We start from the raw sequence: 115,343 nt of genomic DNA on the forward strand, positions 1-115,343 counted from the left end.
TCCGACCAGCGTTTAAGAAACTAGGGGTTGCGGGTTGGTAACGTTGGTTGATGATTTCGTTAGCTAAACTCATCGCTAAGTCTTCATTACCATCTGCGAAGTATAGTGCATTTACGGCAGCCCGATCAATGAAGTTTTCTAAGTAGTATTCATTATCGTCAGTTTTAAGCGCATATTGGGCATAAAATTTATATGCAGCCATAAAGGTCTTAAAGTGGAAGTTCTGGCTTCGCAAGTATTCGTATAGTTTTTCAATAAAACTAAAGTTATACTTATTAATGAATCCCTTTTCAAGGTAATCATTGTCCATTAAGTATTGGTAACGTTCCTTAAGTGAATTAAATTGTTTAGTATTTGGTTGAACATTTTCCTTTAAAAATGCTGCTAGTGCATCTTTATCCTTGTCGAGTTGGATTTGTCCATTAACGGGAATGTTAATCTCGTTATTTAAATCGTAATAAGTAACGTCTTGTAAGTCAGATAGTCCCATGATTTCCACACTTTCTTTAGAATTTTTCAGTAAATAAAAGTGGCGAGGCCTTTAGTAGCCCTCGCCATTGTAGTAAAATTATTAAAGTCTTAGGCGATTACTGCCAATTTGTTGAGTTGGTCAGGTCTAAAACCGCTAAATGCTTCAATGCCTTCAGCCTTAACAACTGGCGTTGCCATAAATCCTTCTGATTTTAATTGTTCAATGTATTCTGGTTGTTCGTCAATATTAATTTCATTAAATTCGATGTTATGTTCTTGTAAAAAACGTTTTGTCATCTTGCATTGCATGCAGTTGTTTTTAGAGAATAGAGTAGTTTTTGTCATGTGTACGGCCTCCAGTAGCTTTAATTTCGTTCAGCTTATAGTTACTTAAGTAACTATAAAGTTATGTTTTTTATTTTACACGCTTCATAATTTTTTTCAATTTTAAATACCATACCTAGTGTCTCATAACTTGTGTAACACTAGATATGGTATTAACAAAAAACGTGAAACATTTTTAATTTTTAAAATTTAGTTTAAAATAGAATTAAACTCAAAATATAGGTGGTAAAAAAATGACTGAATATTATTATACACCAAATCCAGACGTGAAACACGAGGAACAGAATTGGAATTTCGAATTACTAGGGAATCAATTGACTTTTACAACTGATAACGGTGTTTTTTCGAAACGAACAGTTGATTATGGATCGCGAGTTTTAATTAACAGCGTGGTAATTGATGAACTACCAGCAGGATCGATCTTGGACTTAGGTTGTGGCTATGGCCCAATTGGACTTGCCATTGCCAAGCGATATCCAGATCGACAAGTAACTATGGCCGATGTGAATAATCGCGCCCTAGCGCTAGCAGAATTAAATGCAAAGCAAAATCATATTGATAACGTTCAAATTCAAAATTCGGATGGATATCAAACAATTGAAGATCAGTTTGCAGCGGTAATTACTAATCCACCGGTACGAGCTGGTAAGCAGGTCGTTGATGGGATGATCACCGGGGCCTTAGACCATTTAGTGACTGGTGGTCGTTTAACCGTTGTGTTGCAAAAAAAGCAAGGTGCCCCATCTGCAAAGAAGCTAATGAATGCTACTTTTGGTAATTGCAAAATTATTAAACGTGATAAGGGTTACTACATCTTAGAAAGTACAAAACATTAATTAGGAAGTGAGTTATTGGATCAACAGGTAAATCATTTTATGAACTTAGCGTTAATCGAAGCTAAGAATGCTTTTTACGTTAACGAGGTCCCCATCGGTGCAGTGATCGTTAAGGATGGTAAAGTAATTGGCAGTGGCCATAATCTACGTGAGCTTGCAGAAGATGCTACTGCACACGCTGAAATGTTGGCTATTCAAGAAGCATGTAGTTATTTAGATAGTTGGCGGCTAGAAGATTGTGATTTGTATGTGACGGTTGAACCATGTTTAATGTGTGCCGGAGCCATTTTAAATTCACGGATTAAGAACTTGTACTATGGGGCTAAAAATCCTAAGGGTGGCGTGGTTGATAGTCTCTACCAAGTGTTAGGGGATACGCGCTTTAACCACCAAGTCAATGTATACAGTGAAGTGATGGCTGATGAAGCTGCTCAAATCATGAAACAGTTTTTTAAGGCTGCTCGACAGCGAAAAAAATTAGCGCGTCGTTCTGGACAATCTAAGTAAAATAAGTTAATATAATATTTGCCGTTAGGCCTTGAAGCAAGGGTGTGCTAACGAACCGTGTCAGATCCGGAAGGAAGCAGCACTAAGTTTCCTACGTCCTGTGCTTCTCGTATTTAGAAATTAATCCTCTTAGTCTTTTCAGGCTAAGAGTTTTTTATTTTATGCTCAAGTTTGATTTAAATTAAATTGATATCCGACTATAATTGGATAGGTAGATATTTTGGATGAACATTCAGGGGAGGAACTAGCAGATGAGTTATCAAGCGCTTTACCGGGTTTGGCGACCACAACGATTTGATGAATTAGTGGGTCAACATGTCATTACCGAGACGTTAAAGAACACCATTATTACTGATCAAATTAGTCATGCATATCTGTTTGCCGGACCACGGGGAACCGGGAAAACATCTGCTGCAAAGATTTTTGCTAAGGCTGTTAACTGCCCAAACGTTAAAGATGGTGAGCCATGTAATGAATGTACGATTTGTCAGGCGATCACTAAGGGAACGTTAAATGATGTAATTGAAATTGATGCTGCGTCTAATAACGGAGTCGATGAGATTCGAGACATTCGTGATAAGGCTAAGTATGCGCCAACTGAGGCCAAATATAAGGTCTACATCATTGATGAAGTGCATATGCTATCAACGGGGGCCTTTAATGCGTTATTAAAAACCCTTGAAGAACCACCAGCTAATGTGATCTTCATTTTGGCTACTACCGAACCCCATAAGTTACCAGCAACGATTATTTCGCGGACCCAACGCTTTGATTTCAAACGAATTCAGCCGAAGGATATTTTGGATCGCATGGAATACATCCTAAATCAAAAGCATGTTGAATATGACGACCAGGCATTGCGGGTAATTGCTAAGTCAGCTGAAGGTGGGATGCGGGATGCTTTAAGCATTTTGGATCAAACCATGTCATATGGTGATGATAATGTGACCTATGAAAATGCACTGCAAGTTACGGGGAGCGTTACGACTTCATTGTTATTTGAATTTGTTAGTGAAGTGTTCCACCAGGATGTGAAGGCGGCGTTAGTCTCAGTTCGTAAAATTATGGATAGTGGTAAGGATGCCAATCAATTTATTGAGGACTTGATTAGCTACTACCAAAATATTTTACTGTTTAAACAAGCACCAGAGATGGTGTTACAACAAGAACTGGGCATCGTTGATGATCAATTCAAACAACTAGCTGCTGAAGCAGATGCTAACGTTATCTATCAAATTATTGAGAACATTAATGATATTCAACAACAAATGCGTTATACGATTCACCCAGACGTCTATTTAGAAGTCTTAACGGTTAAAATTGCAACGTTGAGTAAGGCTAGCTCGGCGCAAAATCCAAATGCTGCTGAATTACAGTCATTGAACGATGAAATTACTGACTTAAAGCAACAAATTCAGACTCTAAAACAAAATGCCGGTGCACAGCCGGACCAAGGCCAAGGCGCATCAACGAATGCTAATGGTCAACCCGCAAATCCTACTCCACAGCGAATGGCTAATCCAGACGCTTCAGCTGCTAAACCAGCCAAAGTGAACCTTACTAAGATCTATCCAATTTTAGATGCTGCAACTAGAAGCGACTTGAATCGCGTCCAAGGAGCTTGGGAAGAGTTATTGCAAAACTTAGATGTAGTTTATAGATCTTTAATGAATATTACGAAACCAGTTGCTGCTAGCGACAGTGGGGTTGTGGTATCATTTAGTTATGATATTTTTTACCAAAAGGCAACTAGTGATAGTTCATTAAGTGACGCAGTTGGTAATGGATTGGATCGAATTATTGGATATACGCCGGACTTAGTGTTTGTACCAGAAGAACAATGGCAACAAATTCGTAAAGACTATGTATACCATAGAAGAAACCAATCGCATCAAGCTAAGCCGAGTTCGAATGCGGCTGCTGATCAGTCAACTGCTGAACAGTCACATTCAGATGATTCATCTTTGGAGTCATCAAGTAGTGAACCAGAAGATGAAATCGTAACGAAGGCAGCAGAGTTATTTGGTAATGATATTTTAAATATAAAAAATGATTAAAGGATGTTGTTAATATGATGAACGGAATGAACATGAACAAAATGCTTAAGCAAGTTAAGCAAATGCAAAAGCAAATGGGTGCCGAACAAGAAGAATTAAATAAGCAAGAATTTACAGGAGCTGCACCTGACGATATGGTTAAGGTTGTCTTCACTGGTGACCGTAAAATGAAGGATATGCAAATTAACCCAGAAGCAATCGATCCAGATGACCCTGATATGTTATCTGACTTAGTATTAGCTGCAGTTAATGACGCATTAGCCAAAATTGACGATGCTACTCAAAGCACTCTTGGTAAGTACACCAAGGGTATGCCTGGAATGTAATATAAAGAAGGAATTTGAATGCAATACCCAGAACCAATTGCAAAATTAATTGATAGTTACATGCATCTACCTGGGATTGGCCGCAAGACGGCAGTTCGATTAGCTTACTTTACTGTTGATATGGATAAAGGCGATATTGCTAACTTTGCTACTGCCTTGACTGACACTAAGGATAAGCTTCGTTACTGTTCCATTTGTGGTAACTTAACTGATGAAGACCCATGTGAAATTTGCCGTGACCCTAGTCGTGATCAATCGCGCATTATAGTGGTTGAACAGCCCAAGGATATCATGGTTATGGAACGAATGAAGGATTATCATGGGCTATATCATGTCTTAGGTGGTGTACTATCACCATTGGATGGAACGGGGCCAGACGAATTAAATGTCCGGTCTTTAATTAAACGGCTTCAAGATAACGAAGCAGTAAAGGAAGTAATTATTGCTACCAATGCCACTCCAGAAGGAGAAGCCACTGCAATGTATCTTTCAAAATTAATTAAACCGGCTGGCATTAAAGTAACTCGTTTAGCGCACGGCCTTTCAGTTGGTAGTGACATTGAATATGCTGATGACATGACTTTATTCAAGGCAATTCAAGGTCGGACCGAAATTTAGGAGCGAATTTTTATGTTTGGCAGAAGAACCAGTGGTAAGAAAACGAAAGCTGAATACGACCAACGATTATTGGATGCCATCGATAATGCTAAATCTGAATGGTCACGAGCTCAAGAAACTCAAAATGCTATTTCAGAGGTGGATGGTGAAGTGCTAGCCCAGACGCAATTAGCGCGTTGTAAATATCTTTATTTATATCGGGAAGCTAGAATTCGCAACGTCCACAATAACCGGATCCAGTCATCTGTATTTGACTACTAATTAAAACCGAATCAAAATTTTGATTCGGTTTTTGTTTTGCGAAAAAATACGCAATCAAGTACAATTAAGTTAATAGAAAATAAAGGATAGTTGATGATGAATAAAAATTTTATTACGTTTGAAGGCTCTGATGGCGCTGGTAAAACCACGGCCCTCGATCGAGTAGTTGCAACGTTAAATGATTCAATTTCGACGCCCATTCTACGGACGCGTGAGCCCGGTGGCGACCGTATCTCAGAACAGATTCGCAATGTGATTTTAAATCGTGATAATGATGAAATCGATGCTAAAACTGAGGCATTATTGTATGCAGCAGCACGACGCCAACACCTAGTAATGGAAGTATTGCCGGCCTTGGCTAAGCATCAATTGGTATTTTGTGATCGCTACTTAGATAGTTCACTAGCGTATCAAGGCGGTGGTCGTCAATTGGGGGTCCAAGCAGTTAATGATATGAATCAATTCGCAACCGGGGGACTGACGCCGGGGCTTACGATTTATTTTGACTTGCCAGTTGAAATTGGGCTTAAGCGAATTGCCGATAATCGTTCTGATGATGAAGTGAACCGATTAGACGTTGAGGAAGTTTCTTTTTATAAGCGGGTTCATGAAACCTATAATCAATTGGCTCTTGATCATCCTGAACGGATCGTTAAAGTCGATGCTACGCAACAGCCTGACCAAGTCTATGATGCAGTATTAACCATTTTACGTGATTATTTAAACAGGAGTGATAAATAATGAAGTTATTAATTGCAGTGATTCAAGATAAGGATACAAGCGAATTACAAGAAGAGTTCATTAAAAACAATATTCGAGCAACTAAGTTATCAACTACCGGTGGCTTTTTAAAATCAGGGAATACCACTTACATGATCGGAATTGAAGATGAAAAGGTAGATAAGGTTTTAGACATTATTAAGACCATCTCCAGAACCCGCAAGAAGTATATGACGCCACCAGTAAACTTAGATGGTGGTGCGAATGAAGGTTCATACCCAGTTAAGATTCAAGTGGGTGGCGCAACGGTAATGATCTTACCAATGGACCAATTTTATCAATTCTAATGTCAATGGAAAAATTGACGGCTGAAGAAATCATTAATAGTGCGAATGTAAAACAACCTGAGTTGACTAGCCATTTTAGTCAGGTGATTACTAGCCACGATTTGACCCATTCATATTTATTCTGTGGAGAACCTGGTTCTGGTAAGATGGCAGTAGCGATGGAAGTGACAATGGCGCTGTTTTGTCTTAATGTAAAGGACGGTCGCCCATGTGGCAAGTGTAATGAATGCATGCGAATTGCCAGTCATCAACATCCAGACGTAGTCATCGTGGAACCAGACGGTAATAGCATTAAAATTGATCAAGTTCGGATGTTAAAAGCAGAGTTTTCCAAGAGTGCAGTTGAGGGGAACCAAAAGGCATTTATTATCTATGGCGCTGATAAAATGACGACGGAAGCAGCTAATAGTCTGCTTAAATTTATTGAAGAGCCAGTTGGTAACGTTGTTTCATTTTTATTAACTGATAATAAGGCATTGATTCTGCCAACGATTATTTCACGAACTCAATTAGTGGAATTTCCATCATTGCCACCAGCTGTGTTTATCTCAGAACTTGAGCAACTCGGTGTTAATGCGACGCAGTTTAATTTAATTCAGTCTTTGACAAATAATATTGCGACCGTTAAGCAATGGCAAGAAAATGATTGGTTATCGAAAATCCAACAGGTAATTAGTCAATGGTTCCTGCAATTGAATAAGCACAGTCCAATTGCGTTTACCATGGTACAAACGGATATTATGCCATTGGTCAATAATCGAGATGGTCAACGCATTGTTTTAGATATGTTAATTGAAGTTTGGCGTGATGTATTGGATGTTAAATTTAATGCAATTACTGATGATGATTTGAAGTTTCCACAAATTAGTGCACAGATTCATCAAATTGCGTTTAAAATTCCTAAGCAACAGTTATTGGCAATCATTGAACTAATGTTGAAGAACAACGGTGATTTAGCACTTAATATTAATTTTCAAAATATCCTTGAGGCAACAACGTTGAGATCACTAAATATATTGGAATAATTGATAAGGGTGAAGTTAACATTGAATAATAAAGAATTATATAACGGTTTTAAAAATATGGAATCACAAACAAAGCTAATGTTGACTCGTTTTTCTGAATTGCGTGATGGTATGAACGAAGTGTTAGAAAAAAATACCGAATTGGAAATTGAAAATCAACACCTAAGGGAATTGTTGGAATCAAAGACCAAGGAATCAACTAGTCAAAAAGTGCCTACCAATAATCGGAAGCCAGCTAAGCACAGTGAATCACGTAAGACTCTGGAAAAGCTATTTAACGAAGGGTTTCATGTTTGCAATCAGTTTTATGGTAAACCCCGTGAAAATGGTGAAGGCTGCATGTTCTGTGACGAAATTATTAATCGAAAATAAGAAAGATAGGGATCAAATTGCAAGTTCAACACAGTTTTACTAATCAAAATATCGGAACGCTATATTTGGTACCAACGCCTATCGGTAATTTGGATGACATGACTTTTAGAGCTGTTAAAGTGTTAAAGGCCGTGGATTTAATTGCTGCTGAAGACACTCGAAACACCCAAAAGTTGTTAAATCATTTTGAAATTGATACTAAAGAAATTAGCTTTCACGAGCATAATACGATGCAACGGATTCCAGAATTAATTGAAAAATTGAAGCAGGGGATGAATATTGCACAAGCTAGTGATGCGGGGATGCCATCCATTAGTGATCCTGGTCACGAACTAGTGGTTGCATGTATTAATGAAGATATTCCAGTAGTTCCACTACCAGGGGCCAATGCAGGATTGACCGGGTTAATTGCTTCTGGATTGTCGCCCCAACCATTTTATTTTTATGGCTTTTTAGATCGTAAACCAAGTGATCAAATTGCTGAATTAGAGGCTTTAAACCAACACCAGGAAACATTTATTTTATATGAAGCTCCCCATCGCCTTAAAAAGACCCTTAAGAACATGCAAAAGGTATTAGGCGCTGATCGCAAATCCGTTTTATGTCGTGAACTCACCAAGCGGTATGAAGATTTTCATCGAGGAACAATAGCAGAATTGCTAGACTGGGCCGAAAATAACAAAATTATGGGTGAGTTCGTGATCATTGTGCAGGGAAACGTTAATGCTGTTGATGATGATCCTGAAGCAGATGCCTTAGCCGGATTATCAATGCCCGAACAGGTTGATTATTGGATTGAACAGGGTGATAAGCCGAACGCAGCCATTAAGAAAGTCGCTAAACTGCACGGCCTCAAGAAGCAGGCAGTATATGATATTTATCATCAAATTGAAAAGGAGTAGTTGATCATTAGTCCGAAAGAATTTAGTGAAACCCACCGGGTAACTTACTACGAAACTGACAATCAAAACCGGGTCACAATTCAAATGTTGGTTAATATGGCTATTTTAGTTTCTGAAGATCAAAATGAATCGCTAGGGCTTACTGAGGAACACATGCTATCATTTGGCGTAACGTGGGTCGTGATTCAATATGATATGACAATCGACCATCTTCCTAAGACAGATGAACATATTACGCTGAAGACACGGTCCACTTCTTACAATAAATTTTTTGCATTTCGAGAATTTTGGATTTTGGATGCTGATGGACAACAATGTGCATACATTAAGAGCTTATGGGTCATGATGAGTATGACCAAACGAAAATTGGCACCCATTCCACCTGAATTAGTGGAACCCTATCATTCAGAAGCGGTTAAGTTAACACCACGTTTGAAGAAACCCAAACGCATCGATAACCATGCCGCACATCGTGAATATCGAATCCGGTATAGCGACATTGACACCAATATTCATGTTAACAATACGCGATATTTGGACTGGATGATCGATGTATTACCATATGAATTCTTGGTGCATCATCAACCCACCCACATTAACTTAAAGTATGATAATGAAGTCCGTTATGGAAATGTGATTGAAAGTGACTATGAACAACTCGATGTTGATGGTCAATTGGTTACAAAACATGAGATTAATAACAACGGTAAATTAGCAGCAGTGGCTAATTTTACGTGGCGTCAAGATAGTGAAGTAGATTAAAATCTAGTTCACTTTTTTATTTTATTCCAAATGGTATATAATACATTTGAGATATAATTAATCCGAGGATTTAATTGAACAGGGAGATATTATTTTATGAAAGTTTTAGCACTGGACACTTCTAACCGTCCCTTGAGCATTGCGGTATTAGAAGATGCTAACATTTTAGCAACAACGACGACTACAACGCACCAAAAGCACGCTCAATATTTATTGCCAATTATTAATGATTTAATGGTGGATTGTGGCTTTCAACCAGCTGATTTAGATCGTATCGTAGTAGCATATGGTCCTGGTTCATATACTGGAATCCGGATTGCCACTGCCACTGCGAAGGTATTGGCATTTACATTAGGGATTGACTTAGTGGGAGTATCTAGTTTACAAACCCTTGCGTTAAACGTAACTACGGAAGGACAATTAGTTAATCCGATGTTTGATGCGCGGAATCAAAATTTATTTACCGGCCTCTATCGAATTAAAAACGGGGTCCCCGAAGTGGTAATTCCAGATCAACACGTTGAACTGTCTGATTGGTTAGCTCAATTGGCTAAATATCAAGATGAATCCATTGTTGGCTTAGCGGATGCTAACCACTTTACTAATGATTTACCAAATACATTTACAATGATTGACAACTTAGATAACCTCCCCCAAGCTGCCAACTTGGGACTGTATGGACAACACCTAACTCCAGTGCAGGATATTGATGCATTCGTACCCAATTACTTACGGTTAACGAAGGCTGAAGCAGATTGGCAAAAACTACACCCAGAAGAGGATTCAAATTCATATGTTGAAAAAATTTAAGAATTGGTACCAAGGGCTGTTCTCAAAAAGTGATCGCTTATTTCGTAAACAACAAATGGTGGTTAAGAACCACATTGTTGAAATTAAAAATGATAAATACTTCATCGGTAAGGCAATGGTCACCGATGTGCCAGAATTACTTAAGATTGAAAAGTCCGTTTATGATGGTCAAACCCCATGGAATTATACAGCAATGCTAAAGGAATTAAAGCGTAGTGATGATCGATTATACCTGGTAATTCGCTACCATGATCAGTTAGTAGCGTTTATTGGTTGTGCGTTCTGGGAGAAAAACCAGGAATGTCACATTACCAATCTGGCAGTTCAAAAGGAATTTCAGCATCGTGGATTAGCTTATTTCCTATTGACCGTAGTGATCAAAAAGGCACGTAAAATTGATTATTCTAAGATTACCCTAGAGGTCCGTAGTAGTAATCACCATGCCCAACATCTTTACACTGACCTTGGCTTCAAGCGGACGGGAATTAAACTCCATTACTATGTTGATAATCAAGAGGATGCTATCGACATGAGCTTAGATATTCGAGAAATGGATACGCGGCCTAATAACTACGGCTTATAGTCTGGAGGAAAAAACGTGGAACGAAACTTAATTATGTCATTTGAATCCAGTTGTGATGAAACTAGTGTTGCAATTATTGAAAATGGCGATAAAATTTTATCAAACGTCGTTGCTACCCAAATTAAGAGTCATAAACGATTTGGGGGAGTCGTTCCCGAAGTAGCAAGTCGGCACCATATTGAAGAAATTACAATTTGTATCAGAGATGCAATGCAACAAGCTGATGTAACCTATGATGATTTAGATGCAGTAGCAGTCACCTATGGTCCAGGGCTAGTGGGGGCACTTTTAATTGGTGTCACCGCTGCTAAAATGGTTGCTTGGGCGCATCATTTGCCATTGATTCCAGTTAACCATTTAGCGGGGCATATTTATGCAGCCCGTTTTGAAAAACCAATTCAATTTCCTGCCTTATCACTAGTTGTCTCAGGTGGGCATACCGAATTAGTTTACATGCCTAAGGAAGGCCAATTTGAAATAATTGGTGAGACTAGGGATGATGCTGCGGGTGAAGCTTATGATAAAGTAGGGCGAGTTATGGGTATTAATTACCCAGCCGGTCCAACCGTGGACGCAATGGCTGCAAAGGGGCATGATACCTTTAACTTCCCGCGGGCAATGGATAAGGAAGCTAACTATGACTTTAGTTTTAGTGGCCTAAAGAGTGCCTTTATCAATACCTATCATCATGCTGATCAAATTGGTGAAAAATTAAATCATGATGATTTAGCTGCTAGTTTCCAAGCGGCGGTCGTCGATGTATTAGTTGATAAAACGATGCGGGCCTTAAAGAACTACCCAGTTAATCAATTGATTTTAGCTGGTGGGGTCGCTGCTAATAATGGGCTACGGACCCGACTACAATCTGCGATCGATAAGCTACCCCAAACTGAATTACTAATGGCGCCTAAGAAACTTTGTGGCGATAATGCTGCAATGATTGGGGCTGCTGGTTATGTCCTATACAAGGAAGGCCACTTTGCTGGCTTAGACCTAAATGCAGATCCTAGTTTAGAATTTGAATGGTCACCAGATGTGGAACAATAAGTTAAATCATCATCCATTAAAAAAATACGCTGTCATGGTTAGATATTTCTAACCATGACAGCGTATTTTTATTATTTTTAACTATCTCTTCTTATTAAAATGGTTCATTTGTTGATATATTTTAGCAAAATTACCCATTGGTCGTTTAGGTTGTCGCTTATTTTTCTTTTGGATTAATTTTCTCTTCGAATTTTGAAGATTATTTTGTTGAGTGTATTGTTGAGATGCTGCTGGGTTGTTTGATGCGGGTGCTGATTGATTCATTGAAGAATTATTTGATGAATTATCGTAATTATTAGTACTAATGTAGTCAGCTGATGCATGGAAATTATTATTCATTGTCCATGTGTATGCAATACTCATAGTAGCAGCTGTTATTGCGATAACAGCCCATTTATTCTTTTTAAGATTCATTTTCATTGTAAATAGCTCCTTGTTTTCTATAGTGATTCTAATTCTAAGCTAAGCTCAGTCCATTGGTCTGATAGCTGATTATTTTGTTGATTTAGTTCGTCGAGTTGCTTTTGCAACTTAGTTAAATCATCTAACTCTTGTGCTGATGCTAATTCTGCCATTTCAGTTTCAATCGCATCACTTTGCGTCGCTAATGCACTCATTTGTTTTTCAATATCTGCAATTTGACGTTCTAATTTCCGCCGTTGCTTTTGATTTTCCTTGCTCTTTTGGTAATCTTGTTTACCACTAGATTGATTATTGGCCTGTGGCTGTGGATTTTGTGCCGCTTGTTCAGCTTCCTTATGCTCTTGTTGAGCAATTTGATCAGCCTTTTTTTCGACATAGTAATCGTAATTACCTAAGTAGCGTTCCGAACCTTCAGCCGTAATTTCAATAATTTCACTAGCCACTTGATTAATAAAGTACCGGTCATGTGAAACAAATAAGATGGTTCCATCGAATAATTTTAACGCATTTTCCAAAACTTCGCGACTTTCAATATCTAAATGGTTCGTTGGTTCATCGAGCATCAAGAAGTTATCATGGCGCATTGCTAATTTGGTGAGCATTAATCGCGCTTTTTCACCACCAGATAAGTTGCCAACTACCTTTTCAACATCATTTCCTGAGAATAAGAAACTACCTAGAATCGTTCGAATTCGGCCTTCAGGTGTGGTTGGGTAGTCGTCCCAAATTTCATTCAATACTGTTTTTTCGTTATGCAGGGAAGCTTGTTTTTGATCGTAATAACCAATGGATACGCCAGTTCCAAATTCAACCTTACCGGCTAACTTAGGTAGTCGTCCTAAAATAGTCTTAAGGAGGGTGGATTTGCCGACTCCATTAGGGCCAATGATGGCAATTGATTGATGCTTCTTTTCATCAATATTAATGGGACTAGCTAACACTTGGTGTTCGTATCCAATTGCTAAGTCGCGAACGGTTAAAACAATATTACCACTTGGCTTTTCTTCAGTAAATCGGAATTGAGCGACCTTATTATTATCAAATGGCTTTTCAATTTTTTGCATTTTTTCCAGTTGCTTACGGCGGGCTTGAGCCCGATTAGTTGTTGATGCTCGTACGATGTTCTTATCGATAAATTCCTTCATCTTTTTAATTTCGGCTTGTTGCTTTTCATAAGCATGCATCCGTTCTGCAAATCGGGCTTGTTTTTGTTTTACGAAACTAGAATAGTCCCCCTTATAGTAAGTAAGGGTCCCATTGTCTAAATCGTAAATTTCATTAACTAATTTATCCATAAAATACCGGTCATGGGAGATGATTAAAAGCGTCCCTGGATAGTTTTGCACATAGCCTTCCAACCACGTGATGGTTTCCACGTCTAAGTGGTTGGTCGGTTCATCTAAGATTAATAAATCACGCTTTTCTAACAGCAATTTAGCTAGTGCTAATTGCGTTTGTTGACCTCCAGATAGTGAATTAACGGGTTGATCATAAAATGATTCATCAAATCCAAATCCATTGAGGACGGCCCGAATTTCGGCTTTATAAGTATAACCGTGATTAGCGGTGAAACTAGCTTGAATGGTGTCATATGATTTAGTTACTTCGGCTAATTGGGCTGGGTTTTGATTAACGTTAGGATCACTCATTTGTGATTCTAATGCGTGCATTTTGTGTTCAGTCTTGATTAGTTCTGCAAAGACACTGAGCATTTCATCCCAAACATTGCGGTCTGAATGTAGACCGGTATTTTGGGATAGATAACCGATGGTTAAGCCGTTTTTGGCAGTAATTTGGCCACCGTCAACAGATTCTTCGCCAATAATCATTTTAACTAATGTTGATTTTCCGGCTCCATTACGACCCACCAATCCGATGCGCGCATGGTTTTCAATGTTCATATTCACATTTGTGAAAATTGGCACACCGTCGAATCTTTTGGTGACGTTATTAATTTGTAAAATTTGCAAGTCCTCACCCCTTTGTTTATTGTAGTTTACGGATAATTTTATCATAATTTAAAGATAATATGAAATTTATGAAACCGATATAATTGATTAATATTTCACAAAGTTTATTTTTGTGATAGAATGATTTGTAAATGTTTTTTTAATGAACGAAATTGCCGGGAGGAAAACTTATGGCAGAGAACAAAATTCCGCGCGCAACTGCAAAACGGTTACCGATTTATTATCGCTATTTAACAATATTACATGATTCTAACGTTGAACGAATTTCTTCCAACAAATTTGCGGACGCCATTCAAGTTGACTCCGCTACGATCAGAAGAGATTTTTCTTACTTTGGCGCGCTAGGTAAACGTGGGTATGGATATGATGTTGAAAACCTACTAGACTTTTTTAAACGGATTTTAAATGAAGACCGTCTAACTAACGTTGCATTGGTGGGGGTTGGTAATTTTGGCCAGGCCTTACTTAATTTCAATTTTCATCGTGATAGTAATGTCCGAATTTCAGCAGCGTTTGATACTAAGGAACGCATGATTAATACCATTCAAAATGGTGTGCCGGTTTATTCATATGATGAATTGGTCCAACAATTAAGGGATCAACAAATTAAGGTGGTTATTTTAACAGTGCCGTCTAAGGTTGCCCAAGAAGTCTGTGATAATGCTATTAAAGGTGGCGCAGAGGGAATCTTAAACTTTACCCAGGTCCGCCTATCAATTCCTGATAACGTAACCGTCCAAAACGTTGATTTAACGAATGAATTGCAAACACTGATCTATTTTATTGAACACTATATCAAATAGGGATTTCCAATTAAATTTGGAGATCCTTTTTTTGAATCAAAATGTTTGCAATTCATTCTAAAAGTCGATATATTAAACTTATAGATTAGCACTGAGTATGTCTAAGTGCTAATTATAATTAAATGTAAACTTAATTGGAGGGATTAATGTGTTAAAGCCATTAGGTGATCGTGTGATCGTTGAAGTAGAAGAAGCAAAGGAAAAGACAGTTGGTGGAATCGTATTAGCTAATAATGCGAAGGAAAAGCCACAAACTGGAAAGGTCGTTGCAGTTGGTGCCGGCCGGGTTCTAGATAATGGAGAAAAAGTTGCTCCAGCTGTTGAAAAGGGTGATACAGTTCTTTTTGATAAGTATTCTGGGACTTCCGTTGACTACGATGGACAATCCTACTTAGTTTTACATGAAAAAGATTTAGTAGCAATTGTTGACTAATTTAAAATTAAAATGATTTATTAAAAAACAAAAATATAATTTATGAGGTGATATTTGATGGCTAAGGAAGTTAAATTTTCAGAAGATGCTAGAAGATCATTACTTAACGGTGTTGATAAGTTAGCTAATACAGTTAAGACAACCTTAGGACCTAAGGGTCGTAACGTTGTGCTAGAAGAAGGAGCAGGTACTCCTAACATTACAAATGATGGGGTAACAATTGCTAAGGCAATTGAATTACCAGATCATTTTGAAAACATGGGTGCTAAGTTAGTAGCCGAAGTTGCATCAAAGACTAATGACATTGCCGGTGATGGGACTACGACTGCCACGGTTTTAACTCAAGCAATCATTAACGAAGGAATGAAGAACGTTACTGCTGGTGCTAATCCAGTTGGCGTTCGTCGTGGGATTGAAAAGGCTACTAAGGTCGCTGTTGAAGCATTACACAAGATGTCTCACGAAGTTAAAGACAAGAATGATATTGCTCAAATTGCTTCCATTTCTTCTGCTAACAAGCAAGTTGGTTCATTGATTGCTGATGCAATGGAAAAGGTTGGTAACGATGGGGTCATTACCATTGAAGACTCCCGTGGGGTTGATACTAGCTTAGATGTTGTTGAAGGAATGCAATTTGATCGTGGTTACATGTCACAATACATGGTAACTGATAACGATAAGATGGAAGCTAACTTAGATAACCCATACATCTTAGTTACTGACAAGAAGATCAACAACATTCAAGATATTTTACCATTATTACAATCAGTAGTTGAACAAGGTCGTTCCCTATTGATCATTGCTGATGATATTGGTGGTGAAGCACTTCCAACCTTAGTATTGAACAAGATGCGTGGAACATTCAACGTTGTTGCCGTTAAGGCACCTGGATTTGGTGACCGTCGGAAGGAACAATTACAAGATATTGCAACCTTAACTGGGGCAACTGTAATCACTGACGACTTAGGTTTGAACTTGAAGGATGCTAAGTTAGATCAATTAGGTCAATCTTCTAAGGTTAATGTTACTAAGGACAGCACTACCATTGTGCAAGGTTCTGGTGACAAGGCTAAGATTGCTGATCGGGTTAACGAAATCAAGACTCAAATCGAAAAGACCACTTCTGACTTTGACCGTGACAAGTTAAAGGAACGCCTTGCTAAGTTAGCTGGTGGAGTTGCTGTTATTCGTGTCGGTGCTGCAACCGAAACTGAATTAAAGGAACGTAAGTACAGAATCGAAGATGCATTGAACGCTACTCGGGCCGCCGTTGAAGAAGGATACGTTCCTGGTGGTGGAACTTCATACATTAACATCTTAAGTGATATTGATGCGATTGAAGCTGAAGGTGACGAAAACACTGGTGTCCAAATCGTACGTCGGGCTCTTGAAGCTCCAGTAAGACAAATTGCTCACAATGCCGGTGTTGATGGTTCTGTTATCGTTGAACACCTTCGTGATCAAAAGCCAGGAGTTGGATACAACGCTGCTGACGGCACTTACGAAGACATGATCAAGGTTGGAGTAATTGACCCAACCAAGGTTAGTCGTTCTGCACTTCAAAATGCTGCATCTGTTTCAGCATTATTGTTAACTACTGAAGCTGTTGTTGCTAATGAACCAAAGGATGACAATAACACCCCAATGCCTCCACAACCAGGTATGGGTGGAATGATGTAATTTAAACTTAATATCGTTCCAAAGGCTTGTTGCTTAGCAACAAGCCTTTTTTGTATGGTCCAATTAGTAAATGAGGTATGCATTATAGTCACAAATGTAGTAAAATTAAGAAATGTATAAATATTTTAAAATATCTTAACAAATATGATTATAAAAGTGGGGTCATTTTAATGTGGCGTTATTTAAAACGATTAATAATCGGAAAGCCGTTAAAATCATCTGATGAAGGTGGCCAATCTTTGAACAAGTTCAAGGGACTGGCATTACTATCATCGGATGCGCTCTCGTCCGTTGCATATGGAACAGAGCAAATTACAGCCGTGCTATTGACGCTTTCAGTAGCAGCGCTGGTTTATCAAATTTGGATTGCGGCGTTAGTGTTAGTGCTATTATTTGCAATTACATTGTCGTATCAACAAATTATCTATGCCTATCCATCTGGTGGAGGGGCTTATTTAGTAGCTAGCGATAATTGGGGTCGCACTGCCGGTCTGGTGGCTGGTGGTTCATTGTTAGTTGACTACATGCTAACCGTTGCGGTATCAACTACCTCTGGAACGGAAGCGATTACGTCTGCAATTCCTTCGCTTTATAATCACCGGGTCTTAATTGCATGTCTAATTGTAATCTTAATCATGTTATTGAACTTACGGGGGATGCGGGAATCAGCATCGATATTGACCGTTCCGGTTTATTTATTTATCTTTATGATTTTCGTGATGATTATCTGGGGTGGTTATAATATTGCTACCGGAAAAATTAGTTATCGTGCAGCGACTGGATTAGGTTCGCCAGTACAAGGGATGACGTTATTGCTATTCTTTAAGGCGTTCTCATCTGGTTCATCGTCCTTGACTGGAGTGGAAGCCATCAGTAATTCCGTGCCGAACTTTAAGAAACCAAAGGAAAAGATGGCATCCCATACCCTAGCCATTATGGCATTAATTCTAGGGTTCTTCTTTGGTGGAATTACCTTCCTCAGTTATTACATGGGGATCAAACCAACTTCGCACGTTACGGTCTTGTCCCAGATTGGGGCAGGGGTCTTTGGTCACGGGGGCATTTTATTCTATGTTCTCCAATTATCAACGGCAATGATCCTAGCAGTGGCTGCTAATACTGGTTTTTCAGCTTTTCCAATTCTTGCCTATAACTTAGCGCGGGATAAGTTCTTACCCCATGCTTACTTGGATAAGGGTGATCGGCTAGGCTATTCGAACGGAATTATTTCCCTAGCAATCGGGGCCTTAATTTTGATCATCATGTTCAAGGGGGAAACGAACCTCTTAGTACCACTTTATTCCATTGGGGTGTTCATTCCATTTACGTTATCACAATCAGGGATGATTATTCATTGGCGTAAGCATAAAGAAGGGGCGTGGGTCCTTAAATCAGCCATAAACTTTGTGGGGGCCTTGATTTCATTGATCTTGGTAATCTTCTTGTTATTACTTCACTTTGCTAACGTGTGGCCTTACTTCGTGGTAATGCCGCTATTGATCTTTATGTTCTATCGAATCAATGAACACTATCGGAATGTAAGTGAACAACTGGAAGTCAATCATCAAGCTAATGAAATTCCAGAAACCTTTAGTGGTTCTACGGTCATCGTTTTAATTAGTGATGTGACTGCGGTAACCACGAAGGCGATTGCTTATGCTAAGTCAATTAGTGATGATGTCATTGCGATGCACGTCTCATTTGATGCGAATCCAGAAAAAGAAAAGAAAACGGCGAGCGACTTTAAGAAGGCCTTTCCTGAAATTCGGTTTGTGGATATTCACTCATCGTATCGTTCGATCATTAATCCAACGCTACGTTTTTGTGACGTCATTGCCAAACGGGCTGAAGACGACGGCAATACTACGACCGTGTTAGTCCCTCAATTCGTGCCTAAGCATCATTGGCAACACATTTTGCATAATCAAAATGGATTACGACTACGGGCAGCTCTTAACTCACGGCAAAATATTATTGTTAGTACCTATAATTATCATTTGAAGAATTAATAAAAAGAGTTATCGCAATTTTGGTAATAATTGTGATAACTCTTTTTGGTTGGGTTGTTTTTAGATTATTAGATTTGTATAATTAATTGTAAATAACTGTTTTTAAGGGGGAGGTGTCAGGTTGAAATTAAAAATAATTGTTTGCTTGTTTGCGACAATGTTGATCTCCGCAGTTTTAACGCCGTTCGTTCGCAAACTGGCGTTTAAGATTGGGGCAGAAGATGATCCAAATAAACGTCGAATGAATAAAATCCCGATGCCAACCATTGGAGGACTGGCAATCTTTGCGGCCTATACGTTTACGACCATGTTCTTATTACGAGGTCAGATGCCAGCAGCACAATTGTGGGGTATGTTCGGTGGTGAAGTGATCATTATCGCTACGGGGATGATTGATGATATTTATGAATTAAGGCCCCGGCAAAAGGTATTAGGCATCACGTTAGCGGCCTTGTTCGTATTTTTCTTTGGCCACGTCAGAATGACGTTATTAACGGTTCCAATATTTGGATCATTTCACTTGGGATGGCTGAGTCTACCTATTACGTGGATTTGGATTTTAGCAATTACCAATGCGGTCAATCTAATTGACGGGTTGGATGGACTAGCAACTGGAATTGCAATCATTGCACTAACAACGATGGGAATTACCGGAATGTTCTTCTTGAATGTAGGCAATACATACGTTTCGATTATGATTTTCACCCTTGTAACTGCATGTATCGGCTTTTTACCTTACAACTTTTTCCCAGCGCGAATCTATTTAGGTGATACCGGCTCTTTGTTTATCGGATTTATGATTGCGGTATTCTCCCTAAACGGATTGAAAAATGCGACGTTCGTGACGGTGATCATTCCGGTAATTATCTTAGGAGTTCCCATTACTGATACAGTATATGCTATCTTAAGACGGTTATTGAATCGTCAACCAATCTCACATGCTGATAAGCACCATTTACACCATCGTTTGATGCAAATGGGGTTGACGCACCGACAAACGGTGTTGGTCATCTATGGAATTGCCATGATTTTTTCATTTATTTCATTGCTATACCCAATTTCTAATTTATGGGGCACGATTTTACTTACGGTGGCCACTTTAATTGGGTTAGAATTATTTGTTGAATCAATCGGCTTGGTTGGTAAAAATCGGCAACCATTGCTGAACTGGATTAAAAAGATTGTTAAAGGGACCACCAGTAAAAATAATCATTAAAAAGGATCGGTCGAACCCATTATTTGAGTTCAATCGATCCTTTTTTATATCGGTCCTTACCTTGATGATAGTCAATTTCAAAGTATTCTTGATCACCAGTTTCAATGGTTGCCCGGTCGTTTAATAGGTTAACGATTTCTTTTTTAAATGCTGCCACTATATCTGCTGGTACGGCAACTACGACGGTTACATTAGCACCATATTGAATGTCATCGATATAGATGTCTTCTTGGTTCAAATGATACTTTAATTGTTCCAAAAGTGGATAGTCAATGGTGATGTTTACCTTAGTTTGTAAGATACGTTCCACTACTCCCACATGGTTAATGGCCTCAGTCGTAGCGTTACTATATGCACGAATTAAACCACCGGCCCCAAGTTTAATGCCCCCAAAGTATCTAGTGACTACAACTGCCACATCGTGGAGTTGTTTTAACTTAATGGCATCTAGAATTGGTAATCCAGCGGTTCCAGACGGTTCACCATTGTCGCTTTTGCGTTGAATATGGTCATCTTGGCCAACCATATAGGCATAGCAGTTATGGGTAGCACTTTTATTTTCCTCAGTGATTTGATCAACGAAGGCCTTCGCTTCTTCCTCGGTTTTGACCCGTTTAACGCTCCCGATAAAACGAGATTTTTTAATGTTGATTTCATTGGCACCACTAGTTTTGACAGTAAGATAAGTTTGTTCTTTTTCCATGGCACGAACCTCCAATTTGAATTATTAACGTATTTTAAATGGGGTGATAAAAATGATTACAGAAATAAATGAACTATACGGCCGACAGACGAATGCATTAGACATTGCACCAGCATTACGCTCGCATGCAGATGTTCAATCGCGTCCGTCCATGCAAATTAACACTCAATCAGTGATTTGCAATCGGTGTGGGATGCAGACAAATAAATCAGCAGCAGCACTGCCCCACCAGCAGTATTATTGTCCACAATGCATTAATTTAGGTCGGATCGTTAGCAATGTCGACTTGGCATTTGTGGCGGAACCCAATCAATTTCAGGTGCTTGATCGACCATTAACGTGGACTGGTCAATTGACCAAAGATCAAGCAGATTGTTCCGCCACCATTATTGAACACTTTCAGCAGCGAAAAGCCCATTTGTTGTGGGCAGTGACTGGTGCGGGCAAGACTGAAATGTTATTTCCAGGAATCGAGTGGGCACTTGCCAATGGGTTACGAATCGCCATTGCGTCGCCCCGCGTGGACGTATGCATTGAGTTATTTCCCCGTCTGCAAGCTGCATTTGCAAATACACCTATGATTTTATTACATGGACGGCAAACTGAAAAGTATCAATACTCACAATTAACGGTTTGTACGACCCATCAGCTGCTAAGATTCTACCATGCTTTTGATATTTTGATTATCGATGAAGTAGATTCGTTCCCATACGCTAATAATCCGGGCCTCCACTTTGCAGTTTCGCAAGCGGTAAAGACTACTGGGACCCAATTATATTTAACGGCTACGCCCAATGATGAGTTATTACGGCTAGTTAAACGAAACCAGCTATCCATTAGCTATTTACCACTGCGGTTTCATCGCCATTTGTTACCACAAATCAAACTACACTTAATTCCTAACTGGCGTCAGCGCTTATTGAAAAAACGGCTACCGAATCGATTGATTCGAGTCATTGACCAAAAAGTTACTGATGGGCAACGGTTTTTATTATTTGTGCCGCATGTTAAGGATTTAAAGCCGATTGAAGAAGCATTACGAGCTAAATTGTCTAGTGGAGCCAAAATGATGACGGTGCATTCAGAAGATGCAAAGCGATTGGAAAAAGTCACGGCCATGCGTGAACAACGGTTGGATTTTTTAATCACGACGACCATTTTAGAACGGGGGGTTACCTTTCCTGGAATCGATGTCATTGTGTTAGGAGCAGATGAACCCATTTTTTCACCTTCGGCATTGGTACAAATTGCTGGCCGAGTGGGACGCAAAAATGACCGCCCAGATGGCAATGTAGATTTTTGGGTTCATAGTAATGCCCGAAACGTTAGTAAGGCTTACCAACAAATTGCCCATATGAATAAGTTAGGAGCGTTAAAGTTAAGGGATGCATAATTGTTTACTATGTCAAAAGCCATTGAATCAAGCCATTACGATTGAATGGCTGCTTTCATTAGCTCCTCAGTTACAAGCACTAACTTGTGCTGATTGTAAACGTCAATTTCATTCAATCTTAAATCTGGAACAGACGTGTCCATTATGTAATCGGGTGGGAACGGATGATCAGGTGTGTGGCGATTGTAAGGACTGGGAAGCGACAACGCCGCATGGTTTTATTAATCAGTCCCTATATGAATATAATGATGCGATGAAGGAATTTATGCATCGGTATAAATTTGTTGGGGACTACCAGTTACGAAAGGTATTTGCCACTGAATTTAGTCAGGTCGCGGATGCAACGAAGCGGGTTGTTGTGCCGATTCCATTAACTAACGATACACTAGCCCGTCGTACTTTTAATCAAACGACTGGCCTTTTGAACGGTCCCTTTGTGGATTGTTTGGCAACCATTGAGCAAATAAAAACAAAGGATCAATCTGCACAAAATCGTTTGCAGCGTAAGTCCATTAGTCAACCGTTTAAAATGAAACCAGATCAAAAAAGGTTGATTCAAGACCAGAATGTATTAGTCGTTGATGACGTATATACGACTGGCACAACGATTCGATTTGCAGCATCATTGCTAATGCAAAATGGTGCTAAAACAGTGAACGGACTTACACTAGCAAGGTAATCAACTGGATTTAGTTTTTATCGTTTTAAAATAGCCCTGAAAATGTTAGAATAGACTAGTTACTAAAAATAGACATAAATGGGTCATTATCCCAATTAATAAAACCGAGAATTATTTGTAAGAAAGGAAATTGATTAATGCCTAATATTTTAAAAAAATGGGTAGAAAGCGATAAACGCGAAATTAAACGCCTTAGCAAACTTGCCGATCAAGTTGGTGAATGGTCAAGAAAATACCGTAAGCTAAGTGATGAAGAGTTAAAAGCTAAGACACCAGAATTCAAAAAACGTTACCAAAATGGTGAAACTTTAGATGATTTATTACCAGAAGGATTTGGGGTTGCTAGAGAAGCTGCTCGCCGGGTCCTTGGTCTAAACCCATTCCACGTTCAAATCATGGGTGGAATTGTGCTTCATGAAGGAAACATTTCAGAAATGAAGACTGGGGAAGGTAAGACTTTAACTTGTACCATGCCAGTTTATTTAAATGCACTTTCTGGTGATGGAGTGCATGTTATTACGGTTAACGAATATCTTTCAGAACGTGATGCCACTGAAATGGGAGAATTATACAACTGGTTAGGACTAACCGTTGGGGTTAATTCATCTGATAAGTCAGCTGAAGAAAAGCGTGAAGCTTACGCTGCCGATATCACTTACTCCACTAATGGTGAAATTGGTTTCGATTACCTTCGTGATAACATGGTGGTATACAAGGAAGACATGGTTCAACGGCCCCTTAACTTTGCCGTAGTCGATGAAGTTGATTCCATCTTAATTGATGAAGCTAGAACGCCATTGATCATTTCTGGTCAAGCAACCACTTCCTCTGAACTTTACAAGTCTGCTGATCAATTTGCGAAGACTTTGACTAAGGATAAAGATTACAAGATTGATTTGGAAAGTAAGACCATTTCACTTACTGACCAAGGAATTGTTAAGGCCGATAAGTTCTTTAACCTAAAGAACCTTTTTGATACTGATAACACGGCACTTACCCACCACATTGATGAAGCATTACGGGCTAATTACATCATGATCCGAGATAAGGATTATGTGGTTCAAGATGACTCCGTTCAAATCGTTGATTCATTTACTGGTCGGATTATGGAAGGACGTCGTTTCTCCGATGGATTGCATCAAGCCATCGAAGCTAAGGAAGGCGTTGAAATCCAACAAGAAAGTAAGACAATGGCTAACATTACTTACCAAAACTTATTCCGGATGTACAAGAAACTTTCTGGAATGACTGGGACTGCACGGACTGAAATTGAAGAATTCCGTGAAATTTACAACATGGAAGTTATCTCAATTCCAACTAATAAGCCAGTTGTCCGGTTAGATGAACCAGATATCTTATACCCAGACTTAAAATCGAAGTTCGAAGCAGTAATTCAAAGAATTAAGAAGTTACACCACGCTGGTCAACCAATCTTGGTTGGAACGGTGGCAGTTGAAACTTCTGAATACCTATCCCACCGCTTAGACGAAGAAGGCATTCCACACGTGGTCTTAAATGCTAAGAACCATGCTAAGGAAGCTGAAATCGTTAAGAATGCTGGACAAAAGGGTGCCGTTACCATCGCCACTAATATGGCTGGTCGTGGGACTGATATTAAATTAGGACCAGGCGTTGTTAAATTAGGTGGATTGGCTGTTATCGGGACTGAACGTCACGAATCACGGCGGATTGATAACCAACTACGGGGCCGTTCTGGTCGTCAAGGAGATCCTGGTTTATCACAATTCTACCTTTCATTAGAAGATGACTTAATGCGTCGTTTCGGTTCTGATCGGGTTAAGAACTTACTTCAACACCTTAAGATTGACGGTGACAGTGCTGCCATTAAGAGCCGGATGATTACTAAGCAAGTCGAATCTGCTCAAAAACGGGTTGAAGGAAATAACTACGATTCTCGTAAGAACGTCTTACAATACGATGATGTGATGAGACAACAACGGGATGTAATGTACAAAGAACGTTATGAAATCATTGAAGAAGATAAGTCACTTGGTTGGGTATTACTACCAATGTTCGAAAGAACGATTAATCACATTGTGAACTTGCATACGCAAGGAAACCAAGAAGACTGGGATCTTCAAACAATTCTGGACTTTGCCATCAGTGCTTTAGTTAGCCCTGACAAGATTAGCTTATCTGACTTGAAGAACAAGTCGAGCGATGAAATTAAGAAGTACTTAATGGACATTGCAAAAGCTAACTACAAGGAAAAGGAATCAGAACTTACTGACCCTGCTCAATTGTTAGAATTTGAAAAGGTCGTATTATTGAGAGTGGTTGATTCACACTGGACTGATCATATTGATGCGATGGATCAATTGAGACAATCAATTGGACTTCGTGGTTATGGTCAATTGAACCCATTGGTTGAATACCAACGTGAAGGATACCGGATGTTCGAAGAAATGATTGCTGATATCGATTACGATACCACTAGATTATTTATGAAGGCCGAAATTCGACAAAACATGGAAAGATAATTTCACTAACGAGCGAAGAGACGTAATGTTCCCTTCGCTTTTTTAGTTTAAAAAGGAGTTTTTGGATGGAACTAAGTGAAGCAAAAAATAAAATTGAAAATATTCAAAAAGCCATTGATGGCTTTAGGGGGTCACTTTGACTTAGATGCATTGAATGAAGAAATTCATATTAATGAGCATAAAATGGCCGAACCAGGTTTTTGGGATGACCAAAACACAGCGAAAAAGTTAATCGCCGAAACTAATCAAATGAAGCAAAAGTACGACCGTTTTCATAATTTAGCCGCCGCAGCTGAAGATTTAACCGTTAACTTAGCGTTATTAGAAGAGGAAAATGATCCTGATTTGATGGCTGAATTTGAGACTAATTTAGCTCAAGTTGAGAAACACTTAGCAGATTATCGACTTAGCTTACTTCTATCGGGTAAGTATGATCATAATAATGCCATCGTAGAAATTCATCCAGGAGCCGGTGGGACTGAATCACAGGACTGGGGTGCCATGTTATTTAGAATGTACACCCGCTGGGCAGAACAACATCACTTTAAGCTAGAAGTATTGAACTATCAAGCTGGTGACGTTGCTGGAATTGATACTGTGACTTTCATGGTCATCGGTGAAAATGCCTATGGATTGCTACAGTCTGAAAAAGGCGTGCATCGATTAGTGCGGATTTCACCATTTGATTCTGCGGGTCGGCGCCATACTTCCTTTGCCTCTGTTGATGTGATGCCAGAATTAGATGATAGTGTTACGGTGGATATTAATCCAGCGGACCTGCGGATTGACTACTTCCGCGCAAGTGGAGCGGGAGGCCAACACGTTAACAAAACTTCTTCTGCCGTTCGAATTACCCATGAGCCAACTGGAATTGTTGTATCTAGTCAGGCCCAACGTTCACAATTGCAAAATCGTGAAACGGCAATGAATATGTTAAAATCTAAGTTGTACGAACGGGAAGAAGAAAAGAAAGCTGAACAAAAGGCTAAAATTGAAGGTGAGCAAAAGGATATTGGTTGGGGCTCACAAATCCGTTCATATGTATTCCATCCTTACACTATGGTTAAAGATCACCGGACGAATTACGAAACTGGTAATGGCCAAGCGGTCATGGATGGCGACTTAGATCCATTTATCAATGCTTTCTTGCAATGGAAACTAAGTCAAAAAAATCCAGATTAAAGGACCGATGTACTAATGAAAATCATATCAATATTAATGCTTATTTTAATTTTTCAACCGGTATTTTGGGTTAGTGTAGTTCGGAACTACCTAATGTCAAAACATCGAATTCAAGCTACCCGACAGCACTTTCATAATGCAATCTATCCACAGCATTTTGAAATTCGTCAATTGTGGATGAACTTACTATTATTTGGGGTAGTTGGCTCTATAATTAGTTTCGTAGTGGGGCCAGTCGTAACCATTATCTGGTTTGCTATTTATCAATGCTTATTATTAATTAACCTCGTATTAATTCCGGGCGTGTTCTTTTCATTTGAAAGCGCAGCAATTGCTGCCGGAATTGCCATTTGGCTTAACTTAACTGGTTATGCAAATCATTTAATTCCAAGTCAACTTTTGAATCACTATGGACTTAGTGCCAGTCCAGCTGCTGCGTTTAACTACGTGTTACTAGCTAGTTTTATCCTATTCATTTTGGGAGCAATCATTGCTAAGGATGGTGGTCGCTATAATATTCCAGTAGTTTCACGTAACGAGCGTAAGAACCGGATTGCCGGCTATCCTTTTAAAACCTTAAATGTAATTCCACTATTTATGTTCATTCCAGGCGATTGGATTCATAGCACCATCCCATACTGGCCCGTAATGATGCTAAATGGTCATTCGCTAGCTTTTGTCGTCGTTCCAGTTAGTTTAGGGTTTCAAATGACCGTCTTTAAGAGCTTGCCAAGATGGTTATTTAAACAACTCGGGAAACGAATAATGCAACTAGCCTTGATTGGTATTTTATTAATGGTAGTGAGTTTATTCTTGCCAATTGCAGCGCTGCCATCATTGTTGATAATGATCCTAGGACTTTGGTGGTTACGGATGCACTTTAAAGCTGTTGATCGAAATCAAGCTGATTGGTATTCTGAAGTCATTGATGGTGTTAGGGTGATTGGCATTGAGCCCAATACGCCAGCTGCTAAGATGCAACTAGCCATTGGGGATGTGATTTTAACCGTTAATAATCAACCAGTTACGAATGAAGATGAATTTTACCGAGCACTACTAAAACAATCGACTTATTGCCGAATGAAAGTTAGAAATCGTGAAGGGCGGTTATTAATTACCGAAACTGCTATTTTTAATAACGCTCCCCATGAAATCGGGGTCGTCCTATTTAAGGGCAAAAGTTAAAGATATTATTAGTGTCTATGGTTTTGCATAGACACTTTTTTTGGATATGTTAGTATTAGTTTATTAATTTGAACCTGAGGTGATTAATTTGAAAACAAAACGTTTAAAACGTTCCCGTAGTAACCGTATTTTAACAGGAGTATTGGGCGGAATCGCTGAGTACTTCGGTATCAACGCCCGTTATCTAAGAATTGCATATATTGTAATTACACTATTAATGATTCATACCATGATTCCAGTTTTAATTTACTTGCTATTGACGGTTTTAATTCCAAATGATTTCCAAACCAATGCTAATCCATTTAGTGGTGGTTTTCGTTCAACTGCTCAAACTAACCAGCATTCCAATGGTGATCGAAAGATCTTACACAACGTTGAAGAAAAAGATGAACCTAAATCTAAGGAGTAAATCATGACGTTTTTAAAACAATTACTATTGAACATGTTCGTGTTCATTGCATTGGCTGGCTTTTTTCAACACTCTGGTAAATTTTATGTTGCCAGCATTACTACGGCGTTATTTGCCGCGTTGATTCTATCCATTTTAAATGCGCTGGTTCGACCATTTATTACTATTTTATCGTTGCCGATTAACATCATAACGTTGGGACTGTTTAGCATTGTGATTAATGGCTTTATGCTGGAATTAACTTCATTGCTAGTGGGTAAAGAGAGCTTTTATTTCTCGTCTTTTGGAACAGCAATGCTCGTTGCAATTATTCTATCGCTTTGTAATGCGATTTTTGCTGATCACTATTCCCAGCAAAATCGCCAATAAGAGTGTATCTAGTCTTATAACGTGATAAAATTAACGTGATATTTGTTTTTATGAACGGAGGAGTTTAGGTGACTGAAGAAGTAACGGTTAAGGATTTAGTCGATAATACCCATTTAAGTGTTGCTTATGGTGAAGACTATTTAGATCGATTAATTACCACTAGTGATATTTCCAGACCTGGTTTAGAGTTAACGGGCTATTTTAATTACTATCCAGCCAAACGAATTCAGTTATTAGGAATTACTGAAACTTCCTTTGCCAAGGGCATGGCTAGTGATGAGCTATACGATGTCATGAAAAAGATGTGTCAGCCTGAAACGCCAGCCTTTGTTATTTCAACTCAATTAGATCCACCAGAAGAACTATTAGATGCTGCTGAAAGTCAGCATATTCCAGTCCTGTGCTCGAAGCTAACTACTTCGCGAGTATTGAGTAATATGACCAACTTCCTTGAAGCAAAATTAGCCGAACGAATGTCCATTCACGGTGAATTAGTTGATATTTATGGGTTAGGGGTCTTGATTACTGGTGACTCTGGAGTCGGTAAGAGCGAAACGGCGTTGGAACTAATTAAGCGGGGCCACCGATTGATTGCAGATGATCGAGTCGAAGTTTATCAACAAGATGAACAAACGCTGATTGGTCAAGCGCCGCGTATCTTAAGACACTTACTGGAAATTCGAGGGATTGGAATTATTGATGCTATGAATTTATTTGGGGCCGGAGCAGTCCGTAGCGATACGCGAGTGGACCTAATCGTTCATCTATCGAATTGGTCTAAGGACACGCCATTCGACCGTTTGGGCAATAACAATGAAACCCAACGATTCTTTGATGTCGATGTCCCTAAACTAAATATTCCAGTTAAAATTGGTCGAAACTTAGCAGTACTGATTGAAGCTGCTGCCATGAACTTTAGAGCTCGTTCCATGGGTTATGATGCTACCAAGGTATTTGATGATAACTTAACTAGTTTAATCAAAGAAAACTCCATTAAAGATGCCCGAGCCCGCAAACGTGAGGCGGCAATTAAGGCTAAGAATAAAGCGGAGATTAATAAACCAAAGCAATAACAACAATCATAATCTTTGAAGGGAATGAATCATCATTAAACTAGCATTAAATCCAATTGCATTTGATTTGGGCCCCATTCAGGTCCATTGGTACGGTATTTTTATCGCCAGTGCCGTCATTTTGGCGGTATATTTATCGGTTCGAGAGGGAAACAAGCGGGGCATTAAAGCTGATAATATTTATGACATGTTACTGTGGGCATTGCCATTTTCTATCATTAGCGCCCGATTGTACTACGTTGCCTTTCAGTGGAGCTATTATCAAAATCATCTAGATGAAATTATTCGAATCTGGGACGGTGGAATTGCCATCTATGGTTCGTTGATCGGTGCGGCAATCGTGATTATCTTATTCTGTCGTTCCCGATTGATCCCGGTTTGGCTCATGTTAGATGTTATTTCGCCGACGGTCTTGTTGGCACAAGGAATTGGTCGGTGGGGTAATTTTATGAACCAAGAAGCCTTTGGTCAGATTACCAGTCTAGCGTTCTTGCAGCATTTGCATTTGCCACAGTTTATTATTAATCAAATGTATATCGGTGGCGCATATCGACAACCCACCTTCCTCTACGAATCGCTATGGAGTTTTTTGGGGGTAGCAGTAATTTTATCATTGCGACACGTTCCTCATTTCTTCAAACGCGGTGAAGTTTTTCTAATGTATGTTCTATGGTATTCATTTGGTCGGTTCTTCGTTGAAGGAATGCGAACTGATAGTCTAATGATCGGTAGTATTCGAGTTTCGCAATGGTTATCCATTGTCCTCTTCGTAGTTGCAATTGGTTTAATCATCTATCGGCGTCGCAAGTATCCAGATGCCAGTTGGTATTTAGACGGTGCAAAACGAATTTTACAATAAATAAAAAGGTGAAGTGAAAAACATGACAGAAAAAATTGCAGTTTTAGGAGCTGGCTCATGGGGCAGTATGTTAGCAAACATCCTAGCTCAAAACGGAAATGACGTTCGACTTTGGTCATACAAGCCAGCGCAAGTGGCAGAATTAAATAATGATCATACTAATTCCAAATACTTAAAAGATTTTACTTTCTCAGATTCATTGGTTGCCTATTCCGACATGAAGGCTGCAATGGATGGGGTAGATGACGTATTGTTCGTTGTTCCCGCTCAAGTAACCCGTTCGGTTGCTAAAAAAGCAGATGCCATCATTGCTGAATTAGGGATTAAACCCAATTTGATCCATGCTAGTAAGGGAATCGAAGAAAAAACATATAAGCGTATGTCAGAAGTGCTAGCTGAAGAAATTGCCCCCGCCCATCGTCGCTCAATTTCCGTTCTTTCTGGTCCTAGTCAAGCCGAAGATGTTGCTCGTGGTGATATTACACTGGTCACGGTAGCAAGTGAAGACATGCAAGTTGCTGAGCATATTCAATCATTGTTCATGAACGACCACTTCCGGGTCTATACCAATGATGATGTGATCGGAGTAGAAATTGGGGCAGCTTTGAAGAATATCATTGCCCTTGGTGCCGGGGCCTTAGTTGGGCTAGGTTATGGTGATAACGCCAAGGCTTCCTTAATTACCCGGGGCTTGGCTGAAATTTCACGTTTAGGGACTTCATTTGGTGCAAACCCGCTAACGTTTATTGGATTATCTGGCGTGGGGGACTTAATTGTTACCGCCACTAGCTCTGATTCTAGAAACTGGCGGGCTGGGAACCAACTTGGTAAGGGCCAAACCCTAGAAGATGTTGTTAACAACATGGGGATGGTCATTGAAGGAGTTGCTACTACCCGGGCAGCATATGAATTAGCTAAGCAACGTGGCGTTGAAATGCCAATTACTTCTGCTATCTATCATGTTTTGTATGATCATGCTGATATTAAAGCATCCATTAGCAAATTAATGCAACGTGAAGGTCGTTCAGAATTAAACTAAATCGCAATTTAATTAAACTATTAGGAGTTTTGTATTATGAAAAAGATTAGAAAAGCAATTATTCCAGCTGCTGGATTAGGAACTAGATTCTTACCAGAAACTAAGGCCGTGCCAAAAGAAATGCTACCAGTGGTTGATACCCCTACCATTCAATTGATCGTTGAAGAAGCTAAGGCTTCTGGAATTACTGATATCTTAATCATCATTGGTCGGAATAAACGAAATATTGAAGATCACTTTGATTCCAACCCAGAATTGGAAGCTAACTTAGCCCGTAAGCATAAGGATAAGATGTTAAAGGCCGTTCAAGAAACCAATGGGATGAACATCTACTTTATCCGCCAAAATCATCCAGACGGGTTAGGGGATGCCGTTTCCACTGCCCGCAGTTTCGTAGGGGATGAACCATTCGTTATTATGTTAGGTGATGATATTGCTAAGGCTGAAGAACCATTGACTAAGCAATTGATCGATTGTTACGAAGAAACTGGTGAATCCACGTTAGCAGTTATGCGAGTACCACATGAAGATACTGCTAAGTACGGGGTAATTGCGCCAACTAAGGAAATCAAGCCCGGACTATACGACGTGGATAGTTTTGTTGAAAAACCAAACCCAGAAGATGCCCCAAGTGATTTAGCCATCATTGGTCGGTACCTATTGACCCCTAACATTTTTGATATTTTAGCTGAAACTAAACCTGGTAAGGGAAATGAAATTCAATTAACCGATGCAATTGATACCCTTAACAAGACCCACAAAGTCTACGCTCACGAATTAGTTGGTTCTAGATACGATACTGGAAACAAGTTTGGTTGGTTGAAGACCAATATTGAATATGGACTAGAACATCCAGAAGTAAAGGATGAATTGCGTGCATACATTAAGGAATTAGGCCAACAATTAATTGATGAAGATCAAAAATAATGCATTGGGTACAAACTAATGGACAAATTTACTTATTAATAGTAAGCTATGTACATTAACGATTTAGATAAGGAGTGTTCAATCAGTGGAAAGTTATGATGTAATTGTGATTGGTGCTGGTCCCAGTGGAATGACTAGTGCACTTTACGCTTCCCGTGCTAATCTATCAGTATTAATGATTGATCGAGGGATTTATGGTGGCCAAATGAATAATACGGCTGAAATTGAAAACTATCCTGGTTTTAAGTCCATTTTGGGTCCTGATTTAGCTAAGAACATGTACGAAGGCTCAATTAATTTTGGGGCTAAGTATGGTTATGGAACGGTTGAATCAATTGAAGACCAGGGTGCCGTTAAAGTTGTGCACACTGATAATGGTGATTATCAAGCTAAGGCGATTATCATCGGCACTGGTTCTCAATACCGTAAACTAGGGGTTGAAGGTGAAGATAGCTACGGCGGCCGCGGAGTTTCTTACTGCGCAGTCTGTGACGGAGCGTTCTTTAAGAACAAGGAAGTAGTAGTGGTTGGTGGTGGTGATTCCGCCATTCAAGAATCACTATATTTGGCTCAATTAGTATCTAAGGTAACGGTGGTTCACCGGCGTGATGAGCTTAGAGCCCAAAAGGTGCTGCAAGACCAAGCATTTGCTAATGATAAGATCAATTTTGTTTGGAATACTAGTGTGACCGAAGTGGTCGGTGATGATGCTAAAGTAACTGGAGTTAAGACCATTAATAATGAAACGAACGAAACTGGATTGATCAATGCCAGTGGTGTGTTTATTTATGTTGGAAATCTACCAATTACTGGCGCTTTTGCCAACCTTCATATTACTGATGAAAAGGGTTGGATCAAGACTAATGACCGAATGGAAACATCCATGCCAGGGATTTTTGCCGTGGGTGATGTTCGAGCTAAGGAATTACGCCAAGTGGTCACTGCAGTTGGCGATGGTGGAATTGCTGGTCAAAATGCATTCCATTACATCCAAAATATGTAAAGTGTTTATTCTTTGAAAAAAGCAAAACAGTGTTAAAATAAAGATAACAAGTGGGGGAGGCGTCCTTCCCCACTTTTTTATGCGAAAAAATAAGTTATTGCAACTCGAAAGGGGACTAAGTAAATGGCAAAGATTAATCGAATTACGGATAATAAATTCGACTTGGTTTCAGATTACAGTCCAACTGGTGATCAACCCAAGGCAATTGAAGAATTAACCAACGGGATTAAACAAGGCGATAAAGAACAGGTCTTGTTAGGTGCAACTGGAACTGGGAAGACGTTTACTATTTCTAATGTGATTAAAAATGTAAATAAACCAACGCTTGTGCTATCCCATAATAAGACCCTTGCTGGTCAATTATATAGTGAATTAAAGCGGTTCTTTCCACACAATGCGGTGGAATACTTCGTTAGTTATTATGATTATTACCAACCAGAAGCATACGTGCCATCTAGTGATACCTATATTGAAAAGGATTCATCAATTAATGATGAAATTGATCAATTACGGCATGCGGCCACGAGTGCGTTACTAGAACGAAATGATGTAATTGTAGTGGCATCCGTATCCGCTATTTTTGGATTAGGAAGTCCAAAGGAATATTTTGATCACACGATTCCATTACACGTGGGTCAAGAAATTGATCGTGATACATTATTACGGGAATTAGTGAACATCCAATTTGACCGGAATGATATTGATTTTCAACGGGGCCGGTTCAGAGTGCGTGGTGACGTGGTAGAAGTCTTCCCAGCATCTGGTAGTAAATATGCATATCGAATTGAATTTTTCGGGGATGAAATTGATCGCATTCGCGAAATTGATACCCTAACTGGTGAGATTATTAGTGATAAGGATAAAATCATCATTTTCCCAGCAACTCACTTCTTAGCAGATGATCAAATTATGGATCATGCCTTAGATGGAATTAAGCAGGAACTAGATTCCCAATCTAAGAAGTTAACCGATGAAGGAAAGTTACTAGAAGCCCAACGACTAAAGCAACGCACGACTTATGATATTGAAATGATGCGTGAAATGGGTTATACCAACGGCATTGAAAACTATTCGCGGTATATGGATGGTCGGAAACCAGGGGAACCACCATACACGTTAATGGATTTCTTCCCTAAGGACTTTTTGATGGTCGTTGATGAGTCCCACCAAACGATTCCACAAGTTGGTGGGATGTATAATGGGGATAAAGCCCGGAAGGAACGGTTAATTGAATACGGATTCCGGCTCCCCAGTGCCTTAGATAACCGGCCATTACAAATGCCTGAATTTGAAAAACACATTAATCAGGTTATTTATATGTCAGCGACTCCTGGCCCATATGAATTAAAGCACGCCGACCAAGTAGTTCAACAAATTATCCGACCAACCGGTTTATTGGATCCAATCGTGAAGGTTCGACCAATTATGGGTCAAATGGATGATTTAGTGGGGGAAATCAATAAACGAATCGACCGTAACGAGCGGACATTTGTTACGACATTAACGAAGAAAATGGCGGAAGATTTAACTGACTACCTAAAGGATTTAGGAATTCGCGTGCGTTATTTGCATAGTGATATTAAGACCCTCGAACGGACTAAGATTATTCATGACCTGCGAGCAGGTAAGTTCGATGTTTTAGTTGGAATTAATCTCCTTCGGGAAGGAATTGATGTGCCGGAAGTATCATTAGTGGTGATTTTAGATGCTGATAAGGAAGGGTTCTTACGGAATGAACGTTCCTTGATTCAAACGATTGGTCGGGCCGCCAGAAACGAACATGGTGAAGTAATTATGTATGCGGATGACATGACTGATTCGATGAAGAAGGCCATTGATGAAACCCAGCGGCGGCGTGAAATTCAAGAGCAATACAACCATGAGCATGGAATTACGCCCCATACGATTAAGAAGGCGATTTCACCAGTTATCTCCGTTAGTGGAGATCAAGTAGCCGCTGAAAATGACGCTACGAATGGTGAAATTGTTACGACTGACTTTAAGAAGATGAGTAAGGCGGAAAAACAAGCCATGATTGGCCGCCTAGAAGACGAAATGCAGTCTGCATCGAAGCGACTTGACTTCGAACATGCCGCTAACTTACGGGATACAATTATTGAATTGCAGGCGAAGATGTAAGGAGGACTGTTTTGTTAAACGATAAAATTATTATTCGCGGTGCGCGCGAACATAACTTAAAAGACATTAATGTGACCATTCCTAAAAATAAATTAACGGTCGTAACGGGATTATCTGGTTCCGGAAAAAGTTCGTTAGCATTTGATACGTTATATGCTGAGGGTCAACGGCGGTATGTAGAAAGTTTATCGTCATATGCACGGCAATTTTTAGGGCAAATGGATAAACCAGACGTAGATTCGATTGAAGGGCTAAGCCCAGCCATTTCAATTGATCAAAAGACAACGTCGCATAATCCACGTTCAACGGTGGGAACGGTCACTGAAATCAATGACTATTTCCGGCTGTTATGGGCACGAGTAGGAACCCCAATTTGTCCAAATGATGGGACTAAGATTACTAGTCAATCCATTGATCAAATGATGGGCGAAATGCTTAATTTACCTGAACGGACGCGTCTACAGATCCTAGCGCCCGTAGTGCGGGATAAAAAGGGTCAACATAAAGAGATTTTAAAGAAGATTAAACGGGAAGGATTTGTGCGGATTCAAGTTGATGGTGAAGTCATGGACTTAGATGACTCAGTCGAATTGGATAAGAACAAACGCCATACCATTAACGTGGTCGTAGACCGCATTATCATCAAAGACGGCATTAATTCCAGACTTTCAGATTCATTGGAAGCTGCATTACGACTTAGTGATGGATACGCAATTGCTGATTTTATGGGTAAACGGGACAACATGGTCTTTTCAGAACATTACTCGTGTCCATTCTGTGGCTTTACAGTTGGGAAGCTGGAACCACGACTATTTTCATTTAATTCACCACTGGGAGCCTGTCCTGATTGTGATGGATTAGGGATTAAATTAGAAGTGGATCTAGATTTAGTAATTCCAGACCGCAGTAAAACCTTGGCTCAAGGAGCCCTAGCACCATGGAATCCAATTAGTTCTGAATACTATCCAAATATGTTAAAGCAAGCTTGTGAACACTTTGGAATTGATATGAACACGCCATTCAATAAATTACCAAAGAAGCAACGTGACTTGGTGCTTTACGGGTCTGGTGATCAGCAATTCCACTTTAACTTCGAAAGTAATTTTGGTGGTAAGCGTGACTTAGACATGCCATTTGAAGGGGTGATTAATAATATTAATCGCCGTTATCATAACACTAATAGTGAATTTACTAGAAAGACCATGCGTGAGTACATGACTGAATTAACCTGCCAGACGTGTCATGGCTACCGGTTAAATGAACGAGCTTTAAGTGTGAAGGTAGCTGGTCAAAATATTAGTCAGGTGGCAGCAATTGATGTTCAAAAGGAATTGGACTACTTTAGCCAATTACAATTTGGTGAACAAGATTCAGTAATTGCCAAACCGATCGTAAAGGAAATCATCGACCGCCTTAGTTTCCTAAAGAACGTTGGGTTAGACTATTTAACCCTCGCCCGTTCTGCTGGAACCCTATCTGGTGGAGAATCACAACGGATTCGATTAGCAACTCAAATTGGATCGAATTTGTCCGGAGTGTTATATGTCCTTGATGAACCATCGATTGGATTGCATCAACGGGATAACAATCGACTAATTAAATCATTACAATCAATGCGGGACTTAGGCAATACATTGGTCGTAGTCGAACATGATAAAGATACCATGGATGATGCTGATTACATTGTTGACATTGGTCCTGGGGCCGGTGAAAATGGTGGAAAGGTCATGGCTGCTGGAACGCCAGCGGAAGTAGCTAAGAATCCACATTCACTAACTGGTCAATATCTATCTGGGAAGAAGTTTATTCCGGTTCCATTGAAACGCCGGACTGGTAACGGTAAAAAGATTACGATTACTGGGGCACAAGCTAATAACTTAAAGGACATTACCGTTAGTTTTCCCCTGGGTGAATTTATCGTGGTTTCTGGGGTTTCTGGATCTGGTAAATCAACATTAGTTAATACCATTTTAAAACGGGCATTAGCACAAAAATTAAATCATAATTCAACTAAGCCTGGTAAGTACAAGTCCATTCGGGGCTATAAGAATATTGAAAAACTAGTTAGTATCGATCAAAGCCCAATTGGCCGGACTCCCCGGAGTAACCCGGCAACGTATACGGGGGTTTTTGATGATATCCGTGATTTATTTGCTGAAACTAATGAAGCCAAGTTACGTGGTTATAAGAAGGGCCGGTTTAGCTTTAACGTTAAGGGTGGCCGCTGTGAAACATGTCATGGGGATGGAATTTTAAAGATTGAAATGAACTTCCTTCCCGATGTCTATGTACCGTGTGAAGTTTGTCATGGTAAGCGGTATAACGCCGAAACCTTGGAAGTTGAATATAAAGGTAAAAACATTTCTGATGTATTGGATATGACCGTAAGCGAAGCCTTAGATTTCTTTAAGGCCATTCCCAAAATTACGCGGAAATTAGAGACCATTAATGAAGTGGGCCTTGGCTACGTCAAATTAGGCCAACCCGCAACTACTTTATCTGGTGGGGAAGCCCAACGGATGAAGCTATCGGCTGAACTTTACAAAAAATCAGATGGTAAAAACCTATATATCTTAGATGAACCAACGATTGGATTGCATACTGATGATATCGGACGATTGCTCAAAATCCTGCATGAATTAGTTGCTAAGGGCAATACTGTTTTGATCATTGAACACAGTTTAGATGTGATTAAAACTGCCGATTATTTAATTGACTTAGGACCTGAAGGTGGTGACGGTGGTGGCCAAATCGTCGCAACGGGTACCCCAGAAGAAGTCTGCCAAGTCAAAAATAGTTATACGGGTCAATATCTAAAGCCAGTTTTAGAAGTTGATACCAAACGAACCAAAGAGTTAAAAGAATAATTAAGAAAGGGCGAATGTTCGCCTTTTTTTATTGTTTTTTTAAAAAAGAAACACCAGGTGTGTTATACTATGCTTTATGGTTTAAACCATTAATTAAATTATAAAATAAATTGAATAAAAAAATAATCGTAGTTAACAAGTGATTTAACGCTAAATTAAGCGATGAGGAGGGTCAATCAATGCCGCAGATTAAATCTCACCAACCACGCATTGTGGTAATTGGTGGTGGAACTGGGGTTCCAGTGATTTTAAAGTCGCTCAAGAAGCGGGATGTTGATATTACCGCAATTGTAACAGTTGCGGATGATGGAGGTTCATCTGGAATCTTGCGTAATTATATCAATGTGGTCCCACCTGGTGATATTCGAAATGTTATCGTAGCATTATCAGATGCCAATCCAGAATTTTTAAAACTATTTCAATATCGATTTAAAGGTACGGATAAGTTTTTAGCTGGTCATGCCATTGGTAACCTATTAATTACTGCACTATCAGAAATGAAGGGTAATATTTTCAATGGAGTGCAAGAACTAACTAAATTATTAGATGTGAAGGGGCATATTTATCCCGCTAGTGATGACTTGATTACCCTTCATGCTAAGTTCACTGATGGAACGGAATTAGCAGGTGAATCTGAGATTACTAATGCGCATAAAATGATTGAACGGGTTTGGGTTGATCGAGATGATCAAAATGGCGCGCCTAAGGCTGCCCAACCAGTGGTGGATGCGATTTTAAACGCAGATCAAATTGTATTGGGACCAGGAAGTTTATTTACTAGCATCCTACCTAATTTAATGATTCCAGAAGTTCACGAAGCCATCTTACACACTAGTGCTGAAATTGTTTATATTTGTAATATTATGACACAAAATGGTGAAACTAATGGTCTAAGTGATTCAGATCACGTGGCCATTTTAAATCGTCATTTTGAAAAGAATATTATTAATGCGGTCATGGTCAATAATAAAAAAGTCCCCGTTAATTATATTGATCGAAGCCATTCTGATGAAACGTCACATCAAGTTAAGCATGATCAAGCGGGCTTAGAAAAACAGGGATGTAAGGTCATTGCTTCTGACTTTTTAAAGCTACATGATCATGGAGCTTATCATAATGGGGATGCTGTATCGAATGAGTTAATTCGATTGATTGAAAAGGATAGTAATGGAGTGAATTGAAATGTCGTATGCTAGTCAAGTTAAAAAAGAACTTACTACGCTAAAGGTTCGTAGGAAGAATGCCAAACCAGAACTAATGGCATTGATTCGAATGAATGGTTCGCTAACAATTGTGAATCATGAACTAATTTTAAATGTTCAAACTGAAAATCCGGCCATTGCGCGGCGGATTTATCGACTATTATTAGAATTTTATGATGTTGAAAGTAATCTAATCGTTAGAAAACGCATGAAATTAAAAAAGAATAATGTTTATGTAGTTCGAATTACTAATAATACTAAAAATATTTTAGATGATTTAGGAATCTTACAGGATTATCAAATCATCGAACGAGTTCCAGTCGAATTATTGAAGGATGATTCTCAAGTGCGTTCATATCTACGTGGTGCCTTTCTAGCTGGCGGTTCAGTTAATAATCCGGAAACGTCGCGTTATCATTTAGAAATCTATTCATTGTATGAAACTCACAATGAAATGATTGCCGAAATGATGAATCGCTATCATCTAGAAGCAAAGACCACCAGTCGGCGGAGTGGGTATATTACCTACTTAAAGGGAGCTGAAAAGATTGCTGATTTCTTGCAGCTGATTGGGGCTACTAATTCGATGCTTCACTTTGAAGATATTCGAATTGTCCGTGATATGCGAAATTCGGTTAACCGGTTAGTGAACTGCGAAAATGCTAATATGAATAAGGTTGCGAATGCTTCAACGCGTCAAATCGCAAGCATTAACTTTATTGCAGAAACGGTCGGCCTAGATCAATTGCCTGATAAACTACGTGAAGTAGCAGAATTACGCCTAGCTAATAAAGAAGTTACTTTAAAAGAATTGGGCGAAATGGTGCCTAGTGGCACGATTTCTAAATCAGGCATTAATCACCGGTTAAAAAAGATTAGCGACTTTGCTGAAAAAATAAGGCTGCAAACTGAAGAACGAATTGCAGCCGTTAGTAACGATTAAAATAATTTAAACACATCAAAATAGCCTAGCAAAGATAGATTATTTCTATCTTCGCTAGGCTATTGTTGAATATTTATCGATTGTTTATATAGCTACAAAAAAACGGTGATGACTTCAGATGAGTCATCGCCGTTTTAAAATTGATTATTTGTTATCGCCTTTGTTTAATTCAGTCTTGCTAGTCATAATACCATCTAATAAACCATATTTAACGGCTTCATCGGCAGTTAAGTAGTTATCACGATCAGTATCACGGTTAATCTTAGCAACCGTTTGACCAGAGTTTTCAGCTAAAATCTTGTTTAACATCTTACGAGCACTCAAGATGGATTCAGCGGCGATTTCAATATCACTTTGCTTTCCTTGAGCACCACCAGATGGTTGGTGAATCATAACTTGTGAGTGAGGTAATGCGAAACGTTTCCCCTTAGTACCAGAAGAAGCAAGCACACTGGCCATTGATGCAGCCATTCCCATTACGATGGTTTGAACGTCTGATTTAACAAACTTCATTGTATCGTAAATTGCCATTCCAGAAGTGATAACACCACCTGGTGAGTTAATGTAAAGATAAATATCCTTATCTGAGTCTTGGGCATCCAAGAATAGTAATTGAGCAATAATTGAATTAGCCATATCGTCTTCGATTGGACCTGATAACATGATGATCCGGTCTTTTAATAAACGAGAGTAAATGTCATAAGCTCTTTCGCCATTAGCGGATTGCTCGATAACAGTTGGGATTAAGTTCATTTTAATTGTCCTCCCTTAATTGGTTAGTAATTTTAAATTTTAAACTATATAAATTCTATCTTAATAGTCAGTGAAGGTCAAAATATTTGCCCACAAATAAAAAGTCCCGCTAACAACAACGATTAGCAAGGACTTTTCATCATCTAGTGCGCCTGGAGGGAATCGAACCCCCATCTCAAGAACCGGAATCTTACGTGCGATCCATTACACTACAGGCGCAAATGAATTATTTAATTAACAATAACAATATAAAATTGTAGCTTAAAATGAATTGAAATGCAAGGGGGTTAAAATAAAATTAATTCACAAGCAATAGCTTTGCAAAAATGAAACGTGATTGCTATACTGCTTAATGCAAGATAAATGTTGCGCGGTGATTTTTAACTGTGATTGGATTCAATAATATTGAGCTACATGGCTGACACTAGCAACAAAAAGTGGTAAGATACTGATGTACTGCTTTTATAAATAATATTTATCTTATTATTTCCTAAAGGAGGAAAATTCAGTATGACTGTAAAAATTGGTATTAATGGTTTTGGACGTATTGGACGTTTAGCTTTCAAGCGTATCCACGAACTAAACTCAAGCGACATTGAAGTTGCTGCAATTAATGATTTAACTACTCCATCAATGTTAGCATACTTATTAAAGTATGACTCAACTCATGGCAAGTTCCCAGGTGAAGTTTCATCTACTGATTCTGGAATTGTTGTTGATGGTCACGAAATTCCTGTTTACGCTGAAAAGGATGCTTCACAAATTCCTTGGGTTAAGAACGACGGTGTTGACTTCGTTCTTGAATGTACAGGTTTCTACACTTCAGAAGAAAAGTCCCAAGCTCACTTAGACGCTGGTGCAAAGCGTGTCTTAATCTCAGCTCCTGCTGGTCAAATTAAGACTGTTGTTCCTGGTGTTAACTTGGATACTTTAAACTCTGATGACAAGATTGTTTCTGCTGGTTCATGTACTACTAGTAGTATTGCACCATCAGCTTACTTCTTGAACAAGGAATTCGGTATCAAGGTTGGTACTATGACTACTATCCATGCCTTTACTTCTACTCAAGCTATCTTAGATGGTCCTAGAGGTAAGAAGATGAGAAATAACCGTACTGCAAGTGCAAATACTATTCCTCATTCAACTGGTGCTGCTAAGGCTCTTGGTTTAGTTGTTCCTGACTTACAAGGTAAGTTAAACGGTGTTGCTCAACGTGTTCCATTAGTAGACGGTTCATTAACTGAATTAACTGCTATCTTGGACAAGAAGGTTACTGCTGACGAAGTTAACGCAGCAATCAAGAAGCACACTGAAGGTAACGAAGCATTTGGTTATGCTGAAGATCCTATCGTTTCAAGTGATATCATTGGTGATACTCACGGATCAGTATTTGATCCTTCCCAAACTGATGTAACTACTGTTGGTGATGACCAATTAGTTAAGGTTTGGACTTGGTACGATAACGAATGGGGCTTCACTTGTAACATGGTTCGTACCCTATTGAAGTTCGCTCAACTATAAAAAGCAGTTTTAATTAAACAATTAAAATGATAAAAGGTGGAGGAGGATACTCTTTCACCTTTTTTTAATACTTAATCCAATGAATCTTTTGTTTTGAGATTAGGTTTTAAATGCTGTATGATAAAAGGTGTTAAGTTACTATTTATTTAGGAGGTATCTAAATTGGCTAAATTAACTGTTTCTGATTTAGATTTAAAAGATAAAAAAGTATTAATGCGTCTCGATTTCAATGTTCCTATTAAGGACGGTGTTATCGGTGACGACAATCGGATCGTGGCTGCATTACCAACCATCAATTACGTAATTGATCACGGTGGTAAGGCAATCATTTTCTCTCACCTTGGTCGGATCAAGACTGAAGATGACAAGAAAGAACTCTCACTTCGTCCAGTTGCAGAACGCCTTTCAAACTTATTAAATAAGCCAGTAACTTTTGTTCCAGCTACTGAAGGCCCTCAATTAGAAGATGCCATCAACAAAATGAATGATGGAGATGTTTTATTAGTTGAAAACACTCGTTTTGAAGATGTTGTCAATGGCGAATACGTAAAACGTGAATCTGGTAATGATCCAAAACTTGGTGAATACTGGGCTTCACTTGGTGATGAATTCGTAAACGATGCATTTGGTACTGCTCACCGTTCCCACGCTTCTAACGTTGGAATTGCTAAGGCAATGGAAGCTGCTGGTAAGCCAGCTGCTGTTGGTTTCTTAATGGAAAAGGAAATCAAGTACCTTGGTAATGCTGTGAACAATCCTAAACGTCCATTCGTTGCTATCTTAGGTGGTGCAAAGGTTTCAGATAAGATTACTGTTATCGATAACTTATTAGATAAAGCTGATAAGGTAATTATCGGTGGTGGTATGACTTATACTTTCTACGCTGCTAAAGGTATCAAGATTGGTAACTCATTAGTTGAAGATGACAAGATTGATTTAGCTAAACAAATCTTGCAAAAGGCTGGCGACAAGTTGGTATTACCAATTGATAACGTCGTTGCTGACAAATTTGCTAATGATGCTAAGACTGAAATCGTTGAAGGTGACATTCCTGATGGAATGATGGCCTTAGATATTGGTCCTAAGTCAATTCAAGAATTTGAAAACGTTCTTAGAGATGCTAAGACAGTTGTTTGGAATGGACCTATGGGTGTATTCGAAATGAGCAACTTCGCTAAGGGTACTTTAGCCGTTGGTGATTTCTTAGCTAACTTAAAGGATGCTACTACTATCGTTGGTGGTGGTGACTCAACTGCTGCTGTTAAGCAATTAGGAATTGCTGACAAATTAACTCACGTTTCTACCGGTGGTGGAGCTTCACTTACTTACCTTGAAGGTAAGCCACTTCCAGGAATTGCTGCAATTTCTGATAAGTAATTCGTTACTTGTGAAAAGAGTCGTACTTCGGTACGGCTCTTTTTATTTTTGCTTAAATTTTAAGACTAAGCATGGGGCGGTAAAATGATGTATAGTAGAATGTAATTATTCAATCTCACACTCTAGTGAAACAACATCCTGATAAGGGGGATTTATGAATGAGTGCAAAGCAACGAGTGCCATTTATTGGCGCGAATTGGAAAATGTATTTGATGCCAGATCAAGTTATTCCATATATTGAAACCATTAAAGATCAACTACCTAGCCCAGACCAGGCCGAAGTAATGATTGCAGCTTCACCATTATATCTATGGCCATTGTTAGACCATGCTAAGGGTAGTAACGTTATTATTGCTGCTGAAAATTGTGATTACCATGATACAGGTGCCTATACCGGAGAAGTTAGCCCGAAAGCACTGAGTGAAATGGGAATTACATATTCGATTGCAGGGCATTCGGAACGCCGTCATTACTTTGATGAAGACCCTGAAATTGTTAATAAAAAAGTCCATGCGTTACTTAGAAACCACATCAATCCGATTGTTTGCTGTGATGAAACCCTCGTTCGGACTGAAACGGACGATGATGTTCACTGGGTCGTTAGCCAGGTGATTGCAGCATTTAAAAATGTTGATGCATCAGATGCCGCTAAGATGATGATCGCCTATGAACCGCGTTGGGCGATTGGGACTGGAATTACAGCTAGTGCCGAGGAAGCCGAAGAGGGGTGTGCGTTGATTCGTCAAACAATTAGCAGTATCTATTCACCGGCATTAGCAGATACAGTGCGTGTGTTGTACGGGGGTAGTGTTACCCCAAAGACCGTAAAGGCGCTAATGGCACAGCCAGACATTGATGGGGTCTTGGTCGGTAGTGCTAGTTTAGACCCGAATGAATTTTTAAAATTAATTCATTATTAATTTTTACCGTATTTATTGATTAATTGTTGGTCTTAATAATTAAAAAATGGTATCATAACAGTGTAGATGATGAGTAAATTTTTATATTTATTCAGTTTGAGGGTAACGAACAGTCCCTGGCAAAATGACTTTTGCCTAAGCTTCCTTTATTGCGAAGTGGTTCACAGTCCCCAATGCATTTTGAACATTGGGTAATTTAACTTTCACTTAAGGAGAGAATACAATGTCAATTATTTCCGATATTTACGCTCGCGAAGTCTTAGACTCACGTGGTAACCCTACTGTTGAAGTAGAATTATATACAGAAGCCGGCGCATTTGGCCGTGGAATCGTACCTTCAGGTGCATCAACTGGTGAACACGAAGCCGTTGAATTACGTGATGGCGACAAGAACCGTTACATGGGTAAAGGTGTTACTAAGGCCGTTGACAATGTTAACAACATCATTGCAAAGGAAATCGTTGGTTACGATGTAACTGACCAATTAGCAATTGACGAAGCTATGATCAAGCTTGACGGTACTCCTAATAAGGGTAAGTTAGGTGCTAACGCTATTTTAGGTGTTTCATTAGCTGCTGCTCGTGCTGCTGCTGACGAATTAGGTGTTCCATTATACAACTACTTTGGTGGTTTCAATGCGCACTTACTTCCAACACCTATGATGAACGTTATCAATGGTGGTAAGCATGCTAACAACAAGGTTGACTTCCAAGAATTCATGATTATGCCCGTTGGTGCTAAGAGTGTTAAGGAAGCAATCCGGATGGGTTCAGAAACTTTCCACAACTTAAAGAATATCTTAAACGACCGTGGTTACTCCACTGCCGTTGGTGATGAAGGTGGATTTGCTCCTGACCTACAAAACAACGAAGAACCATTCGAAATCTTAGTAGAAGCAATTACTAAGGCTGGTTACAAGCCAGGTAAAGACATTGCAATTGCCTTTGACTGTGCTTCATCAGAATTCTTCGATCCTAAGACTAAGAAGTACAACTTAGTTGGTGACGGTAAGTCATACTCAGCTGACGAATTTGTTACTTTACTTGAAGGTCTTGTTGACAAGTACCCAATCGTTTCAATCGAAGATCCATTGGATGAAAACGAATGGGAAGACTGGCAAATGGCTACTCGTCGCTTAGGTAAGAAGGTTCAAATCGTTGGTGATGACTTATTCGTTACTAACACTGATTACCTAGCTAAGGGTATCAAGATGGGTGTTGCTAACTCAATCTTAATCAAGCTTAACCAAATCGGTACTTTAACTGAAACTGTTCGTGCCGTTGAAATGGCTAAGGAAGCTGGATACACTGCTATCATCTCACACCGTTCTGGTGAAACTGAAGATACTACTATCTCTGACTTAGTTGTTGCATTGAACGCTGGTCAAATTAAGACTGGTTCAATGAGCCGTGGCGAACGGATCGCTAAGTACAACCAATTAATGAGAATCGAAGACCAATTAGGTAGCGTTTCTGAATACAAGGGTATCCACTCATTCTACAACTTGAGTGAACAAGCTCGTGAAAACATCATTAACAAATAATCTTCTTTAGAAGATTTGAAAAAGCACTGGAATTTAATTCTAGTGCTTTTTTTGTGCTATCATGGTGATTGAGGTGAAAAGAGATGAACAATGACTTTAGATTAAAGTCGGTTAATTATCTGTTGAATGGGTTAACCGTTGGGGTGGTTGTTGGGGCATTGGTAAGTGCCTTTCGTTGGATTATCGAACAACAGCTATCATTTGTGGAACGGCTTTACATATTAGCTCATCAGCATCATTTGCTATTACTATTCATTTTAGGGGCAAATATCATTATTGGGTTAGTTGTTGCAGTCCTAATTAAGGAGAATCCTAATATTAAGGGCTCTGGGATTCCACAAGTCAAAGGGCAGCTATTGGGTAAAATTGATTACCCATACTGGTCGGCATTGTGGCGTAAGTTTGTCAGTGGGGTATTATCAATTGGAAGTGGGCTGTTCTTAGGTCGTGAAGGGCCTTCGATTCAAATTGGCTCCACTGCAGCACAAGGTATTGCGGCGTTTCGTAACGTTGATGATGAATTGCGCCGGGTCATTATTGCAGCTGGAGCAGCGGCTGGACTATCAGCCGCTTTTAATGCGCCCATTGCTAGTTCGATGTTCGTATTAGAAGAAATTTACCATCGATTTCCATTAAAGGTGTGGCCTACGGTGTTAGGGGCAGCTGCGGTTTCTAACTTTGTATCAACGGTTGCATTTGGTCAACAACCAGCGCTTCATATTGTCTATCAAGATGCCTTTCCGCTTGGTCAATATTGGCATCTAATTATCCTGGGTTGTTTATTAGGCCTTGGTGGGTTAGTTTATCAACAATCCATTCTATACTCAGGGACATTATTTAAACCGTTTCAAAAGATTCCTAATTATCTATGGGTGTTAGTCCCATTAGTATTGATTTTACCAATTGGTTATTTTATGCCAATTACCCTTGGTGGTGGGAACCAACTCATTTTGGCAATTAGCAAAAACGTGCCATCCATTTCAATATTGGCGTTATATATAGTGGTGCGACTGGTATTTGCCACGTTATCGTATGGATCTGGGGCTCCTGGTGGCTTTTTCCTTCCTATTTTAGCAATGGGAGCGTTGTTAGGGGCAACATACGGCCAAATAATGGTCCAATTAGGGTTATTGCCGGCACCATTAGTAATTAATTTAATTATTTTTTCCATGGCGGCTTACTTTGCCTGTATTACTAAGTCCGTGTTTACGGCTGTATTATTAATTACTGAGATGGTGGGGACCGTCACGGAGCTAATGCCACTAGCTATTACGGCGTTAATCGCCTATGCGGTGGTCGATTTATTTAATGGCCAACCCATTTATGACCAATTACTCAACAATATTATTAAAAAACGAGGCTAATTGGCAACCAATTGTGAGATATGTTAAAATATTGAGTAGTATATTTGAGCCTTGAAGAAAATAGGAGGCAGTATTTTGTATAACTTTTTAATGACGATTTTATGGATCATTAGTATCTTGATTATCATTGCGGTACTAATGCAACCAGCTAAAACTAACGATGCTATGTCATCACTTACTGGTGGTGCTGATGATTTATTCTCAAAGTCAAAGCCTCGTGGATTCGAAGCATTTATGCAACGAGTAACGACAGTACTTGGAATTTTATTCTTTGTCGATGCCTTAGCATTAGTTTGGGTTTCATCGCACTAATTATTCAAACCTTCTGTTTTAACAGAGGGTTTTTATTTTTAACGAGTTTAATAGCATACTTTGAAAATAAATAATGTTAAAATATAAATTAGGTTAATTAACGACAATAAAATCGATGAAAATCGAAATCTAGAAATAATGAGGAAACAATTTTGGAAGATAATAAATTAAAAAATGAAATTGAAGCGGTCCTTAAGCAACACGCTAAAGATAGCTTTGAAGTCAGCGAACTATCTGATGAACTAGGCTATCATGGCTCGGCTGCATTTAAGTTGATCGTTCAAGAATTAGCTCGCTTAGAACGAGAAGAAAAAGCATTAGTCACTGAAGCTGGTAAGTTTACGGTGAATCCAAAGGCAATGAAGCCCCAGGGAACGTTTCACTCCAATCCAAAGGGATTCGGCTTCGTAGACTTTGATGAAAATGAATCAGATGCATTTATTGCACCTGATTACACCATGCATGCAATGAATGGTGATACAGTTGAAATTGAAATTTTGAAGCCAGCAGCAGCTGGCTCAGATCAAGGTCCTCAAGCTAAAGTGACTAAGATTTTAGACCACCATTATGAACAAGTAGTGGGTGAATTCATCCAAACTGGTGATGATAATGGTTATTATGGTCAAATTAAGTTAAAGGATAAAAAGCTCCTTAACTATAAATTCTATGTCACTGAAGTAGGGCTAAAGCCAACCGCGGGTGAAGTGGTGACGGCTGAAATCACTGAATTTCCTAACGATGACCATCCAGAAGCAATGGTCGGAATCGCTAAGCAAGTCATCGGAAGTGTTGATGATCCTGGAATTGATATTTTACAAATCGTGTATGCCCATGATATTCCAGCTCAATTCCCAGAAGACGTATTACAAGAAGCCGATGCCATTCCTGATCACGTTTTAGATTCTGAATTAAAGGGTCGTGAAGACGTTACTGATCAAAATCTAGTTACGATTGATGGGGAAGCATCTAAGGATTTAGATGATGCTGTTACGGCTTGGAAATTACCAAATGGGAATTTCCATCTAGGGGTTCACATTGCTGACGTTAGTCATTACGTTCGGCCAGGAAGCCTATTGGATGAAGAAGCCTATAAACGGGGGACTTCTGTTTACTTAACCGACCGGGTTATTCCAATGTTGCCACGGCGGTTATCCAATGGAATTTGTTCCTTAAATGAAGGCGTTATTCGACTTTGTATGAGTTGTGATATGGAAATCACGCCAGCTGGGAACGTAGTTAAATATCGGATTCATCCTAGTTTTATGCGTTCTAAGGCCCGGATGACTTATACGGCAGTGAATAAGATCTTGGAATCAAATGATGCTAAGACGAAGGAAGAATACAAAGAATTAGTCCCAATGTTTGAAACCATGGGTGAACTACACAAGATTTTATACAAGCACCGTAAACAACGGGGTGCCATTGACTTTGATGACCGTGAAGCAGAAATCATTGTTGATGAAAAGGGTCACCCAATCGACATTAAGCTTCGTGTTCGTGGAACGGCTGAAAAGATGATTGAATCATTCATGTTAGCTGCTAACGAAACGGTTGCTCAACACTACAGTGAAAAACATGCTCCATTTATTTACCGGGTGCACGAAACTCCCGATGCTGATCGAGTTAAGAAGTTCTTTGAATTCCTAACTGCTTTTGGAATCAACGTAAAGGGTGATCCAGCTAAGCTTAAGCCTAAGATGCTACAAAATGTTTTGAAGAAAGTTGCTGGAAAGCCAGAAGAAGCAGTGGTATCAGTAATGATGTTACGGAGCTTAAAACAAGCGCGCTATGCTGATCAATCACTAGGTCACTTTGGACTAGGGGCTGAGTTCTATACGCACTTTACTTCCCCAATTCGGCGTTATCCAGATACAACGGTCCACCGTTTAATTCACTACTATGAAAATCATGGAATTAACAAACAATCTAAGGCTAAGTATGCTGACGTCTTAGAAGAAATTGCTGATCATTCATCTAAGTGTGAACGACGTGCCATTGATGCCGAACGGGATACTGACTCAATGAAGAAGGCTGAATACATGGCTGATCACATTGGCGAAGAATTTGATGCAACGGTTAGCTCCGTCTTGAAGTTTGGAATGTTTATTGAATTACCAAACACGGTTGAAGGACTTGTGCACATTAGTCGAATGAAAGATGACTACTATGAATACGTCGAAAAATTCCTTGCATTAGTGGGTCGTCGCACGAAGCGGACTTATAAGATTGGTCAAAACGTACGCGTAAAGGTTGTAGGTGCTGACCCTGCCCAAAGTACGGTTGATTTTGATATCGTTAATCCACAAGATACGCCAACCAGTGACTTACTACCAAAGCAAAGTCATGGTCGGGGTGGTAACGGTGGTCGTCGTTCCAACAACCGTCATGGTAATGGTAACCACCGCAATAACAACCGCCGTGGTGGTAATGGTGGCAATAATAATCACCGTCGCAACAGTGCTAGTCATAACAACAACAATAACCACCGTGGTAGTGGTAACGGTCGGTCTAACAATAACCATCGTTCCAACTAATTTATCAAAAGGTGAGATGATAATATGGTTAAGAAAAAACATCAACCGAATGCCGATAACTTAATGGCACAAAACCGGAAGGCCCGTCATGACTATACGATCGAGGGGACCGTTGAGGCTGGGATGGTCTTAACTGGAACTGAAATTAAGTCAATCCGTGACCGCCGGGTCAATTTAAAGGATGGATTCGTGCGAATTCGTAACCACGAAGCCTACCTAGAAAACGTGCACATTAGTGAATATGCAGAAGGAAATCAGTTTAATCACGATCCATTGCGGAATCGAAAACTACTTTTGCATAAAAAAGAAATTAATCGGTTGGCTGATGCGACCCAGGCAAAGGGAATTACCATCGTACCATTAAAGCTATACATTAAGCATGGCTTTGCAAAGGTATTGATTGGCATTGCCAAAGGGAAACATGAATATGATAAGCGTGAAACTTTAAAGAAACGAGATCAAAACCGTCAAATTGATCGAGCTTTAAAACACTACTAAAAGCGATTCGTTTAGAGTCGCTTTTTTCGCGTGACGATGTTGATTTTGATATGATAAAATTTAAGCGAGGTGTTGAACATGAAACCATTTATCCACAACGATTGGTGGGATGTCTTAAAGCCGGAGTTTGAAAAAGCTTATTATCAAAATTTACGGCGATTTTTAGTTGATGAATATAACCATCATCAAATTCATCCCGACATGAATAATATTTTTGAAGCATTTAATTGGACCCCGTTCAGTAAAGTGAAGGTCGTGATTTTAGGCCAAGATCCATACCATGAGCCCGGCCAAGCGGTAGGCTTAAGTTTTTCAGTCATGCCTGGCGTGAAGATTCCGCCATCCTTGCGAAATATTTATAAGGAATTAAATGATGACCTAGGCATTCAACCAGTGAATCACGGATTCTTAGAAAAATGGGCTAAACAAGGCGTATTATTGTTAAATACGGTCCTAACCGTCCGCAATGGTGAGGCTTTTTCACATAAGGGGAAGGGTTGGGAACAGTTAACGGATGCCGCAATTGAAAAACTGTCCGCCCGCCCCAAGCCAGTTGTCTTCATTCTATGGGGCCGCTCAGCCAGAGATAAGGTGAAGTTGATTAATACTAAGACTAATATCGTATTAGAGTCAGCCCATCCAAGTCCATTGTCTGCTAATCGAGGCTTCTTTGGTTCGCGCCCATTTTCAAAGACCAACGAGGCATTAGAAGCGATGGGTGAGACCCCAATTGACTGGCAACTACCTACTAATGTGGATGTTCAACAAGCTAAAGCTGATTTAAACGCACAATAACGGAGGAATTTAACATGGATTTATTTGAAAGTTTAAAGCAAAAGGTAAGTCAATCGCCAAAGACCATTGTCTTTCCTGAAGGAACGGATGAACGAATCATAACGGCAGCTAGTCGGCTAGCTAGCGATGGCATCGTAAAGCCAATCCTATTAGGAAACCCCTATGATGTTCATCAAGTAGCGGATCAATTAGGACTAACGCTAGATGATGTGGCCATCTTCGATTACCAAAACTTGGCAGAGGATACCCTTGCTGAATATGTAGATGCATTGGTGGAACGGCGGAATGGGAAAACTGATGCTGAAACTGCCCAAAAGTGGTTAACTGACCCTAATTACTTCGGGACCATGATGGTCTACATGGACAAGGCAGATGGAATGGTATCAGGTGCAGCGCATCCCACTGGTGATACGGTCCGTCCAGCGCTTCAAATCATTAAGACTAAGCCTGGCATTAAACTAGTAAGTGGTTCCTTTATTATGCTAAAGGGTGACCAACGTTATGTCTTTGCTGACTGTGCCATTAACTTAACCCTTGATGCTGAAGGAATGGCCGATGTAGCCATTGAAAGTGCAGCAACTGCTAAGCAATTTGGAATTGACCCAAAGATTGCAATGCTTAGTTTTTCAACGAAGGGATCTGCTAAGGGCCCAATGGTCAAGAAGGTACAAGAAGCCACTGAATTGGTTCATGAAAAGCAACCCGATTTAGTAGTAGATGGTGAATTACAATTTGATGCAGCGTTTGTGCCATCCGTTGGTGAACAAAAAGCGCCTGGTTCCAAGGTGGCGGGACAAGCTAACGTCTTTGTATTCCCAGAACTACAATCTGGAAACATTGGGTACAAGATTGCCCAACGCTTTGGTGGATTTGAAGCCTTAGGACCCATCTTACAAGGGTTGAACAAACCCGTATCTGACCTTTCTCGTGGTTGTAACGCTGAAGATGTTTACAAGGTTGCCATCATCAATGCATTACAAGCAACGGAATAATTAAAGGGGAGTAATTATTTGAAAGCAATTACGGTTAACACTCCAGAAGCTACCATGGCATTGGGGAAGGCGCTTGCTCCGTTCTTATCACCGGAGGATCTAATCTTACTAGATGGTGATTTAGGAGCTGGCAAAACCACCTTTACAAAGGGCCTGGCGGCTGGCTTAGGCATTAAGTGCAACGTTAAGAGTCCAACTTTTACCATTATTCGTGAATATCAGGATGGCCGGTTGCCACTTTATCATATGGATGCTTACCGGCTAGATGATGGTAGTGGGGATGAATTGGGCTTAGATGAATATTTCAATGGCGATGGCGTTAACGTGGTCGAATGGTCCAAGTTCGTGGAAGATGAGTTACCTGATAATTATCTACGGATTATTTTTAAACGTAATGATGATCAAGGGGATAACTCACGGACGCTAACCTTTGACCCCCATGGCGCCCATTTTCAAAAAATTCTATCAGAAAGTATTGATTTAGATGACAAATAACGAAGCTGAAATTTCAATTGATTTAGCGGCACCCTGAAGATGGGGCTGCCATTTTAAAGCTAACGAAGCAACTAGTGACTGAATCAGATACTTTTACGATTGATCCAGAATTAGCGGAGTTAACGGTGGCTGAAGAGCAACGCCAAATTATGTTAATTAACCAAACCCGAAGTAACGTTATGTTAGTAGCTCACTATGGCGATGAAGTGATTGGATTGGTGACCGTCCAACAACTAGCTGATTCCGACTATGGTGAACTTGGCGTAGCAGTTTTAAAACAATTTTGGAATCATGGGATTGGAACGGCATTAGTTGATGAAGCCATTAATTGGGGCGTTTCGTATAGTAATTTGAACTGTCTTGTTTTAACGGTCGAAAAACGGAACGCAGCTGCGATTCATATCTATCATCAATTAGGATTTTTGGATCACCCCAAACAACGAATTATCGATGTTACCGGTAGTGGCCGCTCTACCATTGAAATGATTTATGCAATTGATTAAAAAAGTCTCGACCGTTAGCCGGCGAGACTTTTTTTGACTATTTAAATACCTTCACAAATGGTTTTAATTTTGCATCACCAAATTCACGTTGTTCATAACATAGGATATTAGCACATGCTAAGCTATCATCTAATGCATTGTGATGATGGTTTAGTTCGATTTCTAAATTTTCACAGACGGTGTTTAACTTATGGTCAGCAAAGTCAGGAAATAACTTACGGGTGACCTTTAATGTATCGAGCGTTAGATAATGTGGTTGTGGGATGTGATAGCGTTCGAGCGTCTTTTTAAGCACGCTATTATCAAAAGTCGCATTATGAGCAACGACTAGTTGGTCCGGAGTAAAGAATGCTTTAATCTTGGGCCATATTTCAGGAAAAGTGGGTGCATCGGCAACATCTCGTTCATGAATTCCATGGACCTTAATATTGCGCCAGTTGAACGGGACTTCAGGATTGATCAACGTGTAAAATTCACTAGCAATTTCATTATTGCGGACAACGGTTAATGCTAGTGAACAGGCGCTCGCTCGCTTACTAGCGGCAGTTTCAAAATCAATTGCGACAAAATTCATAATGTGATTCCTTTCTTTTATTCAATCGAGTTTTTCATGATAATTATTAACTTAATTCATGTTAAAATTAAATTATATTCAATTTTAAAGAGGACAATCATGATGAACAATAATTTTAATCCTAAAATCAATAATTTAATTTTAAAACAAAATGAGCTGCTTTCCCACTATACGTTTACGAAAACGGGCGGGCCAGCTGATTATTTAGCATTACCGACAACTGCGGAACAAGTAGGGGCATTGTTAAGTGCGGCTCATGCCGATGGATTACCCATCACCATTTTAGGTAACTCTAGTAACCTAATTGTTAGTGACAAGGGAATTCGGGGGTTGACGATTATCTTAACTCAAATGGATCAAATTCAAGTCCATGGAACGCAGATTACTGCAGGTGCTGGAGCAGCCTTAATTGACGTTGCGATTGCAGCGCAAACCCACGGGTTAAGTGGACTTGAATATGCTGCCGGGATTCCAGGGAGTGTCGGTGGAGCTGTTTACATGAATGCCGGGGCCTATGGTGGTCAAACCGCAGATGTTATTAAAGATGCGCAAGTAGTATCATTAGATGGGACTATGCGGACTTATGATAATGCGCAATTAGACTTTGGTTATCGTCATAGTCTGATTCAATCTGACTCGGGCGCCGTGTTATCGGCCACCTTTGCTTTGACACCGGGAAATGCTAATCAAATTTTGGCCCAAATGGATCATTTTAATGCCCAACGAGCATCTAAGCAGCCCCTAGAGTTACCATCATGTGGGAGCGTATTCAAACGCCCCGTAGGTCATTTTGCTGGGAAATTAATTCATGATGCCGGATTACAAGGATATCGGGTCGGCGGCGCCGAAGTATCAACTAAACATGCAGGCTTTATCGTTAATGTTGGTGGTGCGACTGCTGACGATTATATCAACGTTATTCATCACGTTCAAGCAACGGTCCTCAAGCATAGTGGGGTTCATTTAGAAACCGAAGTCCGTATTATTGGCGAACAATAAAAAGAGGAGTTGATTGCATCAATGGTAATTCTAGAATTAGTGATTCTACTAATTGTCTTACTCTTGGTATCAACGGTGATTGGTCATTATTTACCAGCGGTGCCAGGTAGCCTAATTCAAATCGGGTTAGGGATTTTACTATCAGTATTTACAAAGTTTCAAGTGCATTTTGAAACGGAGTGGTTTTTACTGCTGTTCATTGCACCACTCTTGTTCAATGATGGGAAGCGCTTTCCTAAGCGTGAACTATGGCAATTAAAGTTGCCCATTTTTATTAATGCGATTGCATTAGTAGTCATTACAATGTTAGTTGGTGGGTCGATTATTAACTGGATGATTCCAGAAATGCCATTTGCAGTTTGTTTAGCATTGGCTGCTATTTTATCACCGACCGATCCAGTCGCGGTCCAGTCAATTGCAAAACGCTCAAACTTGCCAAGTGGCATTTTACACCTGGTGAGTGGTGAAAGCTTGATCAACGATGCGAGTGGATTGATTTGTTTTAAATACGCACTAGCGGCTGCTGTAACTGGTCAATTCATGCTTAACCGCGCAATTGGTGACTTCTTTTACATTAGTATTGTGGGGTTAATTGTTGGAATTGTATTAATGTACTTATTAATTAAGATTCGCGACTACTTATATGATCATGGACTACAAAATTTAATTTTTCTGACTGTTTCACATTTAATTGCGCCATTTGTAATTTACTTTATTAGTGAAGAATGGTTGCATGCTTCTGGTGTAATTGCAGTAGTTAGTGCGGGTATCACCCTACACTTAAAGGACCGTAAAACAACTGCAAATAACCCTGAATTAACATTAGTAACTGAAAAATCATGGAATATTGTAATTTACATTTTAAATGGTATTATTTTCTTATTATTGGGATTTTCATTGCCTCAAGCAATGGGACAAAGTATTCAAACCATTCAATTAGGCACCTTTGAACCATTAATTTATTCCGTTTTAACTTGGTTAACGCTATTATTTATTCGGGTTTTATGGATTGCCGGTTACCAATTAGTAGCCAACAAGTGGAATTATAGTAAGGTCAACTGGCGGGTTGCAATGCTATCTGGATTGTCTGGAGTTCGGGGCGCCATTACCATGGTCGGGGTATTATCAATTCCGTTGTTAACTAAGACGGGGGCAATGTTCCCCGAACGACCAATGGTTATGTTCATTGCAGCTAGTGTAATTATCTTAAGCTTGGTGAGTGCGGTGATTTTCATTCCAATGTTAACTGAAAACCAACCCGATGAAGTGGACGATAATGATTATTTACATGAAAATGAAGCTCGAATTAAATTATTAGATGCAGCCATTAAGTCAGTAGAACGGAGTCAAAATGAGCATAATCAAAATGCAGCAGCTGATTTAATTTGGCAGTATCAACTACGCCTTAGAAAATTGAATTATGATGTTCACTCGAACCTGTATAATGGAATTAATTTTAATAATGAAATTGCGTTACGACGGATTGCATTTACTGGTGAACGCAAAGCTGCATTGAAAATGTATGAGCGTGGTGAGATTCAGCGGGATGAATATGATACTACGATTCAATTTATTAACCGTCGTGAATCAGCAATGCTAGATTCAGTTGGGATTAATAGTCATCGCTCTAATATTGCAACCGATTTAAAAGCCTTCGTTAGTGGAGTGAAGGGGTTCTTCTTTGTTGGCAAACGCTTTAAAATGCATGATGAAATGCTTAAGGACCATTGGACTATGATTATTATTAAGATGAGTCAATCAGCGATTGATGAAGTGAAAGCCTATCTTAATCGAGATGACATCGACCATAGTGAATTTGACCAATCGATGATTGATCATATTTTATCGTTTTATCGAAATCGAATTCATCAGGTTAACCGGGTTGCTAGTGGTGACTATGAAACCCAGTACAATAACCTTCAAGTGATTGGATTCGGGGCAGAGCGAATGGAAATTCAACATCTATTGGATACTAAACAAATCAATTGGGATTTGTCTAATGACTTACGGCAAAGCATTAATTACTTAGAAAATATTTTGATGAGCCCAGTTGAAGAAGAGTAACAAAAAAACCAGCAATTTGCTGATGTGCACCCCAAAAGTTGTACATTATTATATTGTTTTTCCTAGGCGGAAAGTTTCCGGTATTGAACCGGTGACTTTCCGCCTAGTTTTGTTTTAATACGATGATTATTGTAATAATCAATCCATATTTTCATTGACGACATTAAATCTTCTTTAAAGTCATAATTACAGTCCATGATTTCAGCTTTCATAATATGGAAAAATGATTCCATAGGTGAGTTATCTATACAATTCCCCTTACGGGACATACTTTGAAATATCTTATTCTTCTTAAGCTCTTTTTGCCAGATATGACTTTGATACTGAGCTCCCTGATCACTATGAATTGTCGTTCTGTATGGTAAATCCTTAACTAATTGAATAACTTCTTTCAACGGTTTCATAACACAGTTCATATTTGGATGGCTGCTAATGTTATAGGATATTATTTCACCAGAAAATAAATCCATAATAGGTGAAAGATAAATACGATGATTAATATCACAATTTCCATATCTGAATTCACTGATATCAGTACAGAGCTTTTGATATGGTCTGTCAGTATTAAATCTTCGATTTAATTGATTTGATTTAAGTTTTCCAACCTGACCACGATAGGAATTATACTTACGTGTTTTTCTTGAATATGATGAAGATAGTAAATTATTCTTTTTCATTATCTTTAATACTAGTTTGTGGTTAACACGGTATCCACGATTAGTTAATTCTAAACACACTCTTCTATATCCGTAGGATTTATTTTTATCTTTAATATCCTTGATAATTTTAGCGATTTCAGCGTGCTTATCAGGCTTATTTTGGATTGATCTAATATAATAATAAGTACTTCTAGATATCCTTAATGCCTTTAGTATTAATGTTTTAGTGGTATGGTATTTCAGCCTTAGTTCGTCGATTATTTTAATAATTACTTCTGGTCTTCTTCGTCGTCTAAGGCCCTCAATTTTTTTAAGAAGTCATTCTCTATTCTCAACATTAAATTTTCTTCTTCAATCTTCTTCAATTTTTCTTTATCGGTATTAGTATTGTTTGATTCGGCTTTGTTAGTTTTCCTTTTTGTCATGGCTTTTCTTTCCCTTCGGGACAATAAACCATCAATACCTTTTTGCTCTAGTCGTTTTTCCCAAGTCCAGATAGTTGATGGAGAAGGAATATTAAAATGATAAGCTGCCTCTGGATAAGATGATTTAGTCGTTTTCATCCAGTTTAATATATATTGTTTCTCTTTGGTAGAGTATTCGATTATATTCTTTCTTTTTTTAAGACCATTTAGTCCATGTTTTTTGTAACTCTTAACCCAACATAAAACAGTATTTCTACTTTTAACTCCAAAGTTTCTAGCCACCATTTGCGATCCCATACCGTTTAGGTATGCGTTAATTACATTTAATTTATCTTCTACTTTATATTTAGACACAAAAAAACACCCCAAAGTTTTGTACAAACTTTGGGGTGCAGTGCATGCTGGTTTTTTTATTTGGTTTCAATTTTAGGACGTTGGTTAATGATGATTAACCAGTAAATAACTAGTTGTAAAATCGTCATAACTCCAGTGAAGATCAACATGTCTGGGGTCCACATTCGTACTAATGGCATGATGAATAACCGGGGGCTTAATAACAAGTAGATGGTATGCAATCTTAAGAAGCGACCAATAAAGACCCCAACGGAGGCCGTAAACGTCATTAATAACACTAATAATCCGTAAATGAATTTGGATTTACAGTGTAACTTATTCATTAGTGATTTAATGGTTTCTGACAGTGACCATGCCCCAACGAATGCGGAAACCAATGCACTAATGGTTAACAATAGGTAGTCGATCCACATTGGCGTAGATAATCTTAATAGACCGGTCGTTTGATCATATGGTGATAATAACGAAAGGTGAAATAAGTCAGTTAAGATGTATGGCGCATTTGGATAAAAAACGATCCAAAGAAATAAAATCGGCCAATATAAAATGCTCGCATTAACTGTTCTTTGATGTAGATGAAACCCAATTTCAATTGGAATGTAGGCCAAGAACGTGTTTAACAGTAAAAACCCAAATGGCTGTTTAGAAAAAACGGCTAATATGCCGAACCAAATTAAGAAAAATATTCTAATTTGCCATCTTTTTGCTAGGTGCACCCGAAAACCCCCTTACTATATTTATTAACTCTATTTTAGTCTAATTCTAACAAAAATGTGTAAGTTTTAGAACGATGTTTAAAAATAAGTTATTAATAACGTGATATAATGTAGTTAGCGTTAATATTTGGGGGTTATAAAATGAGTAACTTTTGGAGTAATCTATTTACTCTTAGTCACTTTAGTAGTTTGATTGACATCTTAGTAGTTTGGTTTATTACATACGAATTGATAATCTTATTACGAGGGACCAAAGCAGTCCAATTATTCAGAGGAATAATTGTAATTGCAGTGATTAAAGTTTTAAGTGTTCTATTAGGACTTGGAACCGTCTCTTGGATGATGGATCAAGTCATTAATTGGGGATTTATTGCAATTATTGTTATCTTTCAGCCAGAAATTAGACGAGGGCTAGAACATCTAGGTCGCGGGTCCATTCTATGGCACACTAAAAATCAAAATGAAGAAACTAAACACATGATTGAAAGCTTGGATAAAGCCATTCAGTACATGTCAAAACGTCGAATCGGGGCCTTGATTACCATTCAAATGGAAACGGGACTTGAAGATTATATCGAAACGGGGATTGAATTAGATGCCCATATTAGTGGCGCATTATTAATTAATACGTTTATCCCGAACACGCCCCTTCATGATGGGGCGGTAATCATTCGTGATCATCGGATTGCGGTGGCGGCAGCTTACTTACCATTGTCACAAAGTACGATGATTCCTAAGGAATTAGGAACTCGGCATCGTGCGGCAGTTGGAATATCTGAAGTAACGGATGCTTTGACCATTGTTATTTCTGAAGAAACTGGTGAAGTGTCAATTACGAAGGATAATGAATTGCTACGGGGAATGACTCAACAAGATTATCTCAAGTTCTTACGTGATCAACTAATCAAGAAACAAGAAGTCAGCCACAATATCTTTACGATTATTGGTAGCTGGATTAGTAGCTTTACTAAGGGTGGAAAGGGGAATTAATAATGAAAAAGTTCTTTAATAGCTCTTTCTTTTACTTAATTCTTTCATTGGTCTTTGCAATTTTACTATATGTATATGCTAATCAAGATAAGCTAACTTTTACTAATAATGATAATGATAGTATTACTCAATTAGCATCTACTAAGAAGGCGAATGTTTCTGCTAATTTACAACTAAACGTAAATAGCAGTAAATACTTTGTAACGGGGTATCCTGATAAGGTCAACGTATCGCTTAGTGGACCTACTGCATTAGTAACCACTACGACGAATACCCAGAATTTCCATATTTATGCGGATTTAAGTAAACTAGGAATTGGGAAGCATAAAGTTCGGCTGACTCAGTCTGGTTTAAATTCTGAATTGCAGTATAAAATTAATCCGTCATACATTACGGTAAACATTCAACCACGTCAAACAGTAAGTCTACCAGTTAAGGTAAGCTATGATAAGGATGCAATTGCCTCTGGATATGAAGTTGGCAAACCAATTGCTTCTGATAGTAAGGTTAAAGCAACTGGGGCTTCTAGCGAAATTAGCAAGGCAGTTAAAGTCATTGCCAAATTGAACTTATCACAAAACACGAATAGTACGGTAAATTCACAAGCCATCTTAGAAGCTGTTGATGCTAAGGGAAATACCGTTAGTGTAATTTTGACACCGGCAACGACGAATGTTCACTTACCAATTAGTAGTGGCAACTACAAACAATTACCATTAAAATTCCAGGCTAATAATAAAGCTTCCAATAAAACATATGCATTTACTTCGAACACTAAAAAAGTAAAGGTTTTTGGAACTTCAAGTCAGCTTGAAAAAATAAAAAATGTTATTGTTAATGTTGATGTTAGTGACATTAATGCTAGTGAAACTAAAACCATTCAATTAGATAAATCATTAAGTAAGGTCAGTGGCTTTGACCCAGACCGGGTTAAATTTAAAGTCACCGTCAAAGACAAGTAAGAAATGAGGAATAATTAAAATGAAATATTTTGGAACCGATGGAGTTAGAGGAATTGCCAATCAAGATTTAAGTCCTGAATTAGCATTTAAATGTGGACGTGCAGGTGGTTATATTTTAACTAAGCACTCAGCGAGTGACCGTCCCCAAGTGTTGGTGGCTAGAGATACTAGAATTTCTGGTCAAATGTTAGAAGAAGCCTTGATTGCCGGTTTATTATCAACTGGAATTGAAGTGTTAAGACTAGGCGTAATTACTACGCCAGGGGTTGCCTACTTAGTCCGGACTCAAGACGCAGCTGCTGGAGTAATGATCACGGCTTCGCATAATCCTGCTGAATACAATGGAATTAAGTTCTTTGGTTCTGATGGTTACAAGTTATCTGATGAATTAGAAGAAGAAATCGAAGCGATTTTAGAAGCTGATCATGATGATTTGCCACGCCCATCAGCTGCTGGGTTAGGGACTGAAGATGACTTCTCAGAAGGTGCGCAAAAATACATTCGGTTCTTAAATCAAACTGTTTCTGACGATATTGCAGGGATGCACATTTGTGTGGATGCTGCAAATGGATCCACTAGTAATTTGGTTTCACGCTTATATGCGGATGCTGGGGTTGAATTTGATACTATGGCTACAATGCCAAATGGAATTAATATCAATGACCAAGTGGGTTCGACTCACCCTGAACAACTTCAAAAGATGGTCGTTGAAAAGGGTGCACAAGTTGGTTTTGCCTTTGATGGTGATGGTGACCGTTGTATCGCCGTTGATGAAGAAGGAAACATTGTTAATGGTGATAAGATCATGTTCATCTGTGGTAAGTACATGGCAGAACACGGTCGTTTAAAGCAAGATACCATTGTAACGACGGTGATGAGTAACCTTGGAATGTACAAGGCAATGGAAGCTAATGGAATGCACAGTAAGCAAACCAAGGTTGGTGATCGATACGTAGTCGAAGAAATGAATGCGGGCGGTTACAACCTAGGTGGGGAACAATCTGGACACATTGTGTTCTTAGACTTTAATACCACTGGAGATGGAATGCTTACTAGTTTACAATTACTCCATGTAATCAAAGCAACTGGTAAGAAACTATCTGAACTAGCTGCTGAAATGAAGACGTATCCACAAAGATTAATCAACGTTAAGGTCAAGGATAAGGGAGCGGCACTTGATAACCTATCTGTTCAAGATGTGATTAAAAAAGTTGAATCTGAAATGAATGGTGATGGTCGAGTGTTAGTCCGGCCTAGCGGGACTGAACCATTATTACGGGTAATGGTCGAAGCAGCGACTCAAGAAACTTGTGATAAGTATGCCCAAACCATTGCGGATGTAGTGAAAAAAGAATGTGGAATTTAAATCATTAAAAGGCCGTTTGAAGGGCCTTTTTTTGTTGCTCTGAGATTTAAAAATAGATATACCAATTTTTGTTTTTAATCGTTGACATATCTTCTGAATGGTTGTAAAGTTAGAACCTGAATGATTAATAAAGAATATAAATATTGTCTATACCAATTTAAAAATTAAAACTAAAAGGGGCTTATATTATGTGTGGAATTGTTGGAGTAACTGGTAATGATAATGCCGTAAAGTTACTAATCCATGGACTTGAAAAACTTGAATATCGTGGTTATGATTCAGCTGGAATCTACGTTAATGACCAAGATGGTCACGACTACTTAGTAAAACGGAAGGGTGCCATCTCTGAACTTAAGGCAGCAATTACCCCAGAAGTACACGGTAGTACTGGAATTGGCCATACTCGTTGGGCTACTCATGGTGGAGTGACTGTTGAAAACGCCCATCCTCAATTTTCTCAAGATGACCGTTTTTACTTGGTTCACAATGGAGTAATTGAAAACTACAAGGAATTAAAGAAGGATTACCTTTCAGACGTTAAGTTTACTAGTCAAACTGATACTGAAGTTGTAGTTCAATTAGTTGATCATTTCGTAGTTAAGGATGGAATGACCACTAAGCAAGCATTCTTAAAGACTTTATCACTATTAAAGGACGGGGCTTCATATGCGTTCTTATTAATGGATCGGGAACAACCAGATACATTATATGTTGCTAAGAACAAGAGTCCACTATTAATTGGACTTGCTGATGGCTTCAATGTCGTTTGTTCTGACTCTGTGGCAATGCTAAACGTTACCCACGACTTTTTGGAACTTAAAGATGGAGAAGTTGTTACCGTTAAACCAAATTCAGTTGATATTGAAGACCGGGATGGTAATCACATCGAAAGAAAGCCATTCCACGTTGACACTGACGCTTCCGAAGCTGATAAGGGAATTTACCCATACTACATGCTTAAGGAAATCAACGAACAACCAAATGTTTTAAGAAAGCTATCTCAAAAGTACCTTTCTGATGATGGTAGTTCTAAAATCGATACGAAGTTATTAGATGCAATGAAGGCGGCTGATCGACTTTACATTGTGGGAGCTGGAACTAGTTACCATGCTGGATTAGTGGGTAAGAACCTCTTTGAAAAATTAGTAGGAATTCCAACTGAAGTAGAAGTGGCATCTGAATTTGCTTACGATGACCCATTGTATTCAGAAAAGCCATTCTTCATCTTCCTTAGTCAAAGTGGTGAAACTGCTGATAGTCGGGTGGTATTACAAAACGTCACTAAGCGTGGCTTCCCAACTCTTACCATCACGAACGTTCAAAACTCAACGCTTTCTCGTGAAGCTGATTACACATTATTATTAGATGCTGGTCCAGAAATTTCAGTGGCTTCGACTAAGGCTTATACTGCTCAAATTACTTTAGAAGCCATCCTTGCTAAGTCATTAGGTGAATCATTAGGCATCAAGCGTGCTGAAGACTTTAACTTAAGACAACAATTAGGATTAGTGGCTACTGGGATGCAAGCAGTGATTGATGAAAAGGATCAAATTGATCAAATTTCAAAGGATTACTTTGTTAAGGCTACTAAGGCATTCTACATTGGCCGGGGGATTGACTACTATGTTTCATTAGAAGCTGCTTTGAAGTTGAAAGAAATTTCATACATCATTGCTGAAGGCTTTGCTTCTGGTGAATTGAAGCATGGAACCATTGCATTGATTGAAAAGGGAACCCCAGTGATTGCAATCGTTACCCAATCTAAGACTGCCGGGTTAACACGGAATAACTTAGAAGAAACGAAGTCACGTGGTGCTAAGACATTTACGATTGCAACTGAGGCATTATCAGAAGATGGTGATGACATTGTATTGCAAGACGTTGATGAAATGCTCACACCACTATTAAGTGTAGTCCCAGCTCAATTATTAGCTTATTACACTAGTTTGAACAAGGGCTTAAACGTTGACCGTCCTCGTAACTTAGCTAAGAGTGTTACGGTGGAATAGTTAATTAGGGTTCCGTTTGTTACTTATGAATTGAATTGTGCTACACTAATAGTATTGAACTCGTTATAAAGGTGGTGGCATATAATGAAATTTACTAAGAAGCATAAAGCCCAAAAGAACAGTCAACGTAAACAAGCGACCTGGGAAAAGTTTAAAAATCAACAAAATAAATTAAATGCCAGTCGCAGAGGCGTTAAACAAAGATAAATAATATGTAAAAGCGCAAAATTCTTTTGAATTTTGCGCTTTTTTTAAGTCCTTGTAATATGTTTATGGTATTCTATTCACAAAGATTCTATTAAAGGGGAGCCATGAGTAAGTATGTATCATAAATTTAAGGTTGGAATTGGAATTGTCTTAACGCTGATTATGACGATTAGTTTAATGGGTCGAATTGATGCCCGTGCTGATTCATCATCTGACTTCGTTAGCCAAATGTCACCAGTGGTGGTAACGGTTGCTAAAAAGTATAACCTGTATCCATCATTAATGCTGGCACAAGCTGCACTGGAAAGTAGTTATGGACAAAGTTCTTTAGCCACTCAAGGCTATAATTATTTCGGAATTAAGGGTAGCTATAATGGACAATCAATAACATTAAAGACAGCTGAGTATAATAGTAGTGGAAGTATTTACTATACAAATGCTAGCTTTAAAAAATATCCAAATGCGCAGGCGTCATTGGATGACTATGCGCAATTAATCCGAAATGGATTAGTGGGGGCATCTAATTTTTATTCTGGAACATGGAAGGAAAATACTAAGTCAGTTAATGATGCGGCGACGGCATTGGTCGGTAAATATGCGACTGATCCTAACTATGCGAATAAGTTAATTAGCATTATTAACCAGTACAATTTAACTAACTTGGATAATGGGATTACAGAACAAAGTAATACGGTTGCGAATGGACAAGCTAATAGCGCTAGCTCAAATGCTAGTTCTAGTAGTAGCACCACCACTACCACTACTAGTAGTTCCGATTCAGCGGCTACGTCTAATTCATCAAATAACGTTAAGGTTAGCTACTATTTAGGGGATGGTGACGAACAAGTTGCGTTATCAGGCTCATTTCGTAAACAGGGACTCTTTAGTAAAATTCAAGGGACCACTAGCAATGTTAAGAACTACAATTGGAAAGCTAGCTTAAAATCTGGCAGCCCAGTGTATGTTGATAATGTGGGCTATGCTACTGGAAGTACTGGTAAACAAACGTGGTATCGAATTCGCTTTGCTAAGAGTCGTACTGCTAAAAAGTACTGGGTTAAATCGCAAGCATTATCCTTTCCAAGTGTTAAATACCTTAAATTGAGTACTAGTGTTGATTCAGGACTACTTAGTAAGAAGGTTGCTTATAATCATATTTACGGTTCTTCGACCCTAGCAAGTAAAATTAACGACCCTGAGATTGCTAACCGGGTTAAATATAATATCAACATGATTGCTTTATCAGGAAGTAAGAACGATGCAGAAGTTTGGATGCGTTATTCACTCGATAATGGTAGTAACGCCTGGGTTAAGATCAAACATGTTAACGGCATTCAAATGTTGCCAGTTAGCATAACTAGAAAGATCAGCTCACAGTATAGCCAATACACGCTATATAGTAATCCCCCTCAAAAGGGAGTTAACCAGTCTGCAATTGCTTGGAATACGGTTCCAGCTGCTCAAATTTCGAAGGTGAAGGTTAGTTCATTAGCAGTGGATGCTTACGATAAAACAGTCTGGGCAAACATTCAAATTGGCAATCAAAAATACTGGATCAATAACAACGCACTTTATTAGCCGAATAAACTTTCAGATTCTGGTTTTGTTTGATATAATGTTATTTTGTTGTTATCCAGAAAACGAATTTAAAAGTAGGAAGTATTAAAAATGGCAGAAGAACAATACAAGATTAAAGTACAAAATGTAACGAAGGAATATGATTTATTTAAGACCCAAACTGAAAAGTTGAAGTCTTTCTTCTCAATTAATAATAAGAACGTTCCTCACTTCTGGTCGTTAATGGGCGTTTCATTTACCGTTAAACCTGGGGAAGCCCTTGGAATTATTGGGGTGAATGGTTCTGGTAAATCAACCATTTCTAACATTATCTCAGGGATTATTCCACAAACGACCGGTGAAGTTGATGTAAAGGGTGACACTTCGATCGTTGCCATCAATTCCGGACTTAAGAAAAACCTAACGGGACGGGAAAACATTCGCTTAAAATCATTGATGCAAGGATTGACCAATTCAGAAATTGATACCATGATGGACGACATCATTTCATTTGCTGATATTGGTGACTTTGTCGACCAACCAGTTAAGAGTTACTCTAGTGGGATGAAGTCACGGCTTGGGTTCTCCATTGCCGTTCACATCAAGCCTGATATTTTAATTATTGATGAAGCATTGTCTGTTGGGGATGATACTTTCTACCAAAAGTGTGTTGATAAGATTTCTGAATTTAGAAATGAAGGCAAGACGATTGTCTTTGTTAGCCACGCTTTAAAACAAGTAGAATTACTTTGTGATCGGGTGGCTTGGATTAACTATGGAAAGCTCAAGCAAATCGGACCAACTGAAGAAGTAATTAAGGAATATCGTAAATTTACTGCTTGGTTCAAGAAACTAAGTAAAAAGGATAAAAAGAAGTTCGAAACTGAACAAAAAGATATCCAAAAGCACTTTGATATTAATAAGTATGAACAATCAGTAATCAAAGCAGAAACAGATGCCCATCCAGACGAAAAAAACGTTGCTAACGTTGTTAACCATCGATTCTACGGCTCTGTGTTACGTGAAAAAATGTCATGGCTATCAAAAGGCGTTACTGCCTTAGTAGCCTTAGCCATTGTCTTTTTCTGTTTAGTCAACGTTTCTGGTCATACGGTGACCCACGTGTTTGCAAAACCAGCTAGTTTGTTCAAACCAACTAAGGTCTTAGAAGTTCCAAACAACCGGACGCATAAGACTAAGATCGTGTATGAAAATAAGACTAAAAAACACCATAAAAAGAGTGAATAGGGGCGACATCCATGGCTGATGATGAATATAAGAGTCACGAAACCCTAACCCTAATTGAAGAAATTACCCGGTTAGATGGTTCCAAATATATTGAAATTAGCAATATGGTCCAAAACGGCCGCGCTGAATTAGCTGCTGAGCGTGGTTTAATCAAAGAAGTTCGTATCATTCAATTAAATATCCCACATTCGGTCCATGTGATTAAATACGAAGATTATATTAATCGTAATTACACCATGCCTGAAGAAAAATTTGATCATTTTGAAGAATGGGCTAAGCCAGAGACGATGCAATCAGAAATTGCAGCAATTTTAAAGGAAAATCATGTGGGTTAAATAAAATCACCGCAACTATTACGAGTTGCGGTGATTTTATTTAGCATAAAAAACCGTTTCGAAATGAATCGAAACGGTTTTTTTGATATGTGTCTGATAAATTAGTAGCATGTGCGAAAGAGAAATAGATATACCAATCATCAGTGAGGTGATACTATGTATCTTTTAAAAAAATTAATCTTTTTTAGAAATGCTTATCAATTACAAATATAATATTACCAAATTGTCCCATAAATATCAAACTAAATTTACAATTTTTTTAAATTATTTTGCTAGCCGTTTAATTTTGCATAACGCTGAGTATCTAGTTTAAATTAGATATGATATTATTATATTATAGCTGAATATTTATGGTTGGAGCGCGCGCTTTCAAGAATGGTCCTGTTTTGGGTTGGCAGGAATTCTGGAAGTGGGTGTTTTTTTGTGTTTATGGGAGGATTTAGATGGCATTTTTATTAGTAATCATCATCATATTAGCGGCTGCGTATTTAATGGGCAATTTAGCACAATTAATTAAACTGCCAGCGGTAATTGGGCAATTATTAGCCGGCATTATTATTGGACCGGGGGTGTTAAACTGGGTTCAATCAAGTAGTTCCATTCAGCACCTAGCTGATTTGGGCGTTATTTGCTTAATGTTTTTAGCCGGATTAAACAGCAATTTAGATCTTTTGAAACGATACTTAACACCTAGTTTAACGATTGCAGTATTAGGGATTACAATGCCAATGTTATTCATTACCTGGTTAGGATTAATGATTCAGTGGCCACTAAAGGATGCGTTGTTCTTGGGAGTTATTTTTAGTGCCACTTCGGTTTCAATTACCGTGGCGGTGTTAAGTGAACTAGGTAAATTAAACGGCCGGATTGGAACGATCATTTTAGGGGCAGCCGTTGCTGATGACGTCCTAACGGTCATTTTATTAGGGCTAGTCGTTACGTTTACTGGAGAGCGTTTAAACGGCCAAATTACAGCTGGTTTAAATCCGGGGTTGATCTTACTGATGCAAGTTAGTTATTTTATCGTTATTTACTTGGTCATGAAAGTGGGCTTAAATCAGCTGTTTAGATTTATCCAACGATTTAAATTCGCATATGCCAATGCAACGGTCGCCCTGTTGATTGGATTGACGTTTGCATTGATTGCAGAATTAATTGGTTTAAGCGCAATTACAGGCGCCTTTTTTGCAGGATTAATAATTAGTCGAACTAAGGTGAAGAAAAGCTTAAATCGCCAAATTAGCGCCTTAACGTATCTATTATTGGTGCCAATCTTTTTTATCAGCATTGGGTTAGCCATGAAGTGGAACGGAATAATTGATCAATGGCCATTGTTTTTAGCTTTAACTGGATTAGCAATTGTAACTAAGTTAGTGGGTGCCGGTCTAGGAAGTAAATTGTTTGGCTTTAATTGGACGGATAGCCTGATTATTGGGGCTGGAATGGTGTCACGGGGTGAGGTGGCATTGATCGTGGCCCAGATCGTATTTGCTAATCAACTGTTAAATGTTGATCAGTATTCAGCAATTGTGGGTGCGATCATTGTGACAACGGTGCTGTCACCGCTGATTATAAAACTGAGTTATAGTATCAAATAAAATAAAAAAAGCTGTAGCTAGCATCGCTAGTTACAGCTTTTCGGGTTTAACGAATGTTCTTAGTGGCCCGTGAATGAATTGGGTGTAAGATTCGTTTTTGAACCAAGTATTGATCATGTTGCATATTAAAGAATAATGGAGATGTTTCTTGAACGGTATTACTGAATTCCAATCCGTACCAAGAAACTGGGGAAGCAGTGATGTTTTGGAGGAAGATTCTTCCAGAAATCAATTGCTTATCCAATTCAGTGATTTCAGTGTTCAATGCTAAATCGGATGGCCGTTCATTAATGATGATGAACTTAAAGTCCCCAACGGTCCGGTTCTTAATCGTGGAGTAATGTTGAACTTGCTTTTCAATAATGCCTTGTTCAATCAAATTATTCACGATTTGGTGGAGATAAATACTTACCGTTTGTGGTTTTCTGAATCCTAAGTAGAGTTGAACGTCCACTACGTTATCAGTGTCCAACATATCAACGGTATAGTTACTTTCGTATGGTGAACTAGTTTCATTCACCGTTACGAACCAATAAACCTTGGCCCGCTTAGGTTCCTTATCTAAGATAGAATATATTGTATTCCGCTTGATTTGGTAATCCTTTTTAATTTTGGTCATGTATACTAAGTTGGAAGTGTAGTAAGGAATGGTGTTGTCCTTACTTAAAGCACTTAGTTGACCCTTGTAGTCATTAAGGGAGACGTATTCACTTTCACGTTCGTAATGATCACGCCGCTTGTTTCCGAAGAACCAGATAATCATGACGTATAGGATAGCCATCATGATTAAGAAGGTTACATACCCACCTTTGACGAACTTCACCAAACTAGCGATGAAGAAGATAAATTCAATGATTGCAAAGAAGGATGCAATCGTGTATGCAAATACCCGTTTAATCTTCGATGCCAAGAATTCGAACAACAGAATTGTCGTTGAAAGCATCGTAATCGTAATTGCTAATCCATATGCTGCTTCCATGTGTTCGGAACTACCGAAGTACCAAACGACGAATAGCGTTACAGCACAAAGTAACCAGTTAACGGTGGCAATGTAAATTTGACTCCGGACGTTACTAGGGTGTTTGATAATAAACCGTGGTAAGAACCGTAGCCCAATTGCTTCATCAACTAACGTATATGACCCAGTGATCAATGCTTGAGAAGCAATGATGGCAGCTAACGTAGCAATAATGATAGCAAATGGCCGCACTTCACTTGATAACATGGAATAAAATGGATTCACGCTACCAGTTGCGTATGCAGCATCTTTAGCATGGTTGATTACCCATGCCCCTTGACCAAAGTAGTTTAACATTAATGATAGGTAAACTAATGGCCATGTGAAGTAGATATTTTTCTTCCCAACGTGTCCCATATCGGAATAAAGCGCTTCGGCCCCCGTTGTGGCAAGGAAAATACTACCTAGAATAAAGATCCCGACTTTATTGCTAGGGCTAAATAATACTTCAAATGCATAGTATGGGTTAATGGCTTTGATAATTGCTGGGTATTGGAGCAAGTTAATGACCCCAACAACCCCTAAGAAACCGAACCAAACGACCATGATGGGTCCAAATGATTTCCCAATCGTTCCGGTTCCAAAACGTTGAATTAAGAATAATCCTAGTAACACACACGTGGTAATTACTAATACGTCTGATTGAGAATTACTAAAGTGCAAACCAGCAATGGTTTGGTTCTTTAGCCCTTCGATTGAGGAGGTAACCGTAACTGCAGGGGTTAAACTCCCATCGGCTAATAAGGCTGCCCCACCAATCAATGCCGGCCAAACTAACCATTTAGCACGTTTGCGGACCAATGCGTAAAGGGCAAAAATCCCACCTTCGTGGTTGTTATCCGCGCGCATTGTGATCACAACGTATTTAATCGTTGTGATTATCATTAAAGTCCAGAATATCAAAGAAATAGATCCAATGATATAATCAGGGGTGGTATTAGAAATATGACCTTGATCACCAATAATGGCATTCATTACATATAGTGGTGATGTACCAATATCACCGTAAACAATTCCGATGGCGATTAAAACACCCGCCATGGTAAGTTTATTTAAGTTAGCCTTCATGACTAAGCCTCCATAAAAAGTTTGGTTATTTGGTCCCGACACACATGTCAAATTAATATGGACCGATATTTAAAGAATATGAAAAGATTATCACTAATTCAATCATTTTGAAAGGAAAATTTATATTTTGTTAAATCAAATCAAAAAAATATTTACTGATAAGTTATTAATAATTTCATTTATTGTTCTGCTTTTAGTTGGTTTAATTGGAACGCCATCTTTTGCAGACCTAAATTGGACTACGATTGGAGCTTTATTCTCATTAATGGCAGTAGTTGGATTATTAAATCATTTTAATTTATTGACGATCATTAGTGAGAAGTTAATTATGTTAATTCATAATCGGCGTCAGTTCGTTCAGTTGATGGTGTTGATTTCATTTATTAGTGCGATGGTGATGACCAATGATGTGGCGATTATTTCAATCGTGCCGCTATACTTATTTACTGCACAAAGATATCAGATGCCACGGTTATTACCCACCACATTAATTACAATTGCCGCTAATTTAGGGAGCATGGTGACTCCATTCGGTAATCCCCAAAATCTATTCTTGTTTAATGCATACCACTACGTTCCAAGTACGTTCTTTGTTGTTACCGTGCCGATGGGCATGATTAGCTTAGGAGCCCTATTTTTAATGACTCAATTGATTGATCGACGAACGTTTACGGCTGATGCACAATCGGCGTCGTTACCAAGTGGTTGGCCGTTGTGGTTAACGATTGGCTTAGCATTGATTGTGTTAGCGGGCGTGTTTGATTTATTACCAATTGGGTGGGTGGTTTTAATTACCATCTTAATGACCCTAATAATTAATCGCCGGACGCTACTGTCAATTGACTACTCATTATTATTAACATTTGCTTGTTTCTTCTTGATTACCGGGATTTTAAGCCGCAATGGATTCGTTACCCATACGCTAGAAGGGTTAATGCAAGGGCGAACGGGAACGTATTTGACCAGTATTGTAACCAGTCAAGTGATCAGTAATGTGCCAGCGGCGGTGTTATTATCCAAATTTAGTCATGATGCTAATGCAATCTTATTAGGCGTAAACATTGGTGGACTAGGAACGCTGGTAGCTTCATTAGCTAACTTATTGGCGCTAAAGCAATTTGCGCAATTTGATAAGCAACACGTTGGTGCATTTATCAAGCAGTTCACGATTGTTAACGTTATTTTATTAGTGAGTTTAGGAATTATTGGATGGATAATGCTTATAATTTGATATTCTTAAAATCAATGTGAGATAATTAAATTACAGACATTAAATCGAAAGGTTCGTGAAGCTGATGTATAATGATTTAAAGGGTAAGGTGGCTGTAATTACTGGTGGTTCTAAGGGAATCGGTAAGGCAATTGCAGAACGACTTGCTAAAGAACACATGAAACTAGTAATTAACTATAATTCTGACGCTAAGGGCGCTGAAGACACCGTTAAGATGATCAAGGATAAGGGTGGCGATGCGGTTGCGACCCAAGCTAACGTTGGTGATGAAAATGACGTTCAACACCTATTAGATGTTGCCATTGATAATTTTGGTGATTTAGATCTTTGGATCAATAACGCTGGAATGGAAAATCAAGTGCACACCCATGAAATGTCCCTTGCCGATTGGAACAAGGTTATCAAGGTTAACTTGACTGGGACCTTCCTTGGTGCACGTGCAGCACTTCGTTACTGGATTAAAAAGGACCGCCCAGGTAACATCATTAACATGTCCTCTGTTCATGATCAAATTCCTTGGCCAACATTCTCACACTACGCTGCTTCTAAGGGTGGAGTAAAGATGTTTAGTGAAACGATTGCCCTTGAATACGCTAAACGCGGCATTCGGGTTAATTCAGTTTCACCAGGTGCTATTAACACTCCAATTAATGCTAAGAAATTCTCTGACCCAGACCAATTAGCTGATACTAAGGAAATGGTTCCAATGGATCGAATCGGAAAACCAGAAGAAGTTTCTGCAACCGTTGCTTGGTTAGCTTCTACTGAATCTGGCTATGTAACTGGTGATACCATTTATGTTGATGGTGGAATGACTCTTTACCCAGAATTTGAAGAAGGTAAGGGTTAGACTGCAATTTAAAATTAATAACAATGAAGAGTCGCTATCATGCGGCTCTTTTGTTTTTGTAATCACAAGTTGCTATAATATAATAGTTATTTTTTGATTTAACGTGAAAAGGAAGTGAACCACTTGCAAAACTATATTTTTGATTTTGATTTAACCCTGATTGATTCAGGGCGTGTCAACGTCTTATCGACCCAAGCAGCATTTGAAAAGATGGGTTGGGAAAAACCTACTCCTGAAACCGTTAGTTATTACACGGGAATTCCGATTGAACAGTCATTTCCAAAGATGGCTCCCGATAACGCTACCAATGAACAAATCCAAAAGTTATTAACTGTGTTTGTGCATGAATATGAAAAATTAGAACCGGGTAATTTAAAACTATTTCCCGGGATTAAAGATGCATTAACTACCCTCCACCAAGCTGGTAAGCAATTATTTATTGCCACTAGTAACCGGACTGAGGTTGTTACCCGGAATACGAAGGCCCTGGGCATCTATGATTATTTTGATGAAATCGTTGGTTTTGACCAGGTTGAAAAGGCCAAACCAGAACCAGATACGGTATTAAAAATCGTTGCAGACCATCATCTAGATAAGAACGAAACGATCATGATTGGTGATGCCACTTTTGATCTAGAAATGGGTAAAAATGCGGGTGTGCATACCGCAGGTGTCCTTTGGGGCGCTCATGATAAACAGGCATTAATCAATGTTCATCCGGACTATCTATTAGATCAGACTAGTCAATTACTAGATATTAAATAAGCTTGGCATTAGGCGTTTAACCTAGCACCAAGCTTTTTGGTTTAAATTGCGTTGTCTCCGATATTCTTAGGCACTAGTAATGTTTCAACTAGTGGGTATAACATTAATGCTGCTAAGAATACGAAACCAAATTCATAGGCCGTCGCCTGATTAGTAATGGTACCAATCATACTGACGACCACTGTAATTAATGAAATCCCGAGTCCCTGGGATAGGGTTTGTGAAACGGCGTTCATCGTATTAGCGCTATTGCGATCAGCAAAGTCAATGTCAGCGAACGAAAGGGCGTTGTAGGCTGTTAATGCTAGTGACCGGCCAACTCCGTTGATAAAGCCGAGAATCATGACTAAGACGGCGGTTGAATTGGCTCGAACGAAAGCGAAACCAAGGGATGATAATAAAATAATGATGACTGACATTAAAATCGCGGGTTTAAAATGCATCTTTTTAACTAATTGATTAGCAAACGTTTTAGCAACGATATTCCCAATAAAGATGAAGATCACGTAAAACGAGGCTTTAATTGGTGAATAATGTAAAATCGTTTGCAAGTAGATAGTTAATAAGTATGGCATTGATCCTAGTGATAGCCATAGAAATGATCCTCCCGTTTGAAAAATCCGAAACGATGTAATTCGAAGCGATTTAACTGAAAATAACGGATGACTGGCCGTTGCTAAATGATGGCCAGTTAAGACCGCTGCAGCTAAGCCAATAACAACAAGAATTGCTGCATGGCCCCATTCTTGTTGACCGCGACTAGCTAGTTCGGCTCCAATCAATACGAGTCCTGATGCGATGGCAATTTCAATAAAGCCGATTAAATCAAACCGTGATTCGGGATGTGTTTGACTATGGGGAATTAATTTAATTCCAAAGAGGATGCTGATAATTCCGATTGGCAGGTTGATTAAGAAAATCCAGCGCCATGATAAGTAATTAACAATGAATCCACCAATTACAGGAGCAATTGATGGTGCAATTAATGCGGGCCAGATTAGATAGGTCGTAACTTCTAGTAATTTATCAGCAGGGGCGCGTTGTAAGACGATTAGTCGGGATGTGGGCACCATCAATGATGCGGCAATTCCTTGACAAAATCTACTAATTAAAACTAATGCAAAACTAGGGGCGATTGCGTTCGTAAACGAACTAATGGTAAATAGTAATACCGCAATCATCCAGGTCGTCTTTTGACCGTATCGATTGGCAATCCAGCCACTAAGTGGGATGAAGATGGCCATGGTGATTAAGTAAACGCTGACTACTAATGAAATGGTAGCAGAACTAACTGCTAAGTCCTGACTCATTTTAGGCAGCGCCGTGGTAACGATGGTTGAGTCCATAATCTGCATAAATAGACTCGATGCCATCAAAAGTGCTAATTTACGGTTGATAATAAAGCCTTCCTTCTAAAAATAAAATTTAGTATATAATAATATAATTGCAAACTTATTAAATGTTGGTAACTTTATGGTGATAATAGTTGATTATGTTGATTATTTCTATTATCGTCAAATATGTTAAACTGATTGCAGTAACAATTAAAGGAGAAAAATTGCAATGAATATCACTTTTAAAGTCTTATTGACTGTTTTTTTAGTTTTATTTGTGATTACGCTACTAGCTGCATTGATTCAAGGAATTCGAATCAAGAATCAATCTAGCAAAAAGTGGGGATTATCAGCGCTGGTCATGGCGATCCTAGCTGTTGGTAGTTTCTGGGGCGTTAGTGCTTCTAGTAATCATCAATCAACTAATCAAGCAACGACTAGTCAATCTAGTAGCAGCCAGTCATCAATGAGTAATAGTAGTAGCAGTAACAGTAGCTCTGTTACTAGTGAAAGTAGTTCTAAGTTAACTAGCTCTGAACAGGCTTCTGCCAAGGCATCGAGTGAAAGCCAACGGAAGGCTGATCATAGCGAACAACAATTTGAAGAACGTGATCGTAAGCATCGGGATATGGAAAACCGACGCCAAGAACAGATGTTAGCTAAAAAGGGAACCGATAAAAAAGGCTATGCTAAACAAATTAGTCGGGTGCCTAGTCAATCTTCACACGTTGTGGAAAAAGTCACATATAATGGCACTAAGACGGTGGCTAAGGTTTCTAGTGATTTAACGATGGGCAACCGGCGTGAAAATCAACACAACGCATTTACCATTTGGAGTGGTCTAAAGCGGATTGCATTCCTGCACCATGTTAAGACCAATATCATCATTTTAGACCACAATGGTAAAGAGATTGCTAATACTAATAATAATCGGTTTAATTATTTAGAATAATAATGCTATAATAACAAAGAGAATAACAAGAATTTGCGAGGTGTTAATAAATGGATGCACAAGTTTTAGACTTGTTTAAGGACTACTATGCTAAAAATATTCAATTAATGAGTAATTTTCAAGATAACGATGAATTAGAAAGTTTAAACGATTCGATGGACCAATTAAATGCTAAGTTCATCGATGACTATTTTGTTTTAACTGGTGATAGAATCGATGCTGATAATATCGCTGATTTAATTGCGGAAAAATTAACTGGTAACGCTGATATTGAAGATGACGATGAAAGTGATAACCAATCTTCAAAATAATAACTAATAACCCTATCTGGATGTAATTCAGACGGGTTTTTTAATTTAATTAGAGAGAAGGAATCAATATGTTTGGATCAAGAAGAGAATTTAACCCATTTTCACTACTGGTGGGGATTCTATCCATTATTTTAGCGTTAATTATTGTTAAGAACCCATTGAGTTCTTTTGTTTCATTGATTTATATGATAGCAGTATTACTAATTATTGATGGAATTTCACGTTGGTCGGATATCAAATCAATTCGGACCTATAATAAGACCTGGTTATATGTAGGAGCTGGTTATGACTTCTTCTTAGGAATCGTTATGTTCTTTATGCCAGTCGTTGGGGCCGTTTTTATCTGGTTCTTATTGGCGGTATTTATTATCTATAATTCAATTTTAGAGTTATGGTTGAATCAAAAGGCGTTTTCAGATCATCGAGGCGCCTATTGGATTAACCTTTGTTTAGGAGCATTAGGGGTGGTTATCGGTGTGATCGTATTATTTAAACCATACCTAGCCATTTCATTAACCTTATTCTGGGTTGCCTTCTTCTTTATGTTCTATGGTGTTATTAAGGTGATTCGTTCAGTATAAATTTGGTATAAATTAAAAGCGTGAACCGTTTAGGCGGCTCACGCTTTTTTTAGAGTTGATTGGTGTTACGCGAAAGTAAGAAGTATAACATGTTCATTTGATCCAATACGGGTTTGATTTCAGAAACCATTTTAAATGGCATTAAGATCACTGGAATCGTGGCATCGTAACTAATGATTGGTTCGACGTTACTTTGCCGCTGGTATTGTTTAACCGTATCTTTGTATAATCGAGTTAAAATAATGGGGTCAATATCATTACCATGTTTGTCCTTGTAAATATCATTAACCACTTTGTAGGCATCCCCACCATCATTTAACACCATGAAGCCCTTTTCACTAGTAATATGGAGCACTTCATTAAACGCAAAGTCACTTGAAATGTCATTAAACACCTTAAGTTCGATATCACCAGCCTTGCGATCAGTAAAGTAGGTGGCACTTAATGTTTCATATTCACTCTTAATTTGTTTACGAATTTGTTTGACGATAATGTTGAATTCGGTTGGGTCGTTAAAATTTAACTGTTTATGTTTCAAAAATCAACACTCCTTTATCCATTATTTTACATGAAGGTAGAACGAATGGGCAATTGGAATTAATAAAATGCCACGGCTAGAAAGTCGTGACATTTTTTAGTTTATTTAGATTGGATGAGGTTTAAAGCTCCGCTACGCTTTAATAACTTAATGATTCCTAAAGTCAAAAAGTCACTAACTACGAAAATCGAAATAAAGCGGACGATGAAAAGTACGACTAATAACCAGAACGTGAGATAACGATACCCATCAAACAACCAACTATAACCAAAGGTGGTGATGGTGGTTAATAAACTAGTTAAGGCTAACGTAAAGTGGTTATATTTACGATAGCCAGTCAATAAGAACCCCAGTTCAGTTCCAACCCCATCAAAAATTCCACTAACGGCATCCATAATACCACCCTTATCACCAATGAAGGTTTCAATAATTGATGACAGCATTTGACCGAAGAATGCAGATCCAGGCATTTGGAATAAGCATCCAATTAAGGTCCCAGCTAAGATCCAGGGACCTTGAGTTAGGTCGTTGGCCATGGGAGCGAGTCCAATTGGCGTTAAAATTGCTGCGCAGATGGTATATAAGAAACTAATTAGCCAGTAAATGACTCCACAAATTAACGCGGTTAAAGTCATTAAGATAATGGTCTTTAAATTCCATTTTGATTTCATAAGTACAATGCCTTCTTTTTAATTAGAATGTACTTTTATCATACTGTTAAATTTAAAGATAATCAATTGCTAATCTAAGATTAAATTATAGGGAGTGGGTTTAAGCGTAAATTGAACTAAATTGGCCTAGCAGTAATATTATAATTGATTGGTATACCCATACACTTACCTATATATCGTACATTAAGTGTTTTATGATAAAAATGGTATTGTCTTTAATTTAATTTTAATGTATAATTTGGAGAAATTAAAAGAAAGTAGGTTTCGCTTATGGAAAAGAGTACCAAATTAGGTTTTTGGAGTATCGTGTTGATGGGTATTAACATCATCATCGGTTCTGGAATCTTCTTGATTCCTGGTAGTGGGGTTAAATTATTTGGTCCCGCCAGCATCTTAGTCTTAATTTTTGATGCCCTGCTAATCTTTATGATTGGTCTATGTTTTGCTGAATGTGCGAGTCACTTTAATGAAAATGGTGGGGCCTATGTTTATACCCGCAAGGCCTTTGGCAACTTCTGGGGGTATGAAGTGGGTATCGCCACGTGGGCAACGCGGATTGTTGCCGAGGCAACGATTTATGCCGGATTAATTACCGCATTAAGTGGGGTCTTTCCACAGCTACAACAACCGGGGCCTAAATATACGTTGATTACGTTTATTGGTCTGGCCCTAATTACGATCAATGTGATGGGGATTCGAATTTCTAAAGTGGTGAATAACTTGCTAACGGTTTCTAAGTTATTACCACTCCTATTGTTAGTTGTAGTGGGGCTCTTTTTCCTTAAGCCAACCAATTTTCAACCATTCTTTCCACCGGAATTAGCCCACATGAGTAACTTCTCAACGGCAGCCGTAACGTTGTTCTATGTGTTCGTTGGTTTTGAAGGCCTGGTAGTGGTGGCTGGTGAAATGAAAAACACCAAGCGAAACTTACCACTGGCATTGTTGGTGGTCTTGATTGCAGTTACAACGATTTATGTTTTAATCTTTACCGTTTCCATTGGGGTCTTAGGACCAGAACTATCTAAAACCCCAGTGCCACTGCAAGCCGTTTTTGCAGCGATTGCTGGACCAACTGGTAAGTGGATCATTGTCTTAGGGTCAATCCTATCGATGGGAGCAATCGTAGTCGGGTCATCATTTGTAACGCCACGGGCCGGAGTCGCATTAGCTAACCATCAAATGATGCCTAACTTCATTAAGAAGACGAACCGTCGGGATGCACCATACATTGCAATTATTATTTCAACTTGTTTAGTAATGTTAATCTCATACTCGGGAACGTTCGTGGTGTTAGCCCAAATTGCCTCAGTTGCGCGGTTTGTTCAATACATCCCAACGTGTTTAGCTGTAATTCGGTTTAGAAAGACGATTGATGATGATCCCAATGCCTTTAAGGTTCCATTTGGAATCATTATTCCAATCATTGCCACGTTAGTTTCGGTTTGGTTATTGATTAACGCTAAGCATGACCAATTATTATTAGCGATTGGCTTCTTAGTGATTGCAGCTCCGTTTTATTTCTTAACTAAGGTCAGCAAGCAGGCTAAGTTAGATTAGAAGCCGCTTTGATTGCAAATAGGCCTCTCTGGTGTTTTAATAGATAAGTTATTATTAATTCAGTAGGGGTGATTAAAGTGGCGCTTACTTATTTAAGAAGAGCTAATATGGATGATTTTGATGCAATTTGGGAAATCGTGCAATCAGCACGGGAATTCCTAAGTGAGCAAAATATTGATCAATGGCAAACACCTGATTATCCAAATAAAAAGGTAATTACCGATTTGATCAAACAGGATATGTACTATGTTTTAGTAACTGATGGTCAGGTTTCGGGGACTGCTTACATTAAATTAGGCCACGATGTTAATTATGATTATCTGACTGAATCAACGTTAGACACCCGCTATGGGGACCAACATATGACGATCCATATGATTGCGGTTTCCGATAAATTCCGCGGTCGAAAGTTATCAAGTTACTTAATGAGTGATATCATCACCCTAGCCAAAGCCCATGATTTACATGACATTCGAATTGACACCCATGTGGATAATAAGATTATGCAACATACAATTGAAACTACTGGTTTCACTAAGCATGGGATTATTAAGCAACCAGAATACACTGGGTATGCTTATCAATTAATTATTTAATTTAAAAAGACCACCGAATCTAGATTCGATGGTCTTTTTCGTGATATTTATTTAATTTTGCATCTATCTAATGAAGCTAGTCATAATGCCACCAACTAAGACCAATGCAACTCCACAAATGGTAAAAATTAATGATTTACCACTTTTGCGTTCTCTTAAAATGACTAAGCCGCCAAATGTAGATACAACGACGCACATTTGAGAAAGGGTAAAACCAGTGGAGACCCCATTTAATGTAATTGAAATTAAGTATCCGGTAGTTCCAATTCCTGAGTTAAAACCAGTAAACATATTCTTAAAAGTTTCTTTTTTGAAAAGGGGCTTTTGATCCCGATAACTCTTAATTAGGAGGGAAAAGATAACTGCTGCAGCAAACATTCCGATTGATTGTGGTGGAAATGTTGTCCAACCATCCGCACCGGTGATTTTAGGAAGGGTGGAACATGCTGTATAACCGATTCCAGATCCCACGATCAATTGAATGATGTTCTTAGTAAACTCGCGTTTGTTGATCGAGTTATTATTATTATTGTCACCAGTTCTAGTAGTTAAAAAGACCCCAATTGCTACTAAGATGACGGCTGAAAAACCGATTCCCTTTGCAATTCCACTTTGCCAACTGCCAAAGAACAATACCCCAATAATATTGACCCCGACTAGTTGTAATCCAGTGGTGATGGGGGTGGTAGTGGAGACCCCTAATTTCTTAAAAGCATTATATTGGGTTAATTGTCCTAATGACCAACCCATTCCACCAATAAAGCACCAAAAGAAGTCTTCAGTAGTAACAGTGGGCTTTTTGATCAACCAAATTAAGATGCCGACGACAAGGGCTCCATAAGTGGTCCCTAATAGTTGTTGAATGGGTTTACCACCTAAGAAATGCACCCATAGCGGTGTAATTCCCCATAGTAAAGCGGGGATTAATCCGATTAAAATATCCAAAATGTTGTCCTTCAATCTATTATAAATTACGCCAAAAATTAGCTGCGCCGTTCATTATACTCCAACATTGCCTGTCCCGTAACCGATTTTTTAGATTTTAGCGAATCGATTGGGCGACCTGAGTATAAAATTTTACCGCCGTAACGCCCGGCTTTAGGGCCCACATCGATTAACCAATCGGCAGAACTAATTACTTCAATGTTGTGTTCCACAATAATTAAAGTGTTATTGGCAGCGACTAATTGTTTAAATAACTTAATGATCGTTCCCACGTTGAACATGTGAAGCCCCGCAGTGGGTTCATCTAATAGGTAGATTTTACCGGACTGATTTAATTGTAAGGCTAACTTCAAACGTTGAAGTTCCCCACCGGATAGGGTATCTAATGATTGACCTAGTGATAGATAGTCTAATCCTACCCGTTGCATATTGAGTAATGGTTGTTCAATTTTGTCAGTAGCTGCGAAGAATGGGATGGCTTGGGCAATTGACATGTTCAAGACTTCGCTAATGTCTTTACCTTGATACTTGTATTGTAATGCTTCGTCGTTATAACGCTTTCCATTACATGCTTCACAGGTTTGAATAACGGGGTCCATGAACGCCATGTTGGTAATTACGACGCCCTTACCCTTACATACCGGACATTTTCCCTTACCGTTATAGCTAAAGAGCGTTCTTGAAACGTGATTAGCATCACCAAATAATTTTCGGATTTGATCTAAAATATCTAAGTAGGTCGCTGGAGTTGCCCGAATGTTAGCTCCTACGGCATCTTGTGATAGATCAATGTATGGTTCAGTTAACTGATCCTTGATGGCTTGCATCAAAGAACTCTTTCCAGAACCAGCGACTCCAGAAATAACGGTTTCCACTCCCAACGGAATTTTTACGCTAACGTCCTTTAAGTTGTGGACGGTCACATGGTTTAGGTCTAATGTTTGCGTGTATTGACGGGGGTGGTCATTGAATTGTAATTTAGCGCGGAGGCACTTGCCAGTAAGGGTATCTGATTGTAATAATTCTTCGTAGGTGCCGTTAAACGTGACCCGACCACCTTCGGCACCAGCTTTAGGGCCAATTTCAACTACGTATTGTGCAATCGGAATCAATTCGGGATTGTGTTCCACGATTAAGACCGTATTTCCATTATCGCGTAGTTTGGTGAGGGCCTTTTTAATTAATTGAATGTCCTTTGGATGCAGTCCAACACTGGGTTCATCTAGGATGTATACCATGTCGACTAACGAACTGTTCATGAACTTGGCAATTTTAATCCGTTGAGTTTCCCCACCAGAGAGCGTTTCCGTATTCCGATCAAGGGTTAGGTAACCCAGGCCTAAGTCGATCAATGAAGAAATCTTGGTGGATAGTTCACGAATGATTCCTTGGACCAATGGAGTCTTGATGGATTGTAGAAATTCCAATCCATGGATCAAATCCATTTGGAGGACGTCGGCAATGTTTTTGTCGTTGATTTTACATTTTAAGACTGGTTGACGAAGCTTAGTTCCGTGACAAACTGGACAAGCATGGTGATTAACAATTTCATTAATGGCTTTTTGGTGGTGTTTTCCTTCCGCACTGTTAATAATGGAACGCTTGATTCTAGGAATAAGCCCTTCGTATAAAATACTCTTCCGCCATTCCTTAGGAGCGTTCGTTAACTTCTGTTGTGGTGCATACAACAAAGTATCCAGTTCTTCTTTGGTATAGTCCTTAATTGGTTTATCGTTATCAAATAATCCAGTATGGGCATAGCGATTCCACCGCCACGTGTGGGGACCAAAACTAACAAATGTAATGGCACCTTCGTTTAGTGATTTATTGTAATCTAAGATTTTATCAGGATCGATATCATCAACGTATCCTAATCCTTGACAGTTAGGACACATTCCTTGAGGTAGGTTGAACGAAAAGGTGTCTGAATATCCGACCCATGGTTTACCAGCCCGTGAGAACAGTAGTCGCATTAGCGAATAGATTCCCGTGTAGGTAGCAAGGGTTGAACGGGGGTTCTTACCAATCTTTTTTTGTTGGATCACGATTGCAACAGGGAGGTTGTCGATGCGATCCACTTCTGGTTGCCCATATTTGGGTAAGTATTGTTGAGTGAAACTAGGGAACGTTTCATTTAATTCCCGTCTGGAATTTGCGGCGATGGTATCGAAAACCAGGGATGATTTTCCAGAACCAGATAAACCGGTAAAGACGGTAATGGCGTGCTTATGAATTTTTAAACTAATGTCCTTTAAGTTGTTCTGGTGGGCATTGTGTACTACGATGTATTGACTTTCTGCCATGTTGATCCTCCTATAAAAACTAATCTGATTTAATCTTATAATTAAACGTTGATTTGGTGCAAAGATTTAGAACCTTAAATTAATTTAGCGTACAATGTAACGACAGGAGTGATTTAAAATGGAAAGTGATATTAGAAAAGACGTTCGAAATAAAATCCAATCCGGCAACTTTGATTGTGCTAAGGAACTAACGCTTTCAATGTTTAGCGGTAAGCATAAAATGTATATCCTATGGGAATTACGGCATGGGGATGAAATTCACTTTAACCAATTTACCCGCTTGATCCCAAACGTTAGTCGCAAGGTCCTTACCAATCAGTTGAACGAACTAATTAGCGATAGCATCATTGAAAAACATGATTACAATGAAGGTAAGGTCAAACGAGCTAGTTATAAATTAACCTCAGTGGGGCAGAGTTTAATTCCGATTCTAACGATGATGTATGACTGGGGCGAACAACGAATTGAACAATTAAAGATCGATCCAATTTATCAAACCCGCAATTTTCATCCGAATGTATAGGTAGTTACCTTTAAGTAACTAATTGTTAGTATCAAATTGGTCTGATAGGATACTGTTAAACACTTAATCAAACGGAGGAATTATCAAATGAAGTTACAATTAGCAATTGATTTAGAAGATGTAGATGGCGCAATTGAATTGATCAAAAAGACCAAGGATAGCGTTGATATTTTTGAATACGGAACACCACTAGTAATCAACTTTGGGCTAGAAGGCCTTAAGAAGATTCGTGACACGTTCCCAGACATTACTTTATTAGCCGATGTAAAGATCATGGACGTGGCTTCATATGAAGTAAGCCAAGCCTTTAAATATGGTGCCGACATTACCACGATCTTAGCAGCCGCTGAAGACCAATCCATCAAGGATGCGGTAGCTGAAGCCCACAAGGATGGTAAGGAACTACTAGTTGATATGATTGGGATTCAAGATGTTGCTAAGCGGGCCCGTGAAATTGATGCAATGGGCGCTGACTACATTGCAACGCATACTGGATATGACTTACAAGCATTGGGTCAAACTCCATTTGAAACGTTCAACACCATTAAGGCTAACGTTAAGAACACCAAGACTGCTGTTGCTGGTGGAATCAAGGTCGACACTGCCGAAGAAATTATTGCTGAAAAGCCAGACTTATTAATTGTTGGTGGTGGAATCGCTACGGTTGATGATCCAACTAAGGCCGCTCGTGAAATTAAAGCAATGATCGAAAAGGGTGAATAAGATTGGATAGTAAGGCTTGGCAAACGGTAACTGGTGAACTCAGTGCTGCGAATGTGGTAGTGACTGATGAAGCTTTAGCAATGGTACATGCAGCTAAGCGGGTCTTTGTTGCTGGTGCTGGTCGATCAGGACTAGCGATTAAGGCCTTTGCAATGCGAATGGAACAACTTGGCAATGCAGTTAGTGTAGTGGGTGAAACGACTGCCCCGGCTTTTACCAACGATGATTTATTAATCGTCGCTACCGGTTCAGCTACCACGCCTTCGATCGTCGCCCTAGTGAACAAAGCCCGTGAATTAGGGGGCAACGTATGGTTGTTGACCGCAACGCCCACTGCTGAACTGGCGCAACAAGTTGATCATGTTACCCAGCTTCCTGGTAAGGGCAAGTTTGCCAATGAAGTTACCACGATCCAGCCAATGGGTTCACTATTTGAACAATCAGTGTGGCTGTTTGGGGATGCATTTACGCTTTCATATATGAAACGTTACAATGTGACCGAACAACAAATGCAGGCTAATCATGCTAATTTAGAATAATTATTCTCGGACACCTAGTTTTAGTGCACTGCACCCCAAAGTTTGTACAAAACTTTGGGGTGTTTTTTTGTGTCTAAATATAAAGTAGAAGATAAATTAAATGTAATTAACGCATACCTAAACGGTATGGGATCGCAAATGGTGGCTAGAAACTTTGGAGTTAAAAGTAGAAATACTGTTTTATGTTGGGTTAAGAGTTACAAAAAACATGGACTAAATGGTCTTAAAAAAAGAAAGAATATAATCGAATACTCTACCAAAGAGAAACAATATATATTAAACTGGATGAAAACGACTAAATCATCTTATCCAGAGGCAGCTTATCATTTTAATATTCCTTCTCCATCAACTATCTGGACTTGGGAAAAACGACTAGAGCAAAAAGGTATTGATGGTTTATTGTCCCGAAGGGAAAGAAAAGCCATGACAAAAAGGAAAACTAACAAAGCCGAATCAAACAATACTAATACCGATAAAGAAAAATTGAAGAAGATTGAAGAAGAAAATTTAATGTTGAGAATAGAGAATGACTTCTTAAAAAAATTGAGGGCCTTAGACGACGAAGAAGACCAGAAGTAATTATTAAAATAATCGACGAACTAAGGCTGAAATACCATACCACTAAAACATTAATACTAAAGGCATTAAGGATATCTAGAAGTACTTATTATTATATTAGATCAATCCAAAATAAGCCTGATAAGCACGCTGAAATCGCTAAAATTATCAAGGATATTAAAGATAAAAATAAATCCTACGGATATAGAAGAGTGTGTTTAGAATTAACTAATCGTGGATACCGTGTTAACCACAAACTAGTATTAAAGATAATGAAAAAGAATAATTTACTATCTTCATCATATTCAAGAAAAACACGTAAGTATAATTCCTATCGTGGTCAGGTTGGAAAACTTAAATCAAATCAATTAAATCGAAGATTTAATACTGACAGACCATATCAAAAGCTCTGTACTGATATCAGTGAATTCAGATATGGAAATTGTGATATTAATCATCGTATTTATCTTTCACCTATTATGGATTTATTTTCTGGTGAAATAATATCCTATAACATTAGCAGCCATCCAAATATGAACTGTGTTATGAAACCGTTGAAAGAAGTTATTCAATTAGTTAAGGATTTACCATACAGAACGACAATTCATAGTGATCAGGGAGCTCAGTATCAAAGTCATATCTGGCAAAAAGAGCTTAAGAAGAATAAGATATTTCAAAGTATGTCCCGTAAGGGGAATTGTATAGATAACTCACCTATGGAATCATTTTTCCATATTATGAAAGCTGAAATCATGGACTGTAATTATGACTTTAAAGAAGATTTAATGTCGTCAATGAAAATATGGATTGATTATTACAATAATCATCGTATTAAAACAAAACTAGGCGGAAAGTCACCGGTTCAATACCGGAAACTTTCCGCCTAGGAAAAACAATATAATAATGTACAACTTTTGGGGTGCACATCATAGGTGTCTTTTTTTACGCTAAATGATGAAATTAGCCGTTTAACATTAATGATTCTTATTTAATGATGTTAAGTATTAAAAATATAATATTAGCAAAAAAAACGTATGAAATATTTTAATACACATGGTATGATTATTTTTGTTCAAAACAGAAGGAGAGAAATCTTATGAAGAAAAATAATTTATTTGTTGTTGCCGCTACTGTAGTTGTTTCAGGAGCCATTTTTACTAGTGCAGTTAATGCCGATACTACTGCTACTCAAAATCAAACTAGTACTAGTAGTCAAAATCATGAAAGCAGTACTGATGTGAAAAAGGTTCGTGACGAAGCTGCGATTAAGAAGGCTAAAAAAGTTGTTGACGCAAAACAAAAAGAAGTTAAAAAAGCTGATGCAAAATTAAAGAAGAGCAATACTGCTAAGAATAAAGCTAAATTAAATAAAGCTAAGGCAGCCTTAACTAAGGCTGAAAAGAACTTAAAAGTTGCTGAAAACAAAATTTTAATGTTAATCGAAAACTAGAATAATAATAAAAATACCTTAACAATAATGAATTTATTCACTATTGTTAGGGTATTTTTTATTTAAATGTTAAGCTTGAGCAAATTTCATATATTCACTTCAGTTCCTTGTTATAATAGATAATATGCAAAGGAATGATTAATGATGTATAAAGAAAAATTAGTTGAAAAAATTGAAACAGAATTTATGGATAAACTTTACAACCAACAAAAACCAAATCTTGATAGTCGGATTTCAGTAACATTAGCAAATGAAGAATTCATTAACCTAGCTAAGTCAATTCACGCTGAATACGAAGATGAAATTAATCGTGAAGACTATGTTGCTGAATTAGTAAAGTTGGATTGTACCCATCCTAAGGGGATTTTTAATTTCGCCGTTAACGTTGAAGAATACGGATATGTTGTGCCAGACTTTGAACAAAAGGCTGACAATAACAACTTGATGTTGACGCAATACGGTGAAGCACTCTATGGAACACTTAAGTTCGATAAGGGTGAATAGTAGCTTGATTAACGCAGATATGATGTAATGGTCATTGATGTTGATCCAAGGAATGACCGGATTGGTTGTTCCTTTTTTTATTCTAAAGGGGGAATTAATAATGAAGATAATCAATTTTAAAGGTGTTGAAATTCCAGCGATTGGAATGGGCACTTGGCATATGGGAAGCGATAAAGCGACCTATGATGAACAAAAAGCCACGATTCAATATGGAATTAACCATGGAGCAACAGCAATCGACACTGCTGAACAATACGGTGAAGGTGATTCTGAACGGATTATTGGGGATGCCATTAAGGGCTTTCCACGTGAAAAATTATTTTTAATTTCTAAATTTTACCCATTTCACGCTGAACGGAAACAAATGGAAAAAGCACTTGATAACAGTTTGAAACGACTAGGAACTGATTATCTAGACTTATACTTATATCACTGGCCAGGTGGCACCCCATTGAACGAAGTCGTTGCGAACATGCAAGCCTTACAAGACACTGGCAAGATTAAGCATTGGGGTGTTTCTAACTTCGACATTTCCGACATGCTAGAATTATTATCAGTGCCAAATGGATTGAATGTAATGGCCAACGAAGATCTATATAATATTGGCTCTCGTGGCATTGATTATGACTTATTGCCATGGCAACGCGAACATGATATTCCATTGATTGCATATGCACCAGTTGATCAAGCCGATACTCGCGGGGGCGCAATCATTCAAAATGATACGCTAACTGAAATTGCTAGTCGTCATAATGCAACTGAATATCAAATTATGTTAGCATGGGTCATTAGAGATGGTCATACGTTGGCAATTCCACAAACCAATAGTCAAAAGCACATGCAAGAAAATATTGATGCAGCGAATATTGAGTTAACTAATGATGATTTAATGTTATTAGATCAAGCATTTCCAAAGCCAACTAGTAAGAAACCATTAGACATTATTTAAATGAGGTGATTTGATGTTTAAGATTGATCATGTTGATCATTTTGTACTTACAGTTCATGACATTGAAGCCAGTTGTGCGTTTTATCATGATGTTTTAGGGATGGAAGTTATTGACTTTGAAAACGGAACGCGAAAAGCACTCCGCTTTGGCAATATGAAGATTAACTTACATCAACTAGGCCATGAATTTAATCCGAAGGCTGAATTCCCAACTCCTGGGTCTGGTGATTTTTGTTTAATTACCAAGGATTCCATTGCGGATGTGGTTGCGACCTTAAAAGAAAAACAAGTCCCAATCGTGGAAGGACCGGAACCTAAGCATGGAGCAATGGGTGCAATTGAATCGGTTTACGTGCGAGATCCTGACTACAACTTAGTTGAAATATCACAATATCAAGACTAGATGAAAAGACTCAATGATTGAGTCTTTTTTATTGCACAAATTGCGACTATTTGTTTACAATTATCTAGAAAGGTTTGTGATGAATTATGATTAATAAAATCAAATATCGTAAGTTAAACGAAAAGAAAGTATTACATAAAGTAAAGAAACAATGGATTATTGTTGGAACTGCGGCCCTTTCACTATTAGCAGTGGATGCAGCACCACAGTTATTAAATCATAGCGAAATTGAAGCCAAAGCTGATACCGTCCAATCTAGTGCTGGTAGTACTAGTAGTTCGGCAGCTACGAGTGCGGTAGCAAGTACCAATAGTAGTGCGTCCGCGACTACAGTTAATGCGAGTGCCTCCAGTACTGCAAGTAGTGAATCAGCTTCCAGTACGGTGGCTAGTACCACCAGCAATACCGATTCAACAGTCGCTAGCGCTGCAAGTAGTAGCAGTGATAGCAGCAATAATTCTGCATCTGCGTCATCAGTAGGTAGCTCTGCTACCGCTAGTGCAGATGTCAGTGATAATACTACTGGCAATATTGAAAATCGGATGGGCACGACTCAATCTAGTTCTTCTGCGACTAATATCAGTTTAACTGCTACGCAACCAACTGCAAATCAACTCAGTGTTACTACAATTGATAGTGGTACTAATAGTGCAGCTTCAATTGGTTTCAGTATTTCTGGTGCTAGTAATGCCACCTATCATGGAAACGTCAGCTTGAGCAACTACGGTAACTTTGGCGCACCATATGTAGTTCAATATGTAAATAGTAGTGGGGTGGCTCCATTAACTGGAATTAAAAACTTAGTTCAATACTATAAAGCTGCTGATGGAACGGTTCAATCTTCAGCTGTTGACGCATCAGCTTATAGTAGTTTGACGCCGAATGTGGCATCCACTAGTAGTACTCCAGCGGGGATTAGCGAGGTTAACAATAGTGCGGTAACTTCATATGCACTATTGACCATTCAAAGTGGTCCGTTTGATTCCGCAGCTAACAATACGTACACTGCAAATGATCAAATTTGGTGGACGTATGACATTATTAGTAATCCAGATTACAAGGGTGATGTTGATCATTATAATGCCGTTGGTGTGACAGCTAAGAACCTAACTCCGGTTAAAGTTAACTACTTAGATAGTTCAACTAGCAGTGCAGTATCGGTTAGCCAATGGATTACTGGTGATAATATCTATCCTGGTAGTAGTTACCAACTATCAGTTTCAGCGCCATCTGGGTACAACGTAGCTACTGCTAATACAACGATTGGCGGGACGTTAAGCATTAGCAATAATACGGTCCAGGTCAGCGGAGCAGTATTTGATAACTACACTAATCCAGCAATTAATGTTTATTTGACTAAGAATGTTAGCACGCAAAGTGGGAGCATCAGCTTTCTTGATGCTGATAATAAAAATAGTTCACTTGGTGGTGAAACGTTTAGTGGTCAAGTGGGTGATCAAGTTAATTATGATATTCAATCAGCAATTAACTCGTTGCAGGCTAAGGGTTATCAACTAGCTTCAGCTAGTCAAAGTGTACCTAGTGGCACTATAATTACCATCAATAATGGCAATAATGACTATACCTATAAATTTACCCATGTAATTAAGCAATATAGTGCTAGTGATACTAATTTGCCAAGTAACATTAATCCATCAGATTTACAAATGACTGTTAGTCGGACGATTAATTTTGTGGATGGTAGCACTAACCAACCATTGACTAAGCCATCCGTTCAAACGTTTACTTATAATCGAGTAGCTAGCTATGATTTAGCAGCCAACACCGTGACATATAGTGATTGGAAAGTTGCTAATAATGGGAATCCCCAATTTGCCGCAGTTACCGCGCCAGTAATTGATGGATACGTTGCGGGAACGACTAATTATCCAGCCGTATCAGTTAATGTTAACTCTGGAACTCAGACGTTGATTGATTACTATACTAAGGCTAGTTCAAATAACACGAATAACGCTTACGCACTTTATAATTACAATTCTACGAATTTACCAGCGGGATTCAGTAGATCTAATTTGGTGATGACGGTTAATCAAAATGTTAACGTAATGAATTCAAGTAATGTGTCAACAGGTACGATCACCGTGCCAGTGCGGTTCACTAGAACGGCTGTATACCAAGGTGATAAATTCCTGGGTTACGTTAGCGATGGAACCACCAGTGTAAGCGGTGATACTAAGTATAGTGATAATAGCTGGTCAATTGACGCTAGTTCAGTTAGTCAACAAGACTTATTGAACCGAATGGGCGTAGCTGCTAGTTATGTATCTAGTGATAATGACTGGAACTATATTATTAGCCAAATTTTAAATCAAGCTAGATTTAACGCATCAGTGGGCAATAATAGTGCTGCTTCTGCTGCCATTTCAGTTAAGTTCAACGACGCAAATGCTAATAATAGCACGAATGCTACTAACACAAATAATGCTACAAGTACAACGACAAATACTGCTACAACAAGTACAAGCACTGCAACGACGACTAGTACAACGACATCAACTAGTGCTACGACAACGCAGGCTAGCGGCAGCAGTGTTGCCACTAGTAGTACGACTTCAGCTTCAAATGTAACGTCAACAAGTAGCACATCTAATGCTACCAGTACTACTAGTAATGATGAATCAGGTAGTTCGGTAACTACTAATGGTGGTACTACCGATACTACTAATTCTAATGGCGATAATACTGCTACTAGCAGTACCGATAGTGCTACTAATGATGATAGCTCTGATAGTAATGCTACTAACGACGATACTAATACTAGTAATAATGATGATACGAATGATCAAGTTACTAGTCTTAATGGTACAAGTCGTTCAAGTAAGCAGAGCGGTAGTCACTCAACGATTACTAACTTAAATAATGCAGACAGTTTAAACAATGCTTCAACTAACTCTGTATCTAAATCAGTTCGGAGTGCTAATCAGAAGGATCAATTGCCACAGACTAGTGAAAATCCATCTGATGCAGAAACCTTGTTGGCGGGGATGATAGCAATCGTATTTGCTGGAATCTTTGGTACACTATATCGTAGACAACGGCATTAATGATAAAAGAGACTGAATTTTTTCAGTCTCTTTTATTGTACAAATTGTTTTTAATTGTTTAAAATAACTATATAGAAAGGATTGTGATATTATGTTTGATAAAAATAAATATCGTAAAACTAATGATAAAAAAGTATTACATAAGGTTAAAAAACAGTGGGTAATTTTAGGAACTGCTGCTCTTACCTTGTTAGCGGTGGAAACTGCACCCCAAGGATTAGCTAACCACAGCTTTAGTCAAGTTGAAGCTAAGGCAGATACTACTAGTGCTGCTAGCAGTGGATCATCTAGTAATGGTTCCGCTACTGATAGTGCTAGTTCAAATCCTACTAGTGCATCTAGTACTGCTACCTCAGCTAGTGAATCTTCATCTGCATCCACTGATAGTTCTGCAACAACTAGTGGTTCAACATCAACTAGTTCTTCTGCATCCACTAACAGTTCTGCAACAACTAGTGGTTCAACGTTAACTAGTTCATCAGCATCTAATAATGTAACATCAGACACTAATGCTGATAATACTGTATCTTTGAGTACAGGCTCTAGCTCAACTAATACAAATACATTTTCAGCTGCTGTGGTTGGTGTTACTGATGAATTGTCTTATCGGGATGGTAATGATGATGCTGGGAAAAATGGTGTTTCTTTGACGTCGTCTAAGCCTGCTACATCTACTAGTTTTACTTATTCTACTAGTTCTTTACAGAGTAGTGGTTCTTCATACTCTTTTAGTAATACTGTCACTGAGAATAACAGTGGGGTATATCATGGTGATATCACAATTAATGTTGGTAGTACTACTGATTTAAATGGAAAGAAATATAGTTATACAAATGCCTTCACATATACTAATGATAGTAATAATAATTCACCATTAGCTAGTGATGTTGTTAGTCATATTTCAAATTTAACAACTTATCATAAAGATGCTAATAATTCAATTGTTAGCAGTTACACAGTGTCTTCAGCTGATGTAAGTAGTTATGTTCAATTTTTAAGTTCTACTAGTGATACTAATCTTATGAATAAGTATTATATAAATGGTACTAGTGGACCTACATTTAATAGCTCAACATCCGTATTGCTATTTACTTTACCAGCTAGTTTATTATCAAATAATTATAGAGGTGGCGATCAAATTGATTGGTCATTTGATTTATCCAGTGCTGAAAATGATAAATATTCTTTAACTAGTGCTGAGCCTTCTGTTCATTCTAGTGATTTTACTTACTCTCAGTTCAATAATCCAGTTACAATTAAGTTTGTTGACAGCAATAATAATCCAATTAGTGGTGCAGAAGATCAATATTTAACTAGTGATGCTATCTATAGAAATGATAGTTTTAGTGTTAGTGTTCCTACACCATCGGGATATGTAACGTCCGGTTATGAGGATAACTATTCAACTAATGTTAGTTCTTCAAATAATAGTTTTGTAGTTAGTGGTAATTTTCAAATTAATTTGAGTAATACTCAAGGAGTTACACTAGTTTACAAAAAGACTACAACAGATAGTGTAGTAGACACATTTAACTTTACCGACAATGGAAATAGCGTTGCTACCACAAGTCAATCTGGACAACCATCGAGTGCAGTAGACGTAAATTCATTACAAAGTGAAATTCCATCAGGATATGCTTTAACTTCTGAAGCAGCTAGTTCTTTGAGTAATCTTAAATTTGGTTCTTCTGATACTACTTACAGTCTTGCACTTGTTCACAAGACCCAATCATTCACAGCTAATGATAATAGTACGCAAAGTGGAGTTACTAAAGATGATTTACAAAAGACGTTCACTAGAACGATTAACTTTGTTGATGCTAGTAATCAATCAGCTGTAGCCGATCCAGTAGTTCAAACCGTTACCTATGATCGAACGGGGACTTATGATGAGATAACGAATTCAGTTACTTATAGTGAATGGAGTGCAGCTGGTAGTACTGAATTTGCATCTGGCTCAGCACCTGCAGTAAGTGGTTATAGTGGTGCCACACCTTCAAGCTATTCTGCAGTGTCAGTACCATATAGTTACAGTCCAACAGCATCATCATTAACAATTAGTTACAATAAGGTAGCGAACTCTTACAGTATTTACTCTGCCAAATCTACTAAGCTACCATCTGGATTATCTAAATCTGATTTAACTAAGTCGGTTGATCAAACCGTAACGATTAAGAATGGTTCCAACGTAGTTAAATCATTTACGGTTCCAGTAACATTGAATCGAGCTGCTTTATACAAGAACGATAGTTTAGTTGGGTACGTAAATGTTAATACGACTAGCGCCAATGATGATACCAGTTATGATAATGACAATTGGTCAGCTGATTTAACATCAGTTAACCAAGATGACTTAATGAATCGGATGTTAGACAGTGATTATTCATTAGGCAGTGATTTTGACTATGGTAGCTTGTTACAACAAATCTTTGCTCAAGCCACTGCTTCTGCCAATAATACGAATAAATCCACTAACGGTGGGCAATCAAGTGATAACAATAAAACCACTAATGATATCGTAGTTCAAGTTCAAAAGAAGAGTGTTACGCCTAGCGGTAATTCATTCTTTGGTTACTACCCTACTAGTGTTGTTTCTACTACAACTAGTCAGGTTAATGATACGCCAGTAACACCAAGCTTTTATTCTGCTAAGTCGAGCGTGGCTAGTTCTGCAGCTAGTGAATCCAGTGCTAATAGTTCTGCAGCATCTTCATCAGCTAGTTCAAGTTCCACTGCTTCAAGTAGTAGCAGTCAATCTAGTGCTACATCGAGTGAAGCCAAGCCAGTTACTTCAAGCGGTAACTCAGCTTCTCCAAGAGCAAGTAGTAGTAGACATCACTTCCACAAACCAGCTGGTCATAAGCATCATCAAGGTAATGATGAATTCTACCACTCAAATAGACATATGACTAAGCAACGTCATAAGAAAGGCAGTAGCATTTATCGTTCGCATAATCACTTTGCTAAGAAAAATGATAAGAATTACTCAACTAAAGTATTAGCAGCAAAAGAAAAATTTGCGAGAGAACAAAGATCTATCGCAGCTTCTAAAGCAGCTAAGAGACGGGCTAAAGCTTTCGCTGGTACTGGAAAGCATACGCATGCATCCGCACCAATGGCCACTAAGCATCATGCTAAGAGTATCAAGACTAATTCAACTAAGGTTAATGCAGCTAAGAGTCATGTAACTAAGGCAAATGCGGTTAGTCATAAATCTTCATCTGCAAATACTGTTAAGCATGAATATAACAACCGTGCCGCTAACGATGATCGTAAGGCTAAATTACCACAAACTGGTGAAAATCAAACCGTTCGTAATGCATCCTTATTCGGATTAGTAGCGATTGCAGTTTCTGGAATCTTTGCTGGGATGTACTACAAGAAGCGCAATTAATAATTATATTTAAAATTAAGTAGGGAATCCATCGTTTATGATGGGTTCCTTATTTTTCTTTATTAGTGATAATTTCGACTAGGCTTTATTGCAAAATAATATTTACACTATTTTGTTAAAATAAGGCTATAATAGAAATAAAATCATTATAGGAGTGAAGACCAATCAAATTTTATTCGTATCAATACTTAACTCATAATTCACATTTACTTGACTACTTATTTATTGGTGTCGGTTTACTAATTAGCGCCATCATTATTGTGATTGGTATTAAGTACTATCGTAATCGAACCAACTTAAAATTTCGCAATATTTTAATTGTGATGTTTGCATTCGCAGCGATGGTCATTTGTTTAGAAGTAGGAAAGATTCAAAATCAAGCTTCAGCACAAAGTGATTCCGGACAGATTGCTCGAATTATGCGTAAAATTAGTTCTGAGCATCACGTTGCGTTATCGAAAATTTATACTAGCTCGCCTACCATTAGCAAGCAGTTAGTAATGAAGGTAGATAACAAGTATTACCAAGTTGATATTAATAGTGATACTGAAGTTTATAGCACCAAGAAAGTCCATCCGTTTGCAGAAAAAATTCAGTATGTGAAGTCCGGTGGGCTAAACTTAAACTTGAATAACGGTCAATACTTAAATATTGCTGGTAAGTTGTTGATTGGATTCCTAATGTTAGTTTTCCAAATCAATTTATCTGGTAAGGGGAACTTAGATCCGGCAAATGCGGTGGATGAACTACAAAACTATGTATTAGGAGGGATTGTTGGTGGGACGGTGTTCAACCTCAGTATTTCCATCCTAGAGTTTATTGTAATCGTGCTTATTTGGACGGTTATCATCTTTAGTAGTAAGGTCTTGATCAATGAGAGCGACTTCTTTAAGAATTTACTGAACGGGAGCCCGAAAGTCTTGATTAGCCGTGGTCGGATTGATGTCGCAACGGCGTTACGCAGTGGGGTTTCGGCTAGTGATCTAGTGTTCAAGTTGAATAATTCTGGGGTTAGTGATTTACAACAGGTTAGTAAGGTAACCCTAGAACAAAATGGTGAGTTGAATATTAATAACTATCACGATACAACGACTAATTTGCCAATTATTACTGATGGTAATGTGAACGAAGATGTGTTAGAACATATTCATAAGGACGAATCATGGTTGATGAATCTATTGAGCGAGCAACATCACGATATTAAGGATGTTTACTTAGGTCAAATTGTAAATGGTGATTTAGTACTAACGCTATACCCAAAGAAGAGTACACCACTATTAAGATTTCTACCAAATGAAATTATTAATTTAAAGAATGTATTTAAGAAGAAATAGGAAAATCGCTAGTGATTAAGTCACTGGCGTTTTTATATTGGTTTTATTATTTATATTTTTAAATTATGGAGGTAGCTGTTAATTATCACTTTTAATGATATAATTGTAATTAATTTTTATTAAACATTTTTAGAATATGTTTTGTAATTATTTATGATTAATAATTTGTTAATGTATTAAAATAGCAAATTGAGTTTAAGGGGATGAACTAATTTTGCGTTATTGTAAATTTAAGTTTAGAAGTGGGTCTTATCTAAAATCTAAAAGAAATTATTTTAGTTATAAGAAAAAATTAATGATGGTAACAATTACACTATTCGGGCTATTTATGTCTGAAAAAGCAATTAGTAATAATGTAAATGCTGATTCAGTTAGTAATAATATTGAAGTAAATAGTGTCGTTAGTCAAAGCGCTTCCAGTAGTGCTAATAGTTCAAGTGTTTCAAGCGCTTCAAGTATTTCAAGTGCTTCAAGTGCTTCTAGCAGTACAAGTAATTCGGCGTCTTCCGATAATAATACTGGTTCGAGTGCTTCTAGTAGTACGACTAGTTCAGCGACTTCCAATAGTGATACTGCTTCGAGTACATCTAATAGCACCACCATCTCAGAGGCATCCAGTAGTACTGATAGTTCCAATGTTTCTAGTAGTTTTGCTACTCTAATGAATACTGATAGTTATACGATTGATGATCGAATCGGAAGCGATCAGAACAATACTAGTTTCCAAAAAATAGTATACTTACGAAGCAGCAAAGTTGATGGAAATGGGAATCCAATTAAAAACCCGTATGTTGTTTCTGGTAACGATGGTGATATCATTTCGTTACCAAATGGTGAACAGGTTAAAATTAGTGGGAATCAATTAGTAGATCCTAATACAAATGAGTCATTTAATAATAACGATTACTTTGATAATGGAAATAACTTTGATCCAGTTAATAAAGACTATACAGTCAGTTTTAAGTTGAGATTTGAAGATTTATCAGGGAATCCGCAACCAAATAAATATAATAATAACAACCCTGATGGGGAGTTGACTATAACCCAAAATGTATATGGTTATGATGGAGAACCATTTGACATTGATTACCGTAATTTTCTTGGGGACCCTAGTTTATATAAAGACTATGTAGCTCAAACCATTAATAATCAAGTTAATAATCAACAACCTTATTTAGTAGCGATTTTAGGTCACGGGCTTATGAATGGAAACGATACGGTTATTTTAAAGCCGACAGTTAACTATGCTAAAATTAATTACTATTACTATGACAACATGAGACAAAGACATGATATCCCATCTAATGAATTATATAAGGGGATTTATGCTGATTCAATTGATATTAATACGCCATTTAACAATCTTGAGGCTAGTAAATATTTTAGTGTAGTTCCAGGACAAAGTGAAAGCTATAATGATTATGAAGATCCTAATAACCCTCAAATAATAAATGTCCAAGTTACGCCGAAGCCAATTACCCAAAATTTAAGGGTTAAAATTATGAAAAAGGGCGATACTAATCCTAATGATGCAGTTTATGGAACGGTTACTTTTCAAGGGCTTTATGGAAATAAATCAACTGTTAATATTAATCCATCGAATATAACTGTCGATGGATCGGACAATCCCTTATCAAATCCAAATAATAACTTCTTAAGTAGTGGCACTAATTTGTCAGCAACATTAGGGGTAGACCCAAGTGGAAACCTGGGAGAAAATAACTTTACTTGGGATTCACAGGATAATGTTTCATCACCACTGTTGACTTGGGATAATCCTGGTACTGACCAAGCTACACCAGTTGTTTATTATGTACCTTCTTCAAGTTCGAATACACCAGCTAGTGGGGAACAGTATGTAACGGTACCAAAGCTACTTTATACCTATCGGCTATGGGGTCCTTACGATCAGAGCTATAATCCTGATCCAGCAACTAATTTGGCACATGATCCATATACAATTAAAGACTATAACAAAGTAAGCGGTAAAAATAATGGCATTGGAGCGGTTAACTTCTCCACAGTATTTAATTCATCAATTAGCACTGCTGATAAGTTACCTAAGAATTCCATTATTCAATTAGTACCATGGACTCAATCTGGATATAGTGGCGATAATCGTTCTAATCCAGACGTACCAATTGTGGTTCAAGTTGATAAGGATAATCATATTGTACGGCTAAAATGTAGTTGGTAATGATCCAACTCAATTACATGTTTTAACGAGTGATAGAAAAAACATCCAGATTCAAACTACAGCTGCCAATATTCCAAAAGGAGTTCCTACTACAGAAAATGGAATTGCCGGTGTAAAATTACCCCGTTATATGTATAATTATAATCCTAATTTAAATGCTGAATTAAGAAATGAGAAAGTATTTTATCCCAATGATGCTGTTGTGTTAAGTGATGATAATGGAGCAATTTTATCTTATCATGATGGTAATTATTATTTCCCGGATGATACTAATTATCAAAATCCAATTAGTTTTACAGCTAATGATAGTCAACCAATATTGGATAGCGAAAATAGTACAGGAGGCATAAATGCTTATCAATTAGGTGATATTAATAATTATGCTAAGCCATATACCATTAATTTAAAGTTCTTAGATTCAGATGACAAAACTAATTTGACAAATGGGTTACCTAATCCTACTAATGCAATTATTTCTAAACAGGTCACTGCTTATACTGGTGATCGGATTTATTATGATTCTAATTCAGGAACAGTAATGCTTACACGTTATGGAGTAAATGCAAATAATGTTCAGCCTAAATATGATACTGCTCCTCAATCATATACATTGATTGATTTTAATAAATCAAATGTTCAGTTTAGTACTGATTGGTCATATTCTGGTGACGTTCAAGCACAATATGCTACTTATAACTATAATACAGATTCGTCAACTAGTAATGGTTATCATATAGCTGATTGGACGGTAGGTGATGATAAGGATAACACTCAAATGCATCCATATGGTCCAGATGGTTCCGATAATACTGCAGTTGTTTATATGCACTTTAATCAACCCTATGAACAAGTTAATATTCCATACATTGATGTTTCTACTGGTAAGCAGATCTACTTTACTAGTTCCAAAGTTCCAATTGGAACACCTAATAATGTTCTTGATCAATATTTACCTACTAAAACTAAAACTTCTCAATATGGGACAACTGAGTTGATTGCTAATGATGGATATAACCTGGGTGAATACAGCAATTATAAATATATACTGAATACTGGTATGAGTATTGCTTATTCTGGTGAAAATAAAATTGTTACTAATTATGTTTTTCTACTACCATTTGACCCTAATGATCCAGCTAATGTTGATAAGTCATATCCACTTACCATTCACTATGTAGATCAGGATGGGAATCAAATTAATGGTTATAATGATATTAAATTAACTGGTTCAGAACCATCTACTATTAAGAATGCAATGGATAAAGACGGCTTGTCATTTATTGATTATTCTAAAGATGGTTGGCAATTTAATGGGATTCGTTTTGATAGTCTTCAAAATGACTATACTACGCAAACTCAAGACCAAGTGTTTAATATTGATTCACGAAATAATGGTGAAATGATGTTTGGTAAGCACGTTAACATCTACATTGTGTTATCGAAAACAACGTCATCAGGAACATCAAGTGCATCATCAAGCGCATCTTCCCAATCATCATCAACGTCGAGTGCATCATCAGCGTCATCAAGTGCTTCGTCGCAATCATCATCAACATCGAGTGCGTCATCGACGACATCTAATACTTCGTCACAATCATCAACAACGTCGAGTGCGTCATCGACGACACCAAGTACTTCGTCACAATCATCAACAACGCCGAGTGCATCATCAGCGTCATCTAATGCTTCGTCGCAATCATCAACAACGCCGAGCGCGTCATCGACGACATCCAGTGCTTCGTCGCAATCATCAACAACGCCGAGTGCATCATCGACGACATCCAGTGCTTCGTCACAATCATCAGCAACGCCGATTGCGTCATCAACGACATCTAGTGCCTCGTCGCAATCATCAGTAGCATCGAGTGAGTCGTCGGCACCATCAAGTGCTTCATCGCAATCATCTGTGGCATCGAGTGCATCCTCACAATCGTCATCTAATTCCAGTTCTACTGTTAATTCATCTTATGGTTCTTCCGCAAGTTCAAGTAGCTCTATTAATAGTTCAACTAGTTTTAGTACTAGTTCATCAAGTCATTCCAATAATAGTGATAGAAAGTTAAATAAACTTCCTCAAACAAATGAAAGTCAATCCGTTAGTCGGATTGGTTTGTTAGGAATGTTGCTAGTGATTATTGCGAGTGTATTATCATTACTGGGATTAAAGAAGCGTAATGATAAAAAGTAATTAATATTTAAATGAGTTACTCGGCTTAAATATAATTGAATAAGGCATCCATATACATTAAGTACCCTATAGTTGTTAGATCAAATCTAATGATTATAGGGTGCTTTTTTGATTGAATGTGCTTTTGTAAGAAGTTGTACGTTCTTAAAAATACTTGAAATCTATTATTAAAAACGAGTCTTTAGGACTAATTCAATAGGTATTGTATTATTTTCAACTTTCATCATCTTTTGATTCTATTTACTGTATCTATAAATAATTATTCATATTTTTATGCGTTAATTATACTTTTAGTTCTTATATGATATAATTAATAAATATACATTTAAGCTATAGGAGAGTTAAGAATGAATAAAGTGTTTAAATGGCTAAAAGATGCCATTAATGTTAACTATTTTAAAAAGAAAGTGACTGAATTGAACGACGAGGTTAGTTCACTTACTAAATTAAATGATGACTTAAAAGATAAAATTAATCAAAAGCTATCATTAAAAGAAATGGAAGCATATGAATTAATTAATCTAGTTGGTGATAAAAAGAAAGAAATTGATGTATTAGATGTTGATATATCTAAACAAAAAGAAAAATTAAAATTGGTTATGGATAAAATAAAAGAAGAAAATGAAGTCATTGAAAATCTAAAAGCTAAAATTGGCGATTTAGATTCTGATTCAGAAATAGCTGATTATGGGCTTTACAATCCTAACTATGAATTCCAATCTACTTGGCAGTATAAAAATGAATTGGATGATCTTCGCAAAAGCCAAAAAGAAATGATTAAAGACAAAACAGCAGTTAACTATAATTCAAATTGGACCGTTAATAATAGTAAGGCGCTTGGAAGAAAAATGGTTAATAACGAGATAAAAGCCATTTTAAGAAGCTTCAATAATGAATGTGATGAGGCTATAAAGAAGGTAAGGCACGGTAATTATGAAAGAATTGAAAAAAGAATTAATAAATCTTTTGAACAACATAATAAAATTTATGCTGTTACTGAGATTAGCTTAAGTCATAATTATTTAAAACTAAAATTAAGAGAGCTTAAGCTGGCATTTGAATATCAACAGAAGAAAGAAGAAGAAAAAGAAGAGCTTCGTGAACAAAGAAGAATTGAACGAGAAAATGCTGCTTTAAAGCGAGAGGCTGAAAAGCAACAAAAGAAACTTCAAAAAGATGTTGACCATTATCAAAAAGCAATTAATGAGCTACAGGAGAGATCAAATCAAGAAAAAGAAAATCAAGGGCTAAAGGATGAAATTGAAAAACTAAAAAGACAAATTTCTGACAAAGAAAATGAATCTAATGATTTGGATAGTCGTATATATAATGCTAAAGCAGGGTATGTTTACATTATCTCTAATATTGGAGCCTTTGGAAAAAACATATTTAAAATTGGTGTTACAAGACGTATGAAACCGGAAGAACGAGTTAATGAGTTAAGTAGTGCTTCAGTACCATTTAAGTTTGATGTTCATGCCTTTGTATATAGTTCGGATGCCTTTGCATTGGAAAATAAACTTCACCAAAGATTTAATGATAATCGTGTGAACCTAGTTAATAACCGAAAGGAATTTTTCAGAATCGGTATTGATGAAATTAAAGATGAATTGAAAAAATATGATAATGTCACTGTAGACTTTAATGAGTTCCCAGAAGCAGATGAATATCGACAAACTAAAAAGATAGAATCGAACAACAAATCTAAAGATGAACTTGATGCTGTATTATCAAGTTAAGTGTAAAAATAAGAAGTTAGCTTATAGCTTTCTTCTTATTTTTTATTCACACGTGTACTTTGGGTTACAAATAATATAAAATATGCATTAAGATAACAATTACATATTGAGTTTAAATCGATTAGGTGGTTATTTATATGGATAAGTATCCAATTATCAAAGAAGTTAAATATAAGAAGAACAGTCTAACTAAATTAAAGAATCAGTTGAAAAACAATTTAGATGATCAACGAATTATTTTTAAATTCCCGACTGTCTATATTATTTTGGACAAAGTTGGCTCTGGATATCATGCATATGTTGGAGAGACTAATGACATTGAACGCAGAACTAATCAGCATTTAGTTGAAAAACGTTCTGATTTTTTAAGTCTATCTAATGATAAAGCGAATATGTTAGTCATTGGTCATGATCATTTTAATAAGTCATTAACAATGGATATTGAAAACCGAATGATGATGTATTTATTGAGTTCAGATAAAATCAGTCGACTTAACAATCGACGTACCAATAATCAGGAGCAGTACTACACCTATGAAGAATTGAACCCCATTTTTTCAAAAATATGGCGTCAATTACATCATATAAACTCAGATGTTTTCCCAGCTGAAGAAGTAATTAAGGTTTCATCATTATTTAAATCATCACCATTTCATAAGTTAACTCCAGAACAGTATCAAGCTGCTGAAAAAATCGAAATTCGAATTAATCAGTTATTAAATGAATATAAGGGCCAAGAAACGGGAACTCTGTTAATGGTCGAAGGTGCAGCTGGAACTGGCAAAACGGTTTTACTTAGTCAATTGTTTAATAGCCTAAATAAATCGCAAGTTGATAATAATGCACATCATCCCAAGTCATATATTTTAGTTAATCATGAGGAACAAGTTCATGTTTATCAAAGAATTGCTAGTAAGTTAGGACTTGATAAGTTAGATCCACTTATTGCTAATAAGCCATCTAACTTTTTAAATCAGCATCCGTTAAGTGAAGGAAAAGTAGATGTAGTATTAGTAGACGAGGCACACCTACTTTGGACGCAAAGTATTCAAGCATATCAAGGTGGCAATCAGTTAACAGAATTACTGCAACACGCTAAAGTCGTTGTTGCTGTTTTTGATCCTAACCAAATTTTAACTACAACTGGATATATTACGCCAGATCACATTGAAAAAATGGAAGCGCAGGCGAGTTCGAAAAATAATTTGATTCATTTAAATAATCAAATTCGAATTAAAGCATCTTTGGATACGTTGCGGTGGATTGATGATTTAATCTTCAATAGAAAAATTGATAAAATTCCTAATGATAGTCGTTATGATTTAAAAATTGCCCGTAATGCGAAAGATATGTATGATTCTATTCGAAGTCATAATTCTAAGGAAGAAAATGATCGTAAAGGATTGTCTAGAATGATTGCGACGTATGATTGGGATTATAAGATTAAAAAACCGGAACAAGGTGGTAACTGGTTAGTTCGGGCTGGAAATTTAACATTGCCATGGAACACTCAACTACCAAAAGTACGTGGCTTTGCAAAACTACCTTGGGTGGAACAACCACAAACAATTGATGAGATTGGATCTACATTTACGATTCAAGGGTTTGATCTAAACTACGCAGGATTAATAATTGGTCCATCGGTAAAATATCGAAATGGAAAAATTATTTATGATGCTGCAGCTAGTAAAAATAAGAAGGCAACTAAGCGTAGGACTTTAGATAATGGTGAAAGGAAGGATGTATCTGAAGAACTACTGCAAAATGAATTAAATGTTTTGATGAAACGGGGAGTCAATGGTTTATATATCTATGCGGTGGATGATGAATTAAGAGCAGCTTTATTAAAAGCCAGTGATCGTAATCACATCTTAAAATAGTTAGTATTAAAAAATTTAACGTCAAATATTAATATACTAATATTGATGGGCAATGGAGCAATTTTAATGGCGAATGGATTTATAACGAAAGAATTTAAAATTAAAAAGGGAAATGGTGAGTTGATCCCGTCCCATGACAGAATAACCAGTCGGGATGAACTAAAATTAACTCGTGGTGATGTTATTTATGTTTATCATGGTGATAGAAACATTTATGTCGGGCAAACTAAGCACTTTAAAGATAGACATGCGGAACATCTAAAAGAACCTAATCGTAGATATCTTAATGGTAAATATTTAGAAGTAATGATTGATTTTGGAAAACTAATAAATCAACAGTCATTGGATGATATTGAAAAGCAGTTAATTACGTATATTACATCTGACTACGATGGTTCTAGAATGATGATTGATAATAACACGTCTGGGAATACATCAGAGTCTTATGATAATAAGGACAATGTCTTTTTCAATGTAATTAAACCGTTTTGGAGTATTTTATATAATCGAGGTTATGTGAAGCATGAATCGCTAACTGATATTCAAAAGTCAATCCTATTTAAGTACTCCCCATTTAATGCATTGCCTAACGATAAGGTTCAAATTATTAATACAATTGCTAATCAACCTGGTAATTACGTTATTAGTGGGTTAGCTGGGACTGGTAAGACTGTTATTTTGACTAATTTAGCAGCGTTAATTAATAAAAAGTTTCCTAACGCTAAAATTGGCATTGTGGTGAAAAGTAACTGGAAAAAGACCGGTGAAAAAATATTTAATGCCTATAATGTTGATAATATTGAAGTAACAAGTGCTTTGTCGTTGATTAGATCAAAAAAGAAGTATGATTTTATTATTGTTGATGAATCGCATCGACTTAGAAGATATTATTCTAAGGGGCAACATACGACGATGGATATTTTTAAGGATAAAAATGGCAATTATGATGAGAATGCAAACGAATTAAAAATGTTAGGTGCACTTACTGATAATTTAATATTGTTATATGATCCATCACAACAAATAAGGCCCAATGATATCCCTAGAAAAGACTATCAAAAGTATATTTATAATAATGGTTTTAAACGTTTTAAGCTAAAGTCCGAGTATCGAATTAACGTTAATGATGATTCAGAAAATGAATATACTAGTGATGATTTTATTAATGGAATTCTTTCATTTCTCCAAATCGAATCACGACCCTTTAATAAGGCATTGTTTAGAGAGTACCTTAATTGTACTGAACCCAATTATGATGCTTACTTTGGAGTAGTGGATTCGATTACGGAATTATTTGATTATCTTACTTATAACGAAAACTATGACCCTGGATCCCAAAATCGGGTAATGGGCGGATACACTAGAAAATGGGTCAGCCGAAAAAACAAGGAAGCATATGACTGGATCGAATCGGATGATGCTAAGTGGCGTTGGAACTCTACTAATGAAGATTGGATTAATAAAAAGAATTCAAGAAATGAGATTGGCTCAATTCATGCTGTTCAAGGAATTGATTTAAATTATGCTGGAGTGATTATCTCCAAAGATATTACCGTTACTGATGATGGTAAAATTATTGCTGTAAAGGATAATTATATGGATACTAACGGCAAATTTAAAAAAATGATTTTGATGACGAAGCTTTTACTGATTTTATTAAACATATTTACTACGTGCTTTTAACCCGTGGAATTAATGGTGTTCGAATCTATTTTGAAGATGATAAATTGAGAAACTATTTTGAAAAATTTATGGAATTTGATCAATAACTACCCAAGCCACTTTCATTGAATCCATTCCCCCAATTCACTATACTTAAATCACAAATATATCCAAAGAGGAGCATAGCAATGACAAAACACTTTCCGTTCTTAGACCATGTAGTATTTGATAATTACAATCTGAATGACCACTTTATCGATATCATTGGTAAACACAATCGAGTGCAACTGGACAATGAATTTGAACAGTTCCAAGTATTACTGCTGGCTAAGTCCGGACAGGTGTACGCGCTCACTTGGGGCCGCCAACCATTAAACCATGGTAAATCAGTTCAACGTGGCACCGATGGCTTTAAGATTTTTGCACAGCTCATCCATGAACTATCTGAGTATGTAGATGTGAGTGCTACTAAGTTTTCGTTTCGAAATGATAACTTCTTATATTGGCAAATTGAAGCGGCTAACCAATATGATGAACAACAGTTGGATGCGATGGATTTGGTTGGTAAAACTTCATTGATTCGGGATGTTCGCATTCCTGGTAGCGTGATTAAAAATTATCAACTCCTTTATGATCAACAAGTGTTAATGATTGAATACAAGGGCTTTGAAGACTATCCGGACTTAATTGAAGATGACTTCATCCAAGTAGAGTATTACGTTAATCGTATTTCTAACTACTTAACTGATGCTGATCGAGATATCGTGTTAGCTGGTTTCATTAGTGCATGGAATGAAGTGGTCGATCCGATTCAAGTGCTAAAATCTGGCTACCTATCCGTTGAAACAGAGGCTGAATATCGGGCACGGTTAGTTGAATTTGACACCAATGCCTTGGCAAATAAACGCCAAGCATCTTATGACGCCCATGCTAAGCTAGAGAAAGTAATTAATGAATCAGATTCAGAAATGCAATTTTGGAATGATAAATGGTATGTGGTATCCGGCATTAGCCGATTTCCGCTGCTACACGAAATTTGGTTGCAAGATAAAAACATTAACTAAAAAAGGATTCAGGTAACGATGCTACGTTATCTGAGTCCTTTAGTTTTAAATGGCATCATTAATGGCGTCAACTAAATGTTCAGGATTATCAACACCTAGGACTAACCGTTGATAATGCTCATTTTTTAGTTGGATTACTAGTGGTTTATTACCACGCTTGATATTGAAGAATGTTTTTTCGCCATCTTTAACAAAGCTACCAGCCCAATAATTTGGCAGGGCCGTGCCTAGATTTTTAAAACCCTTACTTTCGTTTAAAATTCCGGTATCAATGGATGCACCGGCAACGTTTCTTAATGGAATTACAATTTTGCTTTTTAGCGCCGCAAGCTTGTTCACTCCTTGCGGTAATATGATCAATTGGTCATTAGTTAATTCAACTTTGTTTTCCATTATTTTCATCTCCATGAATAATTCCGCTATGTTTAAGTAGTGCTAACCCAATCTGGGCTGCAATTTGATTACTTTGATTAGATTCATACCAAGCTTGGACAATTTTAAATACCTTTTTACTGCGAGGGGTAACTTCTAGCATCGCAACCATTAGTAATCCCCATTTTAGTTGGTCATCCCTTCCGGCTAAGCTTAATTTTAGGGCGGCAATGAACATTCCCTGTTTGCTACCAAATGTACTGTAAAGACTACCACGTAACAGCCCAGTCCGTTTGACGATATCGTCTAAAGACGTGCCGTTATAGCCGCTCCGGATAAATAATTGTCCAATTTGAGTCAGAACCGTGTGCGGATCAAAGGTTTTAGTTCTTCCCATGCGATTAATATACATTTATTTGACTAAATAGTCAAATAAATGCAAACTTAAAAGCACCTCATTTGAGATGCTTTAGTTTAATGGTCAGCTAGCGTTTGGAAGGGATGGATTTCAATATCCATCATGTTTGCCTTAGTCAATGGATCATTTCTGATCAATGCTTGGGCCGCTTCTTTAGACTCCACTTCATAAACGATTAGGCCTCCGGTGTTATCAGTAGCAGAACCCGCAAAGATGACGTTGTTTAACTGGGCTTGCTGCTTTAAATATGCAATGTGATCCTTAACGATTTGAGTCCGTTCATCAGCTGAACGGCTAGCAGTTTGTTGATTGGGAGTCGCAAATTCAATAAATTTAGGCATGGTAATCACTTATTCTCCCTTCGTAACGTATTCAACGTACTCTTGAGCCCGGCGAGCTAGTTGATCTTCATCTAAGTTTTGCATCACCCCAGGGGTAATGAATGGATTGATGAATTTAGTGCCAATCATGTTGCTCGTGGCTTTAAATGGTGCTAGTAGTGCTTTGATAGTGTAGTTAACGGAACCATCAGGGCGGTAATTTTCAACCGGTGCACCAGCGGAAACGGCCACACCGAGTTGTTTACCGTGGAGTGCATTTCCAGTTGATCCATATGCCCAACCATATAATAAGACAACATCTTCCCACTTTTTCAGTAGGCTAGGTGCACTATACCAGTAAAATGGGAATTGAAAAATGATGCGGTTAGCTGATTCAACTGCTTTTTGTTCAGCTGTAACGTCAATGTTGCCATCTGGATAGAGTGCGTATTCATCTCTAATTGTGATGTTATCATCGTGTTGGTTCTCAACGGCTGCTCGAAAGGCCTGATTGACCCGCGAGCCTTCTAAATTGGGGTGAAATAGTAAAATTAATGTTTTCATGAATTAGGCTCCTTTGATTTTAATGGATATCCTTATTAAACCACCTGGACCTAACTATAGTGCAAGCAATGTGATTAATTATTGATAAAAATTTGACCTGGAGTTAACTTCACCTAATATAATAATGATTAAAGGAAGTGGTTTTGTGGAATTATCAATTACACAATTATGTGCTAAATATGGTGTGCCGATTGAAACCTTACGCTACTATGAACGAATTGGATTAATTCCAAACGTTCCTCGTAGACCCAATGGAAATCGTTACTATAATGATGATTTACAGGAATGGGTCGAAATGGTAGTGTGCCTTCGCCAATCAGGGGTTGCCATCAAGGCGTTGAGGAAGTACATTGAATTAATTAAAATGGAGCGGAACGTGAATCATTATTACAAGAACAAGAGCAATTACTAGTAGCTAAACGTGCTAAGCTAGACGTTTCAATTAACCGTCTTCATCATAAAGTTGGTTTATATAAATCTGGTGAAATCAAAAATCACCATAGTTATTATGAAGAATATGAAATTGAAAAAGACATGCAAAATCATAACTAAGTTTCACTTAATGATGTGGTAGAATAAAGTTACTACATACGTTAGGGAGACGATTGATTTTGAATCAAAAAAAGGGGATTACCTTTGCCGTAGTGGGTTCAATCTGTTGGGGAATGTCAGGAACGATTGCTGAATATCTATTTGCAACGCAGCACGTTTCGCCCTTGTGGTTGGTCGGACTACGATTATTAGTGGCCGGAATATTGTTATTAGCATGGAGTGGCATCATTAAACATGAATCGATCTTTAGTATTTGGCAGGATCGCTCCGCACGCTTACCATTAATCGGGTTTTCATTGCTAGGGATGCTACCATCCCAATTAGCTTACTTTATGGCGATTAAATACGGGAATGCACCGACTGCCACTGTTTTACAGTTCTTAGGGCCTATTTTTATAATTGGGTATCTAACGATTGCCCACCGGAGTTTACCGAGTCGCGTGGACATTGTATCCGTAATCTTAGCGGTCATTGGGACCTTTCTATTAGTTACCAAGGGGCACTTTGACAGCTTAGCGTTGTCGATCGCAGCATTAGCCTGGGGGATTGGTGCTGGATTGAGTCAGGCTTCATACACACTTTTGCCCCGGAAGTTATTAGCCCGTTTTGATGCCCGGTTAGTAGTGGGGTGGGGAATGACGATCGGGAGCCTACCGTTTACGGTCGTATTAGTGCGTGAACCGATGCCTACGTTATCATTTCCAGTGGTGGCTAGTATTTTCTTCATTATTATTTTCGGAACAATGCTAGCATATCTTTTCTACCTCAACAGTGTGAAGTATATTTCACCATCGGCTACGGGGATGCTTAGTTCCTTTGAACCATTGACGGCGACCGTGTTATCAGTAACGTTTTTGAGTACACCGTTATCATTCGTACAAATTATCGGGGGCTTATTCGTAATTGCAACTGTGTTTGTGCAGACCATTTTTAAACATGAATAAAAATCAACTCGCATTTGATCTTTAGAATGCGAGTTTTTAATTACCAATTTTTTGGATTATATGAGTCATCATTATGGTCAGCCATTGTTTGATGGTACTTGGCTAACTTGGCTTCCAAATGTTCGACTTGCTGTTGGGCTTCCCTAACCTTTTGTCTACCAATAGCTAGTTGTTGCTCAATAATTTCTGCTCGTGTGTTAATAGTGGCATCACCATCTAGACATAGTTGAACATATCTTTTTAGATTTTTGATGGACATTCCCGTTTTACGCAGGGCATGGTCACCGAGTAACCAGTTGATGGATTGTTGATCAAAGAGGCGTTCATTGTTCGGACCCCGTTGAATCGATGGGACTAGCCCTTGATCCGTATAGTAGCGAATCGTGTATTGACTGAGTCCAGTTTGTTCAGCTGCTTGTTTAATACTTAATCTTTTCAATATTTTTGTTCCTTTCGTTTAATCCCTAACAGTAATACCAATACTAACAATGCCATAACGGTTAGAATAACTGATTCCATTTGGTACTTATTTTGCACCGTTATGATATTGCTGGTCAACGTAACGGTAATGGCTAGACAGACGGCAGATCCAATTTGTTGTGCCATGTTCAACATTCCAGATGCGGCTCCTGAAATGGAATGATCATGAATGTATGCGATTCCATAGCTAGTTAGTGGAGATATAATGACGCCTTGGCCAAAGCCGATTAGGGCTACTGGAATCAAGAAGGTAATTGAAAAACCGAGATGAAGGGGCAAATAAACCCCAGCAGCAAGACCAATTGCCATTGCGATACTCCCCATGATTGCCGTGTTCGCTAGTCCTAAATGCTGGATGAATTTATCAACGAATAATGATGAGATGAATTGTGGAATCATTTGTGCTAGTAATGCGAATGCAACGACCAATGGTGTGAAGTGGTAGCTACTTTGTAAAATTTCTGGAACTAAGAATAGATACGTAATCATAATTCCAGTATCTAAGAAGCGGGCTAGATATGCAAAGTTTCGAACTGGATTATTAAAAATCGATAGTGGAATCATAGCATTAGTTAACCCATTTTCGTGTTGAATAAAGAGTACCAATAAGATGACTGCCAGGCCCAATGCAATTAAGCGATAAGTAGTACCGTTGATACTATAGACCAAGAGCAGTAGGCCTAGCGATGATAAGATGGTCCCTGTAATGTCTAACTTTTGGTCATCACTAGCCCGGTTACTGATGTATTTGATTGCTAAGCCAATCATAATGAAACTAATGGGGACGTTAATCAAAAATCCATAGCGCCATGATAGGAAAGTATTGATGATTCCACCAAACAAAAACCCAATACTAGCCCCAATTCCTGCAGTAAGTGAATAGTATTGAATTGCCTTGGCACGCATTTGGCCTTGATAGTTATCCATGATAATTGCTAACATCGTGGGCGCTAAAATGGCTGCGCCGATTCCTTGGGCAGCTCTTGCAATAACGATCATGGGAAAGTTGATCGATAATCCTACAATCAGTGAGGTGATTCCAAATAGTAGTAATCCAATGATCAATACTGTTTTGCGGCCCCAAATATCACCTAATCGGCCACCAAATAAAATAAAACTACCAAATGTTAGGGTATAAATGTTAGAAATCCAGTCGATAGTTTGGGAAGTTAAATGGAGCGTCTGTTCAATATAGTCACTACTTGTAAAAACGACCGAGTTATCAATTAAAATCATGAAAAATACTATTAAGACGATTGGTAATACCATCCCGAACTTTTGGCTATGTGCTTGCATTTGAACCGCTTCCTTTATTTTTATAATTACTGTTATTGTAAAGGACTCGAGTAACTAGAAGGCAAGTCAAAAATAAAAACCACACCTAAGATGGGGTGGCTTTTGTAAAGATTAAAGTGATTGACGAGTTGGCCGTACGATTACTTCACTTACGGACATGTTATCAGCAGTGCCAATTGCGTATTCTACCGCGCTAGCTACTTGTGCTGGTTGAAGGCCGTTGATGTTTTTAAAGAAATCTTCTGCAAACTTCTTTTGATCCGCATCATTAATCGAATTAAATAACTCAGTACCAGTGCTACCGGGGGAGATAATGGTGGTTTTAATGTTGTTTTCAGCCTGTTCCATTCTAAGACCGTCCATAATTGCACGAACTGCAAACTTGGTACCTGAATAAACCGCAGCATCTGGGCCTACCACGTGACCAGCAACAGAATCAGTAGTAATGACATGGCCGCTTTGTTGTTTTACCATGATTGGTAGTACTGCGGCAATGCCGTTCAATACGCCCATGATATTGATGTCTAACATTTGTTTCCATTCATCACGGCGACCTTCTACTAGTGGAGCCGTAGGCATAATACCGGCGTTGTTGTAGATAACATCGATGCGGCCATACTTTGCAACGGTATCATCGACGACCGCCTTAACTTGATCAAAGTTAGTAACATCGACTTCGTGAGTATCGATGGTAGCATCTGGAAATTGGTTTTTGATGTCGTTCAAACGGTCAATTCGTCTAGCACCCAATACCAATGTTGCATTGTCCTTGGCAAGTAGTTCACTAGTTGCCGCCCCAATTCCGGATGATGCGCCCATGATAATAACGACTTTAT

At 38.2% G+C, this 115,343-nt stretch carries 109 protein-coding genes, 1 tRNA gene, 1 other RNA gene and 1 pseudogene (2 of these 112 only partly in view); 88 read left to right on the forward strand and 24 right to left on the reverse strand.

What is annotated here, in order from left to right:
• Positions 1-490, reverse strand: the 5' end (the start) of a protein-coding gene (gene nrdE / locus R4146_RS03440; protein ID WP_339960648.1) for a class 1b ribonucleoside-diphosphate reductase subunit alpha. Its footprint begins 1,676 nt before the window's first position; the window shows 490 of its 2,166 coding nt (coding positions 1-490); its start codon is at positions 488-490; its stop codon lies off the left edge, out of view.
• An 89-nt stretch (positions 491-579) separates the two neighbouring features.
• Entirely contained in the window at positions 580-816 is a 237-nt protein-coding gene (locus tag R4146_RS03445; RefSeq protein ID WP_339960041.1) for a redoxin NrdH, read from the reverse strand.
• 233 nt (positions 817-1,049) lie between these two features.
• Between R4146_RS03445 and R4146_RS03450 the strand changes: the two genes are divergently transcribed.
• The 16 genes from R4146_RS03450 (at position 1,050) to tsaD (ending at position 11,989) form a co-directional block, all read left to right on the forward strand.
• On the forward strand, positions 1,050-1,652 hold the full coding sequence (locus R4146_RS03450; RefSeq protein WP_339960042.1) for a class I SAM-dependent methyltransferase: 603 nt from the start codon (positions 1,050-1,052) through the stop codon (positions 1,650-1,652).
• 15 nt (positions 1,653-1,667) lie between these two features.
• Positions 1,668-2,159, forward strand: coding sequence for a tRNA adenosine(34) deaminase TadA (tadA, locus tag R4146_RS03455; RefSeq protein ID WP_339960043.1), 492 nt, complete (start codon positions 1,668-1,670; stop codon positions 2,157-2,159).
• 22 nt (positions 2,160-2,181) lie between these two features.
• An RNA gene (ffs, locus tag R4146_RS03460) (signal recognition particle sRNA small type) lies at positions 2,182-2,281 on the forward strand.
• A 129-nt stretch (positions 2,282-2,410) separates the two neighbouring features.
• Positions 2,411-4,216, forward strand: a complete 1,806-nt coding sequence (dnaX, locus tag R4146_RS03465; RefSeq protein WP_339960044.1) for a DNA polymerase III subunit gamma/tau — start codon at positions 2,411-2,413, stop codon at positions 4,214-4,216.
• Between the two features lie 14 nt (positions 4,217-4,230).
• Positions 4,231-4,542 (forward strand): YbaB/EbfC family nucleoid-associated protein, encoded by a 312-nt coding sequence (locus R4146_RS03470; protein WP_339960045.1) that lies wholly within the window; start codon positions 4,231-4,233, stop codon positions 4,540-4,542.
• Positions 4,543-4,560: 18 nt separating this feature from the next.
• Positions 4,561-5,160, forward strand: coding sequence for a recombination mediator RecR (gene recR / locus R4146_RS03475; RefSeq protein WP_339960046.1), 600 nt, complete (start codon positions 4,561-4,563; stop codon positions 5,158-5,160).
• Positions 5,161-5,172: 12 nt separating this feature from the next.
• Positions 5,173-5,421, forward strand: a complete 249-nt coding sequence (locus tag R4146_RS03480) for a YaaL family protein (protein WP_339960047.1) — start codon at positions 5,173-5,175, stop codon at positions 5,419-5,421.
• 93 nt (positions 5,422-5,514) lie between these two features.
• Positions 5,515-6,162: a dTMP kinase gene (tmk, locus tag R4146_RS03485; RefSeq protein WP_373695333.1), complete on the forward strand. Its 648-nt coding sequence runs from the start codon at positions 5,515-5,517 to the stop codon at positions 6,160-6,162.
• Positions 6,162-6,488 carry a cyclic di-AMP receptor DarA gene (darA, locus tag R4146_RS03490; RefSeq protein WP_339960049.1) on the forward strand — a complete coding sequence of 109 codons (327 nt, stop codon included), beginning with the start codon at positions 6,162-6,164 and terminating at the stop codon, positions 6,486-6,488. The genes tmk and darA overlap by 1 nt, the downstream gene beginning before the upstream one ends.
• A gap of 5 nt (positions 6,489-6,493) precedes the next feature.
• Entirely contained in the window at positions 6,494-7,513 is a 1,020-nt protein-coding gene (gene holB, locus R4146_RS03495; RefSeq protein ID WP_339960050.1) for a DNA polymerase III subunit delta', read from the forward strand.
• 21 nt (positions 7,514-7,534) lie between these two features.
• Complete coding sequence (locus R4146_RS03500) at positions 7,535-7,885, forward strand: DNA replication initiation control protein YabA (RefSeq protein ID WP_339960051.1); 351 nt, start codon at positions 7,535-7,537, stop codon at positions 7,883-7,885.
• An 11-nt stretch (positions 7,886-7,896) separates the two neighbouring features.
• Positions 7,897-8,787, forward strand: coding sequence for a 16S rRNA (cytidine(1402)-2'-O)-methyltransferase (rsmI, locus tag R4146_RS03505; protein WP_339960649.1), 891 nt, complete (start codon positions 7,897-7,899; stop codon positions 8,785-8,787).
• Positions 8,788-9,549: an acyl-[acyl-carrier-protein] thioesterase gene (locus R4146_RS03510; protein WP_339960052.1), complete on the forward strand. Its 762-nt coding sequence runs from the start codon at positions 8,788-8,790 to the stop codon at positions 9,547-9,549.
• A gap of 96 nt (positions 9,550-9,645) precedes the next feature.
• A complete protein-coding gene (gene tsaB / locus R4146_RS03515; RefSeq protein WP_339960055.1) occupies positions 9,646-10,359 on the forward strand; it encodes a tRNA (adenosine(37)-N6)-threonylcarbamoyltransferase complex dimerization subunit type 1 TsaB in 714 nt (237 codons plus the stop codon).
• Entirely contained in the window at positions 10,343-10,942 is a 600-nt protein-coding gene (gene rimI, locus R4146_RS03520; protein ID WP_339960056.1) for a ribosomal protein S18-alanine N-acetyltransferase, read from the forward strand. The genes tsaB and rimI overlap by 17 nt, the downstream gene beginning before the upstream one ends.
• 33 nt (positions 10,943-10,975) lie before the next feature.
• Positions 10,976-11,989 (forward strand): tRNA (adenosine(37)-N6)-threonylcarbamoyltransferase complex transferase subunit TsaD, encoded by a 1,014-nt coding sequence (gene tsaD, locus R4146_RS03525; RefSeq protein ID WP_339960650.1) that lies wholly within the window; start codon positions 10,976-10,978, stop codon positions 11,987-11,989.
• An 81-nt stretch (positions 11,990-12,070) separates the two neighbouring features.
• Here the strand turns inward: tsaD and R4146_RS03530 are convergent, their stop codons facing one another.
• On the reverse strand, positions 12,071-12,409 hold the full coding sequence (locus tag R4146_RS03530) for a hypothetical protein (RefSeq protein ID WP_339960057.1): 339 nt from the start codon (positions 12,407-12,409) through the stop codon (positions 12,071-12,073).
• A 20-nt stretch (positions 12,410-12,429) separates the two neighbouring features.
• Positions 12,430-14,382, reverse strand: coding sequence for an ABC transporter ATP-binding protein (locus R4146_RS03535; protein WP_339960058.1), 1,953 nt, complete (start codon positions 14,380-14,382; stop codon positions 12,430-12,432).
• Positions 14,383-14,552: 170 nt separating this feature from the next.
• On the opposite strand from R4146_RS03535, the gene R4146_RS03540 reads away from it, so the two are divergent.
• From R4146_RS03540 to R4146_RS03560, 5 genes are all read left to right on the forward strand, one after another.
• Complete coding sequence (locus R4146_RS03540) at positions 14,553-15,185, forward strand: redox-sensing transcriptional repressor Rex (protein ID WP_339960059.1); 633 nt, start codon at positions 14,553-14,555, stop codon at positions 15,183-15,185.
• A gap of 148 nt (positions 15,186-15,333) precedes the next feature.
• The gene (gene groES / locus R4146_RS03545) at positions 15,334-15,618 is read left to right on the forward strand and encodes a co-chaperone GroES (RefSeq protein ID WP_339960060.1); all 285 of its coding nucleotides are present in this window, start codon (positions 15,334-15,336) and stop codon (positions 15,616-15,618) included.
• A 57-nt stretch (positions 15,619-15,675) separates the two neighbouring features.
• Positions 15,676-17,298: a chaperonin GroEL gene (groL, locus tag R4146_RS03550; RefSeq protein WP_339960061.1), complete on the forward strand. Its 1,623-nt coding sequence runs from the start codon at positions 15,676-15,678 to the stop codon at positions 17,296-17,298.
• Between the two features lie 170 nt (positions 17,299-17,468).
• Positions 17,469-19,307: a potassium transporter KimA gene (gene kimA / locus R4146_RS03555; RefSeq protein WP_339960062.1), complete on the forward strand. Its 1,839-nt coding sequence runs from the start codon at positions 17,469-17,471 to the stop codon at positions 19,305-19,307.
• Positions 19,308-19,428: 121 nt separating this feature from the next.
• A complete protein-coding gene (locus tag R4146_RS03560) occupies positions 19,429-20,523 on the forward strand; it encodes a glycosyltransferase family 4 protein (RefSeq protein WP_339960063.1) in 1,095 nt (364 codons plus the stop codon).
• A gap of 19 nt (positions 20,524-20,542) precedes the next feature.
• On the opposite strand, the gene R4146_RS03565 is transcribed toward R4146_RS03560, so the two are convergent.
• The gene (locus R4146_RS03565) at positions 20,543-21,226 is read right to left on the reverse strand and encodes a YigZ family protein (RefSeq protein WP_339960064.1); all 684 of its coding nucleotides are present in this window, start codon (positions 21,224-21,226) and stop codon (positions 20,543-20,545) included.
• Between the two features lie 52 nt (positions 21,227-21,278).
• Here R4146_RS03565 and R4146_RS03570 point away from each other — a divergent pair, with 52 nt between their 5' ends.
• From R4146_RS03570 to whiA, 16 genes are all read left to right on the forward strand, one after another.
• On the forward strand, positions 21,279-22,619 hold the full coding sequence (locus tag R4146_RS03570) for an ATP-dependent helicase ComFA (RefSeq protein ID WP_339960065.1): 1,341 nt from the start codon (positions 21,279-21,281) through the stop codon (positions 22,617-22,619).
• Positions 22,612-23,298 carry a ComF family protein gene (locus R4146_RS03575; RefSeq protein ID WP_339960066.1) on the forward strand — a complete coding sequence of 229 codons (687 nt, stop codon included), beginning with the start codon at positions 22,612-22,614 and terminating at the stop codon, positions 23,296-23,298. Before R4146_RS03570 ends, R4146_RS03575 begins: the two co-directional genes overlap by 8 nt.
• A gap of 137 nt (positions 23,299-23,435) precedes the next feature.
• Positions 23,436-25,799 carry a preprotein translocase subunit SecA gene (secA, locus tag R4146_RS03580; RefSeq protein ID WP_339960067.1) on the forward strand — a complete coding sequence of 788 codons (2,364 nt, stop codon included), beginning with the start codon at positions 23,436-23,438 and terminating at the stop codon, positions 25,797-25,799.
• Between the two features lie 65 nt (positions 25,800-25,864).
• A protein-coding gene (gene prfB / locus R4146_RS03585) for a peptide chain release factor 2 (RefSeq protein WP_339960068.1) occupies positions 25,865-26,981 on the forward strand; the annotation gives its coding sequence in 2 pieces (ribosomal slippage) (positions 25,865-25,936 and positions 25,938-26,981; 1,116 coding nt in all).
• A gap of 93 nt (positions 26,982-27,074) precedes the next feature.
• Complete coding sequence (locus R4146_RS03590) at positions 27,075-28,166, forward strand: PDZ domain-containing protein (RefSeq protein WP_339960069.1); 1,092 nt, start codon at positions 27,075-27,077, stop codon at positions 28,164-28,166.
• 88 nt (positions 28,167-28,254) lie between these two features.
• Positions 28,255-28,575 carry a PspC domain-containing protein gene (locus tag R4146_RS03595; RefSeq protein ID WP_339960070.1) on the forward strand — a complete coding sequence of 107 codons (321 nt, stop codon included), beginning with the start codon at positions 28,255-28,257 and terminating at the stop codon, positions 28,573-28,575.
• Between the two features lie 3 nt (positions 28,576-28,578).
• Positions 28,579-28,944 carry a phage holin family protein gene (locus R4146_RS03600; protein ID WP_339960071.1) on the forward strand — a complete coding sequence of 122 codons (366 nt, stop codon included), beginning with the start codon at positions 28,579-28,581 and terminating at the stop codon, positions 28,942-28,944.
• Between the two features lie 68 nt (positions 28,945-29,012).
• Complete coding sequence (gene hprK / locus R4146_RS03605) at positions 29,013-30,017, forward strand: HPr(Ser) kinase/phosphatase (protein ID WP_339960072.1); 1,005 nt, start codon at positions 29,013-29,015, stop codon at positions 30,015-30,017.
• A gap of 28 nt (positions 30,018-30,045) precedes the next feature.
• Positions 30,046-30,876, forward strand: coding sequence for a prolipoprotein diacylglyceryl transferase (gene lgt / locus R4146_RS03610; protein ID WP_339960651.1), 831 nt, complete (start codon positions 30,046-30,048; stop codon positions 30,874-30,876).
• Positions 30,877-30,898: 22 nt separating this feature from the next.
• A complete protein-coding gene (locus tag R4146_RS03615) occupies positions 30,899-31,915 on the forward strand; it encodes an NAD(P)H-dependent glycerol-3-phosphate dehydrogenase (RefSeq protein ID WP_339960073.1) in 1,017 nt (338 codons plus the stop codon).
• Positions 31,916-31,951: 36 nt separating this feature from the next.
• Positions 31,952-32,842, forward strand: coding sequence for a UTP--glucose-1-phosphate uridylyltransferase GalU (galU, locus tag R4146_RS03620; RefSeq protein ID WP_339960074.1), 891 nt, complete (start codon positions 31,952-31,954; stop codon positions 32,840-32,842).
• 85 nt (positions 32,843-32,927) lie between these two features.
• Entirely contained in the window at positions 32,928-33,845 is a 918-nt protein-coding gene (trxB, locus tag R4146_RS03625) for a thioredoxin-disulfide reductase (protein ID WP_339960075.1), read from the forward strand.
• Positions 33,846-33,968: 123 nt separating this feature from the next.
• Positions 33,969-35,984: an excinuclease ABC subunit UvrB gene (gene uvrB, locus R4146_RS03630; protein WP_339960076.1), complete on the forward strand. Its 2,016-nt coding sequence runs from the start codon at positions 33,969-33,971 to the stop codon at positions 35,982-35,984.
• 11 nt (positions 35,985-35,995) lie between these two features.
• Entirely contained in the window at positions 35,996-38,851 is a 2,856-nt protein-coding gene (gene uvrA / locus R4146_RS03635) for an excinuclease ABC subunit UvrA (protein WP_339960078.1), read from the forward strand.
• A 179-nt stretch (positions 38,852-39,030) separates the two neighbouring features.
• The gene (gene mgfK, locus R4146_RS03640) at positions 39,031-40,032 is read left to right on the forward strand and encodes a gluconeogenesis morphogenetic factor MgfK (RefSeq protein WP_339960079.1); all 1,002 of its coding nucleotides are present in this window, start codon (positions 39,031-39,033) and stop codon (positions 40,030-40,032) included.
• A gap of 1 nt (position 40,033) precedes the next feature.
• Positions 40,034-40,996 carry a DNA-binding protein WhiA gene (whiA, locus tag R4146_RS03645; RefSeq protein WP_339960080.1) on the forward strand — a complete coding sequence of 321 codons (963 nt, stop codon included), beginning with the start codon at positions 40,034-40,036 and terminating at the stop codon, positions 40,994-40,996.
• 144 nt (positions 40,997-41,140) lie between these two features.
• Here whiA and R4146_RS03650 read toward each other — a convergent pair whose 3' ends face one another.
• Positions 41,141-41,749, reverse strand: coding sequence for an ATP-dependent Clp protease proteolytic subunit (locus R4146_RS03650; RefSeq protein WP_339960081.1), 609 nt, complete (start codon positions 41,747-41,749; stop codon positions 41,141-41,143).
• Positions 41,750-41,896: 147 nt separating this feature from the next.
• Positions 41,897-41,968: transfer RNA gene (locus R4146_RS03655), tRNA-Arg, on the reverse strand.
• A gap of 291 nt (positions 41,969-42,259) precedes the next feature.
• Here R4146_RS03655 and gap point away from each other — a divergent pair.
• From gap to R4146_RS03715, 12 genes are all read left to right on the forward strand, one after another.
• Complete coding sequence (gene gap / locus R4146_RS03660) at positions 42,260-43,270, forward strand: type I glyceraldehyde-3-phosphate dehydrogenase (RefSeq protein WP_339960082.1); 1,011 nt, start codon at positions 42,260-42,262, stop codon at positions 43,268-43,270.
• Positions 43,271-43,432: 162 nt separating this feature from the next.
• The gene (locus tag R4146_RS03665; RefSeq protein WP_339960083.1) at positions 43,433-44,647 is read left to right on the forward strand and encodes a phosphoglycerate kinase; all 1,215 of its coding nucleotides are present in this window, start codon (positions 43,433-43,435) and stop codon (positions 44,645-44,647) included.
• 158 nt (positions 44,648-44,805) lie between these two features.
• Positions 44,806-45,567: a triose-phosphate isomerase gene (tpiA, locus tag R4146_RS03670; RefSeq protein WP_339960084.1), complete on the forward strand. Its 762-nt coding sequence runs from the start codon at positions 44,806-44,808 to the stop codon at positions 45,565-45,567.
• 223 nt (positions 45,568-45,790) lie between these two features.
• Positions 45,791-47,110, forward strand: a complete 1,320-nt coding sequence (gene eno, locus R4146_RS03675) for a phosphopyruvate hydratase (RefSeq protein WP_339960085.1) — start codon at positions 45,791-45,793, stop codon at positions 47,108-47,110.
• A gap of 83 nt (positions 47,111-47,193) precedes the next feature.
• The gene (locus R4146_RS03680; RefSeq protein ID WP_339960087.1) at positions 47,194-48,474 is read left to right on the forward strand and encodes a ClC family H(+)/Cl(-) exchange transporter; all 1,281 of its coding nucleotides are present in this window, start codon (positions 47,194-47,196) and stop codon (positions 48,472-48,474) included.
• A gap of 75 nt (positions 48,475-48,549) precedes the next feature.
• The gene (gene secG / locus R4146_RS03685; protein WP_339960088.1) at positions 48,550-48,786 is read left to right on the forward strand and encodes a preprotein translocase subunit SecG; all 237 of its coding nucleotides are present in this window, start codon (positions 48,550-48,552) and stop codon (positions 48,784-48,786) included.
• A 152-nt stretch (positions 48,787-48,938) separates the two neighbouring features.
• A complete protein-coding gene (rnr, locus tag R4146_RS03690; protein ID WP_339960089.1) occupies positions 48,939-51,320 on the forward strand; it encodes a ribonuclease R in 2,382 nt (793 codons plus the stop codon).
• Between the two features lie 24 nt (positions 51,321-51,344).
• Positions 51,345-51,818, forward strand: a complete 474-nt coding sequence (smpB, locus tag R4146_RS03695; RefSeq protein WP_339960090.1) for an SsrA-binding protein SmpB — start codon at positions 51,345-51,347, stop codon at positions 51,816-51,818.
• A 78-nt stretch (positions 51,819-51,896) separates the two neighbouring features.
• Positions 51,897-52,613 carry a uracil-DNA glycosylase gene (locus R4146_RS03700; RefSeq protein WP_339960091.1) on the forward strand — a complete coding sequence of 239 codons (717 nt, stop codon included), beginning with the start codon at positions 51,897-51,899 and terminating at the stop codon, positions 52,611-52,613.
• A 14-nt stretch (positions 52,614-52,627) separates the two neighbouring features.
• A complete protein-coding gene (pta, locus tag R4146_RS03705; RefSeq protein ID WP_339960092.1) occupies positions 52,628-53,605 on the forward strand; it encodes a phosphate acetyltransferase in 978 nt (325 codons plus the stop codon).
• An 18-nt stretch (positions 53,606-53,623) separates the two neighbouring features.
• Positions 53,624-54,100 carry a tRNA (adenosine(37)-N6)-threonylcarbamoyltransferase complex ATPase subunit type 1 TsaE gene (gene tsaE, locus R4146_RS03710; protein ID WP_339960093.1) on the forward strand — a complete coding sequence of 159 codons (477 nt, stop codon included), beginning with the start codon at positions 53,624-53,626 and terminating at the stop codon, positions 54,098-54,100.
• 74 nt (positions 54,101-54,174) lie between these two features.
• Positions 54,175-54,603 carry a GNAT family N-acetyltransferase gene (locus R4146_RS03715; protein ID WP_339960094.1) on the forward strand — a complete coding sequence of 143 codons (429 nt, stop codon included), beginning with the start codon at positions 54,175-54,177 and terminating at the stop codon, positions 54,601-54,603.
• 37 nt (positions 54,604-54,640) lie between these two features.
• On the opposite strand, the gene R4146_RS03720 is transcribed toward R4146_RS03715, so the two are convergent.
• Positions 54,641-55,177: a 3'-5' exonuclease gene (locus tag R4146_RS03720; protein ID WP_339960095.1), complete on the reverse strand. Its 537-nt coding sequence runs from the start codon at positions 55,175-55,177 to the stop codon at positions 54,641-54,643.
• A 99-nt stretch (positions 55,178-55,276) separates the two neighbouring features.
• Between R4146_RS03720 and murB the strand changes: the two genes are divergently transcribed.
• Positions 55,277-56,176 (forward strand): UDP-N-acetylmuramate dehydrogenase, encoded by a 900-nt coding sequence (gene murB, locus R4146_RS03725; RefSeq protein ID WP_373695334.1) that lies wholly within the window; start codon positions 55,277-55,279, stop codon positions 56,174-56,176.
• Between the two features lie 21 nt (positions 56,177-56,197).
• The gene (locus tag R4146_RS03730; protein ID WP_339960096.1) at positions 56,198-58,240 is read left to right on the forward strand and encodes a cation:proton antiporter; all 2,043 of its coding nucleotides are present in this window, start codon (positions 56,198-56,200) and stop codon (positions 58,238-58,240) included.
• A gap of 62 nt (positions 58,241-58,302) precedes the next feature.
• Here the strand turns inward: R4146_RS03730 and R4146_RS03735 are convergent, their stop codons facing one another.
• From R4146_RS03735 to R4146_RS03745, 3 genes are read right to left on the reverse strand one after another with little or no spacing between them, the layout of a single operon-like run.
• Positions 58,303-59,205, reverse strand: coding sequence for an IS3 family transposase (locus R4146_RS03735; RefSeq protein ID WP_339960653.1), 903 nt, complete (start codon positions 59,203-59,205; stop codon positions 58,303-58,305).
• Positions 59,169-59,678: a helix-turn-helix domain-containing protein gene (locus tag R4146_RS03740; protein ID WP_339959675.1), complete on the reverse strand. Its 510-nt coding sequence runs from the start codon at positions 59,676-59,678 to the stop codon at positions 59,169-59,171. Before R4146_RS03740 ends, R4146_RS03735 begins: the two co-directional genes overlap by 37 nt.
• Before the next feature lie 56 nt (positions 59,679-59,734).
• Complete coding sequence (locus R4146_RS03745) at positions 59,735-60,394, reverse strand: DUF1361 domain-containing protein (protein ID WP_339960097.1); 660 nt, start codon at positions 60,392-60,394, stop codon at positions 59,735-59,737.
• Between the two features lie 141 nt (positions 60,395-60,535).
• Between R4146_RS03745 and cdaA the strand changes: the two genes are divergently transcribed.
• The 9 genes from cdaA (at position 60,536) to R4146_RS03790 (ending at position 70,666) form a co-directional block, all read left to right on the forward strand.
• Entirely contained in the window at positions 60,536-61,384 is an 849-nt protein-coding gene (cdaA, locus tag R4146_RS03750; protein ID WP_339960098.1) for a diadenylate cyclase CdaA, read from the forward strand.
• 2 nt (positions 61,385-61,386) lie between these two features.
• Complete coding sequence (locus tag R4146_RS03755) at positions 61,387-62,346, forward strand: CdaR family protein (protein ID WP_339960099.1); 960 nt, start codon at positions 61,387-61,389, stop codon at positions 62,344-62,346.
• A 19-nt stretch (positions 62,347-62,365) separates the two neighbouring features.
• Entirely contained in the window at positions 62,366-63,712 is a 1,347-nt protein-coding gene (gene glmM / locus R4146_RS03760; RefSeq protein ID WP_339960100.1) for a phosphoglucosamine mutase, read from the forward strand.
• A gap of 188 nt (positions 63,713-63,900) precedes the next feature.
• Positions 63,901-65,721 carry a glutamine--fructose-6-phosphate transaminase (isomerizing) gene (gene glmS, locus R4146_RS03765; RefSeq protein WP_339960101.1) on the forward strand — a complete coding sequence of 607 codons (1,821 nt, stop codon included), beginning with the start codon at positions 63,901-63,903 and terminating at the stop codon, positions 65,719-65,721.
• A gap of 84 nt (positions 65,722-65,805) precedes the next feature.
• Positions 65,806-65,928 (forward strand): hypothetical protein, encoded by a 123-nt coding sequence (locus R4146_RS03770; RefSeq protein ID WP_339960102.1) that lies wholly within the window; start codon positions 65,806-65,808, stop codon positions 65,926-65,928.
• Between the two features lie 114 nt (positions 65,929-66,042).
• Positions 66,043-67,506 carry a glucosaminidase domain-containing protein gene (locus R4146_RS03775; RefSeq protein ID WP_339960103.1) on the forward strand — a complete coding sequence of 488 codons (1,464 nt, stop codon included), beginning with the start codon at positions 66,043-66,045 and terminating at the stop codon, positions 67,504-67,506.
• A 90-nt stretch (positions 67,507-67,596) separates the two neighbouring features.
• Positions 67,597-68,733, forward strand: a complete 1,137-nt coding sequence (locus R4146_RS03780) for an ABC transporter ATP-binding protein (protein WP_339960104.1) — start codon at positions 67,597-67,599, stop codon at positions 68,731-68,733.
• Positions 68,734-68,744: 11 nt separating this feature from the next.
• Complete coding sequence (locus R4146_RS03785) at positions 68,745-69,068, forward strand: hypothetical protein (protein ID WP_339960105.1); 324 nt, start codon at positions 68,745-68,747, stop codon at positions 69,066-69,068.
• Positions 69,069-69,511: 443 nt separating this feature from the next.
• Entirely contained in the window at positions 69,512-70,666 is a 1,155-nt protein-coding gene (locus tag R4146_RS03790) for a cation:proton antiporter (RefSeq protein WP_339960106.1), read from the forward strand.
• 46 nt (positions 70,667-70,712) lie between these two features.
• Here the strand turns inward: R4146_RS03790 and R4146_RS03795 are convergent, their stop codons facing one another.
• Complete coding sequence (locus R4146_RS03795; protein WP_339960107.1) at positions 70,713-72,752, reverse strand: KUP/HAK/KT family potassium transporter; 2,040 nt, start codon at positions 72,750-72,752, stop codon at positions 70,713-70,715.
• 127 nt (positions 72,753-72,879) lie between these two features.
• Here R4146_RS03795 and R4146_RS03800 point away from each other — a divergent pair, with 127 nt between their 5' ends.
• The 3 genes from R4146_RS03800 to R4146_RS03810 all read left to right on the forward strand — a co-directional run bounded on the left by R4146_RS03800 (position 72,880) and on the right by R4146_RS03810 (position 75,598).
• On the forward strand, positions 72,880-73,983 hold the full coding sequence (locus tag R4146_RS03800) for an SLC13 family permease (protein WP_339960108.1): 1,104 nt from the start codon (positions 72,880-72,882) through the stop codon (positions 73,981-73,983).
• Positions 73,984-74,047: 64 nt separating this feature from the next.
• A complete protein-coding gene (locus R4146_RS03805) occupies positions 74,048-74,833 on the forward strand; it encodes a glucose-1-dehydrogenase (RefSeq protein WP_339960109.1) in 786 nt (261 codons plus the stop codon).
• Between the two features lie 123 nt (positions 74,834-74,956).
• Positions 74,957-75,598, forward strand: coding sequence for an HAD family hydrolase (locus R4146_RS03810; RefSeq protein WP_339960110.1), 642 nt, complete (start codon positions 74,957-74,959; stop codon positions 75,596-75,598).
• A gap of 41 nt (positions 75,599-75,639) precedes the next feature.
• Here the strand turns inward: R4146_RS03810 and R4146_RS03815 are convergent, their stop codons facing one another.
• Positions 75,640-76,971 carry an MFS transporter gene (locus tag R4146_RS03815; RefSeq protein WP_339960111.1) on the reverse strand — a complete coding sequence of 444 codons (1,332 nt, stop codon included), beginning with the start codon at positions 76,969-76,971 and terminating at the stop codon, positions 75,640-75,642.
• Between the two features lie 190 nt (positions 76,972-77,161).
• On the opposite strand from R4146_RS03815, the gene R4146_RS03820 reads away from it, so the two are divergent.
• From R4146_RS03820 to R4146_RS03830, 3 genes are all read left to right on the forward strand, one after another.
• Entirely contained in the window at positions 77,162-77,884 is a 723-nt protein-coding gene (locus tag R4146_RS03820) for a hypothetical protein (protein ID WP_339960112.1), read from the forward strand.
• A gap of 50 nt (positions 77,885-77,934) precedes the next feature.
• Positions 77,935-78,195: a hypothetical protein gene (locus tag R4146_RS03825; RefSeq protein ID WP_339960113.1), complete on the forward strand. Its 261-nt coding sequence runs from the start codon at positions 77,935-77,937 to the stop codon at positions 78,193-78,195.
• A gap of 68 nt (positions 78,196-78,263) precedes the next feature.
• Positions 78,264-78,776: an HdeD family acid-resistance protein gene (locus R4146_RS03830; protein WP_339960114.1), complete on the forward strand. Its 513-nt coding sequence runs from the start codon at positions 78,264-78,266 to the stop codon at positions 78,774-78,776.
• Positions 78,777-78,825: 49 nt separating this feature from the next.
• On the opposite strand, the gene R4146_RS03835 is transcribed toward R4146_RS03830, so the two are convergent.
• Positions 78,826-79,314, reverse strand: coding sequence for a hypothetical protein (locus tag R4146_RS03835; protein ID WP_339960115.1), 489 nt, complete (start codon positions 79,312-79,314; stop codon positions 78,826-78,828).
• 101 nt (positions 79,315-79,415) lie between these two features.
• On the reverse strand, positions 79,416-79,985 hold the full coding sequence (locus tag R4146_RS03840) for an ECF transporter S component (protein WP_339960116.1): 570 nt from the start codon (positions 79,983-79,985) through the stop codon (positions 79,416-79,418).
• Between the two features lie 270 nt (positions 79,986-80,255).
• Between R4146_RS03840 and R4146_RS03845 the strand changes: the two genes are divergently transcribed.
• The gene (locus R4146_RS03845; protein WP_339960117.1) at positions 80,256-81,545 is read left to right on the forward strand and encodes an APC family permease; all 1,290 of its coding nucleotides are present in this window, start codon (positions 80,256-80,258) and stop codon (positions 81,543-81,545) included.
• Positions 81,546-81,622: 77 nt separating this feature from the next.
• Positions 81,623-82,141, forward strand: coding sequence for a GNAT family N-acetyltransferase (locus R4146_RS03850; RefSeq protein WP_339960118.1), 519 nt, complete (start codon positions 81,623-81,625; stop codon positions 82,139-82,141).
• A gap of 63 nt (positions 82,142-82,204) precedes the next feature.
• On the opposite strand, the gene R4146_RS03855 is transcribed toward R4146_RS03850, so the two are convergent.
• Both R4146_RS03855 and R4146_RS03860 read right to left on the reverse strand, forming a co-directional pair.
• Positions 82,205-83,086: a GRP family sugar transporter gene (locus R4146_RS03855; RefSeq protein WP_339960119.1), complete on the reverse strand. Its 882-nt coding sequence runs from the start codon at positions 83,084-83,086 to the stop codon at positions 82,205-82,207.
• A 38-nt stretch (positions 83,087-83,124) separates the two neighbouring features.
• Complete coding sequence (locus R4146_RS03860; RefSeq protein WP_339960120.1) at positions 83,125-85,389, reverse strand: ATP-binding cassette domain-containing protein; 2,265 nt, start codon at positions 85,387-85,389, stop codon at positions 83,125-83,127.
• Between the two features lie 118 nt (positions 85,390-85,507).
• Here R4146_RS03860 and R4146_RS03865 point away from each other — a divergent pair, with 118 nt between their 5' ends.
• The 18 genes from R4146_RS03865 (at position 85,508) to R4146_RS03950 (ending at position 109,561) form a co-directional block, all read left to right on the forward strand.
• Positions 85,508-85,912: a winged helix-turn-helix transcriptional regulator gene (locus tag R4146_RS03865; RefSeq protein ID WP_339960121.1), complete on the forward strand. Its 405-nt coding sequence runs from the start codon at positions 85,508-85,510 to the stop codon at positions 85,910-85,912.
• 87 nt (positions 85,913-85,999) lie between these two features.
• On the forward strand, positions 86,000-86,635 hold the full coding sequence (hxlA, locus tag R4146_RS03870) for a 3-hexulose-6-phosphate synthase (RefSeq protein WP_339960122.1): 636 nt from the start codon (positions 86,000-86,002) through the stop codon (positions 86,633-86,635).
• 2 nt (positions 86,636-86,637) lie between these two features.
• Positions 86,638-87,174 (forward strand): 6-phospho-3-hexuloisomerase, encoded by a 537-nt coding sequence (gene hxlB / locus R4146_RS03875; RefSeq protein WP_339960123.1) that lies wholly within the window; start codon positions 86,638-86,640, stop codon positions 87,172-87,174.
• A 69-nt stretch (positions 87,175-87,243) separates the two neighbouring features.
• Positions 87,244-87,753, forward strand: coding sequence for a helix-turn-helix domain-containing protein (locus R4146_RS03880; RefSeq protein WP_339959675.1), 510 nt, complete (start codon positions 87,244-87,246; stop codon positions 87,751-87,753).
• An 11-nt stretch (positions 87,754-87,764) separates the two neighbouring features.
• Positions 87,765-88,619 (forward strand): IS3 family transposase, encoded by an 855-nt coding sequence (locus R4146_RS03885; protein WP_339960627.1) that lies wholly within the window; start codon positions 87,765-87,767, stop codon positions 88,617-88,619.
• A gap of 209 nt (positions 88,620-88,828) precedes the next feature.
• Positions 88,829-89,182, forward strand: a complete 354-nt coding sequence (locus tag R4146_RS03890) for a hypothetical protein (protein ID WP_339960124.1) — start codon at positions 88,829-88,831, stop codon at positions 89,180-89,182.
• A 144-nt stretch (positions 89,183-89,326) separates the two neighbouring features.
• Positions 89,327-89,686, forward strand: coding sequence for a hypothetical protein (locus tag R4146_RS03895; RefSeq protein ID WP_339960125.1), 360 nt, complete (start codon positions 89,327-89,329; stop codon positions 89,684-89,686).
• Between the two features lie 100 nt (positions 89,687-89,786).
• The gene (locus R4146_RS03900) at positions 89,787-90,635 is read left to right on the forward strand and encodes an aldo/keto reductase (protein ID WP_339960126.1); all 849 of its coding nucleotides are present in this window, start codon (positions 89,787-89,789) and stop codon (positions 90,633-90,635) included.
• Positions 90,636-90,648: 13 nt separating this feature from the next.
• The gene (locus R4146_RS03905) at positions 90,649-91,038 is read left to right on the forward strand and encodes a VOC family protein (RefSeq protein ID WP_339960127.1); all 390 of its coding nucleotides are present in this window, start codon (positions 90,649-90,651) and stop codon (positions 91,036-91,038) included.
• An 86-nt stretch (positions 91,039-91,124) separates the two neighbouring features.
• Positions 91,125-94,103 (forward strand): mucin-binding protein, encoded by a 2,979-nt coding sequence (locus R4146_RS03910; RefSeq protein ID WP_339960128.1) that lies wholly within the window; start codon positions 91,125-91,127, stop codon positions 94,101-94,103.
• 91 nt (positions 94,104-94,194) lie between these two features.
• Positions 94,195-97,497: a mucin-binding protein gene (locus R4146_RS03915; RefSeq protein WP_339960129.1), complete on the forward strand. Its 3,303-nt coding sequence runs from the start codon at positions 94,195-94,197 to the stop codon at positions 97,495-97,497.
• Positions 97,498-97,661: 164 nt separating this feature from the next.
• Positions 97,662-98,831, forward strand: a complete 1,170-nt coding sequence (locus R4146_RS03920) for a DUF3290 family protein (RefSeq protein WP_339960654.1) — start codon at positions 97,662-97,664, stop codon at positions 98,829-98,831.
• Between the two features lie 328 nt (positions 98,832-99,159).
• Complete coding sequence (locus R4146_RS03925; protein WP_339960130.1) at positions 99,160-101,028, forward strand: hypothetical protein; 1,869 nt, start codon at positions 99,160-99,162, stop codon at positions 101,026-101,028.
• A gap of 130 nt (positions 101,029-101,158) precedes the next feature.
• Positions 101,159-103,216: a hypothetical protein gene (locus R4146_RS03930; RefSeq protein WP_339960131.1), complete on the forward strand. Its 2,058-nt coding sequence runs from the start codon at positions 101,159-101,161 to the stop codon at positions 103,214-103,216.
• Positions 103,217-103,563: 347 nt separating this feature from the next.
• Complete coding sequence (locus R4146_RS03935) at positions 103,564-104,955, forward strand: SNIPE associated domain-containing protein (protein WP_339960132.1); 1,392 nt, start codon at positions 103,564-103,566, stop codon at positions 104,953-104,955.
• 137 nt (positions 104,956-105,092) lie between these two features.
• Positions 105,093-106,835: a DUF2075 domain-containing protein gene (locus R4146_RS03940; protein ID WP_339960133.1), complete on the forward strand. Its 1,743-nt coding sequence runs from the start codon at positions 105,093-105,095 to the stop codon at positions 106,833-106,835.
• 66 nt (positions 106,836-106,901) lie between these two features.
• Positions 106,902-108,518: a DNA/RNA helicase domain-containing protein gene (locus R4146_RS03945; RefSeq protein WP_339960134.1), complete on the forward strand. Its 1,617-nt coding sequence runs from the start codon at positions 106,902-106,904 to the stop codon at positions 108,516-108,518.
• A gap of 167 nt (positions 108,519-108,685) precedes the next feature.
• Complete coding sequence (locus R4146_RS03950; RefSeq protein WP_339960135.1) at positions 108,686-109,561, forward strand: hypothetical protein; 876 nt, start codon at positions 108,686-108,688, stop codon at positions 109,559-109,561.
• A 45-nt stretch (positions 109,562-109,606) separates the two neighbouring features.
• Here the strand turns inward: R4146_RS03950 and R4146_RS03955 are convergent, their stop codons facing one another.
• From R4146_RS03955 to R4146_RS03970, 4 genes are all read right to left on the reverse strand, one after another.
• The gene (locus tag R4146_RS03955) at positions 109,607-109,954 is read right to left on the reverse strand and encodes a hypothetical protein (RefSeq protein WP_339960136.1); all 348 of its coding nucleotides are present in this window, start codon (positions 109,952-109,954) and stop codon (positions 109,607-109,609) included.
• Positions 109,938-110,330 (reverse strand): TetR/AcrR family transcriptional regulator, encoded by a 393-nt coding sequence (locus tag R4146_RS03960; RefSeq protein WP_339960137.1) that lies wholly within the window; start codon positions 110,328-110,330, stop codon positions 109,938-109,940. Before R4146_RS03960 ends, R4146_RS03955 begins: the two co-directional genes overlap by 17 nt.
• Positions 110,331-110,407: 77 nt before the next feature.
• Positions 110,408-110,692, reverse strand: a complete 285-nt coding sequence (locus R4146_RS03965) for a YciI family protein (protein ID WP_339960138.1) — start codon at positions 110,690-110,692, stop codon at positions 110,408-110,410.
• Between the two features lie 9 nt (positions 110,693-110,701).
• Positions 110,702-111,235: an NAD(P)H-dependent oxidoreductase gene (locus R4146_RS03970; RefSeq protein ID WP_339960139.1), complete on the reverse strand. Its 534-nt coding sequence runs from the start codon at positions 111,233-111,235 to the stop codon at positions 110,702-110,704.
• A 124-nt stretch (positions 111,236-111,359) separates the two neighbouring features.
• Between R4146_RS03970 and R4146_RS03975 the strand changes: the two are divergent.
• Positions 111,360-111,787 (forward strand): annotated as a pseudogene (locus R4146_RS03975) (MerR family transcriptional regulator).
• A 59-nt stretch (positions 111,788-111,846) separates the two neighbouring features.
• Positions 111,847-112,731 (forward strand): EamA family transporter, encoded by an 885-nt coding sequence (locus R4146_RS03980; protein WP_339960140.1) that lies wholly within the window; start codon positions 111,847-111,849, stop codon positions 112,729-112,731.
• A gap of 40 nt (positions 112,732-112,771) precedes the next feature.
• Here the strand turns inward: R4146_RS03980 and R4146_RS03985 are convergent, their stop codons facing one another.
• From R4146_RS03985 to R4146_RS03995, 3 genes are all read right to left on the reverse strand, one after another.
• Complete coding sequence (locus R4146_RS03985) at positions 112,772-113,170, reverse strand: MerR family transcriptional regulator (protein ID WP_339960141.1); 399 nt, start codon at positions 113,168-113,170, stop codon at positions 112,772-112,774.
• Positions 113,167-114,507 (reverse strand): MFS transporter, encoded by a 1,341-nt coding sequence (locus R4146_RS03990; RefSeq protein ID WP_339960142.1) that lies wholly within the window; start codon positions 114,505-114,507, stop codon positions 113,167-113,169. The genes R4146_RS03985 and R4146_RS03990 overlap by 4 nt, the downstream gene beginning before the upstream one ends.
• Positions 114,508-114,618: 111 nt before the next feature.
• Positions 114,619-115,343 carry the 3' portion of an SDR family oxidoreductase gene (locus R4146_RS03995; RefSeq protein WP_339960143.1) on the reverse strand. 13 nt of this gene lie beyond the right edge of the window, so the window shows 725 of its 738 coding nt (coding positions 14-738); the start codon falls outside the window, past its right edge; the stop codon is at positions 114,619-114,621.

The sequence above is a fragment of the Nicoliella lavandulae genome, from assembly GCF_037546185.1.
Lineage (GTDB): Bacteria > Bacillota > Bacilli > Lactobacillales > Lactobacillaceae > Nicoliella > Nicoliella lavandulae.

What these genes read in the sequence shown, in the direction of transcription:
- R4146_RS03445 (WP_339960041.1), bottom strand. Translation starts at nt 816, where the DNA reads ATGACAAAAACTACTCTATTCTCTAAAAACAACTGCATGCAATGCAAG.
- R4146_RS03450 (WP_339960042.1), top strand. Translation starts at nt 1,050, where the DNA reads ATGACTGAATATTATTATACACCAAATCCAGACGTGAAACACGAGGAA.
- dnaX (WP_339960044.1), top strand. Translation starts at nt 2,411, where the DNA reads ATGAGTTATCAAGCGCTTTACCGGGTTTGGCGACCACAACGATTTGAT.
- R4146_RS03470 (WP_339960045.1), top strand. Translation starts at nt 4,231, where the DNA reads ATGATGAACGGAATGAACATGAACAAAATGCTTAAGCAAGTTAAGCAA.
- recR (WP_339960046.1), top strand. Translation starts at nt 4,561, where the DNA reads ATGCAATACCCAGAACCAATTGCAAAATTAATTGATAGTTACATGCAT.
- R4146_RS03480 (WP_339960047.1), top strand. Translation starts at nt 5,173, where the DNA reads ATGTTTGGCAGAAGAACCAGTGGTAAGAAAACGAAAGCTGAATACGAC.
- tmk (WP_373695333.1), top strand. Translation starts at nt 5,515, where the DNA reads ATGATGAATAAAAATTTTATTACGTTTGAAGGCTCTGATGGCGCTGGT.
- darA (WP_339960049.1), top strand. Translation starts at nt 6,162, where the DNA reads ATGAAGTTATTAATTGCAGTGATTCAAGATAAGGATACAAGCGAATTA.
- holB (WP_339960050.1), top strand. Translation starts at nt 6,494, where the DNA reads ATGGAAAAATTGACGGCTGAAGAAATCATTAATAGTGCGAATGTAAAA.
- tsaB (WP_339960055.1), top strand. Translation starts at nt 9,646, where the DNA reads ATGAAAGTTTTAGCACTGGACACTTCTAACCGTCCCTTGAGCATTGCG.
- rimI (WP_339960056.1), top strand. Translation starts at nt 10,343, where the DNA reads ATGTTGAAAAAATTTAAGAATTGGTACCAAGGGCTGTTCTCAAAAAGT.
- tsaD (WP_339960650.1), top strand. Translation starts at nt 10,976, where the DNA reads ATGTCATTTGAATCCAGTTGTGATGAAACTAGTGTTGCAATTATTGAA.
- R4146_RS03530 (WP_339960057.1), bottom strand. Translation starts at nt 12,409, where the DNA reads ATGAAAATGAATCTTAAAAAGAATAAATGGGCTGTTATCGCAATAACA.
- R4146_RS03540 (WP_339960059.1), top strand. Translation starts at nt 14,553, where the DNA reads ATGGCAGAGAACAAAATTCCGCGCGCAACTGCAAAACGGTTACCGATT.
- groL (WP_339960061.1), top strand. Translation starts at nt 15,676, where the DNA reads ATGGCTAAGGAAGTTAAATTTTCAGAAGATGCTAGAAGATCATTACTT.
- kimA (WP_339960062.1), top strand. Translation starts at nt 17,469, where the DNA reads ATGTGGCGTTATTTAAAACGATTAATAATCGGAAAGCCGTTAAAATCA.
- R4146_RS03565 (WP_339960064.1), bottom strand. Translation starts at nt 21,226, where the DNA reads ATGGAAAAAGAACAAACTTATCTTACTGTCAAAACTAGTGGTGCCAAT.
- R4146_RS03570 (WP_339960065.1), top strand. Translation starts at nt 21,279, where the DNA reads ATGATTACAGAAATAAATGAACTATACGGCCGACAGACGAATGCATTA.
- R4146_RS03575 (WP_339960066.1), top strand. Translation starts at nt 22,612, where the DNA reads ATGCATAATTGTTTACTATGTCAAAAGCCATTGAATCAAGCCATTACG.
- secA (WP_339960067.1), top strand. Translation starts at nt 23,436, where the DNA reads ATGCCTAATATTTTAAAAAAATGGGTAGAAAGCGATAAACGCGAAATT.
- R4146_RS03590 (WP_339960069.1), top strand. Translation starts at nt 27,075, where the DNA reads ATGTCAAAACATCGAATTCAAGCTACCCGACAGCACTTTCATAATGCA.
- R4146_RS03600 (WP_339960071.1), top strand. Translation starts at nt 28,579, where the DNA reads ATGACGTTTTTAAAACAATTACTATTGAACATGTTCGTGTTCATTGCA.
- R4146_RS03615 (WP_339960073.1), top strand. Translation starts at nt 30,899, where the DNA reads ATGACAGAAAAAATTGCAGTTTTAGGAGCTGGCTCATGGGGCAGTATG.
- galU (WP_339960074.1), top strand. Translation starts at nt 31,952, where the DNA reads ATGAAAAAGATTAGAAAAGCAATTATTCCAGCTGCTGGATTAGGAACT.
- uvrB (WP_339960076.1), top strand. Translation starts at nt 33,969, where the DNA reads ATGGCAAAGATTAATCGAATTACGGATAATAAATTCGACTTGGTTTCA.
- mgfK (WP_339960079.1), top strand. Translation starts at nt 39,031, where the DNA reads ATGCCGCAGATTAAATCTCACCAACCACGCATTGTGGTAATTGGTGGT.
- whiA (WP_339960080.1), top strand. Translation starts at nt 40,034, where the DNA reads ATGTCGTATGCTAGTCAAGTTAAAAAAGAACTTACTACGCTAAAGGTT.
- R4146_RS03650 (WP_339960081.1), bottom strand. Translation starts at nt 41,749, where the DNA reads ATGAACTTAATCCCAACTGTTATCGAGCAATCCGCTAATGGCGAAAGA.
- gap (WP_339960082.1), top strand. Translation starts at nt 42,260, where the DNA reads ATGACTGTAAAAATTGGTATTAATGGTTTTGGACGTATTGGACGTTTA.
- tpiA (WP_339960084.1), top strand. Translation starts at nt 44,806, where the DNA reads ATGAGTGCAAAGCAACGAGTGCCATTTATTGGCGCGAATTGGAAAATG.
- eno (WP_339960085.1), top strand. Translation starts at nt 45,791, where the DNA reads ATGTCAATTATTTCCGATATTTACGCTCGCGAAGTCTTAGACTCACGT.
- R4146_RS03680 (WP_339960087.1), top strand. Translation starts at nt 47,194, where the DNA reads ATGAACAATGACTTTAGATTAAAGTCGGTTAATTATCTGTTGAATGGG.
- smpB (WP_339960090.1), top strand. Translation starts at nt 51,345, where the DNA reads ATGGTTAAGAAAAAACATCAACCGAATGCCGATAACTTAATGGCACAA.
- R4146_RS03700 (WP_339960091.1), top strand. Translation starts at nt 51,897, where the DNA reads ATGAAACCATTTATCCACAACGATTGGTGGGATGTCTTAAAGCCGGAG.
- pta (WP_339960092.1), top strand. Translation starts at nt 52,628, where the DNA reads ATGGATTTATTTGAAAGTTTAAAGCAAAAGGTAAGTCAATCGCCAAAG.
- R4146_RS03720 (WP_339960095.1), bottom strand. Translation starts at nt 55,177, where the DNA reads ATGAATTTTGTCGCAATTGATTTTGAAACTGCCGCTAGTAAGCGAGCG.
- murB (WP_373695334.1), top strand. Translation starts at nt 55,277, where the DNA reads ATGATGAACAATAATTTTAATCCTAAAATCAATAATTTAATTTTAAAA.
- R4146_RS03730 (WP_339960096.1), top strand. Translation starts at nt 56,198, where the DNA reads ATGGTAATTCTAGAATTAGTGATTCTACTAATTGTCTTACTCTTGGTA.
- cdaA (WP_339960098.1), top strand. Translation starts at nt 60,536, where the DNA reads ATGAGTAACTTTTGGAGTAATCTATTTACTCTTAGTCACTTTAGTAGT.
- R4146_RS03755 (WP_339960099.1), top strand. Translation starts at nt 61,387, where the DNA reads ATGAAAAAGTTCTTTAATAGCTCTTTCTTTTACTTAATTCTTTCATTG.
- glmM (WP_339960100.1), top strand. Translation starts at nt 62,366, where the DNA reads ATGAAATATTTTGGAACCGATGGAGTTAGAGGAATTGCCAATCAAGAT.
- glmS (WP_339960101.1), top strand. Translation starts at nt 63,901, where the DNA reads ATGTGTGGAATTGTTGGAGTAACTGGTAATGATAATGCCGTAAAGTTA.
- R4146_RS03770 (WP_339960102.1), top strand. Translation starts at nt 65,806, where the DNA reads ATGAAATTTACTAAGAAGCATAAAGCCCAAAAGAACAGTCAACGTAAA.
- R4146_RS03775 (WP_339960103.1), top strand. Translation starts at nt 66,043, where the DNA reads ATGTATCATAAATTTAAGGTTGGAATTGGAATTGTCTTAACGCTGATT.
- R4146_RS03780 (WP_339960104.1), top strand. Translation starts at nt 67,597, where the DNA reads ATGGCAGAAGAACAATACAAGATTAAAGTACAAAATGTAACGAAGGAA.
- R4146_RS03785 (WP_339960105.1), top strand. Translation starts at nt 68,745, where the DNA reads ATGGCTGATGATGAATATAAGAGTCACGAAACCCTAACCCTAATTGAA.
- R4146_RS03790 (WP_339960106.1), top strand. Translation starts at nt 69,512, where the DNA reads ATGGCATTTTTATTAGTAATCATCATCATATTAGCGGCTGCGTATTTA.
- R4146_RS03795 (WP_339960107.1), bottom strand. Translation starts at nt 72,752, where the DNA reads ATGAAGGCTAACTTAAATAAACTTACCATGGCGGGTGTTTTAATCGCC.
- R4146_RS03805 (WP_339960109.1), top strand. Translation starts at nt 74,048, where the DNA reads ATGTATAATGATTTAAAGGGTAAGGTGGCTGTAATTACTGGTGGTTCT.
- R4146_RS03815 (WP_339960111.1), bottom strand. Translation starts at nt 76,971, where the DNA reads ATGGCATCGAGTCTATTTATGCAGATTATGGACTCAACCATCGTTACC.
- R4146_RS03820 (WP_339960112.1), top strand. Translation starts at nt 77,162, where the DNA reads ATGAATATCACTTTTAAAGTCTTATTGACTGTTTTTTTAGTTTTATTT.
- R4146_RS03825 (WP_339960113.1), top strand. Translation starts at nt 77,935, where the DNA reads ATGGATGCACAAGTTTTAGACTTGTTTAAGGACTACTATGCTAAAAAT.
- R4146_RS03830 (WP_339960114.1), top strand. Translation starts at nt 78,264, where the DNA reads ATGTTTGGATCAAGAAGAGAATTTAACCCATTTTCACTACTGGTGGGG.
- R4146_RS03840 (WP_339960116.1), bottom strand. Translation starts at nt 79,985, where the DNA reads ATGAAATCAAAATGGAATTTAAAGACCATTATCTTAATGACTTTAACC.
- R4146_RS03845 (WP_339960117.1), top strand. Translation starts at nt 80,256, where the DNA reads ATGGAAAAGAGTACCAAATTAGGTTTTTGGAGTATCGTGTTGATGGGT.
- R4146_RS03860 (WP_339960120.1), bottom strand. Translation starts at nt 85,389, where the DNA reads ATGGCAGAAAGTCAATACATCGTAGTACACAATGCCCACCAGAACAAC.
- R4146_RS03865 (WP_339960121.1), top strand. Translation starts at nt 85,508, where the DNA reads ATGGAAAGTGATATTAGAAAAGACGTTCGAAATAAAATCCAATCCGGC.
- hxlA (WP_339960122.1), top strand. Translation starts at nt 86,000, where the DNA reads ATGAAGTTACAATTAGCAATTGATTTAGAAGATGTAGATGGCGCAATT.
- R4146_RS03890 (WP_339960124.1), top strand. Translation starts at nt 88,829, where the DNA reads ATGAAGAAAAATAATTTATTTGTTGTTGCCGCTACTGTAGTTGTTTCA.
- R4146_RS03895 (WP_339960125.1), top strand. Translation starts at nt 89,327, where the DNA reads ATGTATAAAGAAAAATTAGTTGAAAAAATTGAAACAGAATTTATGGAT.
- R4146_RS03900 (WP_339960126.1), top strand. Translation starts at nt 89,787, where the DNA reads ATGAAGATAATCAATTTTAAAGGTGTTGAAATTCCAGCGATTGGAATG.
- R4146_RS03905 (WP_339960127.1), top strand. Translation starts at nt 90,649, where the DNA reads ATGTTTAAGATTGATCATGTTGATCATTTTGTACTTACAGTTCATGAC.
- R4146_RS03910 (WP_339960128.1), top strand. Translation starts at nt 91,125, where the DNA reads ATGATTAATAAAATCAAATATCGTAAGTTAAACGAAAAGAAAGTATTA.
- R4146_RS03915 (WP_339960129.1), top strand. Translation starts at nt 94,195, where the DNA reads ATGTTTGATAAAAATAAATATCGTAAAACTAATGATAAAAAAGTATTA.
- R4146_RS03925 (WP_339960130.1), top strand. Translation starts at nt 99,160, where the DNA reads ATGTCTGAAAAAGCAATTAGTAATAATGTAAATGCTGATTCAGTTAGT.
- R4146_RS03930 (WP_339960131.1), top strand. Translation starts at nt 101,159, where the DNA reads ATGTATAATTATAATCCTAATTTAAATGCTGAATTAAGAAATGAGAAA.
- R4146_RS03935 (WP_339960132.1), top strand. Translation starts at nt 103,564, where the DNA reads ATGAATAAAGTGTTTAAATGGCTAAAAGATGCCATTAATGTTAACTAT.
- R4146_RS03940 (WP_339960133.1), top strand. Translation starts at nt 105,093, where the DNA reads ATGGATAAGTATCCAATTATCAAAGAAGTTAAATATAAGAAGAACAGT.
- R4146_RS03945 (WP_339960134.1), top strand. Translation starts at nt 106,902, where the DNA reads ATGGCGAATGGATTTATAACGAAAGAATTTAAAATTAAAAAGGGAAAT.
- R4146_RS03950 (WP_339960135.1), top strand. Translation starts at nt 108,686, where the DNA reads ATGACAAAACACTTTCCGTTCTTAGACCATGTAGTATTTGATAATTAC.
- R4146_RS03955 (WP_339960136.1), bottom strand. Translation starts at nt 109,954, where the DNA reads ATGGAAAACAAAGTTGAATTAACTAATGACCAATTGATCATATTACCG.
- R4146_RS03960 (WP_339960137.1), bottom strand. Translation starts at nt 110,330, where the DNA reads ATGGGAAGAACTAAAACCTTTGATCCGCACACGGTTCTGACTCAAATT.
- R4146_RS03965 (WP_339960138.1), bottom strand. Translation starts at nt 110,692, where the DNA reads ATGCCTAAATTTATTGAATTTGCGACTCCCAATCAACAAACTGCTAGC.
- R4146_RS03970 (WP_339960139.1), bottom strand. Translation starts at nt 111,235, where the DNA reads ATGAAAACATTAATTTTACTATTTCACCCCAATTTAGAAGGCTCGCGG.
- R4146_RS03990 (WP_339960142.1), bottom strand. Translation starts at nt 114,507, where the DNA reads ATGCAAGCACATAGCCAAAAGTTCGGGATGGTATTACCAATCGTCTTA.